Genomic DNA, 115343 nt, shown 5'->3' on the forward strand with positions numbered 1-115343 from the left:
GCTCACCATGCGGCCTGAAACCAAAATCAAGAAAATCGACGTCAATTAATGCTCCCTGTTCTGCATGGTTTTATAGCCATGCAGAATAGAGGCCAACTTACCCCTGGTTTTATTTTCTTACATATTTTGTCATCACGGTGAAATATACTCTGTCGCCCATGAAACGAGGGCGTAATTAAGACTCATCCGCATAAAATAAATCATAATCATTTTATATCAACGAGTTATACAACCCCCTTCCCTTTCACTATTAAACCGATAGGCACAGCCATCCCGGCAGAATATAAAAGCGGTGCTATACTTATTTCCGGTAATTACCTGGAACATAAAACATCAAGAGGATATGAGATTATGAGTACCGCTAAACTGGTTAAAACGAAAGCGTCTAATCTGCTTTATACCCGTAACGATGTCTCGGATAGCGATAAGAAAGCAACGATTGAGCTGCTGAATCGCCAGGTGATCCAGTTCATTGACCTGTCGTTGATCACTAAACAGGCCCACTGGAATATGCGCGGCGCCAACTTTATCGCCGTTCATGAAATGCTGGATGGATTCCGGACTGCGTTAGTGACCCACCTGGACACCATGGCTGAACGTGCCGTGCAGCTAGGCGGTGTTGCCCTGGGTACCACTCAGGTGATTAACAGCAAAACGCCACTGAAAAGCTACCCGCTGGATATCCACACCGTTCAGGATCACCTGAAAGAGCTGGCTGACCGTTACGCTATCGTCGCGAACGATGTACGTAAAGCGATTGGCGAAACCAAAGACGAAGACACCGCAGATATCTTAACCGCGGCTTCTCGCGACCTGGATCAATTCCTGTGGTTTATCGAATCTAACATCGAATAATCCATATGAATTATCTATAAAACCCTCGCCGCCCGGCGGGGGTTTTGCACGTTTATGGTGCACACTTTTGCTCTCCCCTTCTGCAAAAGTAAATTAGTTGTAATAATCACCTCACAAAATCGTTAACGAAAGATTGTTTTATCGCCGTTATCTGCGCTTAATAGCCACCCGTCGGCTAAGCAAACCCGACTGCACCAAAACAGCGCTCCGTTTTGGTGCAACAAAAGCGGTTTGCACCGTTTGCTGTGCAACACATGACATCATCCTCTTTGCAAAACAATGAGTTGCAATGTTGGCACGATTTTTTCATGTAGCCGTTTGTTCTCGCAGGGGATCGCCCCGTGGATATAAAAGGAAATGCTATGAAGTCTGTATTAAAAGTTTCACTGGCTGCACTTACCCTGGCTTTTGCCGTGTCCTCTCACGCTGCAGATAAAAAACTCATCGTCGCAACTGACACCGCCTTCGTCCCCTTTGAATTCAAACAGGGCGATCAGTATGTTGGTTTTGACGTCGATCTGTGGGCAGCTATCGCGAAGGAACTTAAACTTGATTACACCCTGAAGCCAATGGACTTCAGCGGTATCGTCCCTGCACTGCAAACCAAAAACGTTGACGTTGCGCTGGCAGGTATCACCATCACTGACGCACGTAAAAAAGCGATCGACTTCTCTGACGGCTACTACAAAAGCGGCCTGCTGGTGATGGTTAAGGCTGATAACAACGACGTGAAAAGCGTAAAAGATCTCGACGGCAAAGTGGTTGCAGTGAAAAGCGGCACCGGCTCTGTTGATTACGCGAAAGCCAACATCAAATCCAAAGACCTGCGTCAGTTCCCGAACATCGACAACGCTTACATGGAACTGGGCACCAACCGCGCTGACGCGGTACTGCACGACACGCCAAATATCCTGTACTTCATCAAAACTGCGGGCAACGGCAAATTCAAAGCGGTTGGCGAGTCTTTAGAAGCACAGCAGTACGGTATCGCCTTCCCGAAAGGCAGCGACGATCTGCGTACCAAAGTGAACGGCGCGCTGAAAACCCTGCGTGAAAACGGCACCTACAACGAAATCTACAAAAAATGGTTCGGCACTGAGCCAAAATAATTATTCTTAAAAGAAGAAGTACGCTCGGGGGCGACCTTTCGCCCCTGCTTTTTAGAACCACGGTAACAGGAAATTATCATGCAGTTTGACTGGAGCGCCATCTGGCCTGCCATTCCTCTCTTGCTTGAAGGCGCCAAAATGACCCTGTGGATTTCGGTCCTCGGTCTGGTTGGCGGGTTGTTTATCGGCCTCGTGGCTGGTTTCGCTCGCACCTACGGCGGCTGGATTGCAAACCATATCGCACTGGTTTTCATCGAAGTGATCCGCGGAACGCCTATCGTCGTTCAGGTCATGTTTATTTACTTCGCCCTGCCAATGGCTTTCACCGATCTGCGCATTGATCCGTTCAGCGCCGCTGTGGTGACCATTATGATCAACTCCGGCGCCTACATCGCGGAAATCACGCGCGGCGCGGTACTGTCGATTCATAAAGGCTTTAGCGAAGCGGGTCTGGCGCTGGGGCTGTCTCGTCGCGAAACCATCCGCCACGTGATCCTGCCGCTGGCGCTGCGCCGTATGCTGCCGCCGCTCGGTAACCAGTGGATCATCAGTATTAAAGACACCTCGCTGTTTATCGTAATTGGCGTGGCCGAGTTGACCCGTCAGGGCCAGGAGATCATTGCCGGTAACTTCCGTGCACTGGAAATCTGGAGTGCCGTGGCCGTTGTTTACCTGATTATTACGCTGCTGCTGAGCTTTGTTCTGCGTCGCCTTGAAAGAAGGATGAAAATCCTGTGATTGAATTTAAAAACGTCTCCAAGCATTTTGGGCCAACCCAGGTGCTGCATAACATCGATCTGGACATCAAACAGGGCGAAGTTGTCGTCATTATCGGGCCGTCAGGGTCCGGCAAATCGACGCTGCTGCGCTGCATTAACAAGCTTGAAGAGATCACCAGCGGCGATCTGATCGTTGATGGCCTGAAGGTCAACGACCCGAAAGTGGACGAGCGTCTGATTCGCCAGGAAGCCGGTATGGTGTTCCAGCAGTTCTACCTGTTCCCGCACCTGACGGCGCTGGAAAACGTGATGTTTGGTCCACAGCGCGTGCGCGGTGCCAATAAAGCGGCGGCTGAAAAGCTGGCAAAAGAACTGCTGGCGAAAGTCGGCCTTGCCGAGCGTGCCCACCACTATCCGTCCGAGCTTTCCGGCGGCCAGCAGCAGCGTGTGGCTATCGCCCGCGCGCTGGCTGTAAAACCGAAAATGATGCTGTTCGATGAGCCAACCTCCGCGCTCGACCCGGAACTGCGTCACGAAGTATTGAAGGTTATGCAGGATCTGGCGGAAGAAGGGATGACGATGGTCATCGTGACCCATGAAATCGGCTTTGCCGAGAAAGTGGCGTCCCGGCTGATTTTCATTGATAAAGGGCGTATTGCGGAAGACGGTAATCCGCAAGAGCTGATTGCTAACCCGCCTAGCCAGCGCCTGCAGGAATTCTTGCAGCACGTGTCGTAATCATCGCCGTTGCTTCACACCAGCCGGGCCGCTCTGTCGCCCGGCTTTTTTATGCCGGATTGTTCCCAAAAACTTCTCTCCCCCACCTGCCATCTATACTTATCATTTTGCTGAACATTTTCTTCATCGGAGGAAGCCGTGCCGTGGATCCTGCTGCTTTTGCTTTGCCTGTTCGGTGCACCCGCTCAGGCTGTCACCCTCCCGGGCGTTACCTCAGGCGCGTCTGCCTCTCAGTCGAGCACGCCTGCTGCGGAGCCGGACGTTGAGCAAAAGAAAGCTGCCTATGGCGCGCTGGCCGACGTGCTGGAGAATGACACCTCGCGCAAAGAACTGATCGACCAGCTGCGCACCGTCGCGAAAACGCCGCCGCAAGAGCCGGTCCCCAGCATTACGCCACCTGAAGTGACAAGCGAAAAAACCGTGCTGGAGAATGTGACTGACGTCAGCCGGCACTACGGCGAAGCCCTCTCCGCCCGCTTCGCACAGCTCTACCGCAACCTGATTGGCTCCCCGCACAAACCCTTTAACCCACAAACATTCAGCAACGCCGCCAGCCACTTCCTGATGCTGGCCGGGGCGATCTTCGCTTTTTACTGGCTGGCGAGGCTGTGCGCGTGGCCGCTGTACCGCAAAATGGGAGAGTGGGGACGCAGAAAAAACCGTGAGAAAAGCAGCTGGCTTCACTTGCCGCTCATGATTGCAGGCGCGTTCGTCATTGATTTACTGATTCTGGCCCTGACGCTGTTTGTGGGCCAGGTACTGAGCGATAACCTTAATGCTGGAAGCCAAACCATCGCCTTCCAGCAAAGCCTGTTCCTCAATGCCTTCGCCCTGATCGAGTTCTTCAAAGCCCTGTTGCGCCTGATATTTAGTCCGCGCGTGCCGGATTTACGCCCGTTCACCGTTAATGACGAAAGCGCCAAATACTGGGCGCTACGCCTGAGCATTCTAAGCGGTCTGATTGGCTACGGCCTGCTGGTCGCGGTGCCCATTATCTCGAATCAGGTCAACGTGCAAATTGGCGCCCTGGCAAACGTGCTGATTATGCTCGGAATTACCGTCTGGGCGCTGTATCTGATTTTTCATAATAAAAAGGCGATTACCAACGGGCTTTTGCACCTGGCGGACCGCTCGCTCTCATTCTTTAGCCTGTTTATCCGCGCGTTCGCGCTGGTGTGGCACTGGCTGGCGAGCGCCTATTTCATCGTGCTGTGCTTCTTCTCCCTGTTCGATCCGGGTAACAGCCTGAAATTTATGATGGGCGCCACCTTCCACAGCCTGGCGATTATCGGCATCGCGGCCTTTGTCTCCGGTCTGCTCTCGCGCTGGATTTCAAAAACCATCACCCTGTCCCCGCAGGTACAGCGAAATTATCCCGAACTGCAAAAACGGGTGAATGGCTGGATCTCCGCCTCCCTGAAAGTGGCGCGGATCCTGACCGTCTGCATCGCCGTGATGCTTCTGCTCAGCGCCTGGAGTCTGTTTGATTTCTGGAACTGGATGCACAACGGCGCGGGCGAAAAAACCGTGGATATTATAATTCGCATCGCACTGATTCTGTTCTTCTCGGCTATCGGCTGGACGCTGCTCGCCAGCCTGATTGAAAATCGGCTGGTGTCCGATATTCACGGCCGCCCGCTCCCCAGCGCCCGCGCACGCACGCTGTTGACCCTGTTTCGCAACGCACTGGCGGTGATCATCAGTACCATCACCATCATGATTGTGCTCTCTGAAATCGGCGTGAATATCGCTCCACTGCTGGCAGGTGCCGGTGCGCTGGGTCTGGCGATCTCCTTCGGGTCGCAAACCCTGGTGAAAGATATTATTACCGGGATCTTTATTCAGTTTGAGAACGGGATGAATACGGGCGATCTGGTCACGATTGGGCCGTTAACCGGCACCGTCGAGCGGATGTCGATTCGTTCCGTCGGAGTTCGCCAGGACACCGGCGCGTACCACATCATTCCGTGGTCATCGATTACCACCTTCGCCAACTTTGTGCGCGGTATCGGTTCGGTGGTGGCCAATTACGATGTGGATCGGCATGAGGATGCGGATAAAGCGAAACAGGCGCTGAAATCGGCGGTTGAAGAGCTTATGGAGATGGACGATATTCGCGGGCTGGTGATCGGTGAGCCGTCGTTTGCAGGGATTGTCGGGCTGACGAATACCGCCTTTACCCTGCGCGTTTCGTTCACCACCCAGCCGCTCAAGCAGTGGACGGTGCGGTTTGCCCTCGACAGCATGGTGAAGAAACACTTCGATATCGCCGACGTGCGACCGCCAGTGCAAACCTACCAGGTGCTCCCCGCGCCGGTGTCACCACTGCCGCCGCAGGAGCCAACCCTGTAGGCCCGGTCAGCCATGCGTCACCGGGCAACAGGCATCAGAATGGTCGGCGGCGTTTCGCGTCATCCATAAAGGACCAGGCGATAAAGCGGCTCTGCTTCTGTCCCTGGGCCATCTCTTTTTTCACCACTTTTACCGCGCCGACGTCTGTCAGTGCACGGTAGAGCGGCGGCAGGTTATCGCCGCGAGAAACCAGCGTCGTGAACCATTTCACCTGACGGCCAAACGGCTTACTTTCGGCGATCATTTTCTCGATAAAGGCCACTTCGCCCCCTTCGCACCACAGCTCGTGCTGCTGGCCGCCGAAGTTAAGCGCACCCTCTTCCGCCTGGCCGAGATTGCGGCGCTTACGCTCGCTACCGGCGCGGGCGGTGGCTGCCGAATCGTGGAACGGCGGATTACACATTGTGGCATCGTAGTTTTCATTCTTATGAATGATGCCGTTGAAAATCATGGAGGCATCTTTCTGGCGACGCAAACGGATGGCGCGGGTTAATCCCTCGTTACCATTGATGATCGCCTGGGCGCTGGCAAAGGCTTCCGGCCCCGTTTCACTGCCCGTAAAACGCCAGCCGTACTCATGCGCGCCAATCAGCGGGTAAATCAGGTTCGCGCCGGTTCCGATATCTAACACCGTCGCCTGTTTCGGGATCTCACCGCCATTGCCTTCTGCCAGTAAATCGGCGAGATGGTGGATATAATCCGCACGTCCCGGCACCGGTGGACAGAGAAAACCTTCCGGAATGTCCCACTGCGCAACGCCATAAAAATGGGCCAAAAGCGCCTTGTTCAGCGCCTTTACCGCCAGCGGGTCGGCAAAATTAACTGAGGGTTCACCCGCTGGGGTCTGCACGATAAATTCCTGCAGTTGAGGGCAGCTTTGACACAGGGCATTCATGTCGTAGCGGCTACGATGGCGGTTACGCGGGTGTAATCCCGGCTTTTGGGCAGTCATGGCATTCTCCTTTTCACAGCGGCGTAAGATACCCTCTGATGACCCAACGGTAAATAACTCTCTTTCTGGCACAACAAATCGCCAAAAATCAGCAACCTGTATGTCTATGATCTGTCAATAATTTGTCAATTTATATCGTTCAAAAAATAAGCAGATCACCATCAAATTTTTGCGCTAAATCACACTCCGTATGCTTCTAAACTTAATCTGAATCACCCATTGTCATTCAGATTCAGAGGATGTGATTATGAAAAAATACCTGACACTCATCGTTGTTGCCGGAGCCCTTGCAACCGCCTCGCTTCCCGCCTGGTCCGTTCAGCCGCTCACGACCGATAGCGATACCAGCCAGCTACGTCCTGCAGGGACAGTCTCCGCAACTGGCGCCGCGAATCTAGACGATCTTCAGCATAAGCTGGCTGAGAAAGCCCGCCAGGAAGGGGCTAAAGGGTTCGTTGTGGAATCCGCCAGCGGCGACAATCGTATGTTTGGCACAGCAACCATCTACAAATAGTCTCCCCGCCATCGAACTGCATCTGTTTAAAAAGATGCAGTTCTCTTTTCGCTTGTCTTGACTGTACGTTTTTTAACCCCATATTCATTCTATGAAGGTTTATCTTCCATCAGGAGAGAGCTATGGCTTCCGGTTGGGCAAATGACGATGCCGTGAACGAACAGATCAACAGTACAATTGAAGATGCTGTCGCGCGCGTTCGCGGTGAGATACCGCAGGGTGAAAGTCTGTATGAGTGTGAGGAGTGCGGGGAGATCATTCCCGAGGCGCGGCGTAAAGCCATGCCCGGCGTAAGGCTGTGCATCGCATGCCAGCAGAGTAAAGATTCAAAAAACACTTCACATTCAGGATATAATCGCAGAGGATCGAAAGATAGCCAGCTACGTTGACTCTTCTTTACCTTAAACGAAGCCGCAAGCGGTTACCTTTACGCTCACGGTTTTTTAAAGACCGCGTGGCAAAACGTGCCCTCTTTACTCCCTCTGTAAAGCGCAACGACAAGAACTGTAAAACGCTGCTCTGAATTTATTAATAATCAATAAGTTATTTGTCATTCAATTTTTTTGAGCAATGCTGTCAATTCTCTTCGATTTTATCTTTCGCAAAAAAACGTGATACTTATCACATCGACGGAACATCGTCCCCTTAACAGAATAACCTGCGAGAGATTAACTATGAAAACCATCAAATATGCTGTTGCCGCTGTTGCCCTGTCTGCTCTGTCATTTGGCGCGTTCGCTGCGGAATCTGTGACTTCTGCTCAGGCGCAGAACATGAATAAAATCGGTGTGGTGAGTGCTGAAGGCGCGACCACGCTGGATGGTCTGGAAGCAAAACTGGCTGAGAAAGCGTCTGCTGCGGGTGCAAGTGGTTACACCATCACTTCTGCTAACACCAACAACAAACTTAGCGGTACTGCGGTTATCTACAAATAACCCAACGAATTATGCTCCACGCTCGCTATACCCTCTGGCGAGTTGCTCCAACCCTCATTGACCCTGTTGTTGTTACCCTTTGTTTGCCCGTCCTCACCGGACGGGCTTTTTTTTGCCTAGAAAAACGCTGCCACGCGTTTAAGCCCAGCCTCAACGGAATCCGTCTCCCCCGTCGCCAGCAAACAGCACGCCATCTGTAGCTTCAGAGAGTGCGGAACCGGTTCGCTCCCGGCCAGACAACGCTCGGTCCAGCGGGCCGTGGTTTCAGCATCTTTTGCCGTCGGCAGAACGACGTCGCCTTCCGGCTCCTCACCGCGCTCCAGCACGACGCGCGTGCCCTGCTTGTCGATAAGCGTTATCTGCGGGCAGCGCTGCGGATTGGCATACACCTCGCCTTCGGTGCCGTGCATCAACAGCCCTTTACCGCCAATATCGGCGAAGAAGCCCGCCACGCGAGTGACATACTCCGGATGCGAGACGCTGGACAAGCGCAGCGCAGCATCTTCCTCAAACGGCGTCGCCAGTTTCGCCAGCGTATGAGCACTGTTACGCACGCCCATGCGCCAGCGCATATCCAGCTGTTTTTCGAGAGGGGGGCACAGCGCACTCACCGGAATATAGACCGGATGATGGCCTTCGAGTTTGGCCTGCGCCTGTCCCGCATGAAGCGTCGGCGCAATGCCCATTAATTCAAAAATGGTTTCAGTCAGCACGCGCGTGGGATCGGCGCTGACGCCGTGCACAACGACCGGGAAACCGAGTCTGTTCAGCAGCACCGCCAGCAGCGGCGTCAGGTTCGCCTGTTTGCGCGCGCCGTTATAGGTAGGAATGACAATCGGCATCGGTTTGGCGACAGGCGGCGTCAGGCGGAAGGTTTGCGCCTGCATCGCCTCATAAAACCCGCGCATCTCTGCTTCTCCTTCGCCTTTAATGCGCAGCGCAATCAGTATGCCGCCCATCTCCAGCTCCGGCACATCGCCGTTCAGCATGTGGGTGTAGAGCGCGCGAGCGGTTTCCTGGTCCAGATCGCGGGCATGATTCTTCCCGCGTCCTACCTCTTTGATAATTTTGCGATAATCCACGACATTTCTCCTGGCAACATCATTGACACACTATAGCCCTGAAAAAGCCATCAACGATAGTGTTGCTTATTTTCTGCCGGGACTTCGTCGTCTCGCTCCCGGCGCTTTTTTCCGCGCCGCCACCACGGTTGTTGGCCGCTTTGTCACTTCCGGTACGTCGGGTTGTTCGATCGGAAATACCGGTAAGGCGTTAAGCAGGCGCTGGCCGTAGTTTTTGGTCAGCAATCGTCGGTCATAAATGACGATTTCTCCCCAGCAGCCGTGGCTACGAATCAGTCGCCCCACCTGCTGAATCAGGTTGAATGACGCCGCAGGCAGGCTTTGCACCTCGAACGGATAGCGGTTGAGGCTTTTCAGCCACTCGCCTTCAGTGATCACCACCGGGCTGTCTATGGGCGGGAATGCGATTTTATGGATATGCACCTGCGTCAGGTAGTCGCCCTTCAAATCAAGCCCTTCCGCAAAGGACTGCAGGCCGATCAGCACGCTGCGCTCGCCGTTATCAATGCGTTTACGGTGGGTTTCCACCAGCCGGTAACGCGGCTGATCGCCCTGCACCAGCAGCAATAGGCGCAGGTCAGTGACATAGGTTAAAAACAGCTGCATCGCGCGATTACTGGCAAACAGCACCAGCATGCCGGGGTATTTCTTGCTTTCGACCTGCTCGCGGAAATAGGCGGCCATCTCGGCAATATGCTGCTCTTCATGTTCCATCAGCGGCTCATGCTGCATTTTCGGGATCACCAGTTTGCCCTGCTCGCAGTGGTTAAACGGGGAATCCAGCGAGACAAAGCGGTCGCCCGCTTTCTCTTTGAGACCGCTCATCTCCTGCAACCGCGAAAAGCTGTTCAGGGAACGTAGCGTCGCAGATGTGACCACCACGTGCGGCACGCTGCGCCAGATCAGCTTTTCCAGCTGATCGCTGACGCGGATCCCCACGCAGTGGAAGAAGAGGTGAATTTGCCCGTCTTTGGCTTCCCGCGTCGCCCATTTGGTCACCGGCGCGCCGGAGGCCTGCGCCATCGACGCCAGCCGCCACAGCTTACTTTGGCTCTCAAACATGCTCAATGCGCGATTCATCTGCAACAAAACGCGATGCACGCGCACAACGTCATGCGTCCCGGTTTTTTCACTGAGATCGTTGAGGAACATCTCCGCCAGACCGCGCAGCTTTTCCAGGTGCTTCGCCAGCTGCTTGCAGATCTCCATGATCTCATCCGGCAGCTCCCCCATCGCAAAACGATGCTCCGCTTCCTGGGTGGCCGGAAGATACAGATCGAGGATCGTGTTGAGTGAAGCGATAAGGGCGTAGATCTCTTCGCAGTGTGCGCTCAGCCGCTCAGGCACCGCCAGCGGCGGCGTGGTTTTGGGGCGGAACTGCTCCATGCAGGTGGCAATCAGCTTACAGAACAGATCGAGCTGCAGGCGAAACCACGGCGCGGTGATTTCCGCACTCATCTCCAGAGCATCGCGCGCCACGTCCGGCAGATGGTGTCCTTCGTCGAGAACCAGCAGCAGGTTTTTCGGATCGGGAAGGACCGATTCGCTCTCCAGCGCCGCCATCACCAGCGCATGGTTAGCCACCACCACTTCCGCCTCCTGGATTTCGCGACGTGCAACGAAGAACGGGCATTCACGGTAGTAATGGCAGTTGCGATTCAGGCAGCTGGCTTTATCAGTGCTCAGGCGACGCCACAGATCGTCGCTGATGGCTTTATCCGTGTGATCGCGCAGGCCGTCCCATTTATAGCCGTCGAGATCGACCTTCAGCGTTGCGCACAGCTCCTGCTCGGCTTTGTTATTCGGGGTGAGATCATCATCCAGAAACGCCAGCAAATCCTGCTGGGTCGCTTCGGTACTGGCAAGCCCCGCCAGATTGCGTGGGCACACGTAGCGCCCGCGTCCAAACGCGGCGGTGAACCGCAGCTCAGGAATAATTTTACGCAGCAGCGGTAAATCTTTGCTGTAGATCTGATCCTGCAATGCCACGTTGGCGGTGCTGACCACCAGCGTTTTTTGCTCTTCGCGGGCGATGGCGATGCCAGGAATTAAATAGGAAAGGGTTTTCCCGACGCCGGTGGGTGCTTCGATCGCCAGATGCCGCCCGTCGTCCCCGGCGAGCGTCTTCGCCACATCGGCAATCATCTGCCGCTGCGGGGCTCGGGGAATAAAGTCGGGGATCTGCTGTTGCAGCGCCTTATACCAGGCGGCAATTTGCGCTTTGAGCGCAGCGGTTAAAGCCATCGGGGAACCTGAAATACTGTATAAACAGCCACTATTGTGGCACGTTCGCGGGGTTGTCGCAAAAAGAAAAGCCCGGCGTTAGAGCCGGGCTTACAGATTACTGCGCGGAGGCAGGTTTACGCGGGCGGCGTCGGCGTTGGCCTTCACCTGCGGGTTTTGCTTCCCCGCTACGCCATGGATTTTCCCCGGCGGGTTTCGCGTCACCCGTACGGCGCGGCGGTTTGCCTGCCGCTTTTGGTGCGCCACCTTCTGAACGGCGCGGCTGCTGGCTTCGGCCACCACCGCCCTGTCCACGACCACCGCCGCCACCACGCTGCTGGCGACCGTTCTGAATCGGCTCCGCTTTGATGGAAGCATCCACTTCATAGCCTTCGAGGGCGATGCGTGGGATCTCTTTTTTCAGCAGACGTTCGATGTCATGCAGCAGTTTGTGTTCATCGACGCAAACCAGAGACAGCGCTTCACCGGTTGCCGCCGCACGGCCAGTACGGCCAATACGGTGAACATAATCTTCCGGAACGTTTGGCAGCTCATAGTTCACGACGTGCGGCAGCTCTTCGATATCGAGGCCACGCGCCGCGATATCCGTTGCCACCAGAACGCGAATGTCGCCCGATTTGAAATCGGCCAGCGCACGGGTACGCGCCCCCTGGCTCTTGTTGCCGTGGATGGCTGCACTGCGAATGCCATCTTTATTCAGCTGTTCCGCCAGGTGGTTGGCACCGTGTTTGGTACGGGTAAAGACCAGCACCTGCTGCCAGTTACCTTCGCCAATCATCTGGGACAGCAGTTCCCGCTTACGCTTCTTGTCGACGAAGTGAACGTGCTGGGTCACCTGCTCAGAGGCGGTGTTGCGACGTGCCACTTCGATTTCCAGCGGATTACGCAGCAGTTTTTCCGCCAGCCCTTTGATCTCGTCGGAGAAGGTCGCGGAGAACAGCAGGTTCTGACGACGTGCAGGCAGTTTCGCCAGCACGCGACGAATATCGTGGATAAAGCCCATATCCAGCATACGGTCCGCTTCATCCAGCACCAGGATTTCAACCTGATCCAGTTTGACCGCGTTTTGATGTTCCAGATCCAGCAGACGGCCCGGCGTGGCGACTAAAACGTCAACGCCGCTGCGCAGTTTCATCATCTGTGGATTAATGCTCACACCACCGAAAACCACCAGCGAACGGATGTCGAGGTAACGGCTGTATTCCCGGACGTTTTCGCCGATTTGCGCAGCGAGTTCACGGGTGGGGGTCAGAATCAGCGCACGGACCGGGCGACGGCCCTTCGCGTGAGGCTCTTTCTGAACCAGACGCTGCAGCAGTGGCAGGGTGAAGCCAGCCGTTTTACCGGTGCCGGTCTGGGCACTGGCCATCAGGTCACGGCCTTCCAGCACCGCAGGGATCGCCTGCTGCTGAATAGGGGTTGGCTCAACGTAGCCCTGCTCTGCAACAGCGCGCAGAATTTCCGGGTTCAGGCCAAGGGTATCAAAAGACATAAAAACTCCGAACCGCCCCGACCGTCACAGGTGTAGTTTTCAGGGAGATAAGACGAAACGAGTAGGACAAAAACCACAATGTCACGAAGCAGCGGAGTGTAGCAGATTTTGTGACATGGCGCATAAAATATCCCAGCGGGATTCATCAACAAAATATTGCTCCACCCGACTGGACAAGGTGAAAATTTAAACATAATCTTAATCAATCGATTGATTAATTTTTAATGACGCTATGAATCCAACTCCGACGACCACCAAAGGTGAACAGGCCAAAAGCCAGCTGATTGCCGCAGCACTTGCCCAGTTTGGCGAATATGGCCTGCACGCCACTACCCGCGATATCGCCGCGCAGGCCGGGCAAAACATTGCTGCCATTACCTACTATTTTGGTTCGAAGGAAGATTTGTATCTCGCATGCGCCCAGTGGATCGCCGATTTCATTGGCAGCCGTTTTCACGAACAGGTTGCCGCCGCCACCGCGCTGCTTAGCGAGCCGTCGCCGGATCGCGCCGCCATCCGCGCACTTATCCTGAACGCTTGCAACAATATGATCTCCCTGCTCACCCACGACGATACGCTGAATCTGAGTAAATTTATTTCGCGGGAGCAGCTCTCGCCCACCGCCGCCTACCAGCGGGTCCACGATCAGGTGATTGCCCCGATGCACACCCACCTGACGCAGCTGATTGCGGCCTACACCGGGCGCGACGCGAACGACACACAGACCATTTTGCATACCCATGCGCTACTCGGCGAAGTGCTCGCTTTTCGCCTGGGCCGGGAAACCATCCTGCTGCGCACGGGCTGGACACAATTTGATGAGGATAAATCCGCGCAGATCAGTCAGGTCATCACCTGTCATCTCGACCTGATCCTGCAAGGTTTAACGCAAAGGAGCCTGGAGTCATGAAAAAACCTGTCGTCGCCATACTGGCGGTGGTCGTTGTACTGGCAGCCGGGATCGGCGGCTGGCTGTGGTATCAGAGCCAGCAGGATCGCGGTCTTACGCTCTACGGCAACGTGGATATCCGCACGCTTAATATGAGCTTCCGCGTCGGAGGGCGGCTGGAATCTCTTACGGTGGACGAAGGCGATACCATCACCGCCGGGCAGACGCTGGGCCAGCTGGACAAAGCACCGTACGAAAATGCGCTGATGCAGGCCAAAGCCAGCGTGTCCGTTGCTCAGGCGCAATATGATCTGATGCTGGCGGGCTATCGCGATGAAGAAGTCGCGCAGGCCGCAGCCGCCGTTAAACAGGCACAGGCCGCGTTTGATTACGCGCAGAACTTCTACAACCGCCAGCAGGGGTTATGGAAAAGCCGCACCATTTCCGCAAACGATCTGGAAAACGCTCGCTCCTCGCGCGATCAGGCCCAGGCCACGCTGAAATCCGCCCAGGACAAATTAAGCCAGTACCGCACCGGTAACCGTCCGCAGGATATCGCCCAGGCAAAAGCCAGTCTCGAACAGGCTCAGGCACAGCTGGCGCAGGCGCAGTTGGATCTGCACGACACCACGCTGGTGTCCCCGTCCAACGGCACCCTGATGACCCGCGCCGTGGAGCCAGGCAGCATGTTAAGCGCGGGCAGCACCGTTCTGACGCTCTCCCTCACCCGCCCGGTATGGGTGCGCGCCTACATTGATGAACCAAATCTGAATCAGGCCCAGCCAGGGCGCGAGCTGCTGCTCTACACCGACGGGCGTCCCGATAAGCCCTATCACGGTAAAGTCGGGTTTGTCTCTCCGACCGCCGAGTTCACACCAAAAACCGTTGAAACCCCGGATCTGCGCACGGACCTCGTCTATCGCCTGCGCATTATTGTGACCGATGCTGACGACGCGCTGCGCCAGGGGATGCCTATCACGGTGAAATTCAACGATGGGGACCGACATGAATGATGCGGTTATCCAGCTCAATAATCTGGTGAAACGCTTTGCGGGCATGGATAAGCCCGCAGTAGCACCCCTTAATTGCACCCTGCAAAAAGGCTATGTCACCGGGCTGGTCGGCCCGGATGGCGCAGGAAAAACCACGCTGATGCGGATGCTCGCCGGATTGCTGAAACCCGACGAAGGTACGGCCTCAGTCCTCGGGCTGGACCCGATCAAAGACGACAGCGAACTGCATGCGATGCTCGGCTATATGCCGCAGAAATTTGGCCTGTACGAAGATCTGACGGTGATGGAAAACCTTAATCTGTATGCCGATCTGCGCAGCGTCACGGGCGAAACGCGGCAAAAAACCTTCGCCCGTTTGCTGGAGTTTACCTCGCTGGGGCCATTTACCGACCGGCTGGCCGGTAAGCTCTCCGGCGGCATGAAGCAAAAACTGGGGCTGGCCTGCACCCTGGTGGGCGAACCGAAAGTGTTATTGCTGGACGAACCCGGCGTTGGCGTGGACCCGATTTCTCGCCGCGAGCTGTGGCAGATGGTCCACGAACTGGCCGGTGACGGAATGCTGATCCTCTGGAGCACCTCGTATCTCGACGAGGCCGAACAGTGCCGCGACGTCCTGCTGATGAACGAAGGCGAACTGCTCTATCAGGGCGAGCCGACGGCGCTGACGCAGCAGATGTCCGGGCGCTGTTTTCTCCTGCACAGCCCCGATGAGACCAACCGCAAACTGTTGCAGCGGGTACTGAAATGTCCGCAGGTGAGCGACGGCATGATTCAGGGGCGTTCGGTGCGCGTGATCCTCAAAAAAGAGGCCACCGCCGACGATATCCGCCAGGCACAGGGCATGCCGCAAATTGAGATAGAAGAGACCGCCCCGCGCTTTGAGGATGCGTTTATCGACCTCCTTGGCGGCGCCAGCACCTCTGAGTCGCCGCTGGGGGCCATTCTTCATACGGTTGAGGGTACGCCCGGCGAGACGGTGATCGAAGCCAAATCCTTAACCAAAAAGTTCGGGGATTTCGCCGCGACGGATAACGTTAATTTCGCCGTGAAGCGCGGGGAAATTTTTGGTCTGCTCGGGCCGAACGGTGCAGGGAAATCGACCACCTTTAAAATGATGTGCGGCCTGCTGGTGCCCACCTCCGGTAAAGCGCTGGTGCTGGATATGGATCTGAAGGTCAGCTCCGGCAAAGCCCGTCAGCATCTGGGCTATATGGCGCAGAAATTCTCGCTCTACAGCAACCTGACCGTCGAACAAAATCTGCGCTTTTTCTCCGGGGTCTACGGCCTGCGCGGGCGGGCGCAAAGTGAAAAAATTGCCCGGATGAGCGATGCCTTTGGTCTTACCCACATCGCCTCACACGCCACCGACGAACTGCCGCTCGGATTTAAACAGCGGCTGGCGCTGGCCTGCTCCCTGATGCACGAGCCGGATATTCTGTTTCTCGATGAACCGACCTCCGGCGTCGATCCCCTCACCCGCCGTGAGTTCTGGCTGCACATTAACAGCATGGTGGAGAAAGGCGTCACGGTGATGGTGACGACCCACTTTATGGATGAAGCGGAGTATTGCGACCGCATCGGGCTGGTCTATCGCGGCAAGCTGATTGCCCACGGCACGCCGGACGATTTAAAAGCTCAGGCGGCCGACGACGAGCAGCCCGATCCCACCATGGAACAAGCGTTTATCACCCTGATTAACGACTGGGATAAGGAGCACGCCCATGAGCATTAAGGCGATTTCCTGGCGCCGGGTGCGTGCTCTGTGCGTCAAAGAGACGCGGCAGATCGTGCGCGACCCGAGCAGCTGGCTGATTGCGGTGGTGATCCCCCTGCTGTTGCTGTTTATCTTTGGCTACGGGATAAACCTCGACTCCAGCAAGCTGCGGGTGGGGATTTTACTGGAACAGCAGAGCGAAGAAGCGCTCGATTTCACCCATGCAATGACCGGCTCGCCTTACATCGACGCCACCATCAGCGATAACCGTGAGGCGCTGATCCAGAAGATGCAGGCCGGGAAAATTCGTGGGCTGGTGGTGATCCCCGTGGATTTTGCCGCCAATATGGCACGGGCAAATACCGATGCGCCGATTCAGGTGATCACCGACGGCAGTGAGCCAAACACCGCCAATTTTGTGCAGGGGTATGTCGAGGGAATCTGGCAGCTATGGCAGATGCAGCGAGCGGAAGATCGCGGCGAAAAGTTTGAGCCGCTGATCGACGTGCAAACCCGCTACTGGTTTAACCCTGCCGCCATCAGCCAGCATTTTATTATCCCCGGCGCAGTGACGATAATCATGACCGTCATCGGCGCGATCCTCACCTCGCTGGTGATTGCCCGCGAATGGGAGCGCGGCACCATGGAGGCCCTGCTCTCCACGGAAGTGACGCGCGTAGAACTGCTGCTGTGCAAGCTCATCCCCTATTATTTCCTCGGCATGCTGGCGATGCTGCTCTGTATGCTGGTGTCGGTGTTTATCCTTGAGGTGCCCTATCGCGGCTCGCTGATTCTCCTGTTCCTGATCACCAGCCTGTTTTTGCTCAGCACCCTGGGCATGGGTCTGCTGATTTCGACCATCACCCGCAACCAGTTTAACGCCGCACAGGTGGCGCTGAACGCGGCGTTTCTGCCGTCGATTATGCTGTCCGGGTTTATTTTCCAGATCGACAGTATGCCCGCCATTATCCGCGCGGTGACCTATATCATCCCGGCGCGCTACTTTGTGAACACGCTGCAAAGCCTGTTCCTGGCGGGGAATATTCCGGCGGTGTTGATCGTCAATATTCTGTTTTTGATGGCGTCGGCGGTGATGTTTATCGGCCTGACGTGGTTGAAAACGAAACGGCGACTGGATTAAACGCCGTCTAAAACATGCCCGGTAGAGAGGCTTGCCGGGCCGACGTGATTTTGTAGGTCGGGGTCGCGAAGCGCCACCCGACACGAGGATGACACGATGTTACATCGCTTATGGACATTAATTCGCAAAGAGCTGCAATCGCTGCTGCGTGAACCGCAAACCCGCGCGATCCTGATCCTGCCGGTGCTGATCCAGGTTCTGCTGTTTCCGTTTGCCGCGACGCTGGAAGTGACCAACGCCACCATCGCCGTCTACAACGAAGACAACGGCAAACATTCCGTGGAGCTGACCCAGCGTTTTGCCCGCGCCAAAGCTTTTACCCATGTGCTGCTGCTGAAAAGTCCGCAGGAGATCCAGCCCACCATCGACACGCAAAAGGCGCTGCTGCTGGTGCGTTTCCCGGCCGATTTTTCGCGTAACCTGGATAACGTCCAGACCGCGCCGATGCAGCTGATTCTCGACGGCCGCAACTCCAACAGTGCGCAAATTGCCGCCAACTACCTGCAGCAGGTCGTGAAGAATTACCAGCAGGAGCTGATGGAGGGGAAAGCCAGGCCGAATAACAGCGAGCTGGTGGTGCGCAACTGGTATAACCCGAACCTGGATTACAAATGGTTCGTGGTGCCGTCGCTTATTGCGATGATCACCACCATTGGGGTGATGATTGTGACGTCGCTCTCAGTCGCGCGCGAACGTGAACAAGGGACGCTGGATCAGCTGCTGGTTTCCCCGCTCGCCACCTGGCAGATCTTCGTCGGCAAAGCCGTGCCTGCGCTGATTGTCGCCACTTTCCAGGCCAGTATTGTGCTCGGGATCGGTATCTGGGCGTATCAAATTCCGTTTGCCGGATCGCTGGCGCTGTTTTACTTCACGATGCTGATTTACGGGCTGTCGCTGGTGGGATTCGGGCTGTTGATTTCGGCGCTCTGCTCAACGCAGCAGCAGGCGTTTATCGGGGTGTTTGTCTTTATGATGCCGGCGATTTTGCTCTCAGGGTATGTTTCGCCTGTCGAGAACATGCCGGTGTGGCTACAGGATCTGACGTGGGTGAATCCGATTCGGCACTTTACCGATATCACCAAGCAGATCTATCTGAAGGATGCGAGTCTGGATATTGTGTGGGGAAGTTTGTGGCCGCTACTGGTCATAGCGGCCACGACAGGCTCAGTGGCGTACGCGATGTTTAGACGCAATATCGCCTAGCTTTTTCTCTTTGGTCAGCAATGAGACCACTGCGGGTCCTGCCAGAATGACCAGGCCCGCCAGGGCCAGCAGCAGGTTGTTATGCAGCACCCGCGACAGCAGCCACAGGACGATTAACGCTGCACCAAAATACCAGGTGGTGGTGAGCTCTTCGAGCACATCACCCACTTCACGCCAGCGCGCGTCGTGGTGACGCTGTAAAAACAGCATCGACAGCACGGTCACGCCATACATCGCACATAATCCCAAGCCGACATGCACCAGCGTGCCGCTCTTCCAGCCCATTACCAGTACCGCCACGACCAGTAAATGCAACATTATCTGCCAGCAACTGAGGCCAGTTGCGACACGAACGCGTTGTTGCCACTTCATGGCTTCTCTCCTGAAGGATATTTCTCTGCTAGTTCAGAGTACCGCACTTTACGGAAAATTCCGTAACACCGCATCTTTTTGTGACGCCGACTACACTTTATTTTCATCAGGATAGTGACGCTGGCAGGAGCATATGACGCAAAAAAACCGGCATTTTTCGCTCAAAATTTTGACGATTAACACACACAAAGGCTTCACGGCATTTAACCGCCGCTTCATTTTACCCGAGCTGCGTGACGCGGTACGTACCGTCGGCGCGGATATCGTGTGCCTGCAGGAAGTGATGGGCGCGCACGATATTCACCCGCTGCACGTCGAGAACTGGCCGGACACCACCCACTACGAATTTCTGGCTGATACCATGTGGAGCGACTATGCCTATGGCCGCAACGCGGTCTACCCGGAAGGCCATCACGGCAACGCGGTGCTGTCGCGTTTTCCCATCGAACATTATGAAAATCACGATGTGTCGGTGGGAGAAAGTGAAAAACGCGGGCTGCTTTACTGCCGGATAAAACCGCCGGATCTGGCCTTTCCGGTTCACGTGGGCTGCGTGCATCTCGGCCTGCGGGAAGCGCACCGCCAGGCACAGCTGCAGATGATGACCCGCTGGGTCAATTCGCTGCCGGATAACGATCCGGTGGTTATCGCCGGTGATTTTAACGACTGGCGACAGCGCGCAAACCGCCCGCTGAAGGCCGATTCCGGGCTGGATGAGATTTTTACCCGGGCGCATGGCCGCCCGGCGCGCACTTTCCCGGTCAGTTTTCCTCTGCTGCGCCTGGATCGCATTTACGTCAAAAACGCCCACGCCAGCCATCCGAGCACCCTGGCGCTGCGCGGCTGGCGTCACCTGTCTGACCATGCCCCGTTAAGTGCGGAGATTCACTTATGAAAAGTTCATGGCGAGAAGGTAACCAAATTACGCTGCTGGAAAATGGCGATGAGTATTATCCCGCCGTTTTTGCTGCCCTCGATGCGGCAGAGCAAAAAGTTATTCTCGAAACTTTTATCTGGTTCGAGGACGACGTGGGCCGTCAGCTCCATCAGGCCGTGCTGCGCGCGGCTCAGCGCGGTGTCAAAGTCGAAGTGCTGCTCGACGGATACGGTTCGCCCGACCTCAGCGACAGCTTCGTCAACGAGCTGACCGCCGCAGGCGTGGTGTTCCGCTATTACGATCCGCGCCCGCCGCTCTTCGGCATGCGTACCAACGTCTTTCGCCGGATGCACCGCAAAATTGTGGTGGTGGATGGCAATGTCGCGTTCGTGGGCGGGATCAACTACTCCGACGAGCACATGTCCGACTACGGCCCGGAGGCGAAGCAGGATTATGCGGTGAAAGTCGAAGGCCCGGTGGTGCAGGATATCTTGCTCTTTGAGCTGGAAAACCTGCCGGGGCAGTCGGCGGTGCGCCGCTGGTGGAAACGCCATCATCGTCCGGAAGAAAACCGCCAGCCCGGGGAGGCGCAGGCGCTGTTTATCTGGCGCGATAACGACGAGCATCGGGACGATATTGAACGCCACTATCTGAAGATGCTCGCCAATGCGAAGCGCGAAGTGATCATCGCCAACGCCTATTTCTTCCCCGGCTACCGTCTGCTGCACGCCATGCGCAATGCCGCACGGCGTGGGGTGCGGGTCAAACTGATTGTACAGGGCGAGCCGGATATGCCGATTGTCACCGTCGGCGCGCGGCTGCTGTACGACTATCTGGTCAAAGGTGGCGTGCAGATTTACGAATATCGCCGCCGCCCGCTGCACGGAAAAGTGGCGCTGATGGACGATCACTGGGCGACCGTTGGCTCCAGCAATCTCGATCCCCTGAGCCTGTCCCTTAATCTGGAGGCTAATCTGATCATCCACGATCGCGCATTTAACCAGACTCTGCGCGACAATCTTACGGGCATTATCGCTCGCGATTGCGTGCGGGTGGATGATTCGATGGTGCCGAAACGCACCTGGTGGAATTTGACCAAAAGCGTGGTGGTGTTCCACTTCCTGCGCCACTTCCCGGCGCTGGTGGGCTGGCTGCCGGCTCACACGCCCAAGCTCGCTCTGGTGCCGGCGCCTGTTCAGCCGGAAATGGAGACCCAGGATCGGGTTGAAGCCGAAAACTCAGGGGTGAAACCGTAATGAGCAAATCACATCCGCGCTGGCGGCTGGCTAAACGCATTCTCACCTGGCTGTTTTTTATCGCTGTTGCCGTGCTGCTGGTGGTCTACGCGCAGAAAATTGACTGGGAAGAGGTGTGGAAAGTCATCCGCAACTACAACCGGCTGGTGCTGCTCAGCGCCGTCGGGCTGGTGATCGTCAGCTATCTGATTTACGGCTGCTACGACCTGTTGGGCCGCGCCTACTGCGGGCATAAGCTGGCGAAACGCCAGGTAATGCTGGTGTCGTTTATCTGCTACGCCTTTAACCTGACCCTCAGCACCTGGGTGGGCGGTATCGGCATGCGCTACCGCCTCTATTCGCGCCTCGGGCTACCGGGCAGTACCATCACGCGCATTTTCTCACTAAGCATCACCACCAACTGGCTCGGGTATATCCTGCTCGGCGGGGTGATTTTCACCATTGGCGTGGTGCAGCTTCCGGCCCACTGGTATATCGACGAAACGACGCTGCGGATTTTGGGCATCGTCCTGTTGCTGATCATCGCGGCGTATCTCTGGGCCTGCGCATTCGCTAAACGCCGTCATATGACCGTCAAAGGGCAGAAACTGGTGCTGCCGTCGTGGAAGTTCGCGCTGGTGCAGATGGTGATCTCCAGCGCTAACTGGATGGTGATGGGGGCCATTATCTGGCTGCTGATTGGCGAAGAGGTGAACTATTTCTTCGTGCTTGGCGTGCTGCTGGTGAGCAGTATAGCCGGAGTGATTGTCCACATTCCGGCCGGGATCGGGGTGTTAGAAGCGGTGTTTATTGCCCTGCTGGCGGGGGAACACGTGTCGCACGGCACGATTATCGCGGCGCTTCTGGCCTATCGAATGTTGTACTACTTCCTGCCGCTGGCACTGGCGACGGTCGGCTATTTGATTCTGGAGAGTCGGGCGAAAAAGCTGCGGGCGAAGAATGAGAAAGCGATGGCGAAATAACAAAATCCGTGTGGCGGTCCACTGACCAAACGACGAGTTGCATGCCCGGCAGGCGTAAACGCCGCCGGGCACAGCAATCAGCGGCGGTTACCGAAAATCCGCAGCAGCATCAGGAACAGGTTGATGAAGTCCAGATAGAGCGTTAACGCGCCAAGAATGGCGTATTTGCGCAGGTTACCGCTGTCACGCACGTCGATCTGCTCGCCGATGTTTTTCAGCTTCTGAGTGTCATACGCCGTCAGGCCGACAAACACAATCACCCCGATGTAGGTCACCGCCCACATCAGCGCTTCGCTTTTCAGCCAGAAGTTTACCAGCGACGCCAGCACAATCCCGATAAGCGCCATAAACAGCATGTTGCCGAAACCGCTCAAATCGCGTTTGGTGGTGTAGCCGTAAAGGCTCATGGCACCAAACATCCCACCGGCCACCACAAAGGTGCTGGCGATAGAGGAGTAGGTGTAGACGATAAAAATACTGGAGAGCGTCAGGCCGGTCAGCGCCGAATAGAGCATAAACAGCGTGGTCGCCATGCCCGCACTCAGCTTTTGCACCAGTCCGGAAAGCACAAACACCAGCGCCAGCTGGGCGATAATCAGCCCAAAGAAGGTGATTTTGCTGGAAAAGATAAACATCATCAGTTCGGGGGTATTGGCTGCGTACCACGCGATAAACGCGGTTAACAGCAGGCCGCAGGTCATCCAGCCGTACACCTGCGCCATATAAGTTTGCAGGCCGCTACGCGTCTGCTGAACGATTGAATCCGAACGTGGAAATCGGTCCATGATAACTCCTGATTAAGTGGGCACACCTTTTAAGATTAACACATCCGCGCCATCCGGTTACCAGCGGCTGGCAGCCTGCTTGTCGCTGTCACGCGATTCCACCCAGCGTTCCCCTTCCGGTGTGGCTTCACGCTTCCAGAACGGCGCGCGGGTTTTGAGATAATCCATAATAAATTCACCGGCATCGAACGCGCTACCGCGATGCGAGCTGGTGACGCCAACAAAGACAATCTCTTCGCCAGGCCACATTTCGCCGACGCGGTGAATCACCGTGACGCGACCAAGTGGCCAGCGCTGACGGGCCTCTTCCACGATAGTGGCAAGCGACTTTTCCGTCATCCCCGGATAATACTCGAGGGTCAGCGCGCTCACACTCTCCCCCAGATTATGGTTCCGGACTTTACCGGTAAATGTCACCACCGCGCCGTCTTCGTCGCGCTCGGCCAGCCAGCTGTATTCCGTGCCGACATTGAAGCGTTCCGGTCCAACAATAATCCGCGTGTCAGCCATGATTACCCCCCTGTAACCGGCGGGAAAAACGCCACTTCATCACCGGCATTAAGCGGATGGGAAAACTCCACCAGCGTCTGATTTACCGCCGCCAGCAGTTTTCCCTCTTCGAGCGCCAGCGCCCAGCGATCGCCTTGCGCCGCCAGATGGGCACGCAGGGCTTCGACGTTGTCGAACGGCGTCTCGAGCGTCAGGCTGTCGATATTGACAAGCTCTCGCACCTGAGCAAAAAAAAGCACTTTAATCATGATTGTCCGCCCTGAAATCACCGGATTTGCCGCCGCTTTTCGCCAGCAGACGAACCGGGCCAATCACCATATCCTTCTGCACCGCTTTGCACATATCGTAAATGGTGAGCGCCGCAACCGAGGCCGCCGTTAAGGCCTCCATCTCGACGCCTGTTTTGCCGGTCAGACGGCACAACGTCTCGATACGCACGCGGTTGTGCTCCGGCTCAGCCTGCAGGCTCACTTCAACCTTGCTGAGCATCAGCGGGTGACACAGCGGGATAAGATCCCAGGTACGTTTCGCGGCCTGAATTCCGGCGATACGCGCGGTAGCGAAAACGTCACCCTTGTGGTGGCTGCCGTCGATAATCATCGCCAGGGTTTCTGGCAACATGGTTACGAAAGCCTCGGCGCGCGCTTCGCGCACCGTTTCGGCCTTGGCGGAAACATCCACCATATGCGCTTCGCCAGCGGCGTTAATGTGGGTCAATTGCGACATAGCTTATTTCTTCAAATGAGGATGAAAATTACACGGACGAGTGCGGGCATCCAGCTGCGGAGCGATGATGTTCTCCCATGCGGTGCGGCAGGCTTTGGTGGAGCCTGGCATGGCGAAAATCAGGGTATTGTTGGCGATCCCGGCCACGGCGCGCGACTGTAGCGTGGACGTACCGATCTCCTCAAAGGAGAGCATCCGGAACACTTCGCCAAAGCCCTGGATTTCGCGGTCGAAGAGCGGGAGCAGCGCTTCTGGCGCCTGATCGCCTGCGGTAAAACCGGTGCCGCCGGTGATCAATACCACCTGCACCTCTGCGCTGGCGATCCACTGGGAGACCTGAGCGCGAATGGCGTAGCGATTCTCTTTCACTATCGCTTTATCAATGATGCTGTGCCCCGCCTCGTGGGCGGCGTCGCGCAGCCAGTGGCCGGAGGTGTCATCCTCCTCACCACGACGTTCAGAAACGGTAAGAATAGCAATACGCGTCGGAATAAATTCAGCGCTGACCTGACTCATTTTCTGGTTCCTTTTAAGCCGATTACCCGCCGATGTAAGACAGGTTTTGTGTAATCCCGGTGTCGCCCTGATGCAGGAAATGGGTCTGTTTTTTATGCGTCAGAGCAGCAGAAATGCGCGCTTCGAGGGCCTCCTGCTGCGCATCGTCTTCCAGCAGATCGCGAAGATCCACGCCGCCGTCGCCGAACAGGCACAGATGCAGCTTGCCCACAGACGAGACGCGCAGACGGTTGCAGGTGGCGCAGAAGTCTTTCTCATAGGGCATGATAAGCCCAATTTCCCCTTCATAATCCGGGTGACAAAAGACCTGCGCCGGGCCGTCGCTGCGTTGGCGAATCTGGTGGATCCAGCCGCGCTTCAGCAGCGCATCGCGCAGCACCATGCCGGAGATATGATGACGACGGAACAGGTCACTGCCCTCGCCCGTCTCCATCAGCTCAATAAAACGCAGTTGAATGCGGCGGGGTTTGACCCACGCGAGGAAGGTGTCGAGCTGGTGATGGTTTACATCGCGCATCAGCACCGTATTGACTTTGACTTTGTCGAAACCGGCTTCGAACGCCGCATCGATCCCCTCCATCACTTGGCGAAACTTATCCTGCCCGGTGATGGCGTGAAACTGGCGTGCATCGAGGCTGTCGACGCTGACGTTGATGGCCGTGAGACCCGCATCGCGCCACTGGGCCACATCGCGGGCTAAGCGATAGCCATTGGTGGTGACGGCGATTTGGCGAATGCTCTCGTTTTCACGAATGGCGGCGATGATGTCGGGAAAATCACGACGCAGAGAGGGTTCGCCACCCGTGAGACGGACTTTTTCCGTGCCAAGCTCAGAAAACGCACGCGTGACGCGGCGCACTTCCCCGACGGAAAGAAATCCGTTATTGGTGACGCTGCCCGGCTTATAGCCGTCTGGCAGGCAATAGGTGCAACGAAAATTGCACACATCGGTAATCGACAGACGTAAATAGAAAAACTTACGCGCGAAAGCATCTGTGAGTTGAGAAGCCATGTACACCTTTCCAGTACGGGAGGCACAGTCATTTCTTTCTGTACCCTGGTGACGTTTCCGTCACGGCCAGGGCGCCATATCGTGTGACACAGGCGCCAGGGCTAGAGTGTATGTTTTCAAATTTGAAAACGTGGGTTATGCCGATAGTAGCGCGGAAATGGCGCTTTCGCCATTCGCCGATTTCGCTATATAATTATATATATAGCGACCTGATCGTACACTTTCACTACAGAATACGTAAAAATCAATGTTTCGCATTGATATACGTCATTTTGACAGGGGTCGGGCATCGTCTTTTAGGGGTAGTTGGGTTACTGTTACGCGGATCAAATGTCATAAGGAATCTGTATGCGCAATCGCACTTTTGCGGATCTTGACCGTGTGGTCGCTCTCGGCGGAGGGCATGGGCTGGGGCGGGTTATGTCGTCATTATCCTCGCTGGGCTCCAGGCTCACCGGGATCGTGACCACCACCGATAACGGTGGCTCAACAGGTCGTATTCGTCGTTCAGAAGGCGGTATTGCCTGGGGCGATATGCGTAACTGTCTTAACCAGTTAATTACCGAACAAAGCGTCGCATCGGCGATGTTTGAGTATCGTTTTGGCGGTAACGGGGAACTTTCCGGGCATAACCTCGGAAATCTGATGTTAAAGGCGCTGGATCACCTGAGCGTACGCCCGCTTGAGGCGATCAATTTAATCCGAAATCTGCTGAAAGTGGATGCTTTCCTGATTCCTATGTCGGAACAACCGGTCGATTTGATGGCGATCGACATGGAAGGGCATGAAGTTTACGGCGAGGTCAATATTGACCAGCTGGTAGTCCCGCCCAAAGAGCTAATGACCTACCCGACTGTTCCCGCCACGCGCGAAGCGGTGGAAGCAATCAGCGAAGCGGATCTGATCCTCATCGGCCCTGGCAGTTTTTACACCAGTCTGATGCCGCTGCTGCTGGTAAAAGAGCTGGCCCAGGCGCTGCGCAGAACACCCGCGCCGATGGTGTATATCGGTAATCTGGGGAAAGAGCTTAGCCCTGCCGCCGCCAGCCTTTCGCTTGCCGATAAACTCAATCTGATGGAGCAGTACGTCGGTAAAAAAATCATCGACGGCGTGGTTGTAGGGCCGAAGGTGGATGTTTCGGGAATGGAAGGTCGTGTGGTGGTGCAGACAGAGCTGGAAGCGAGTGATATTAAATATCGCCACGACCGGCATTTGCTGCGCCTGGCGCTGGAAAAAGCGATTCAGGCGTTGGGATAACAACCGAACTGCGCCCGGTGGCGGTACGCTAACCGAGCCGACAACGCATCCGAACGGTTAGCCGGGCAGACGCAATGCCGCCCGGCAACGCGAGTTACGACGCCGCGATAAACAGATCGCGCAGCTTATGCAGCTGATCGCGAAGTTGCGCCGCTTCTTCAAACTCCAGATTCTGCGCATGCTGCATCATCTGCCCTTCCAGTTCGTGGATTTTCTGCTGCAGCGCTTTCGGTGTCAGCAGCACTTCCACCGCATCGGCCTCAACCGGATGACGCGCTTTTCCGCGGCCTTTGGTTTTCGCAATCCCCTGGCCCAGCGCCAGAATATCCACCACTTTCTTGTTCAGCCCCTGCGGGGTGATGCCATGCTCTTCGTTGTACTGCTGCTGTTTCTCACGACGACGTTCCGTTTCGCCGATCGCTTTCGCCATCGACGCCGTAATTTTGTCACCGTACAGAATCGCTTTCCCGTTGATGTTACGCGCCGCGCGGCCAATGGTCTGAATCAGGGAGCGCTCAGAACGCAGGAAGCCCTCTTTGTCGGCATCCAGAATCGCCACCAGCGACACTTCCGGCATGTCGAGACCTTCTCGCAACAGGTTGATCCCCACCAGAACGTCAAACTCACCAAGACGTAAATCGCGAATGATCTCCATACGCTCAACGGTATCGATATCCGAGTGCAGATACCGCACGCGCTCCCCGTGCTCTTCCAGATACTCGGTCAAGTCTTCCGCCATACGTTTGGTTAGCGTAGTGACCAGCACACGCTCGTTAACCGATGCGCGAGCGCGGATCTCTGAGAGCAGATCGTCCACCTGCGTTCCCACCGGGCGAACTTCGATAATAGGGTCCAGCAGGCCCGTTGGACGTACCACCTGATCGATAACTTCATCACCGGATTTCTCCAGCTCGTAGTTCCCCGGCGTGGCCGACACATAAATCGTTTGCGGGGCCAGCGCCTCGAACTCTTCAAATTTCATCGGGCGGTTATCGAGCGCCGACGGCAGACGGAAACCGTACTCCACCAGCGTCTCTTTTCGCGCGCGGTCACCGCGATACATGCCGCCGATCTGCGGAATAGTGACGTGAGATTCGTCCACCACCAGCAGACCGTCAGCCGGGAGATAATCGAACAGGGTTGGCGGTGCCTCGCCAGGACCACGCCCGGAGAGATAACGCGAGTAGTTTTCGATGCCCGAGCAGTAACCCAGCTCGTTCATCATCTCTAAATCGAACTGCGTACGCTGGCTCAGACGCTGCTCTTCGAGCAGTTTGTTATTCGCCAGCAGCACTTTACGACGGTCCGCCAGCTCCACTTTGATCTCTTCCATCGCCTGTACGATACGCTCGCGCGGGGTGACGTAGTGGGTTTTCGGGTAGATGGTAAAGCGCTGAATCACCGACTCAACGTGGCCGGTCAGGGGATCAAACAGCGACAGACGCTCGACTTCCTCGTCAAACAGCTCAACGCGCAGAGCCAGATCGTCGGATTCTGCCGGGAAGATGTCGATCACTTCGCCGCGCACGCGGAAAGTACCGCGCTGGAACGCCTGGTCGTTACGGGCATACTGCAGCTCCGCCAGACGGCGTAAAATCGCGCGCTGATCGATAATCATCCCGATGGTCAGGTGCAGCATCATCTTGAGATAAAGATCCGGATCGCCCAGACCATAGATGGCGGAGACCGACGCCACCACGATCACATCCCGACGCTCAAGTAGCGCTTTCGTCGCCGACAGACGCATCTGTTCGATATGTTCGTTGACCGAAGCATCTTTCTCGATAAAGGTGTCTGAGCTGGGTACGTAGGCTTCCGGCTGGTAGTAATCGTAGTAGGAGACGAAATATTCGACGGCGTTTTCCGGGAAGAACTCTTTCATCTCGCCATACAGCTGCGCCGCCAGCGTTTTGTTGGGGGCCAGCACCATCGTCGGGCGCTGCAGATCCGCAATCACATTGGCAACGGTAAAGGTTTTGCCCGAACCGGTCACACCCAGCAGGGTCTGGTGCGCCAGCCCGTCTTCCAGCCCCTCTTTCAGGCGACGGATCGCATCCGGCTGATCGCCAGACGGACGGAAAGCAGAATTCAGTTTGAACAATTTACTCATGGGCGACAACCTGATGACGGAAAAAGCGGCAGGTGAGTAATTTTACTCGCGGCTGGCAAATTTGCCAGTAATTAATACTGGATGTAAAACCAGTGGCGTGTAAGGATATCTGGATTAGCATCCGCCTGATGAGCGCGAAAGGGGCCAAAATTTAGGCTGTGACGAGATAAAACACCAGCAATGTTCGGTTATCCCCAGAACATTTCTATTTTTAACATTTGTCAAGCCACGTAATGATAGTTTTATGGCAGTCAGTGACACTTTCATGACGATGATTGCTTTTGTCTAACTCGTTAATTCATAGAAGATATTTCTTAAAGCCGCGTTTCGCATCAATTCATGCGCAGGCCGCGTCTTCTCTCGCTTGCCTCAGGTTTTCTAACTCTAATGCACATGGTTATCCACAGGAATAGTGGATAAGTGCTTCCAGCCCGTACAGACCGCGACTCCGCAAATTCCCGGTTTTTCCCAAGGGCATGTCCGTAAAAAATATTTATAGGTCTTTTTTGATGATATTCAGCCCCACCGCGCATAACCGACTGGCGAGATCTTAATCACATTTCCGTCATTATGTGCACAGCACGCCCTTTTAACGGCTGTGAGCCAAATCTGAAAAGTGCAGCATATCGAACCACGCCATCGGTTATGGCAAGGGTTTTGCAAATTATCCTGAGACGTCTCATCCCTCATGCGTTTTAAGGAGTGAAATATGCTAAGTCTGCGCGCCGTTAATCAGTTCTATGGAAGTCAGCACACGCTGTGGAATGTCGATCTGGATTTGCCGCCAGGGATGTGTACCGGTGTTATCGGGCTGCCGGGTATGGGGAAAACCACGCTTATCAACTGCATCACCGGCCAGTTGCCCATCGAGAGCGGCACCATCATCTGGCATGAAGCGGGCGCGCCACCGTGCAATTTGAGCAGCGCTGCACCTGAGCAGTGCGCGATGCCGGGCATTGGCTATGTCTCACAGGACCGACGGATTTTCTCACAGCTCACCGTCGAGGAGAATCTGCACGTGGCCATGCGCGCCAAAGGTGCGCCCGATGCGGCGGCGAGCAGTGATATTTACGAGCTGTTTCCCCAGCTCTGGCCGCTGCGCCACGCCAGAGCGACGGGGATGTCGCCTGACGAGCAGTACCAGCTGGCGCTGGCCAATGCGCTCATTTGCCGCCCTCGTCTGCTGATTCTGGACGAGCCGCTGCACGGCGCGGGAAGCACCTTTGCCATCCGGCTTGGGCAACTGCTGATGCGGTTGAGTCGGGAGCTGGGAATGACGGTGCTGTTAGCGGAACAGCAGCTGTCGTTTATTCGCCGGGTGGCCGATCGTTTTTGCGTGCTGTATCGCGGGCGTAACGTGGCTCAGGGCCACGTTAACGAGCTGGATGATGAGCTTATCGCCCACTGGATGTCGCTGGATGCAAGACGCTGAGATCGAGATACTGCCCGGTCTCGGCCTGCTCTGCGCCCTCAGCAAGCCAGGGGATCTCCCCGAGGAACGGCGCAGGAAGGACGTTTTTCAGCGTCGCAAGATACTCCTGATGACGTTTACCTGGGGCCACCACGTCGTTGGCGATCCAGCCTGCGAAGGGTAAACCGGCCTGCTGAATCGCCTGCGCGGTGAGCATCGCGTGGTTGATACAGCCGAGCTTAACGCCCACGACCAGGATCACCGGCAGCCGTTCTTCCTGCACCCAGTCAGCAAACGTCTGATGCGCCGAGAGCGGCGTAAACCAGCCGCCTGCCCCTTCGACCAGCACCCATTCCGCCTGCTGCTCCAGCGCGCGCAGACCTGCAGAGAGAACCGAAAACGCAATCGGGCGCTGCTCGTCGGCGCTGATGATGTGCGGCGAGGTCGGCTCGGCGAAGGTGTACGGATTCACCGCCTGATACGGCAGTGCAAGCGTGCTGTGGCGTTGCAGCGCCAGCGCGTCGGAGTTGCGCAAGCCCTCCGGCGTTATCTCGCTGCCGGAGGCGACCGGTTTGTACCCGGCGGTGATGAATCCCTGCACACGCGCCGCCTGCAACAGCGCCGAGCTGGCGACGGTTTTACCGACTTCAGTGTCGGTTCCGGTGACAAAATAGCGTTCAGTCACGTTCGATAATCCCATGAAAGAGTTGATAAGAGAGCGGGAATTCCCCGCGCACACGCGGCCACGCCAGCTCAAGCTGCGTAAGTTCGCCGCGCGTGAGCGGTTTTCGCGCCCGTCCATCGTGCAGATGGGTGGCGCCAATCCCTTTCAGCGAGCGCATCGCGCTCAGGGCATCGCTGAAAGAGAGGGTAACGACCTCCGTGATGGCCCTGTAGCGCCACCCGGCGAGGGCGTCGTTCACCGCCTGCGCCGGTAAAAAACGGTTGGCGTGCGGCCGTTCATCCACCGCACGCCAGGCCTGATTCAGCTCCGGCAGAGAGTTATCGAGCAGCGTGGTGAAAGCGACAGTGCCGCCGGGGCGCGTGACCCGATACAGCTCGCGCAACGCCTGCGGCAGACTGGCGCACCACTGCACCGCCAGATGGCTCCAGACCAGGTCAAATTGCGCGTCCGGCAGCGGAATAGACTCGATGTCCCCCACCAGATAATCATCGGCCGCCTGCTGATAGCGCGCCTGTTCCAGCATTTGCGGGGAGAGGTCGAGGGCCGTCACATGGCTGCCCGCCTCGCGCCAGAGACGGCTGTTTGCGCCAGGCCCGCAGCCTGCATCCAGCACGGTGTGGAAACGCCCCTCGCCGAGCAGCGTTTTCAGCCCCTGGGCGCTCCGGCGCTGCAGGTCGTCGTGTCGGGAATAACTTTGTGCCGCTCGCCCGAAAGCAGAGGCGATGGCCTGCTTATTAACCTGCGTCATGCAGCGCCTCCAGTAAATCATCAATGTCCTGCGTGTGGTGCGCAGCCGTCAGGGTCAGGCGTAATCGAGCAGTGCCCGCCGGGACGGTTGGCGGGCGGATCGCCGTCACCCACATGTCACGCTCGCGAAGCTGCTGCGCCAGATGCAAGGCACGGCTGTTCTCGCCCACAATCAGCGGCTGGATGGCACTTTGCGAATCGGTCATCTGCCAGGGTAGCTCGCGCACGCCCGCCCGAAAGCGCTGGATGTGCGCAGCCAGAGTGTGTCGCCGCTGCTCGCCCTCTGCGCTGCGGACAACCCTCAGCGCTTCCAGCAGCGCCACGGCCTGCGCGGGCGGCATACTGGTGCTGTAGATCAGATGGCGGGCGAATTGCAGCAGGTAATCCGCGACGGATTCGCTGCATAACACCGCCGCACCGCTGATGCCAAACCCTTTGCCGAAAGTCACAATTAGCAGCTCCGGTTTAACATCCTGGCGGGCGGCACTTCCGCGCCCTTCCGCGCCCAGCACACCAACGCCGTGGGCATCGTCCACCAGCATCCAGGCGTTGTGCTGGCGTGCCGCGGCATAGAGTTCAACCAGCGGAGCGCAGTCGCCGTCCATGCTGAAGACCCCCTCCGTCACCACCAGCTGTTGCCCGTCGCAGGATTTCGCCAGCAGCGCGTTGAGCTGGGCGGCGTCGTTATGGGCAAACCGGCGCAGCTGCGCCGGGCTGAGGCTGGCCGCTTCGAGCAGGGAAGCGTGGCTCAGACGGTCGGCGACAATCCGATCCTCTTTTCCCATCAGGGCCGCAATCAGCGCCTGATTGGCGGCAAAACCGGAGATAAACAGCAGCGCGCGGGGATAGCCGAGCCAGTCAGCAAGGGCCTCTTCCAGCGCCTGATGCGCGGTGGTGTAGCCCGTCACATGCCCCGACCCGCCGCTGCCGACGCCCCAGGTTTCCGCCCCCTGCTGCCAGGCGCGAATGATCGCCGGATGCTGGCTCAGGCCGAGATAATCGTTGCTTGAAAAGTTGCAGAACCGGCGCGTTTCGCGGATCAGAAAACGCCCGCCACTTTCGACCGCCGAGCGCGAGCGAAATGCGTCCGCCGCGCGGCGTTCCTCCAGCGCGGCGTCGATGCGGTGTTGCCAGGTCATAGGGCTGCCGCGTTGTAGAACTGTTCAGTGTCGGCGTTGAAAAGCTGCTGTTCCAGCTGGTGCTGCTGCTCGTTATCACCCGTCAACACCTCGGTCTGATGCGGATTCAGCCCCAGTTTGCGGAACAGCTGGACGTCTTTGTCCTCTTCCGGGTTTGGCGTGGTGAGCAGTTTGCAGCCGTAGAAAATTGAGTTTGCGCCCGCCATAAAGCACATCGCCTGAGTCTGCTCGCTCATCTGCTCACGGCCTGCGGAGAGGCGCACAAACGAGGTCGGCATCATGATGCGCGCGACGGCAATCGTGCGGATAAAATCAAATGCATCCACGTCATCGTTATCGGCCATCGGCGTGCCTTTGACCTTCACCAGCATGTTGATCGGCACGCTTTCCGGCGGCGTCGGCAAATTCGCCAGCTGCAACAGCAGACCGGCGCGATCTTTTACCGTTTCACCCAGGCCGACAATCCCCCCGGAGCAAACTTTGATCCCCGCGTCGCGCACCTTGTCGAGCGTATCGAGACGCTCCTGGTAGGTACGGGTGGTGATGATGTTGCCGTAGAATTCCGGCGAGGTATCGAGGTTATGGTTGTAGTAGTCCAGACCCGCCGCCGACAGGAGCTGCGCCTGCGTTTCATTGAGCGTGCCGAGCGTCATGCAGGCTTCCAGCCCCATCGCTTTCACGCCCTGCACCATCTGCTCCAGATACGGCATGTCACGGTCGTGCGGGTTTTTCCACGCGGCTCCCATGCAGAAGCGGGTCGAACCGGCGTTTTTCGCCTTGCGTGCCGAGTCGAGCACCTGCTCCACTTCCATCAGCCGCTCGGCCTCCAGCCCGGTTTTATAGCGCGCACTTTGTGGGCAATATTTGCAGTCTTCCGGGCAGGCACCGGTTTTGATCGACAGCAGCGTGCTGACCTGCACATGGCGCGGATCGAAGTGCTGGCGGTGGATTTGCTGGGCTTCGAACATCAGTTCGAGGAAAGGTTTGTTAAATAATTCGGTGACTTGCGACATTGTCCAACGTACAGGGTTAGCCATCGGGCTTCTCCAAAAAGGGGTTCAGTTCATTGTGGGTTCGGTTTATACTTGTAAACCTAAAACTTTTCAAAATGGTTTACAAGTCGATTATGACCCCGGACGATCTCGCCTTCGACAAGCAACATATCTGGCACCCCTACACCTCCATGACCCGGCCGCTGCCCGTTTATCCGGTCGCCTCGGCGCACGGGTGTGAACTGCATCTGGCTACCGGCGAAACGCTGGTCGACGGAATGTCCTCCTGGTGGGCAACCATCCACGGGTACAACCATCCGCGCCTGAACGCGGCGATGAAAACGCAAATTGACCAGATGTCCCACGTGATGTTTGGCGGGATCACCCATCAGCCGGCGATTGAGTTGTGTCGTCGGCTGGTCTCCATGACCCCGGACGCGCTGGAATGCGTTTTCCTCGCCGATTCCGGTTCGGTGGCGGTGGAAGTGACGATGAAAATGGCGCTGCAGTACTGGCAGGCGAAAGGCGAGCCGCGCCAGCGTTTCCTCACCTTCCGCAACGGCTATCACGGCGACACCTTCGGCGCGATGTCGGTCTGCGATCCCGATAATTCGATGCACAGCCTGTGGCAGGGCTATCTGCCAGAAAACCTGTTCGCCCCGGCGCCGCAAAGCCGTTTTGGCGGCGAGTGGAACGAAATGGATATGGTCGGATTTGCCCGTCTGATGGCCGCCCATCGCCACGAAATTGCCGCCGTGATCCTTGAGCCTGTCGTACAGGGCGCGGGCGGAATGCGCATGTATCATCCCGAGTGGCTGAAACGCATCCGAAAGATGTGCGATCGGGAGGGTATCCTGCTGATTGCCGACGAAATCGCGACCGGATTTGGCCGCACCGGCAAGCTCTTTGCCTGCGACCATGCGGAGATCGCCCCGGATATTTTGTGCCTCGGTAAAGCCCTGACGGGCGGCACCATGACCCTCTCCGCAACGCTCACGACCCGTCACGTAGCCGACACCATCAGCGACGGCGAAGCCGGCTGCTTTATGCACGGCCCAACGTTTATGGGCAATCCGCTGGCCTGCGCGGTCGCCAGTGAAAGTCTGGCTATTCTGGAAAGCGGTGAATGGCAGACGCAGGTTGCGGCGATTGAATCGCAGCTCACGCGTGAACTGGCGAGCGCGGCGCAGTCAGCGTTCGTGGCCGACGTGCGGGTGCTGGGCGCAATTGGCGTGGTCGAAACGCGCCACCCGGTGAACATGGCGGCATTGCAACGTTTCTTCGTCGAGCGTGGCGTGTGGGTGCGACCGTTCGGCAAACTGATCTACCTGATGCCGCCGTACATCATCACCCCAGAGCAATTGCAGAAGCTGACCCGCGCGGTGAATGAGGCTGTTAACATTCCCGCACATTTTGCGATTTAACCCAACGCGTTAGCTTCGGTATGCTGTTTTATGCAGTACACTTTTTGCATGGCTACGTACGGAGAAATCGCATGAAGATAATCAGTCAGGATCTGCGCGACGGTGAAAAATTACCCGAGCGTCACGTGTTTAACGGCATGGGTTATCAGGGCGATAATATTTCGCCGCACCTGGCCTGGGATGATGTTCCGCCGGGGACGAAGAGTTTTGTCGTCACCTGCTACGACCCGGATGCGCCAACCGGCTCCGGCTGGTGGCACTGGATTGTGGCAAACCTGCCCGCCGACACGCGCGTGCTGCCGCAGGGCTCCGGCTCTGATTTAACGGCGTTGCCGGAAGGGGCCATTCAGACCCGCACCGATTTCGGCAAAGCCGGATATGGCGGCGCGGCGCCGCCAAAAGGCGAGACGCACCGGTATATTTTCACCGTGCATGCCCTGGACGTTGAGAAGATCGATGTGGATGAAGGCGCGAGCGGCGCAATGGTCGGCTTTAACGTGCATTTTCACACGCTGGGAAGCGCGTCGATTACGGCGATGTATTCGTAAAAAAAGCCGGGCGGCGGCGTCGCCTCACCCGGCCTGTACGGTTCATTCATCACGAAAACGTCGTTTTACAGGCCCGGCAAGCGCAGCGCTGCCGGGCTTTTGCTTTATAGCACCGCGGGTAATAACGTCACCAGGCTCCCCGCCCTCAGCAATTCCATCGCCTTATCAATATCCGGTGCAAAGAAACGGTCGTCGTCGTAGTGCGTGACGTGCTCACGCAACGTCTGGCGCGCCTGCTCCAGCAGGGGACTGGATTTCAGCCCTTCGCGCAGGTCGATCCCCTGCACCGCCGCCAGCCACTCGACCGCGATCACGCCGCGCGTATTGTAGGCCATCTCCCACAGACGACGCCCTGCCGCCGGCGCCATAGAGACATGGTCTTCCTGATTGGCCGAGGTCGGCAGACTGTCCACGCTGTGCGGATGGGACAGCGCTTTGTTCTCGCTCGCCAGCGCCGCCGCCGTCACCTGGGCAATCATAAACCCGGAATTTACGCCGCCGTTGCGCACCAGGAATGGCGGCAGTTGCGACATGTGTTTATCCATCATCAGTGCGATACGACGCTCAGAGAGCGAACCTATTTCGGCAATCGCCAGCGCCAGATTATCGGCGGCCATCGCCACCGGCTCCGCGTGGAAGTTCCCGCCCGACACCACATCATTCTGCTCGGCGAACACCAGAGGGTTATCGGAAACCGCGTTCGCTTCCACCAGCAGCACGTCGGCGGCCTGACGAATTTGCGTCAGACACGCGCCCATCACCTGCGGCTGACAGCGCAGGGAGTACGGGTCCTGCACCTTGTCGCAGTTATGGTGCGAATCCGCAATTGCGCTGGTATCAGTCAGCAGATGACGGTACATCGCCGCCGCATCAATTTGCCCGCGCTGGCCGCGCACCTCATGGATACGCGCATCAAACGGACGACGCGAACCGAGCACGGCTTCCGTGGTCAGCGCACCGCACACCACCGCCGAGGCAAACAGATCTTCAGCTTCGAACAGACCGCGCAGGGCGAAGGCTGTGGAAGCCTGGGTGCCGTTCAGCAGGGCCAGTCCCTCTTTCGCCGCCAGGGTAATTGGCGTTAGTCCGGCTTTTTGCAGCGCCTCTTTGGCGGGTAGCCATTGCCCCTGCCAGCGAGCTTTGCCCTCGCCGAGGAGCAGCAACGACATGTGCGCCAGCGGCGCCAGATCGCCCGAGGCCCCCACCGAGCCTTTGGCCGGGATCCACGGATAGACCTGCGCGTTGACCAGAGCGATAAGCGCCTGAATCACGCTCAGGCGGATACCGGAGAAACCGCGCGCCAGGCTGTTAATTTTCAGCACCATCATCAGTCGGACGATCTCGTCATCCAGCGGTTCGCCGACCCCCGCCGCGTGTGACAGCACCAGCGAGCGCTGTAAGTTTTCCAGATCGTGCGTGGCGATGCGCGTCTGCGCCAGCAGGCCAAAACCGGTGTTGATGCCATAGGCCGTGCGATCTTCGGCAACGATGGCTTCCACGCAGGCGACGCTGTCGTTGATCGCCTGATGGGCGTTTTCATCCAGGGTTAGCGTAACCGGGTGGTGCCAGGCGCTGCGCAGGTGAGCGAGTGTTAGCGCGCCGGGCGTAATAGTCAGTGCATTCATCAGTGTTTTCCTTGTGTGGCGGCGACCATCGGCAGGTTCAGCCCCTGCTCTTTCGCACAGTCAATCGCGATGTCGTAACCCGCGTCGGCATGGCGCATGACGCCTGTCGCCGGGTCGTTATGCAGTACGCGGGCGATGCGGGCGGCAGCTTCGTCGGTACCGTCGCAGACAATCACCATGCCCGCATGTTGGGAGAAGCCCATCCCGACGCCGCCGCCGTGGTGTAGCGAAACCCAGGTCGCGCCGCTGGCGGTATTCAGCAGGGCGTTGAGTAATGGCCAGTCAGAGACCGCGTCAGAGCCGTCCTGCATAGCTTCGGTTTCGCGGTTTGGGCTGGCGACTGAGCCGGAATCCAGGTGGTCGCGACCAATCACAATCGGCGCGGAGACTTCGCCGCTGCGCACCATTTCGTTAAAGGCCAGGCCGAGTTTTTGGCGCCACTCCAGCCCCACCCAGCAGATACGCGCGGGCAGCCCCTGGAAGTTGATGCGTTCGCGCGCCATGTCCAGCCAGTGGTGCAGGTGTGCGTCGTCGGCGACGATGGCTTTCACTTTGGCATCAGTTTTGTAGATATCTTCCGGGTCGCCCGAGAGCGCTACCCAGCGGAACGGGCCAATGCCGCGACAGAACAGCGGGCGGATATAGGCCGGGACAAAACCAGGGAAGTCGAAGGCGTTTTCCACGCCCATCTCTTTCGCCATCTGGCGAATGTTGTTGCCATAGTCGAAGGTCGGTACGCCCATTTTGCTGAACGCCAGCATCGCCGACACATGCTCAGCCATCGAGCGTTTGGCGGCCAGCACCGTCCCTTCCGGGTCGCTTTGGGATTTTTGCTGGTACTCTTCCCAGCTCCAGCCTTTTGGCAGGTAGCCGTGGAGCGGATCGTGGGCGCTGGTCTGGTCGGTGACCAGGTCCGGGCGCACGCCGCGCGCCACCAGTTCCGGAACGACCTCCGCCGCGTTGCCGCACAGGGCAATCGACACGGTTTTGCCTTCGGCGGTGTATTTCTGAAGGCGCGCCAGCGCGTCATCGAGATTGTCGGCCTGCTCATCGACATAGCGGGTGCGCAGGCGGAAATCGATGCGGCTCTGCTGGCATTCGATGTTCAGGGAACAGGCACCCGCGAGAGTTGCTGCCAGCGGCTGTGCGCCGCCCATGCCGCCCAGTCCGGCGGTCAATACCCAGCGCCCTTTCAGGGAGCCGTTATAGTGCTGGCGTCCGGCTTCGACGAAGGTTTCGTAGGTGCCCTGCACGATGCCCTGGCTGCCAATGTAGATCCAGCTGCCCGCAGTCATCTGGCCGTACATCGCCAGCCCTTTGGCGTCCAGCTCATTAAAGTGTTCCCAGGTTGCCCAGTGCGGAACAAGGTTTGAGTTGGCAATCAGCACCCGTGGCGCATTCTTATGGGTTTTGAACACCCCGACCGGTTTACCGGATTGCACCAGCAGGGTTTCGTCGATTTCGAGGTTGGTGAGCGCGTCCACAATGGCGTCGTAGCATTCCCAGTTACGCGCCGCGCGACCGATGCCACCGTACACCACCAGCTCGTGCGGGTTTTCGGCGACGTCGGGATCGAGGTTGTTCATCAACATGCGCAGCGGCGCTTCGGTGAGCCAGCTTTTGGCGGTGAGCGTGGTGCCGCGCGGGGCGCGGACATCCTGCTGACGGTATTTACCTGACGACATTGTGTGGTCCTCATACGGGATGAAAGATACAAACAGATATACTTGTATAGACAACCACGCACAAGGTCAGATTTAACAATAAAGATACAATTTTGTTATATTGTGTTAGCTATCACGCTTTGAAAACCTATGACATAAAGTGGCCTTGTAACCGGTAACGGGAACCGGGGAATAACAGTCTGGCGTGCGAGACAATCTGCCCGGAAGACCAGGTGCGGCGGCGGATCAGCAGGCACGGGTCGTGCTCTTTAATCCGCAGTTGTTCGCACTCCTGCGGCGTGGCGCGCACCGCTTCGACAATGTGTTCGCCCTCGGTCAGCGGAGCGACCTGTGACAGCCAGGCGTGGGGCGTGGTCTGGGTATAATCCTGCTGAAGATAATCGGGCACCCGTTCGGCGTTGACGCAGCGATCCTCGATTTGCACCGGAACGTCGTTCTCGAAATGCACCATCACCGAGTGGAAAATCCGCGCCCCCTCTTTGACATTCAGCTCAACCGCCTGCTCCGCACTGGCCTGCGTCTCCTCAAGCACCAGCACTTCACAGTGGTGCTGATGATTGCGCGAGGCGATCTCGTCGGCAATGCTGCGGATTTCAAACAGCGCCGACTGCCCTTTCGGCTCGGCGACGAACGTTCCCACCCCCTGCAAACGCACCAGCAGCCCTTCGTCCGTGAGTTCACGCAGCGCGCGGTTGATGGTCATACGGCTGAAACCAAACTGGGCCACCAGTTCGGCCTCGGAGGGGATGCGGTCGTGCGGCTGCCAGACGCCGGTGGCGATCTTCTCGCTGATGGCCTGTTTCACCTTTTCGTAGAAAGGGGCTGGCGCGCTGGAAGGCGGATTCGGTGAGCGTGAAAACATGGTTACTCCTTAAAATGATTTATGCCCACCAGTGAGCAATTTGCCAGGCCAGACGCGCCGTGAGCCGCGCGCCCTGTCCGTCGCGATCGTATATTGGATTAAACTCGACCAAATCTACTGCCTGCAGTTTTCCGCTGCGACAGATTTCGCCAATCACCGGCATTATATCCAGCGCCGACACGCCGAGCGCCGCCGGGGCTGAGACGGCAGGCATTTCACCGGCAGGCAGTACGTCGAGATCGATGGTCAGATAGACGCGGTCGGCCTGCGCCAAAACGCTTTCCAACACTGGTAACGCCTCGCGGCGAAAATCGAGATCTTCCACCAGCGTCACGTTGAGGCGGGCCGCTTCGTCCCACAGCGCCTGCGTATTCGCCGCCCGGCTGACGCCCAGACAGGCGTACTGAAACTCGCGATTCTGCGCCTCGCAATACTGCGCGAGCTGGCGGAACGGCGTGCCTGATGTGGCGTGGTCGGCCTTGCGGAGATCAAGGTGCGCGTCGAGATTGATAATCGCAACGCGTTCGTGAGGAAAGGCATCCAGCACGCCGCGACCGTGGGCCCAGGCCGTTTCGTGGCCGCCGCCGAACACCAGCGTGCGCATGCCCGACTGCTGGCAGGCCAGCACCGCATCACTCAGCGCGCGCTGAGCATCTTCGAGCCGATCGCCCGCAACGGCGATGGTGCCCATATCGGTCAGCGTGTCGTGCCCGCTGTGGCTGGCCATATTTGCCAGCGCTTTACGCAGCACGTCGGGCGCCTGCGCAGCACCGGGCCGCCCATGGTTGCGCCGCACGCCTGCATCACACTCGAAACCTAACAGCGCAATGCCTGAATTTTGGGGCGTAAAACGCTCGTTCTGGGCGATAGTCTGAAAAATTCGCAGCGCGTTGCTGGCTTCGCTGCTGTCGTCGCGCCCCTGCCAGAGATCAGCGGGCGTTGGCCGCCAGAGTGTCATGATACTTTCCCTCGAAACACACGCTGATAGAGCGGATTACGCCCCGGCTCGTAGACCATTTCCACCGGCCGCTCGGCATCCCAGATGACGAAATCAGCGACAAAACCGGCCTTGAGCTGACCGTGGGTGGCCCCCCGACCCAGCGCCTGTGCCGCGTGACGCGTCACGCCTGCCCATGCCTCTTCCGGCGTTAAACCAAACTGCACACAGGCCATGTTCATCGCCAGATGCAGGCTGGCAAACGGGCTGGTGCCGGGGTTGTAGTCTGTGGCGACAGCCATCGGCACGCCCTGTTTTCGCAGCTGATCGACAGGCGGGCGCTGGCGTTCCTGTAAGAAGTAGAACGCGCCGGGTAGCAGCACTGCGACCGTGCCGCTGTGCGCCATCGCCTTGACCCCCGCGTCATCGAGATACTCAATATGATCGGCGGACCAGCCGTGGTAGCGGCTCACTAATGCGGCGCCCCCCAGCCTGGAAAGCTGTTCGACGTGGCCTTTGACGGGAATGCCCAGCGCGGTGGCCGCCTGAAACACCCGTTCGGTTTGCGACAGCGTGAAGCCGACGTTCTCGCAAAATACGTCCACCGCTTCAAACAGCCCTTCGCGCCAGAGAGTCGGCATGATCTGCTCGCAAACCTGCGTCAGATAAGCGTCCGGATCCTGACGGTACTCCTTCGGCACGGCGTGGGCGGCGAGCAGCGTTGGGCTGATCTCAACCCGATGGCTTTGCGCCAGAGTCTGGATGACGCGCAGCATTTTCTCTTCGGTCTGCGCATTCAGGCCATAGCCCGACTTGATCTCAAGGGTGGTGACGCCTTCCTGCATCAGGCGATGCAGACGCTGTTCCGCCCGCTTCAGTAATGATTGTTCATCGCTTTCGCGGGTGGCGGCCACGGTCGCATTGATTCCGCCGCCCTGGGCGCTGATGGTCTGATAAGAGACGCCGTTCAGACGCTGCTCCCACTCCGCGGCGCGATCGCCACCGAACACCAGATGGGTGTGACAATCGATCAGACCGGGCGTGACCAGACGCCCCCCGAGATCGACCTGATGAGCATGTGCAACCGGGACCTCCGTTTCAGGGATAATCGCCACAATCCTCTCGCCGCGCACCACCAGAGCCGCATTGTCACGCAGGCCGTAAGGTGCGGGTTCATCAGGGTTCATGGTCGCCAGTCGTGCGTTACGCCAGATAAGATCGTCGGGATGAAGCTGATGCATAGGACTTCCGCTTGTCATGAGTTGTATAGACATTTATTTTCATTCGTTTGCCCGTGTCAACCGGCTTTACGGAAATTGTTATTTATTTGTGACGACTTCCCCGCCGGGCGCGGGTGAAATATGCAACTTTTTCGTATTTCATCTTCCCGTTTCGCTCAACTTAGTATAAAAAAGCAGGCTATTTCGATCATCCCGTTAAGACTCGCGAAGCAAGGAGCTTTCCCTTGAACATTTCCAGGATTTCTCGTCTGGCGTTGGCACTCGCCTTTGGCGTGACACTGTCAGCGTGCAGCTCAACGCCACCTGACCAGCTGCCCTCTGAGCAGGCCGCACCCGGCACGGCATCTCGCCCAATTCTGTCTGCTGGCGAAGCGAAAAACTTCACCGCCGCACATTATTACACTGCCATGGACCCGAACGCGGCACCGTGGACGCCTTCTTCTATTAGCGTTCCTGCGCAGCCTAACTTCGTGGTTGGCCCGGCAGGCACGCAGGGCGTGACGCACACCAGCATTCAGGCTGCCGTTGACGCTGCCATTACGAAACACAGCGCATCACGCCAGTACATCGCAATTCTGCCAGGCGAGTATGAAGGGACGGTCTACGTTCCCGCCGCACCGGGCAGCATTACGATTTACGGTACCGGTGATAAAGCGATTGACGTGAAAATCGGTCTGGCGATCGACTCTGAAATCGACCGCAACACCTGGCGTCACCTGGTGAACCCGGCCGGTAAGTATATGCCGGGCAAACCAGCGTGGTATATGTTCGACAGCTGCCAGAGCAAGCAGAGCGCCACTATCGGCATGATGTGCTCGGCGGTGTTCTGGTCGCAGAACAACGGCCTGCAACTGCAGAACCTGACCATTCAGAACACCCTGGGTGACAGCGTGGATGCGGGTAACCATCAGGCTGTGGCGCTGCGTACTGACGGCGACAAAGTGCAGATCAACAACGTGAACATTCTGGGTCGTCAGAACACCTTCTTCGTGACCAACAGCGGTGTGCAGAACACCCTGCAGAATAACCGTCTGACCCGTACTCAGGTGACCAACAGCTATATTGAAGGTGATGTGGATATCGTCTCCGGTCGCGGCGCGGTGGTGTTTGATAACACCGAATTCCGCGTGGTGAACTCCCGTACTCAGCAGGAAGGTTACGTGTTTGCTCCTGCAACGCTGTCCAACATGTTCTACGGCTTCCTGGCCGTGAACAGCCGCTTTACCGCAGCCGGTGACGGCGTGGCGCAGCTGGGACGTTCGCTGGACATCGACTCTGCCACCAACGGCCAGGTCGTGATCCGCGACAGCGTGATTAACGAAGGCTTTAACATGGCAAAACCATGGGCCGACGCGGCGATCTCCAAACGTCCTTACTCCGGTAACACCGGCGCGATGGATGATAAAGGAAACGTGCAGCGCAACCTGAACGACGCTAACTTCAACCGCATGTGGGAATACAACAACCGCGGTCTGGGCAGCAAAGTGGTTGCAGAGCCGAAACAGTAATCCCGAACGCCGGGCATAAAAAAACCTCGCAACTGCGAGGTTTTTTTTTACGCCGCTTAGTGCGCGTTTACCACCACCCACATTGGCCCCTGGCCTACGGCATAGCGCCCTTTCTCTTCCAGCAGGCCCTGCTCGCCTTTGATTTCATACAGCGCGATGTGGTGGGATTTCTGCCCCGCCGCCACCAGGAATTTACCGCTGTTATCAATGTTAAAGCCGCGCGGCTGGGTTTCGGTTGGCTGGAAGCCTTCGATTGCCAGCACGCTGCCATCTTCAGAGATACTGAAAATGGTAATCAGGCTTGAGGTACGGTCGCAGGCGTACAGATGACGACCATCCGGGGTGATGTGAATATCCGCCGCCCAGCGGGTGTCGGTAAAGTCTGACGGCATCATGTCCAGGGTCTGAACGCGTTCAATCTTACCGTTCGGATCGTTCAGTGCCCACACGTCAACAGAGCTGTTTAGCTCATTCACCACATAGGCGTACTGCTGATTCGGGTGGAACACCATGTGGCGCGGGCCTGCGCCCTCAACGGTGGTGATTTCCGCCGGAGTCTGCGCAGCCAGATGGCCGTCGTCGCTCAAGGTAAACAGGCAGATTCGATCCTGTTTCAGCGCCGGAACCCACAGCGTGCGGTTGTCCGGAGAGATATTGGCCGAGTGGCAGCCTTCCAGCCCTTCAACCACTTCCACGGTGTCGCGCGGAAGGCCATCTTCCAGACGCGTGACGCTCACGCAGCCCGCATTGTAAGAACCGCTGAAGATGAACTGGCCTTTGCGATCGGTCGAGATGTGCGTCGGGCTGCCCGGGAGCGGCGCTTCGGCGGTATAGGTCAGGGCACCATCGTCCGGTGCAATGCGGTAGGCCAGCACGCGAAACTCAGGACGCACGCCTACGTACAGAAAACGTTTATCCGGGCTGACAACCATCGGTTGCACCTGTCCCGGCACATCAACAACCTGCACCAGCGTGAGCGAGCCTTCCGCATTCAAACGCCAGACGTGGATCTGCTGGCTCTCAGGACTGGCGGTATAAACGGTTTGTTTCATGAATACTCCTCTCCTCACTGCGCGTGAAAGTGATTAACTTTTTAACGGTGAATGCTGAATTTTAGCCTGGCGTTTTGTGGGTCACGCCTCTCGGTGTACCATCCCCTAAGACCATAATTCAACATTAACCCGGAAGAACAAATGACCTCGCGTGTGATTGCTCTGGATTTAGACGGTACGCTGTTAACCCCGCAAAAAACCCTGCTCCCCTCTTCGCTCGAAGCACTGAAACGTGCTCAGGAAGCGGGATATCAACTCCTGATTGTTACCGGTCGACATCACGTTGCCATTCATCCTTTTTATCAGGCACTGGCGTTAGATACACCTGCAATTTGTTGTAATGGCACTTATTTGTATGATTATCATGCAAAAAAGGTTCTTGAGTCCGATCCGCTGCCGGTGACTGAGGCGTTACAACTGATTGATCTGCTGGATGAGCACGCCATTCACGGCCTGATGTACGTGGATAACGCCATGCTCTATGAGCGCCCGACCGGGCATGTCATCCGTACCAGCAACTGGGCGCTGTCACTGCCCGAGGCCCAGCGTCCGGTCTTTACCCAGGTCTCATCCCTACGCCAGGCGGCCGCCGACGTCGATGCTATCTGGAAGTTTGCTCTGACGGACGAAGATACGAACAAGCTGAACGCATTCGCGAAACATGTTGAGCAGACGCTGGGGCTGGAGTGCGAATGGTCCTGGCACGATCAGGTGGATATCGCGCGTAAAGGCAACAGCAAAGGCAAACGCCTGACGCAGTTTGTTGAATCTCAGGGCGGGTCGATGAAAGACGTGATCGCTTTCGGGGATAACTACAATGACATCAGCATGCTGGAGGCTGCCGGCACTGGCGTGGCGATGGGCAATGCCGACGATGCCGTGAAAGCGCGCGCCAACGTGGTCATTGGCGACAACACCACCGACAGCATCGCGCAGTACATTTACACCCATCTGCTGTGATCAGGCGGTGATCGAGACACTCTTGATCTGCGCGTAAAGCCACAGGCCAGGTTTGATGCCAAGCTCATCCCTGGCCCACGGACTGATGCGCGCCCATAGCTTTCTGCTGCCCACTTCCAGCTGTACTTCCACCTGGCCGTTATCATCCACACACTGGGCCACTTTCGCGCGCAAAATATTACGAATACTGGTTTGCAACGGCGGCTGGAGGACCAGAGAAACATCCGACGCCTGAATGCGTATACGCAGCGCGGATTGCAGCGGCTTGTCGATCTTATTGACCCACAGATGCTGATCGCCCAGCGCCAGCGCCGTCATGGCGTAGTGCGGATGGTGCTCCAGCACGCTGACCTTCAGGATGCTGCTCTGCTGCTCTTTCGGCAGCCACGGATACATCACGCTGCTGCCCCACACCTCTTCCAGCGGCCCAAAGGCCTTCACGCTGCCGTTTTCCAGCACCAGCACGTTGTCCGCCAGATGCAGAATCTCGTCCAGCGAGTGGCTGACATAGAGCATCGGAATGTTAATTTCTCGCGCCAGGCGTTGCAGATAGGGCAACAACTCGCGCTTACGCGGCAGATCGAGCGACGCCAGCGGCTCATCCAGCAGCAGAAGTTCCGGTGCGGTTAACAGCGCGCGGCCAATCGCCACACGCTGTTTTTCACCGCCGGAGAGCGACGACGGAAGCCGGTCCAGCAGCGATTCAATACCCAGCAGCGCGACCAGATTATCAAACTGACCGGCCATGCTTTTCGCCATGCCGTAGCGCAGATTGCCGCGCACTTTATAGTGCGGAAACAGGCGCGCGTCCTGGAACACATAGCCGATGCGCCGTTTTTCAGGGGCCAGGTAAATTTTATTTTCCGCGTCGTGAAGCACGCGATTGTTCAGCGCGATCCGCCCGGTTTGCGGGCGCGTCAGCCCGCTGATGGCATTAATCAGCGAAGTTTTTCCCGCGCCCGAAACGCCAAAGACGGCGGTAATTCCGCTGGCGGGCAACGTTTCGTTGAGCACCAGACAGTGGTTGCCGAGAGTTTGAGTAAAGTTGAGTTCCAGCATGATTATTTCCCCATCCGCTCGCGGCTCAGACGCGCCAGCCATTCAGAAATCAGCAGCGACACCAGCGCCAGCACAATGGAGATAATGCACAGCCGTGCGGCAGCCCCTTCCCCGCCCGGCGTTTGAATCAGGGTGTACATCGCCGACGGAATGGTCCGCGTTTCACCGGGGATGTTTGAAACAAAAGTAATGGTCGCGCCGAATTCACCCAGAGAACGGGCAAACGCCAGTACCGTACCGACGATAATCCCCGGCAACGTAAGGGGCAGCGTAATGGTGAAAAACACCCGCCAGCGCCCGGCACCGAGAGTGCGCGCCGCCTGCTCCAGCTTAATGTCCACCCCTTCCAGCGCCAGGCGTATCGCGCGCACCATCAGCGGGAAAGACATCACTGCCGCCGCCAGAACCGCGCCTCGCCAGCTAAAAGCAAACGTCAGGCCGAACCAGTCATACAGCCACTGGCCGATAAAACCGCGTCGCCCCATTGCGATCAGCAATAAATACCCGACCACCACCGGCGGCAACACGAGAGGAAGATGAAGCACACTGTCGAGCAGGGCTTTGCCCGGAAACTGGCAGCGAACCAGCAGCCAGGCAAAGAAGATCCCAAAGGGCAAACTAAAGGCAACTGCCAGGGAAGAGACTTTAAGGCTCAGCAGCACGGCCTGCCATTCAGGATCGGTCAATATCATTAGTGAGTCGTAAATCCGTAACGTTTAAAGATGGCAGACGCTTCAGGCCCTTTCAGATAGTCGTAAAAGGCGCTGACCGTCGCATTTTTATGTCCATCAACAATGGCGATCGGGTATTCCACTTTCTTGTGCGAATCTTCCGGGAAGGTCCCAACCACTTTCACACCTTTACCGGCAACCGCATCGGAACCGTAGACAATTCCCAGCGGCGCTTCGTTGCGCTCCACCAGCGCCAGGGCGCCGCGCACATCTTCAGCCGGAGCCAGTTTCGGGGATAATGTATCCCAGGCACCCAGTTTTTGCAGCGCTTCTTTCGCGTAGATGCCTGCCGGAACGTGGTCCGGATCGCCCACCGCCAGACGCCCGTCTTTCAGCAGGCTGGTCCAGTTAGTCTCTTTGTTGATGGTGAACTCGCCCTGCGCGCTGGCTTTTGGCGCGACCACCACCAGGCTGTTACCCAGCAGGGTTTCGCGGGTGGCCGTATCGATCGATTTTTTCTCCACCGCGTAATCCATCCATTTCTGATCGGCAGAAATAAACAGATCCGCAGGCGCACCGGCTTCGATCTGGCGAGCCAGCGTTGAAGACGAAGCGAACGACGAAACCACATCGACGTTTTTCTCTTTTTTATACTGCGCCGCAATGTCTTGCATCGCGTTGGTCAGCGACGCCGCCGCAAAGACCGTGATTTTCCCTTCGTCAGCCAGTACCTGCCCGGCGACGGTAAGTGTCAGTGTTGCCCCTGCGAAAAGGCGTAACCATGTACGTGCCATTTGTAGCTCCTGTGAGTGTCGTTATATACATACAAATATAACGATAACTGCAGGGATAACCTAGCGTTAAATCGTACCGTTTAAGGGGTAAACAAAGCTGATTCTGAAACTACTATCGGCGGGAGAGGCAGAAACTTGAGAGCAAAACGCCCGGACTGACCGGGCGTTTTGGGAGGAATTAATGCTGCTTTTTAGGCTGGTCTTTGTGACCGATGTTCGAAAAGACGTTGAACACTTCACCCAGGCCGTAGATGGCGCCGAGGATGATGGCCATCACTACGGGTACCATGATCACGGCGAATACCAGACTTTTCAACAACTCTAACATGGTTTTCTCCAGACACTGTGAATGGCGTATTCTACCCTGAAAAGTCAGAAAAACATCCCCTTTTGTGCGGTAGGCTTTGCGCTGTCGGGCAATTGGGTCACAATACGCTTTTTGCCAGGACACCGTCTATGCAGGCCGAAATTCTCCTTACCCTTCGACTTCAGCAGAAGCTTTTCGCCGATCCGCGACGTATTGCCCTGCTTAAACAGATAGAACAAACCGGTTCAATTAGCCAGGGCGCAAAGAACGCGGGCATTAGCTACAAAAGTGCCTGGGACGCCATCAATGAGATGAACAGCCTGAGCGAACAGACGCTGGTGGATCGGGCGACCGGTGGCAAGGGCGGCGGCGGCGCGATGCTAACCCGCTACGGCCAGCGCCTGATTCAGCTCTACGATCTGCTGGCACAGATCCAGCAAAAAGCCTTCGACGTCCTGAGCGATGACGACGCGTTACCCCTCGACAGCCTGCTGGCCGCCATCTCCCGCTTCTCCCTGCAAACCAGCGCGCGAAACCAGTGGTTTGGCACCGTGACTGCACGCGATCGCGACCAGGTTCAGCAGCACGTGGATATTCTGCTGGCCGACGGCACGACGCGGCTCAAAGTGGCGATAACCGCGCAGAGCGGCGAACGACTGGGGCTGGACGAAGGCAAAGAGGTGCTGGTGTTGCTGAAAGCGCCGTGGGTGAATATCACGCTGGATGAAAAGCAGGCCCAAGACGCCGATAACCAGTTGCACGGAAAGATCAGCCACATTGCGCGCGGCGACGAACAGAGTGAAGTGCTTATGACCCTGCCCGACGGGCAAGTGCTGTGCGCCACGGTCCCGCTGGCCGAAGCAGAAGATTTATCGGAAGGTGCTGACGTCACCGCATATTTTAATGCTGACCGGGTGATTATCGCCACGTTGTGCTAAGTGCGTTGACAAACCTGCCGCCAGTGAGTATCCCTGATGCAAATCGCTGCAAAAAATGGGATAAGTCATGTCATCATTGCAAATTTCGCAAGGCACGTTTCGTCTTAGCGACACACGAACCCTCTCACTGCCCGACCTCAACTTGCGCGCCGGCGAAAGCTGGGCGTTTGTCGGCACCAACGGCAGCGGCAAGTCCGCGCTGGCTCGCGCGCTTGCGGGTGAGCTCACCCTGCTAAAGGGCGAACGTCAGTGCAGTTTTACCCGTATCACGCGCCTCTCCTTCGAACAGCTGCAAAAACTGGTCAGCGACGAGTGGCAGCGCAATAACACCGACCTGCTCAGCCCAGGCGAAGAGGATACGGGCCGCACCACCGCAGAAATTATCCAGGACGAAAGAAAAGACGCTGCTCGCTGCCAGCAAATGGCCGAACTTTTCGGCATTACTGGCCTGCTGGAGCGGCGCTTTAAATACCTCTCGACCGGGGAAACGCGAAAAACTCTGCTTTGCCAGGCGCTGATGAACGAGCCGGATCTGTTGATCCTCGATGAGCCGTTCGACGGGCTGGATGTGCAATCCCGCGCGCAGTTGGCCTCCCTGCTCGCGACGCTGAATCAGCAGGGCTATACCCTCGTGCTGGTTCTGAACCGTTTCGATGAGATCCCCGATTTTGTGCAGTACGCGGGCGTGCTGGCGGATTGTTGTCTGACGGAAACCGGCGAAAAAGAGGCGCTGCTTCAGCAGGCCCTGATCGCCCAGCTGGCACACAGCGAAAAACTCGACGGCATTGCACTTCCCGAGCCAGACGCCCCTTCGGCGCGGCATTTGCTGGACAACCACCAGCCGCGCATCGAGCTGAAAAACGGTACTGTCTCTTATAACGATCGCCCAATTCTCGATCGACTGAGCTGGACGGTGAACCCCAGTGAGCACTGGCAGATCACCGGCCCCAACGGCGCGGGGAAATCCACGCTGCTGAGCCTGATTACCGGCGATCATCCCCAGGGTTACAGTAACGATCTGACGCTGTTTGGCCGTCGTCGCGGCAGCGGTGAAACCATCTGGGATATCAAAAAACACATCGGCTACGTCAGCAGCAGCCTGCACCTCGATTACCGCGTCAGTACCACGGTGCGAAACGTAATTTTGTCGGGATATTTCGACTCCATTGGTATCTATCAGGCGGTTTCTGACAAACAGCACAAGCTGGCGCAGGAGTGGCTGGATATTCTGGGGATGGATAAACGCGTGGCGGATGCGCCGTTTCACAGTTTATCGTGGGGACAGCAGCGGCTGGCGCTGATCGTCCGCGCGCTGGTGAAGCACCCTACGGTGCTGATTCTGGATGAACCGCTGCAGGGTCTCGACCCGCTTAATCGCCAGCTGATACGCCGCTTTGTGGACGTTTTAATCAGCGAAGGCGAAACGCAACTGCTGTTCGTTTCCCACCATGCGGAAGATGCGCCGTCCTGTATCACCCACCGGCTGGAGTTTGTTCCTGACGGCGAGCACTATCGCTATGAGTTAAGCCGCATTCGCTGATCGTTCTCTCAGAGGGGCGTGCCCCTCTTTTTCAGACAACCTGCAGTAATACATTGTTATCTCTTTGATTTATAATGGGCCATCTCATTACAAATTCGCGTGCGTGATTCAGTGTAACCGATTCCACTATTTTATCCCATGTCACACTTTTCACGTCTCTGTTATGCTATGGTTATTACATACCATAAGCCTAATGGAGCGAAATATGCGAGTTCTGGTAACGGGTGGTAGCGGTTACATTGGAAGTCATACCTGTGTGCAACTGCTGCAAAATGGCCATGATGTCATCATCCTCGACAACCTGTGCAACAGTAAGCGCAGCGTGCTGCCCGTCATTGAGCGCCTTGGCGGAAAACAGCCCACGTTTGTGGAAGGCGATATCCGCAACGAAGCGCTGATGACCGAAATCCTTCACGACCACGCCATTGATACGGTGATTCACTTTGCGGGCCTGAAAGCGGTCGGCGAATCCGTCGCTAAGCCTCTCGAATACTACGATAACAACGTGAACGGTACCCTGCGCCTGATCTCCGCGATGCGCGCCGCGAACGTGAAAAACTTCATCTTCAGCTCATCGGCCACCGTCTACGGCGATCAGCCTAAAATTCCTTACGTCGAGAGCTTCCCAACCGGCACGCCGCAAAGCCCGTACGGCAAAAGCAAGCTGATGGTGGAACAGATTCTGGCCGATCTGCAAAAAGCACAGCCGGACTGGAGCATCGCTCTGCTGCGTTATTTCAACCCGGTTGGCGCACATCCGTCAGGCGATATGGGCGAAGATCCGCAGGGCATTCCGAATAACCTGATGCCCTACATCGCGCAGGTGGCCGTGGGCCGCCGCGACTCGCTGGCAATTTTTGGCAACGACTACCCGACCGAAGATGGCACCGGGGTGCGCGACTACATTCACGTCATGGATCTGGCCGATGGTCACGTGGCGGCGATGCAGCAGCTGGCGAATAAACCCGGCGTGCATATTTACAACCTCGGTGCTGGCGTGGGCAGCAGCGTGCTGGACGTGGTTAACGCCTTCAGTAAGGCCTGCGGCAAACCGGTGGCGTATCACTTCGCGCCACGCCGCGATGGCGATCTTCCCGCGTACTGGGCAGATGCCTCTAAAGCCGACAAAGAGCTGAACTGGCGTGTCACGCGCACACTGGATGAAATGGCACAGGATACCTGGCACTGGCAGTCACGTCATCCCCAGGGCTATCCGGATTAAGGATCCGACATGACGCAATTCAACCCCGTCGATCATCCGCATCGGCGTTATAACCCGTTAACCGGGCAATGGATTTTGGTCTCTCCGCATCGTGCGAAGCGCCCATGGCAAGGCGCGCAAGAGACGCCGGCGAAACAGACGCTGCCTCAGCATGACCCGGACTGCTTCCTGTGTCCGGGGAATACCCGCGTCACCGGCGATAAAAATCCGGATTACCAAAGCACGTATGTGTTTACCAACGATTTTGCCGCCCTGATGACCGACACGCCGGATGCCCCGGAAAGTGACGATCCGCTAATGCGTTGCGAAAGCGCGCGCGGCACCAGCCGGGTGATCTGCTTCTCGCCGGACCACAGCAAAACGCTGCCGGAGCTGAGCCTCGGCGCCCTCACCGACGTGATCAACACCTGGCAACAGCAGACCGCCGAGCTGGGACAGGATTATCCGTGGGTGCAGGTTTTTGAAAACAAAGGGGCGGCGATGGGCTGCTCTAACCCGCATCCGCATGGCCAGGTGTGGGCGAACAGCTTCCTGCCAAATGAAGTTGAGCGCGAAGATCGTCTGCAAAAAGCTTATTACGACGAAAACCAGTCAGCGCTGCTGGCGGATTACGTTCAGCGCGAGATGGCTGACGGCAGCCGTACGGTCGTTGAAACCGAACACTGGCTCGCCGTAGTGCCGTACTGGGCGGCGTGGCCGTTCGAGACGCTGCTGCTGCCAAAAGCCCATGTCCTGCGCATTACCGATTTAAGCGATGTCGAGCGTGACGATCTGGCCCTGGCGCTGAAAAAACTGACCAGTCGCTATGACAATCTGTTCCAGTGCTCTTTCCCCTATTCCATGGGCTGGCACGGCGCGCCGTTTAATGGCGAAGAGAATCAGCACTGGCAGTTACACGCCCATTTTTATCCGCCGCTACTGCGTTCCGCGACGGTGCGTAAATTTATGGTGGGCTATGAGATGCTGGCAGAAACACAGCGCGATCTGACGGCAGAACAGGCGGCAGAACGTCTGCGCGCCGTCAGCGATGTCCACTACCGCGAATCAGGAGTCTAATAAATGAGTCTGAAAGATAAAACACAATCCCTGTTTGCTGAAAAATTCGGCTACCCTGCCACCCACGCGATACAGGCTCCTGGCCGCGTTAATCTGATTGGTGAGCACACCGACTATAACGATGGTTTCGTTCTGCCTTGTGCGATCGATTATCAGACCGTTATCAGCTGCGCCAAACGCGACGATCGCAACGTGCGGGTGATTGCCGCCGATTACGACAATCAGATCGACGAGTTTTCCCTTGATGCGCCGATTGTGGCTCACGATACCCAGCAGTGGTCAAACTACGTGCGTGGGGTGGTTAAACATCTGCAAAAGCGCAATAAAAACTTCGGCGGCGCAGATCTGGTGATCACCGGTAATGTTCCGCAAGGTGCAGGCCTGAGTTCCTCTGCCTCTCTGGAAGTGGCGGTTGGCACCGTATTCCAGCAGCTTTATCATCTGCCGCTGGACGGGGCGCAAATCGCCCTCAACGGCCAGGAAGCGGAGAACCAGTTCGTCGGCTGTAACTGCGGGATTATGGACCAGCTGATTTCTGCGCTTGGTAAAAAAGAGCATGCGCTGCTGATTGATTGCCGCACGCTGGGCACCAAAGCCGTCTCCCTGCCGAAAGGCGCGGCGGTGGTGATTATCAACAGTAATTTCAAACGCACGCTGGTCGGCAGTGAGTACAACACCCGCCGCGAGCAGTGTGAAACCGGCGCGCGCTTCTTCCAGCAGCCTAAACTGCGCGATGTTTCGTTAAACGAATTCAATAAAGTGGCGCACGAACTGGACCCGGTCGTCGCCAAACGCGTGCGTCACGTTCTGACCGAAAACGCCCGTACCGTGGAAGCAGCCTCTGCGCTGGAGAAAGGCGATCTGAAACGCATCGGCGAACTGATGGCGGAATCCCACGCCTCCATGCGCGATGATTTCGAGATCACGGTTCCGCAAATTGATACGCTGGTTGAGATCGTGAAAGCGACCATCGGCGAGAAAGGCGGCGTGCGTATGACCGGCGGCGGTTTTGGTGGCTGCATTGTGGCGCTGATCCCGGAAGAGCTGGTTCCCGCCGTTCAGGATGCCGTGGCGAAACAGTATGAAGCCAAAACCGGTATCAAAGAGACTTTCTATGTGTGCAAAGCAACCCAAGGAGCTGGACAGTGCTAAACGAAACGCCAACCCTCGCCCCTGACGGTCTGCCGTATCGCCTGCTGACCCTGCGTAACAGCGGGGGAATGGTGGTGACGGTGATGGACTGGGGCGCGACGCTACTCTCTGCCCGTGTACCCATGCCAGACGGCAGCGTGCGCGAGACCCTGCTCGGCTGCGCATCGCCGGAACAGTACGTCAACCAGGCGGCTTACCTGGGCGCCTCTGTCGGACGCTACGCTAACCGTATCGCCAAAAGCCGCTTCGATCTGGACGGCAAAACCTATTCCTTAGTGCCAAGCCAGGGCGAGAATCAGCTCCACGGTGGCATGGAAGGTTTTGATAAACGCCGCTGGCGTATCGTGCAGCAGAATGACAGCGAAGTGCTGTTTGCGCTGGAATCCGCCGACGGCGATCAGGGCTTCCCCGGCAATCTTTCTGCCTCTGCCCTCTTCCGCCTGACGGACGATAACCGTATCAGTATTGAATACCGTGCGACGGTCGACCAGCCTTGTCCGGTCAATTTGACCAACCACGCCTATTTCAATCTCGACGGCGATCAGACGGATGTGCGCAATCACAAATTGCAGATCCTGGCCGATGCGTATTTACCGGTCGATGCGATGGGAATTCCCCTTGAAGGACTGAAGTCCGTAGAGGGCACCAGCTTTGATTTCCGCAGCGCGAAAACTGTCGCAACGGATTTCCTGAGCGACGACCATCAGCGCAACGTGAAAGGGTATGACCACGCATTCCTGCTGCAGGCGAAAGGAGATGCTACCCAGCCAGCCGCTCAGGTGTGGTCCGCCGACGAAAAGCTGCAGATGACGGTGTATACCAGCGCTCCCGCCCTGCAATTCTATTCCGGGAACTACCTCGGCGGTACGCCTGCGCGCGAACAGGGTGATTACCACGACTGGCAGGGAATGGCGCTTGAAAGTGAGTTTCTGCCGGACAGCCCTAACCATGCCGAGTGGCCGCAGCCTGACTGCATTCTGCGTCCGGGCCAGGAATATGTGAGCGAGACCGTTTATCAGTTTATCGCCCGCTAACGATATTGGGTGGCGCGTTGTTTCCCCGGCCACCCGAACGACATCCCGCTTCAGGCCCTCATGCTGAGGGCTTTTTTTTGTCCGTCTTGCTGAAAATAGCGTCGATCGCGGACAAAATCATAACCCTCAATTCACAAGCATCTTACACTGGACCACTATTTTCGCTATGGTTAGGGTTAAGCGTTGCCGCCTGAGCGATCACGGCAATATAATGAGAATTGTTATCATTCAATAAGCTTAAGGAGTGCAATATGGCTGTAACTAAGCTGGTCCTGGTGCGCCACGGCGAAAGCCAGTGGAACAACGAAAACCGCTTCACCGGTTGGTATGATGTTGATCTGTCTGAGAAAGGCGTAAGCGAAGCAAAAGCTGCAGGTAAACTGCTGAAAGATGAAGGCTTCAGCTTTGATTTTGCTTATACCTCTGTGCTGAAACGTGCCATCCACACTCTGTGGAACGTGCTGGACGAACTGGATCAGGCCTGGCTGCCGGTTGAGAAATCCTGGAAGCTGAACGAGCGTCATTACGGTGCGCTGCAGGGGCTGAACAAAGCTGAAACCGCTGAAAAATACGGTGACGAGCAGGTTAAGCAGTGGCGTCGTGGTTTTGCGGTAACCCCACCAGAGCTGACCAAAGACGATGAGCGTTATCCGGGCCACGATCCGCGTTACGCGAAACTGACTGATGCTGAGCTGCCACAGACTGAAAGCCTGGCGCTGACCATCGATCGCGTTGTGCCTTACTGGAACGACACCATTCTGCCGCGCATTAAAAGCGGTGAGCGCGTCATCGTTGCCGCTCACGGTAACTCCCTGCGTGCGCTGGTGAAATACCTGGATAAGATGGGCGAAGACGAAATCCTTGAACTGAACATACCAACGGGCGTACCGCTGGTGTATGAGTTCGATGAGAACTTCAACCCAATCAAACGTTACTATCTGGGTAACGCTGACGAAATCGCAGCGAAAGCGGCGGCGGTAGCGAACCAGGGTAAAGCGAAGTAATGATTCGCCCGATATAAAAAAAGCGTGGAGCAATCCACGCTTTTTTATTGGGTTAAGAAGGATTAACCGCGACGCGCTTTAACCGCGTTTGCCAGCTGGCGCAGGATCGCGTCCGTATCTTCCCAGCCGATGCAGGCGTCAGTGACACTCTTCCCGTAGACCAGCGGCTCACCGCTCTCCAGGCTCTGATTACCTTCCACCAGGTGGCTTTCAATCATCACGCCGATCACGGCTTTCTCGCCGTTAGCCAGCTGCTGGCAAACGTCCGCGCCCACTTCCATCTGCTTTTTGAACTGCTTGCTGGAGTTGGCATGGCTGAAATCGATCATCACATTCGGTGACAGACCCGCTTTTTCGAGGCCGGATTTCACTTCTGCGACGTGTTTTGCGCTGTAGTTAGGCTCTTTACCGCCACGCAGAATGATATGGCAGTCGCCATTCCCGCTGGTATTGACGATAGCAGAGTGGCCCCATTTGGTGACCGACAGGAAACAGTGCGGCGCACCGGCGGCGTTGATGGCGTCGATCGCCACTTTCATGGTGCCATCGGTACCGTTTTTGAAACCGACCGGGCACGAGAGACCCGACGCCAGCTCGCGGTGAACCTGAGATTCCGTGGTACGCGCACCAATCGCGCCCCAGCTCATCAGGTCGGCCAGATATTGCGGGGTGATCATGTCCAGGAACTCGCCTGCGGCCGGTAATCCGCTGTCGTTAATTTCCAGCAGCAGTTTGCGCGCGATGCGCAGCCCGTCGTTGATCTGGAAGCTGTTATCCATGTGCGGATCGTTAATCAGCCCTTTCCAGCCCACCGTGGTGCGTGGTTTTTCAAAATAGACGCGCATGACGATTTCCAGCTCGCCTTGCAGCTCTTCACGCAGGGTCAGCAGGCGCGCAGCATACTCTTTTGCCGCCGCAGGATCGTGAATGGAACAAGGGCCAATCACCACCAGCAGGCGATCGTCGTTACCTTTCAGGATCTTATGGATCGCTTTGCGGGCATGAGAAACCGTGTTGGCGGCATTTTGCGTGGCGGGAAATTTTTCAAGGAGCGCTACAGGGGGTAATAACTCATTGATCTCTTTAATGCGTAAATCGTCGTTCTGATAATTCATGATCGTTCCGGCTCTGACATATTTTTAGTAATGAATGCAATCCTTTCAATCTAACTTGTCAGCCTGGAAGTGTAAACGGGCTTTTACACTTCGCACGGATAATTCCTGGAATTACCCTAAAAAACGCGACAAAGTAGCGAATAACGAGATCTGCCCTAAACTTTTTAAATGTAACCACTCTGTTTATGCATTTAAACGTGATTCCATCCTGACATAAGTTCAGATAATGGAATCTTTGACCACTCAGCGATTGATTTCGCGGATGCACTGTTGGAAGAAGTTATCCAGCAAATAACGACCAGAACAGGAGCAGCATGATGAAAATGACTAAACTGGCAACCCTTTTCCTGACAGCAACCCTGACCATGGCGAGCGGCGCAGCGCTTGCAGCAGATTCTACGGGTTCCGATAATAATGGCCAGGCGAACGCTGCGGCTGCAGCAGGCCAGGTCGCGCCGGACGCCAAACAGAACGTGGCGCCAAACAATGTTGATAACAGTAATATCAACACGGGCAGCGGAACCAGCGGCGGTACCATGCTGCACCCGAACGGGACCGACTCGGGCACCATGAATCATGACGGGATGACCAAGGACGAAATTCACAAAAACTCGATGTGTAAAGACGGAAAATGTCCGGACATCAACAAGAAAGTTGAAACCGGTAACGGCATCAACAACGATGTTGATACCAAAACCGATGGCACAACGCAGTAATACGAGTCGGATCGGATAAATGAAGGAGAGCGAAGGCTCTCCTTTCTTTTTTGTGCAAAATGTTAAAAAATCTACACTTAGAATGATTACTCATCAGGACAGAGTTCATGGCGCACACGCATTCGCATTCACACTCTCCAGGGGACGAAAACGCTAAACGTCTGATGCTGGCTTTCGGCGTCACAGCCACGTTTATGGTTATCGAGGTTATCGGCGGGCTAATTTCTGGCTCTCTGGCATTACTGGCGGATGCGGGCCATATGCTCACGGATGCCGCTGCGCTGCTGTTTGCGCTGATCGCCGTGCAGTTTTCCCGCCGTCCACCTAACGCGCGCCACACCTTCGGCTGGCTGCGTCTCACGACTCTCGCCGCTTTCGTCAATGCCATTGCGCTGGTGGTGATCACGATTTTGATTGTCTGGGAGGCGTTCCAGCGTTTCCGCGACCCGCAGCCTGTCGCCGGAATGACGATGATGGTGATTGCCGTGGCCGGGTTGCTGGCCAATGTCCTCGCCTTCTGGATTTTGCATCGCGGTAGCGCAGAGAAAAACCTCAACGTCCGCGCGGCCGCGTTACACGTGCTGGGCGATCTGCTGGGCTCGGTCGGGGCAATTGTGGCGGCACTGGTGATTATCTCCACCGGCTGGACGCCGATCGACCCCATCTTGTCGGTGCTGGTCTCCTGCCTGGTGCTGCGCAGTGCATGGGGATTGTTACGCGAGAGTGTGAACGAACTGCTGGAGGGTGCGCCCGTTTCGCTGGATATTTCGGCGCTGAAGCGCAAGCTGTGCCGGGATATTCCGGAAGTGCGCGATGTTCATCATGTGCATGTCTGGCTGGTGGGGGAGAAACCAGTGATGACCCTGCATGTCCAGGTGATCCCTCCGCACGATCACGATGCACTTCTGGGCCGCATTCAGCACTTCCTGGAGCACCACTACGAGATTTCGCACGCCACTATTCAGATGGAGTATCAGACCTGTAGTGGGCCGGACTGCCATCTCAATGAGACGCAGCCCGACCATTCACACCATCACCACCATTAACTGGACAGCGCGCGGGAGCCACGCTGACGCGCGCTGTTAATCCACATCCGGCTGCCGTTCAGGGCGATAAACGTGAGGAGCAGATATTCCAGCGACATGGCGTAGACGCCCTGCAACGCGAAGATCACCACGCTTATCACGTTAATAATGACCCACAGCAGCCAGTTCTCGACGTATTTACGCGTCATCAGAATCATCGCCGCGATCGACAGCACCATCATGCAGGAATCCCAGAACGGGAACGCATCGGGCTGCAGTTCAGGCATAGTGACGTTTAATCCCAGGCTGGACATCACCGACACTGCCACCCGCGTCAGGAATCCAAATACCGGATTGATGTAGACCGTCATCAGGCCAATGGCGACGACACAGGCCGCGAGCCAGGCAATGGCTTTTGGCAGAGGTAGCCAGCGAATCTGTAGCTCCGCTTCCTGAGCGCTGTTTTGCCGGGACCATGCGTACCAGCCGTAGATATTCGCGGCGAAGAAAAAGAGCTGCAACAGCAGGCTGGCATAGAGCTGGATCTGGAAAAAGATAATCGCGAACAGCGTGACGTTAATCAGGCCGAACGCGTAGTTGCTGATCTTCTCCAGACTTGCGAGCCAAATGCAGAGCAGCCCCGCCAGGGTGCCGACAGCTTCAATCCATGACAGGTCGTAGCCGCCCGCCCCGATTGGTATATGAACCAGGATATTCTGCGTGCTAAAAAAATCCATCTTTTCCCCAGAGCGTACTGATACGCGTTATCTCATCTCAGGAGCGTAGTGTAGCCGCAAAATCGAGCATACGGTTAAGAGGAATTAACGCCCCCTCACGCAACGCAGCGTCCACATGGATCTCATGTGCCGCCCCGCCTGACTCCAACCCTTCAGCAATCGCCTTAAGACCATTCATCGCCATCCACGGGCAATGCGCGCAGCTGCGGCACGTGGCGCCCTCTCCGGCTGTTGGGGCTTCGAACAGCTCTTTGTCCGGAACCGCCTGCTGCATCTTATAAAAGATGCCGCGATCGGTGGCGACGATCAGCTTCTGCTGCGGCAGCGTTTTCGCGGCGTTGATCAGCTGGCTGGTGGACCCCACCGCATCAGCCATATCGACTACCGACTGAGGTGACTCCGGGTGGACAAGGATCGCGGCGTCAGGATAGAGGGCTTTCATGCGTGCCAGCGCCTGAGTTTTAAATTCGTCGTGCACAATACACGCACCCTGCCAGCACAACACATCCGCGCCGGTTTGCTTCTGCACGTAGTTGCCCAGATGTTTATCCGGTGCCCAGATGATCTTCTGCCCGAGACTATCCAGATGCTCAATGAGTTCAACGGCGATACTGGAGGTGACCACCCAGTCTGCACGCGCTTTGACAGCGGCGGAGGTGTTGGCGTAAACAACGACGGTTCTGTCCGGATGGGCATCGCAAAACGCGCTGAATTCGTCGATCGGACAGCCTAAATCCAGAGAACACTCCGCATTGAGCGTAGGCATCAGAATGGTTTTTTCCGGGCTGAGGATCTTTGCCGTCTCGCCCATAAAGCGAACGCCAGCCACCAGCAGCGTCGAGGCTGGATGTTTCGCACCAAAGCGCGCCATTTCAAGAGAATCGGAGATACAACCGCCTGTCTCTTCGGCCAGTTGCTGGATTTCGGGATCGGTGTAGTAATGTGCGACCATTACCGCATCCCGCTCCTTCAGCAGGCGCTTTATTTTTTCACGGTAGAACTGTTTTTCGTCCCGGTTTAAAGGCACGGGCTTGGGCGGGAAAGGATAGATTGCGGCTTCAGGATCAAACATCACGCTCATCATTGCTTCTCGTTTTACTGGCTTAACAATAATGTCTCTCTTTTGCGTTATGAACGAAAGATACGACAATTGTGTTTTGTATACTAAACAAGATAGCGCGTTGAGGGAAAAAAGTCACAATATTTGGAAAGCAAAAAGGCGCCTTTAGGGCGCCTTTCCACATTGGTGGGTCGTGCAGGATGACTCGTTTCGCTCGCCCTTCCGGCCGTCGCCGCAAACGGCTCCGGTGTCTCACTGCGTTCGACTCGAACCTGCCGAATCGCACATAGCAAAAAGGCGCCTTTAGGGCGCCTTTAGGGCGCCTTTCTACACTGGTGGGTCGTGCAGGATGACTCGCTTCGCTCGCCCTTCGGGCCGTCGCCGCAGGCGGCTCCGTTGTCTCACTGCGTTCGACTCGAACCTGCAGCAGGTTCTCATCCTGCCGAATCGCGCATAGCAAAAAGGCGCCTTTAGGGCGCCTTTCCACATTGGTGGGTCGTGCAGGATTCGAACCTGCGACCAATTGATTAAAAGTCAACTGCTCTACCAACTGAGCTAACGACCCCTTTCGGGACTTGCAAATTTTTATTCAGGCTGGTGGGTCGTGCAGGATTCGAACCTGCGACCAATTGATTAAAAGTCAACTGCTCTACCAACTGAGCTAACGACCCATTCGGGTGTTGCCTGAATTTTGTAGTATTGGTGGGTCGTGCAGGATTCGAACCTGCGACCAATTGATTAAAAGTCAACTGCTCTACCAACTGAGCTAACGACCCGATGGTGGGTGATGACGGGCTCGAACCGCCGACCCCCTCCGTGTAAAGGAGGTGCTCTACCAACTGAGCTAATCACCCAACGCCGTACTACAGGGCACTACAGGAAAATCTTAAGTGGTGGGTCGTGCAGGATTCGAACCTGCGACCAATTGATTAAAAGTCAACTGCTCTACCAACTGAGCTAACGACCCACTTTTTTCGCGGCTTTCGGGCTGTTCGATATCCCTTGGCAACGGCGGCATATATTACTGATTTAAGAATTCAGCGCAACAAAAATTTCGACGAAGATCACTTAACTGCTTACGAATCAGGCGGCACGACCAGAAATAACGCGATTTCTGGTCATGCGACACTCAACCCATCGATCCAAGACGTTTTTGCGCTTGTTTCGCACCTTCGGTGCCTGGGTACTTCGCGACCACCTGCTGATAAACGGCCTTCGCTTTCGCGCTGTCGCCTTTATCCTGCATGATGACGCCGACCTTAAACATGGCATCAGGGGCTTTAGGCGATTTTGGGTAATTTTTTACCACAGAGGCAAAATAAAACGCCGCATCATCCTTTTTACCCTTGTTGTAGTTCAACTGACCAAGCCAATAATTCGCATTTGGCTGATAAGTTGAGTCAGGGTACTTTTTCACGAAGTTCTGAAACGCCGCAATGGCATCGTCCTGACGCGATTTATCCTGCACCAGGGCAATAGCTGCGTTGTAGTCAGTATTTGCGTCACCGCTCTGTACAGGCGCGCCTGTCGAAGCTGACGCATCTGCTGCCGGTGCCGGAGTGGCTGTCGCCGCCCCGCTCTGATCGCCCGCCGCGGGTTGCGCTGCAGCGCCGCCGTTACTCATGCCGTCGATCTGCAACAGGATCTGCTTCTGACGCTCGACAACCTGATTCAACTGGTACTGACTTTCCTGGATCTGACCACGGAGAGAATCAATATCGTTTTGGTTATCAGAGAGCTGCTGCTGGAGTTGGGTTAAAAGCTGACTGTGAGCGTTAGAAATACGCTCGAGTTGAGTGACACGGTCTTCGACCGAGCCGGAGCCGACACTACTGATTGGTGCCTGAGCAAAAGCGGCCCAGGGGGCCGCTATTCCAACCAGTAACGACAGACTCAAGAGTTGATGTCTGAAGTTACTGCTCATGCAATTCTCTTAGTAAACCAGTACGGCACGACGGTTTTTGGAGTAAGCCGCTTCGTCATGACCCAATACTGCAGGTTTTTCTTTACCGTAAGAAACGATGGAGATCTGGTCAGCAGAAACGCCTTTACCCTGCAGGTACATCTTAACGGCGTTCGCACGACGCTCACCCAGGGAGATGTTGTACTCAGGAGTACCACGTTCGTCAGCATGACCTTCTACGGTGACTTTGTAAGATGGGTTGCTACGCAGGAAGTTTGCGTGCGCATCCAGCATCGCAGCGAAGTCAGAACGGATGTCATACTTGTCCAGATCGAAGTAAACAATGTTGTTCTGCTGCAGCTGCTGCATCTGAAGACGCGCTTGCTCTTCAGAAGACATATTGCCGTTACCGTTAGCGTCCATACCAGTGCCGGCACCCATCATGCCTTCGCCGCTCTGGTCGTTGCTTGCATTCTTGTTGGAAGAACACGCCGCGATTGCCATTACAGGCAGAGCGATCATCAGCCCCTTCAGCACTTTGTTCAGTTGCATTTCTATGATTCCTTTAGTAATCAATTAATTATTATTTACAGATACGGCGACCAGGCAGGTGATTTTACCTGTCCATCAGTTGCCGGAATACGCGCTTTGAAACGCCCATCTGTAGAAACCAGATTCAGCACAGATCCCATCCCCTGAGAAGAGCTGTAGATTACCATCGTGCCGTTAGGTGCCAGACTCGGCGTTTCATCCAGGAACGTTGACGACAGAACTTGCACGCCACCCGTTACCAGATCTTGTTTGGCAATGTGCTGCTGGCCACCAGCAGAGCTGACCATTACCATAAATTTACCGTCACTGCTTACATCAGAATCCTGGTTCTGTGAACCTTCCCAGGTGATGCGCTGCGGTGCACCGCCATTTACATTGACTTTGTACACCTGAGGACGACCGGCCTGGTCAGACGTGAACGCCAGGTTCTGGCTGTCCGGGAACCAGGTAGGTTCAGTGTTGTTGCTGCGACCATCCGTGACCTGGCGAATCTGGCCGGAGCCGATATCCATCACGTAAAGGTTCAGGCTGCCTGTTTTAGACAGAGCAAATGCCAGTTTAGTCCCATCAGGTGAGAACGCTGGCGCACCGTTGTGACGCGGGAACGAAGCAACCTGACGCACAGCGCCGTTGGACAGAGTCTGAATCACCAGCGCAGAGCGACCGCTTTCGAAGGTCACGTAAGCGAGTTTAGAACCGTCCGGAGACCAGGCAGGAGACATCAGCGGTTGTGGTGAACGGTGCACGGTGAACTGGTTGTAGCCGTCGTAGTCAGAGACGCGCAGTTCATACGGGAACTGGCCGCCGTTGGTCTGAACCACATAGGCGATACGGGTACGGAAGGCACCTTTAATACCGGTCAGCTTCTCGAACACTTCATCACTCGCAGTGTGACCCGCGTAGCGAAGCCACTGCTTATTCACTTTATACGAGTTCTGCGCCAGAACAGTACCTGGAGCGCCGCCAGTATCAACCAGCTGGTAAGCCACTGTGTAGCCACCGTCCGGATTTGGAGTCACTTGACCCACTACCACGGCATCAATACCGAGCGCAGACCAGGCTGCCGGTTGAACTTCCTGAGCGGTACCCGGCTGCTGTGGCAAACGAGAACGATCTAAGGGATTGAATTTGCCGCTGTTACGCAAGTCAGCCGCCACGATGCCGCCAACGTCTTCAGGGGCAGCGCCAGGGCCAGCCCACTGGAACGGAACAACGCCAATTGGACGCGCAGAGTCCACCCCTTGGGTGATCTCGATGCGTACCTCTGCGTGCAGCACGGCTGCCCACAGCATAAAGAAACTTACTGCTACACGTAATGCCTGCTTCATTATATCTCCCTTATCTGGGTAACGTTACCCACGATAATTTAGCAGAATGTTAACAAACTCAAATAGACAAAACTACCCGTCCCCAGCATCAAACCTTAGCCTGTATTTCCCACATTGAGCGGGAAAACATCACAGTTTGAAGTCCAGTTTGGCATCTTTTACCTTCTCATAAACAGCCTGTGAAGGCGGTTTAGGAATTTTGGCCGTTTTGGCAGCCGTCAAAGCAGCCTGACATAACGCTGGATCGCCCCCTTCCTGGGTTACGTCCAGTAGCAGTCCATCTGGCGCAAGCTTGATATGCAAGACGCAAGATTTACCGGCGTACAGATCAGCGCCATATAAACGGCTCTGAATAGCAGTACGTATTTGCGAGGCGTAAGCACTGATGTCCGCACCCGTTGCACCACCATTTGCCCCACTCGTTCCGCTGTCTTTAGCTGGCTGGCCGTTTCCTTTAGCCCCACCGCCCGATTTCGGCGCATTCTTACCTGAACTTAGGTCACCGAAAAGGTCGTCAACATCAGATGCCGACGCTTTCTCTGCTGCCGCTTTTTTGGCTGCGGCGGCTTTGGCGGCTGCTGCTTTATCGGCAGCGGCTTTCTTATCTGCAGCAGCTTTTTCAGCGGCAGCGGCTTTTTTGTCGGCCGCAGCCTTCTCAGCAGCGGCGGCTTTTTCAGCAGCGACCTTCTCTGCTGCAGCCGCTTTCTTGGCAGCATCGGCAGCGGCTTTCTTCTCCGCTTCCTGGGCTGCTTTCTTCGCAGCTTCCGCTTCTGCTTTCTTCTGTGCGTCGGCAGCAGCTTTCTTAGCGGCTTCTGCTTCCGCTTTTTTCTGTGCGTCGGCGGCAGCTTTCTTCGCGGCTTCCGCTTCTGCGACTTTTTGAGCATCAGCAGCGGCTTTCTTCGCTGCGTCAGCAGCTTGTTTTGCCTGAGCGTCTGCTTTTGCTTTGGCATCCGCAGCGGATTTGGCTGCCGCTTCTTCTGCCTGCTTTTGCTGCTCTTGTGCTTTCTGGGCCGCAGCTTCAGCCTGCTTCTGCTGTTCTGCCTGCTCCTTCGCCGCTTCTTGCGCCTGCAAACGTTCTTTCTCGAGCTGCTTCAGACGCTCCTGCTCCGCGGCCTGCTTTTCACGCAGCTCCTCGGCCTGCTGTTGCGCCTGTTTATCACGCTGCTCTTCTGCCCGTTTTGCACTCGCCTGCTGCTGTTGCTGACGATTATAGTTTTGCACTACCGCGCCTGGGTCCACCATGACGGCGTCGATGGAAGAGCCTCCACCGCCGCCGGCTGACGCATCAATATGCTCATCGAACGAACTCCAGATCAGCGCTGCAAAGAGAATCACATGCAGCACCGCGGAGATAATAATCGCTCGCTTAAGCTTGTCGTTTTGTTCGGTTGCCTTTGACACTATCGGTTCCCAAAAACTGTGCAGAGGATTAAATCGGTTGCGTCATCAAGCCTACCGACTTAACACCCGCGCTATGTAGCAAGTTCAGCGCTTTAATTATTTCATCGTAAGGCACATCTTTGGCGCCACCGATTAAGAAGACCGTTTTCGGATTCGACGTCAGGCGACGCTGCGCTTCAGCAATAACCTGCTCAGGCGGCAGCTGATCCATGCGATCTTTCTCTACCACAACGCTATATTGCCCCACGCCGGAAACCTCAATGATAACCGGAGGTTCATCATTGCTGCTTACCGCCTGTGATTCTGTCGCATCCGGCAGATCAACTTCCACGCTCTGGGTGATGATTGGCGCTGTCGCCATAAAGATCAGCAGCAGCACCAACAATACGTCCAGCAACGGTACAATATTGATTTCGGACTTAAGTTCGCGACGATTTCGTCCACGCGCTCTGGCCATGGTTTACCCCTTGTTACTCTCGGTGCTGGTAAACGCCTGACGGTGCAGAATCGCAGTGAACTCTTCCATGAAGTTGTCGTAGTTCAGTTCCAGTTTGTTCACTCGCTGGTTCAGTCGGTTATACGCCATAACTGCCGGAATTGCGGCGAACAGACCGATTGCGGTCGCGATCAGTGCTTCTGCGATACCCGGTGCAACCATTTGCAGCGTAGCCTGTTTAACCGCACCCAGTGCGATGAAGGCATGCATGATCCCCCACACGGTACCAAACAGACCGATATACGGGCTGATGGAACCCACCGTGCCAAGGAACGGGATGTGTGTTTCAAGTGATTCCAGCTCACGGTTCATCGAGATGCGCATGGCACGCGATGCCCCTTCAACGACCGCTTCAGGCGCATGATTATTTGCGCGATGCAGGCGAGCGAACTCTTTGAAACCGCTATAGAAAATTTGTTCGGAGCCTGAAAGGTTATCACGGCGCCCCTGGCTTTCCTGATATAAACGAGAAAGCTCAATACCAGACCAGAATTTATCTTCAAAGGCTTCGGCTTCACGGCCAGCAGCGTTAAGAATACGGGTTCTCTGGATAATGATTGCCCAGGATGCGATTGAAAAACCAATCAAAATCAACATGATAAGTTTAACCAGAAGGCTAGCCTTCAGGAACAAATCAAGGATATTCATGTCAGTCACTGCTTAAACTCCGCGACAATAGACTTAGGAAGCGCACGAGGCTTCATGATGAGTGGATCAACACAAACAATCAGGACTTCTGCTTCGTTCAGTACTGTGTTCTCTGCGTTGACGATCCGCTGCGTGAAAACCAATGAGGTCCCGCGCATTGATGTTATTTCCGTTTGGACTTCGAGCATATCGTCGAGTCTGGCGGGTGCAAAATACTCCAGCGTCATCTTGCGTACCACGAAGGCAACTCGCTCAGCCAACAAAACCTGCTGACTGAAGTGATGATGGCGCAGCATCTCAGTGCGTGCCCGTTCATAAAAAGCAACGTAGCTGGCGTGGTAGACCACACCCCCGGCATCGGTATCTTCGTAGTAGACCCTAACCGGCCATCGAAACAGCGTTGTATTCACTTTACATCCTGGTAATGCAACAAAAGTTAGAGCTTTTAAACTTCGCTACTATACGCGCGGGAATGATGGTTTGGAATGGGGGAAAGTAAACGGAGAGTAAATTTTTATGGGCTCGAGTAAGCCCATAAGATTAACGGACAGTTCTTATTCAGCTAAAGAAAAAAACAAGTCCGGCGAGAAGCACAATATCAGCGATCAGCGGGCAGAAAATGCCTTGCCAGTGAACGGCTTTCGGGCGAAAGCCCACACCGTGAATGACGCCCGCGCAAACTGCCCACATGATTAAGAAACCATGCCAGATTTCCAGTTCGCTCGTCTTCGCCGCAAAGCGCGACGGGTCCCAGAAGATACAGCCTGCCAGCAGTAATGCCATCACTAAGGAAAGCGCCCTTAACGGGCGCTTGTCCATTACCGCATATAGCTTTGCGATAACATTCATCATCAGTGCTTTTCTTCACCGGTTTTGGTCGCTTCGATATGCTCAAGCGCCAGCGCGGTAATGACACCAAATGCACAGGCAAGAAGCGTCCCCAAAATCCATGCGAAATACCACATATTCAGCTCCTTACTTAGTACAGGGAATGAGTGTTGCTTTCGATGTCTTCTTTCGTGATACGACCGAACATTTTCCAGTAACACCAGGTGGTGTAGAGCAGGATAATCGGTACGAACACGCAAGCAACATACGTCATCAGGTTAAGCGTCAACTGGCTTGACGTCGCATCCCACATGGTCAGGCTCGCATTCATCATGGTGCTGGATGGCATCACGAACGGGAACATTGCAATGCCCGCAGTCAGGATAATGCACGCCAGTGTCAGTGAAGAGAACACGAATGCCCAGGCGCCTTTCTCAAGACGAGACGTCAGGACCGTCAGCAGCGGCAGCAACACACCCAGAGCCGGGATAGCCCACAGCGCAGGAGTGCTGTTAAAGTTCACCAGCCATGCCCCTGCCTGACGCGCGACTTCTTTGGTAAGCGGGTTAGACGGCGCAGCATGGTTGATAGCAGACGTCACCACATAACCATCAATACCGTATACGACCCAAACACCTGCCAGCGCGAAGCAGACCAGTGTCACCAGCGCCGCAACCTGCGCGGTGGCACGGGAACGCAGGTGCAGTTCACCCACCGTACGCATCTGCAGATACGTGGCACCCTGAGTAATGATCATCGCCACACTCACCACGCCCGCCAGCAGGCCAAACGGGTTCAGCAGCTGGAAGAAGTTACCGGTGTAGTACAGACGCATATACTCATCGAGGTGGAACGGAACGCCCTGCAACAGGTTGCCGAACGCCACGCCAATCACCAGCGGTGGCACGAAGCTACCGATGAAGATGCCCCAGTCCCACATGTTGCGCCAGCGGGTATCTTCGATCTTCGAGCGGTAGTCAAAACCGACCGGACGGAAGAACAAGGATGCCAGCACCAGAATCATCGCCACATAGAAGCCGGAGAACGCAGCCGCGTAGACCATCGGCCAGGCGGCAAACAGTGCGCCGCCCGCGGTGATCAGCCACACCTGGTTACCGTCCCAGTGAGGGGCGATGGAGTTGATCATGATTCGACGCTCGGTGTCATTACGACCGAGGAAACGGGTGAGCATGCCCACCCCCATGTCGAAACCGTCAGTGACCGCAAAACCAATCAGTAAGATACCGACCAGCAGCCACCAGATAAAACGCAATACTTCATAATCGATCATTTGACGACTCCTGTCTTAGCGTGCCGGCTGAGTAGCCACGTTGGACTGCTCGTAGTGATAGCGACCGGTTTTCAGGCTGCTCGGGCCAAGGCGTGCGAACTTGAACATCAGGAACAGTTCGGCCACCAGGAACAGGGTGTACAGACCACAAATCAGCAGCATGGAGAAAATCAGGTCTCCCGCAGTCAGGGATGAGTTAGCCACTGCCGTTGGCAGCACCTCACCTATCGCCCATGGCTGACGGCCATACTCCGCAACAAACCAGCCGGACTCGATAGCAATCCATGGCAATGGAATACCGTACATCGCGGTACGCAGCAGCCATTTTTTCTGGCCGATACGGTTACGAATCACAGACCAGAAGGAGGCCGCGATAATCAGAAGCATCAGGATGCCGCAACCGACCATGATACGGAACGCGAAGTACAGCGGCGCAACGCGTGGAATGGAGTCTTTGGTTGCCAGCTGAATCTGTGCTTCAGTCGCATCAGACACATTCGGGGTATAACGCTTCAGCAGCAGGCCGTAACCCAGGTCTTTCTTCACGTCATTGAATTGATCGCGAACAGCCTGATCGGTAGAGCCTGAACGCAGCTGCTCCAGCAGCCCGTACGCTTTCATACCGTTACGGATACGCTCTTCGTGCTGCACCATCAGATCTTTCAGGCCCGTCACCTGCTTATCAACAGAACGGGTGGCGATGATGCCGAGCGCGTAAGGAATTTGAATAGCAAAACGGTTTTCCTGCGCATCCTGGTCAGGAATACCAAACAGGGTAAACGCCGCCGGAGCTGGCTGAGTTTCCCATTCGGCTTCGATAGCCGCCAGTTTGGTTTTCTGTACGTCACCCATTTCGTAACCGGATTCATCACCCAGCACGATAACAGACAGGATTGCCGCCATACCGAAGCTTGCCGCGATGGCAAAGGAGCGCTTGGCGAAAGCGAAGTCACGACCGCGCAGCATATAGTAGGAGCTGATGCCCAGAACGAACATCGCGCCGCAGACATAACCTGAGGCCACAGTGTGAACGAATTTCACCTGAGCAACCGGGTTCAGGACCAGCTCGGCAAAGCTGACCATCTCCATACGCATGGTTTCAAAGTTGAAATCAGACGCGATAGGGTTCTGCATCCAGCCGTTAGCGACCAGGATCCACAGTGCGGACAGGTTGGAGCCTAAGGCCACCAGCCAGGTCACTGCCATGTGCTGAACTTTACCCAGACGGTCCCAACCGAAGAAGAACAGACCTACAAAGGTGGATTCGAGGAAGAAGGCCATCAGACCTTCAATGGCCAGCGGCGCACCGAAGATATCCCCAACATAGTGAGAATAGTAAGACCAGTTAGTCCCGAACTGGAACTCCATGGTCAGGCCGGTCGCCACGCCCAGTGCAAAGTTGATACCAAACAACTTGCCCCAGAACTTGGTCATATCTTTATAAATCTGTTTGCCGGAAAGGACGTAGACCGTCTCCATGATGGCCAGCAGGAACGCCATACCGAGCGTCAGTGGCACAAAAAGGAAGTGGTACATCGCGGTCAAGGCAAACTGTAAGCGCGACAGTTCGACTATATCTAACATCATGACTCCTTGCTCATCGCATGAAGACTCCGAGAGTGAATCCCTGAGACGGGTTCACACACATGCCCCAATACAAAGTTATCTGTTCCCTTCGTCGTGACTTATTTTCTTCACTAGAGGAAAAAGTCATGATGAAAGGTTACAAATACGTTAAGAAAAAACTCTAATTGATCCCGCGAATATAATACGCTGCAAAGCCCTTACAATAAACAGGTTTTTATTGAAGGAGATTTACGTTTTACGACGGTGATCAATATATAGCGAATTTACACATTTTCAGCCAGTTTGATCGCCGACAATTTAGCGCCTTTTGAGGTGTTTTTCCAAGCATTAAACATTGATTTAAATCAAAAACGCGACTTTATGTTAATGGTGTTTAAATGCAGTAGCCATAGTAAAATCAATGTTAATGAGATGTAGATTTAAGCAAGGTGATGGTTATCAAATACAGGGATGAAAATAAATTGAAGTGATTTTTTTTAACGCTGTTTGCCGTCTGGTCATTTTCACTGACAAACACTTAAGGATAGCTGCTTTAACGTGACTTTCCATCGCGATGTTTTCAGCCGAAGCGGAAACATCTATTTTACTTTTAATAATCTTTAAATTAACACCACGGCGTGACTATTTAGAAAACGAAAAGGTCACAAAAATGTGACCTTTGATTCGTTCGACGGTTTTTTAGGCAAGTTTGATGCTAAAGGTCCTGGACTGGCAGGGCCGCAGGGTTTCAGCCGTCCCGTTGACGACCCTATCGCCCTTCTGAATCTCTTCATCCATTCCCGTTTCAGCACAGCGGCTGATCTCACGGCTGAAGCTGAACGAGGTATCACAACAAACCGATTCGGAAGGATTGAACACCCGCAGGATAATCTCGTCGCGATCTTCGGCTTTTTTCAACGCCCCCACCAGGCAGCCAACGGGAGACATGGTCAATAAGCTGTAGGTCGCAGGAGTGACGACGCTGGCTTTGTTGAGCTTCATCGCATCCCACGGGATTTTGTTATAGCACTGGATCGGCGTCAGCCAGGCCCTGGCCTGCTGGGCAACGCCCGCATTGAGAGGCGTTCCGCAAAAGTTAAACAGGCTGAAACGGCACTGCAGCGCTCCCCTCACCTGCGAATCTGGCACCGGCATTTTTATGCCCGAGGGGCGGCCTGGACGTAATAACAGATCCTCTTTTCCGAGTAACCCAACGCCACGCAGCAGCGTCAGAGCAAAGGTTTTCTTCTCCTCACCGACAATTTCAAACTCGCGTAATCCTTCGGTGAACAACGCCATGCCGTGGCGCCCCTCCTGTAACACCGCGTAATTCAGTAAGTTCCACACCGGCACCGGCGCCTCTTTCCAGCCCTCTTCCTGCCAGCGGTCCATCGCTTCATCACGCACGGGGCGTACAACCGAGCCAAACTGGGTATCTGCCAGCACCTCTGACGTGTTGAAGGGGGTCGGAATGAGTACCCGCACCCGATGATCGTCCACCTGATTATCCAGGCGCACCTCAACGTCGATACGACGGCTGTGATGGCTGAGCGTGACCTCAATTTCAATGCCCAGGTGGCCGTCTCGCAGGCGGGCAGAGCGCGCAGCCAGATTGGCCGGGATAGCCATGCGGCTTCGAATCACCGCCCTGCTCTGCCAGGCTTCGTGAATTACCTCGACGGTATGCTGCGCCTCACGTGATGTCAGCCGCCACTCTTCCCGTGACGGCGAATAGTCGTATTCGTCCCCGTCATCAGAACTCTCTTCGATCTCCAGCACGCGGTCATAAACAAGGCCGGAGTCTTTATCACGCAGGCGCAGCGTGCCGTCATCATTCAGGTCAATCTGCCAGAAAGCATTTTCCAGCAGCGCCGCCGTCGCCTCATGGCCCGGCAATACTTTTCCTGCCACGTGCGGTTCGATATAAAGGGTGCGATAGCCCATCGAAGGCAAAATCTGGCGCAGCTGGATATCAAACTCCATAAACGGCTCGTAGTTGCCATAATGCACAATCTGCCGATCAATAAGGCCCGGATCGATCTCCCGTTGGGCGCGGATAAAGTAGGGAATTTCATTTCCTTTATCGTCCAGCAGCCGGAACGCGCTCGCGCGCAGGCGCACGGTAGTATTGACCACCTCTTCACGTGGCCACGGCATCAGATTAAACAGCACCAGTTTGTCTTCATCCGTTTGCGGCATGTTGTCGACGATCTTACGCAGAGTGAAACGAATCAGATTGTCGGCCATGTCCTCCGCCAGCTCGAAACGGGATGCGATCTCCCGGTGCACTTTATCGCTACAGCAGCAGCCGATGCTGTCGTGGGCGTGATTCTTTAAAATCTCCTTCCACATTTTCTCCAGCAGCCCATGGTGATACTCAAAGCCCAGCGTCCAGGCCAACGTAGAGAGCGGCTCCAGAATATTGACGATTTTGTTCTCAATGCGGGCGTGGGCCATTTTGATATCCATACGCGTGGAGCCGATGGTCCGGTGAACGCGCATATATTTCCCGTCGATAAACTCGCCGTTGAGCGTCGCCAGCGCATCACGCTGAGCGTCGATATGGGCAAACACCTCTTCGAAGCGGCTCATGACAAACTCCCGCTGGGGATAGATCTCCCGCAGCGTCTTCATCACCGTAAAAATGTTTTGCTGCAGCGGCATCTGGTCGTGTCCGTTCGGCAACAAAATCTCTTTCGTGAGCGAGGCGTTTTCCAGCACGTCGAAATAACTGTCCAGCCGTTTACGCAGCCCGGCTTCGTCCTCCGGTAAGTACTTACCAATCGCGTAGCCCAGCGGCAGCACCTGTGTTGTCACTTCGCTACCGTCTTTGCTCTGCCACAAAAACTCCGTTTTGTCGGTGCCATGACGTTCAGAACAGCCGCGCCAGAACATCGCACGTTGGATACCAAACCCGTTGTAAATATGCGGAAGCTGACCCGACATGCCGAAGGAATCCGGCAAATAGCCGATTTTCATCGGCTCGCCGAAGGCCAGGCAATCACGCATTCCGTACAGCAGGTTGCGCACAATGGATTCGCCCGAAACAATCGTGGTGTCCGTCTGGGTGTACCACGGCCCGATAATCAGCTTTCCGGCTTCCACCAGCGCTTTGACGCGTGCTTTGTTCTCCGGCTTTATCGCGAAATAATCTTCCAGAATCGCCGTCTGCCCGTCGAGAACGTAGTATTTGTACTCCTCATCCTGCTCAAGGCGCGCGAGGATCTCTTCCATATTATTGACCAGCAAAATGCGTGACTCTTCGGTGGTGAAGTACCACTCACGGTCCCAGTGCATGTGCGGCGTGATGTGAACGCGAGATACAGCTTTCATCTTCGTTTCCTGTCCAGTTAAGGCATGATGCTATTAGGAATGTATTTGCCGCTTTTTACCGCCTGACGCCGCCAAAGGAGCAGCACGCTGGTCGATATGGCGGTCCCCACCAGCGCGGCGCCAAACCAGCCCGCTGCGGCCGCAACACCGCTCAGTCCGGCGGGATGCAGTAAAAAGAGGGAGAAAATTCCGGCCCCCGGGGTGGAAAGCCCCATTCCCATCGCGCCGACTATCGCGCCTGTCACCAGGGAGCCGAGCACAAACGAGCCAATCACCCGCAGCGGATCCTCAATTGCCATTGGAATCGCCCCTTCGGTGATCCCTGCCAGCCCCAGCAGCCAGGTCGATTTTCCGGTTTCGATTTCAAAAGGTTTAAACAGCCGCGGGGAGATGAGCGTTGAGGCCGTCACGGTAAACGCAGAAACCATTTTGACCGACGCAAAAATAGCGTATGGGCCGTACACCCCATTCGCCATCGCGCCCAGACAAAAGGCATAGGCCGCTTTATTCACCGGGCCGCCCAGATCGAACGAGCACATAAATCCGAGGATTGCCCCGAGCAGAAGCGCGTTTGCGCCAGACAGTCCGTTCAGCCAGGCAGTCAGGGCGTTATTGATCCACGCTACCGGCTCACCGATCACAAACAGCATCAGGCTGCCCGCGCCGAGCGTGCCTATCACCGGATAGAGGTAATAGACCAGGAAACCGTTATAGCGATTGCTCAGGCGAACGTGATTTTTCACCCAGCGCATCAGATAGCCCGCGATCAGACCCCCGGCGATAGCGCCCAAAAACCCGGAGCCAATCATGTTGGCGGCAAGTCCTGCCGCGAAACCGGGGGCCAGCGCGGGTTTATCTGCCAGCGAATACGCGGTATAGGCTGCGAGCACCGGCACCATCAACACGCCCAGCATCCCGCCGCCCAGTTTGCGATACATCCACAGCCATGAATTCTCCTGATCGAAGAGGTGCTGCAAACCGAGCATTTGCGCCAGTAATACCGACACTGCCAGCACCGTGCCCCCTGCAACGATCAAGGGCACGGCAAACGAAATCCCGCTCAGCAGGGCCTGTTTAAGCTCCGTTTTCAGGCTTTTTCGCCCGTCGGCGTCGGGTTGTTGCTGCCGTTGAACCTCAGAAGATTTCAGGGCCAGCGCCTGAGTGATCAGCGCTTCGGCGTGGCGCAGCGGCTCGGTCACGGGGACCGACAGCGCAGGAATGCCGTTAAAACGTTCATGATCTTTAATCGCCACGTCGGCGGCAAAAATGCAGGCCTTCGCCTCCTTGAGCTGCTGGGGCGTTAAGCGCCCTTCAATGCCGTTCGCCCCCTGCTTTTCGACAATCACATTGACGCCAAGCTTGCGCCCGGCCTTCTCAAGGTATTCCGCCGCCATATACGTGTGCGCGATCCCCGCCGGGCAGGCCGTGACGCAAACAATCGTCGGTGCATCTGACAGCAGCGCCACGGTTTGCTCTTCGGGTGCTTCGTCCAGCGCGGCCAACAGGGCGTCGGGCGTATCAGCCGCCATCACGCGCGCCCGCAAGACATCATCGGCCAGACGCGTGGTCAGCGCCGTCAGCACTTTCATGTGCGTGGTCCCTGCTTCGGCAGGCGGGATCGCCAGCAGGAAAATCAGCTCGACGTTTTCAGGCCCATCAACGCCCTCCCACTCAAGCGGATTGCGCAGCGTCGCGACCGCAAAAGCCGCTTCGTTCACCGCCGCGCTTTTACCGTGCGGAACCGCCAGCCCCTCACCCAGCGCGGTTGGTCCCTGCGCTTCGCGCTGCAAAACATCAGCCACAAAACGCTCCGGATCGGCTATTTTTCCCAGATCGTGCAGCCGCTGTGCCAGCTGGCGGATCGCATCGTCACGATCGGTAAATCGCGCATGCAGAAAGATCGCCTGGGGATGAGTCAGAGTCGTCAGGTTCATCAGATCCTCACAGAATTGTCGTTTTAATGTACGGCAGATTCTGGCACACCAGACAATACCTTTATGTGATCATTTTCACTTAATCATCATATTTGTATTGTTGTTGTATTATTTACAATCCGAATACTCAGGGCATAATTCAAAAGAATGGTATTAGCTGAACAAAACAAAAATGGACGTTTATGAGTCAGAAACCGATGTACCGCCAGATCGCCGACACCCTGCGCGAACAGATCAGCAGCGGCGAACTGAAGCCGGGTGACGCGCTCCCCACCGAATCAGCGCTTCAGGCGATGTTCAGCGTCAGCCGCGTGACGATCAGGCAAGCCTTAAAGCGGCTGACGGAAGAGCAGATTATCGAAAGTATTCAGGGCAGCGGCTCTTACGTAAAAGAGGAGCGGGTGAATTACGACATCTATCAGCTTACCGGTTTTTACGAAAAACTGGCGGACCGCAACGTCGACACCCACAGCGATGTGAAAGTGTTTGAGGTTATAAAAGCCGATGCAAGGCTTGCCGAAAAGTTACAGCTCGCCCCGGATGACAAGGTCTGGCACGTTAAACGCGTGCGCTTTATCAAGCAAAAACCGGTCAATCTGGAAGAGACCTGGATGCCGCTGGCGCTGTTTGCCGACCTCACCTGGGAGGTGATGGAAAACTCGAAATATCACTATATTGAGCAGATCAAAAAGATGGTTATCGATCGCAGCGAGCAGGAGCTGTTGCCGGTCATGCCTTCAGAAGAGGCGATCGCCGCCCTGTCGCTCGATCCGGCAAAACCGATCCTCGAAAAAGTCTCTCGCGGTTTTTTGAAAGACGGCAGAGTGTTTGAGTTCAGCCGTAACGTATTCAATAGCGACGACTACAACTTCACGCTGGTAGCGAAACGCCGACACTGAAAACCTGGCCGGTAAACGGTTGAACGAGAAATATATGGCATAAAAAAGGCCGCTTTTCAGCGGCCAACCATGTCGAAACGGACATTTATTATGTCAAAGCTCCCCTTGCGGAGAGCAGAGAGGATTTACTTGATGATAGCGCTCAGCGCTTCGCCGATATCGGCCAGGCTGCGAACGGTTTTAACACCTGCGGCTTCCAGAGCGGCGAATTTCTCATCCGCTGTGCCTTTACCACCGGCAATGATGGCGCCTGCGTGGCCCATACGTTTGCCTTTTGGCGCCGTCACACCCGCGATGTAGCCAACAACCGGCTTGGTCACGTGATCTTTGATGTAAGCTGCAGCTTCTTCTTCCGCGCTACCGCCGATTTCACCGATCATCACGATCGCTTCAGTCTGCGGATCTTCCTGGAACAGTTTCAGGATATCGATGAAGTTAGAGCCTGGGATCGGGTCACCGCCGATGCCCACACAGGTGGACTGGCCGAAACCGTAGTCAGTGGTCTGCTTAACCGCTTCATAGGTCAGGGTACCGGAGCGAGACACGATGCCCACTTTGCCTGGCTTGTGAATGTGGCCCGGCATGATGCCGATTTTGCATTCGCCTGGGGTGATGACGCCCGGGCAGTTTGGCCCGATCATGCGAACGCCCGCTTCATCCAGCTTCACTTTTACGGTCAGCATGTCCAGCGTCGGGATGCCTTCAGTAATGGTGATGATCAGTTTGATGCCTGCGTCGATCGCTTCCAGAATAGAGTCTTTGCAGAACGGAGCCGGAACGTAGATCACGGTCGCGGTTGCGCCCGTCGCTTCGACCGCTTCGCGCACGGTGTTAAATACCGGCAGGCCCAGATGCGTGGTGCCGCCTTTGCCTGGCGTCACGCCGCCAACCATCTGCGTACCGTAAGCAATCGCTTGTTCGGAGTGGAAAGTCCCCTGGCTTCCGGTGAAGCCCTGGCAGATAACTTTAGTGTTCTTATCAATCAAAACGGACATTATTTCCCCTCCACTGCGGCAACAACCTGCTGAGCTGCATCCGTCAGACTTTTCGCTGCAATAATATTCAGGCCACTGTCAGCCAGTTTTTTCGCGCCGAGTTCAGCGTTGTTACCTTCCAGACGAACCACAACCGGGACGTTCACGCCCACTTCTTCCACCGCACCGATGATACCGTCAGCGATCAGGTCGCAACGAACGATACCGCCGAAGATGTTAACCAGAACGGCTTTCACGTTGTCGTCAGAGAGGATGATTTTGAACGCTTCGGTTACGCGCTCTTTGGTCGCGCCGCCGCCCACGTCAAGGAAGTTAGCCGGTTCGCCACCGTGCAGTTTAACGATGTCCATGGTGCCCATTGCCAGGCCCGCACCGTTAACCATGCAGCCGATGTTGCCATCCAGCGCAACGTAGTTCAGTTCCCACTGTGCAGCCTGCGCTTCACGCGGATCTTCCTGAGACTGATCGCGCATTTCACGCAGATCGGACTGGCGGAACAGTGCGTTACCGTCAGCGCCCAGTTTGCCGTCGAGGCAGATCAGGTCGCCCTGAGTGGTGATCACCAGCGGGTTGATTTCGATCAGCGCCAGATCGCGCTCCAGGAAGATCGTCGCCAGGCCCATGAAGATCTTGGTGAACTGTTGAACCAGTTTACCTTCCAGACCCAGTTTGAACGCCAGCTCGCGACCCTGGTAAGGCATAGGGCCTGCCAGTGGATCGATAGCCACTTTGTGGATCAGGTGTGGCGTCTCTTCAGCCACTTTCTCGATTTCCACGCCGCCTTCGGTGGATGCCATGAACACCACGCGACGGGAGCTACGGTCTACAACCGCGCCGAGATACAACTCTTTTGCGATATCAGTCGCTGCTTCAACCAGGATCTGGTTTACCGGCTGGCCGTTCGCATCTGTCTGATAGGTCACCAGGCGTTTGCCCAGCCAGTGTTCAGCAAAAGCGCGGATCTCTTCTTTGCTCTTCACAACCTTCACACCGCCCGCTTTACCGCGGCCACCAGCGTGAACCTGACACTTAACTACCCAAGGGCCGGAACCGATTTTAGATGCGGCTTCTTCTGCTTCACGTGGGGTAGTACAGGCATAACCCACCGGAGCCGGTAAGCCATACCGGGCAAACAGCTGTTTGGCCTGATATTCATGTAAGTTCATGTGTTCTATCCATCCTTCAGGTAATCGTTTTTTTCAAACCTGTAGACCGGCAGCGCAACGCTTGCACGGTCTACAGGGCAGGTGAGGCAAAAACTACTACACGTCCAGCAGCAGACGCGTTGGATCTTCCAGCAGCTCTTTAATCGCCACCAGATAACCCACAGATTCACGACCATCAATCAGACGGTGATCGTAGGAGAGCGCCAGATACATCATCGGCAGGATCTCCACTTTACCGTCAACCGCCATTGGGCGATCTTTGATGGCATGCATACCCAGAATCGCGCTCTGCGGCGGGTTGATGATTGGGGTAGACATCAGGGAACCGAACACACCACCGTTGGTGATGGTGAAGTTACCGCCGGTCAGGTCCTCAACGGTCAGCTTACCGTCACGGCCTTTCAGCGCCAGCTCTTTGATTTTCTTCTCGATATCCGCCATGCCCAGGGTATCAACGTCACGCAGAACCGGGGTCACCAGGCCGCGCGGCGTGGAGACCGCCATGCTGACATCGAAGTAGTTGTGGTAAACCACATCTTCGCCATCGATAGAGGCATTCACTTCCGGATAGCGTTTCAGCGCTTCAACAACCGCTTTCACGTAGAAGGACATAAAGCCCAGACGGATACCGTGACGTTTTTCAAACGCGTCACCGTACTGCTTACGCAGATCCATGATTGGCTTCATGTTGACTTCGTTGAAGGTGGTCAGCATCGCGGTGGAGTTTTTCGCTTCCAGCAGACGCTCAGCCACACGCTTACGCAGACGCGTCATCGGCACGCGTTTTTCACTGCGTGCGCCCAGCGCTGGCTGTGCAGCAGGCGCTGCGGCTGCTGCCGCCGGTGCTTTGGCTTCTTCTTTCGCAGGCGCTTTCGCCAGATGTTTTTCCACATCTTCACGGGTCAGACGCCCGCCAACACCGGTGCCTTTAATGGCGCTGGCTTCGAGATTGTGTTCACCCAGCAGGCGACGGATCGCCGGGCTGAGTGCATCGTTAGTTTGCTCTTCCAGAGACGCTTGCTGACGCTGAGCCGGAGTGGACTCTTTGCTTTCAGACTTGGCGCTGGACTCTTTGCCCGCGCTGTTGCCTTCACGCAGGCGACCGAGGATCTGGCGAGAGGTCACCGTGGTGCCTTCGTCTTCCAGCACTGCATCAAGAATGCCATCCGCCGATGCCGGTACTTCCAGTACCACTTTGTCAGTTTCGATTTCTACCAGCACTTCATCGCGCTTAACGCTATCGCCCGGTTTTTTATGCCAGGTCGCAACCGTGGCGTCAGCGACGGATTCAGGCAGGTCGGGAACAAGAATATCTACGCTACTCATTATGTATCCTTAAATTATTCGACGTTCAGCGCGTCATTCACCAGATCTTGCTGTTGCTTCTGGTGAACGGACATATACCCTACCGCCGGAGAGGCGGAGGCCGGGCGACCTGCGTAACGCAGGGCAGACCCAAATGGAATCACATCACGGAAATGATGCTGGCTGCAGTACCATGCGCCCTGGTTGAGCGGCTCTTCCTGGCACCAGACAAAATCATGCACGTGTGCGTACGGTTTCAACGCTTCCTGCACCGACTGATGCGGGAACGGATAAAGCTGCTCGATACGCACGATGGCGACATCTTTCTGATCTTTTTTGCGGCGCTGTTCCAGCAGGTCGAAATAAACCTTACCAGAACACATCACAACGCGCTTCACGGCCTGCGGATCCAGCTCGTCAATCTCACCAATCGCTGGCTGGAAGGTCCCGTTCGCCAGCTCATCCAGGCTGGAAACCGCCAGCGGATGACGCAGCAGAGATTTCGGTGACATCACCACCAGCGGACGGCGCATACCGCGCAGCGCCTGACGACGCAGCATGTGGTAAACCTGTGCTGGCGTAGATGGCACGCAGACCTGCATGTTCTGCTCAGCGCAGAGCTGCAGATAACGTTCCAGACGCGCGGAGGAGTGCTCCGGACCCTGCCCTTCGTAGCCGTGTGGCAGCAGCATCACCAGGCCACACATACGGCCCCATTTTTGCTCGCCGGAGCTGATGAACTGGTCGATAACAACCTGCGCACCGTTAGCAAAGTCACCGAACTGCGCTTCCCAGATAGTCAGGGTGCGCGGCTCTGCGGTGGCATAGCCGTATTCAAACGCCAGTACCGCTTCTTCGGACAGCACGGAGTCCCAGACCTTGAACTGGCCCTGACCGTTATGCACGTGCTGCAGCGGGGTGTACGTTGAACCGTTGGTCTGGTTGTGAATAACCGCGTGACGGTGGAAGAAGGTCCCACGGCCCGCATCTTCACCGGACAGACGCACCGGAATGCCTTCGTCAACCAGCGTCGCGTACGCCAGGTTCTCAGCGCCCCCCCAGTCGAACAGCTTCTCGCCGGACGCCATTGACTGACGGTCGGAGTAGATTTTCTGCACGCGAGACTGCATTTCAATCGCTTCTGGTACCGTGCTGATACGTTTAGCCAGCTCCTGCAGACGCTTCATTTCGACCTTGTTCGGGTAGCTCTCATCCCACTCGTGGTTGAGGTACGGCGACCAGGTAAAGGAGTGCATGTTCATCGGACGCAGCTCTTTCACTACGCACTCACCAGCATCCAGCGCATCGCGGTAAAGATTAACCAGCTCGGTCGCATCTTCCAGGGTCGCAATTTTGTCGGCTTCCAGTTTGTCAGCGTAGATCTTACGTGGCGTCGGATGCTTTTTGATTTTCTGGTACATCAGCGGCTGGGTTGCACTCGGCTCGTCCGCTTCGTTATGGCCATGACGGCGATAGCAGAACAGGTCGATGAACACATCGCGTTTGAAGGTGTTACGGAAGTCCAGCGCCAGACGGGTAACGAAAGCAACAGCTTCCGGATCATCCGCGTTCACGTGGAAGATTGGCGCCTGCACCATTTTACCGATGTCAGTACAGTACGGCGTAGAGCGTGCATCCAGCGGGTTCGAGGTGGTGAAGCCCACCTGGTTGTTGATGACGATGCGAACGGTACCGCCCACTTCGTATCCACGCGCTTTAGACATGTTCAGGGTTTCCTGAACGACGCCCTGCCCGGTTACCGCCGCATCACCGTGAATGGTGATTGGCAGCACTTTGTTGCTGCTTGGCTCGTCCAGACGATCCAGACGCGCACGCACGGAACCGATCACCACCGGGCTTACGATTTCCAGGTGCGACGGGTTAAACGCCAGCGCCAGGTGAACCAGACCGCCCTGCGTTTCGATATCCGATGAGAAGCCCATGTGGTACTTCACGTCGCCGGTACCGAGATGTTCTTTATGTTTGCCCGCGAATTCGTCGAACAGGTCCTGCGGTTTTTTACCCAGCACGTTGACCAGCACGTTCAGACGCCCACGGTGCGCCATACCCAGCACCACTTCACGGGTGCCGCTGTTGCCCGCATGGCGGATCAGCTCTTTCAGCATCGGCACTAACGCATCGCCGCCTTCCAGGGAGAAGCGTTTTGCACCCGGGAATTTAGCACCGAGGTAACGCTCCAGACCTTCTGCTGCGGTCAGTTCGCTCAGGAAGCGTTTTTTCTCTTCAACGCTAAAGCTGGCGTGGCCTGTCACCGACTCAATGCGCTGCTGGATCCAGCGTTTTTCGTCCGTGGAGGTGATGTGCATGTACTCTGCGCCGATGGAGCCGCAGTAGGTTTGTTTGAGCGCCTCAAGCAGCTCTCCCAGCTTCATCGTGTCTTTGCCGCTGGCAAAAGAGCCGACGTTAAAGCTTTCCTGGAAATCTGCCTCGGTCAGATCGTGATACGCCGGATCGAGATCCGCCACACGTTCTTGTTTCCACAGTCCCAGCGGATCGAGGTTCGCATGCTGGTGACCACGGAAGCGATAAGCATTGATGAGCTGCAGGACTTTAACCTGCTTCACATTGGTGTCAGGGTCAGAGATCGAGGAAGAGTAACGTGAGGCATCCTTCGCCAGACGACGGAAATAATCACGTGTTTTGGAATGGAATTGATCCGGTTTGACCCCAGTGCCAGGTAACTGCTGGAACATGGAACGCCAGTTAGCGTCCACTGAGTCAGGATCGGTTAAGAAGTCTTCATAGAGCTGTTCGATCCAGCTTTGGTTTGCACCAGAGAGGAAAGAAGAGTCCAGCCAGGCTTTCATTGCGCCGTTCTGCATCGTGATCCCTTAAGCATTTTTATGCTTATTTCGCCGTAGAAACTACCACGCACACCTCGTGTACGTGCCGGGGTTCACCTGCGAGCTCTTATGTTGTCTTGGGCTCGCGAAGGAACCTTTAAAAACTGTCTGTATAATCTTCGTCGTTCAGGCGGCACTGTCGTTGCGGTTTTCACCCACTTCGGTCAACAGCACCGTGCCTCGCTCTGAACGCCTCAATTATTGCCTGTCAGGGCAGTTTTTAGAGGTTTCCTACAATGTCTCTTTGCCCGGTGGCGTTCCGCTTACTGGCCTACATAAAAGTAGGCCGGATAAGCGGAGCGCCATCCGGCGGTATTACTTAGGCACTGCGCTGCAACAGCATCGACTTAATATGGCCGATGGCGCGCGTCGGGTTCAGCCCCTTAGGACATACACTGACGCAGTTCATGATGCTATGGCAGCGGAATACGCTGAAAGCATCACTTAATCCTTCAAGGCGACTGTCGGTTTCGGTATCGCGGCTGTCAATCAGGAAGCGATACGCGGCCAGCAGGCCAGCCGGGCCGATAAACTTGTCCGGGTTCCACCAGAAGGACGGGCAAGAGGTCGAACAGCATGCACAGAGAATACACTCATACAGACCATCGAGTTTTTCACGCTGCTCTGGCGACTGTAAATGCTCGCGAGCGGGTGGATTTTGCCCATTATTCAACAAGTAAGGCTTAATCTTCTCATATTGTGCATAGAATTGCCCCATGTCCACCACCAAATCGCGAACGACCGGCAGGCCAGGCAGAGGACGAATCACAATTTTCTGTCCTGAACGCTGTAGCGCTGAAATTGGGGTGATACAGGCCAGGCCATTTTTGCCGTTCATGTTCACGCCGTCGGAGCCACAAACCCCTTCACGGCAGGAACGACGAAACGACAGTGTTGGGTCCTGTTCTTTCAGCTGCATTAACGCATCAAGCAGCATCATGTCACGACCTTCTTCCGCTTCCAGGGTGTAATCCTGCATATGCGGAGCGTCATCAACATCCGGGTTATAACGATAAACTGAGAATTCGAGTTTCATTATCCTGTCTCCGCATTAATAGGTACGAATCTTCGGCGGGAACGCCGGACGCAGTTTCGGTTCCATGTTGACTTGACGTCGCGTCATAGATTCCGACTCTGGCAGATACAGGGAATGGCACAGCCAGTTTTCGTCGTCACGATCCGGGAAGTCGAAGCGGCTATGGGCGCCACGGCTTTCGGTGCGGAAGTTTGCGGAGACGGCCGTTGCATAGGCAGTTTCCATCAGGTTATCCAGCTCAAGGCATTCGACGCGCTGCGTGTTGAACTCGCTGGAGGTATCGTCCAGACGAGCATTTTTCAGACGCTCACGAATCGCTTTCAGCTGCTCAAGGCCTTTAGCCATCGCATCGCCTTCACGGAATACCGAGAAGTTGTGCTGCATACACTCTTGCAGCGCTTTGCGGATTTCGACCGGATCTTCGCCATCACGGTTGCCGTTCCAGCGGTTAAGACGTTCGAGAGAGGCTTCGATATCCGATTCACGGGCATCGCGCAGATCGCCCTGCTCGGCGATGGACTCTTGCAGATGTAAACCGACCGCACGACCAAACACCACCAGGTCGAGCAACGAGTTGCCGCCCAGACGGTTGGCACCGTGAACCGACACGCAGGCGATTTCGCCAACCGCGAACAGACCCGGAATCACCACGTCTTCACCCTGCTCGCTCACGGTCAGCGCCTGACCGGTCACTTTGGTCGGAATACCCCCCATCATATAGTGACAGGTTGGGATAACCGGAATCGGCTCTTTCACCGGGTCAACGTGCGCGAAGGTGCGCGACAGCTCCAGGATGCCCGGCAGACGGGACTCCAGAACGTCTTTACCCAGGTGATCCAGTTTCAGTTTCGCGTGCGGGCCCCACGGACCATCGCAGCCGCGACCTTCACGGATTTCGATCATGATGGAACGCGCCACCACGTCACGACCCGCCAGGTCTTTCGCATTCGGGGCATAACGCTCCATGAAGCGCTCGCCATGTTTGTTCAGCAGGTAACCGCCTTCACCACGGCAGCCTTCAGTAACCAGAACGCCCGCACCAGCGATGCCGGTCGGGTGGAACTGCCACATTTCCATATCCTGCACAGGCACACCTGCGCGGATCGCCATACCAACGCCGTCACCGGTGTTGATGTGGGCATTGGTGGTGGACTGGTAAATACGGCCTGCGCCGCCGGTCGCCAGCACGGTCGCGCGGGCTTTGAAGTAGACCACTTCACCGGTTTCGATGCACAGCGCGGTACAACCCACCACTGCGCCATCTTCGTTTTTCACCAGATCCAGCGCATACCACTCGGAGAAAATCGTGGTGTGGTTTTTCAGGTTCTGCTGATACAGGGTGTGCAACAGCGCGTGACCGGTACGGTCAGCCGCTGCCGCAGTACGTGCCGCCTGCTCGCCGCCGAAGTTTTTCGACTGGCCGCCAAACGGACGCTGATAAATCGTGCCATCTTCCAGGCGGGAGAACGGCAAACCCATATGGTCTAGCTCCAGAATCGCTTCCGGGCCGGTTTTACACATATATTCGATGGCGTCCTGGTCACCGATGTAATCGGAGCCTTTCACCGTGTCATACATATGCCATTCCCAGTTATCTTCATGGGTATTACCGAGCGCCACGGTGATACCACCCTGCGCAGACACGGTATGGGAACGGGTCGGGAACACTTTAGAGAGCAGCGCACAGGTCTGGCCGCTCTGGGAAATTTGCAGCGCCGCGCGCATACCTGCGCCACCGGCACCAATCACAACAGCATCAAATTCTCTGACTGGCAGTTTCATCACACACCCCACACCACAACAAATCCATAAATAACGTAAACCACCAGAGCCACAACAATCAGGAGTTGCAGCGGCAAGCGAACGCCTAACGGTTTAACGTAATCGGTCAACACCTGCCACATGCCAATCCAGGCATGAATAAGGATGGAGAACAGAGCCAGCAGGGTGAACACTTTGGTGAAGGCAGATCCGAAGAACCCGCTCCAGATTTCCCACGTCAGCTCGCCGCTGGTCGCAAAGAAACCGATCATGTAGATGATGTAAAGCGTGAGGACGATGGCAGTAGCGCGGACCAGAATGAAGTCATGTACGCCGTTGCGTCCTAATGCGGAGGCGTTGCTTACCATACGAGGACTCCTGCAAGAATTGAAAGCACGACAGTAATCACAAATGAAATATTGGCAGAACGTTTACCTGCTTCGAAGGTTTCTTCCAGATAGCCAAAATCCATCAGCAGATGGCGAACACCCACCACAACGTGGTATGCCAGCGCCGTCAGAATGCCCCACATGATAAATTTCACGAAGAAGCTGCTCATAATGGCAGAGGCCTGGAGGAATCCTTCAGGAGAAGAGAGGCTGGTACCCAGTAACCACAGCAGAATGCCGACCGCCACAAACGTGATCACACCGGACACACGGTGCAGAATGGACGCTATTGCCGTTACGGGGAATCGGATCGTTTTGAGATCCAGATTGACAGGTCTTTGTTTTTTCACATTTCTTATCATGAATAACGCCCACATGCTGTTCTTATAATTCCCTTTGAATTCGCGTTACAGGAAGGCGGCAAGTCCGGGAATCCCCTGCATCACAGTAAACTGTGTGACCGGGGTGACCTGACGCAGCCAACACACCTGTAGCGTGAAAGACGACGGGATTTCCTTCCTCCGGTCTGCGTGCGGGTCAAGCAGCGTCCATATCTATAACTGCGCGTCATGGTAAACATTGCTTCCAAATGCTAAAACGACACGTTACAACGCTGGGTGGCTCGGGATTGCAGGGTGTTCCGGAGACCTGGCGGCAGTATAGGTCGTTCACAAAACCATTACAATTAACCTACATACAGTTTGTCGGGTTTTATGCGGAACAGTGATCAGAGTCACGATAACAACATTATTTTAAATTTTAATCATCGGATTTGACAAAGATTAAACATTATTGTTACAAACTACAGCAGAAAAGGCATATAATGCGCAAAAGTTATGAGGTCTCTCTTTCACCTGAGATTTAGTTATGTAACAGTGTGATGGTATTGACCGAAGTTATCAGGACAGTTATTAGTGGTATACAGGTTTGAATAATTCGGACTGCGAAGACACTGATTTGCTGTTGTTTCTCTGATTTTTCACACGTTTACCTGCAAGGCGCCATAGCTCTGTACCCTGGTTCCTCCTCGCGAGCTGAGCGGTAAGCCAAATAACAAACCGGTAACGATGTGATAAACAGCTGAAAGCAAGTTGGTAAAAACGTGGTCTTAAGCATAAGGCGCTAAGGAGACCGTAAATGGCTGATACAAAGGCAAAGCTCACCCTAAACGGTGACACTGCTATTGAACTGGATGTGCTAAAAGGCACGCTCGGTCAGGATGTTATTGATATCCGTACACTGGGTTCCAAAGGAGTATTCACCTTTGACCCTGGTTTCACCTCTACCGCATCTTGCGAATCCAAAATCACCTACATTGACGGTGACGAAGGTATCCTGCTCCACCGCGGTTTCCCCATCGATCAGTTAGCCACCGAATCCAACTATCTGGAAGTGTGCTACATCCTGCTGAACGGCGAAAAACCGACGCAGGAACAATACGATGAGTTCAGAACCACCGTTACCCGCCACACCATGATCCATGAGCAGATTACCCGTCTGTTCCATGCATTCCGTCGTGATTCACATCCGATGGCCGTCATGTGCGGGATTACCGGCGCACTGGCCGCGTTCTACCACGACTCTCTGGACGTGAATAACCCACGCCATCGCGATATCGCGGCGTTCCGTCTGCTGTCCAAAATGCCAACCATGGCGGCGATGTGTTACAAATACTCCATCGGCCAGCCCTTTGTTTACCCGCGTAACGACCTCTCCTATTCAGGCAACTTCCTGAACATGATGTTCTCCACACCGTGCGAAACCTACGAGGTTAACCCGGTGCTTGAGCGCGCCATGGACCGTATTCTGATCCTGCACGCCGATCACGAACAGAACGCATCGACCTCTACCGTCCGTACCGCAGGCTCTTCAGGCGCGAACCCGTTCGCCTGTATCGCTGCCGGTATCGCCTCCCTGTGGGGACCGGCGCACGGTGGTGCTAACGAAGCGGCACTGAAGATGCTGGAAGAGATCAGCTCCGTTGAGCACATTCCAGAGTTCGTGCGTCGTGCGAAAGATAAGAACGACTCCTTCCGCCTGATGGGCTTCGGTCACCGTGTTTACAAAAACTATGACCCGCGCGCCACCGTGATGCGTGAAACCTGCCACGAAGTGCTGAAAGAGCTGGGCACCAAAGATGATCTGCTGGAAGTAGCGATGGAGCTGGAACATATCGCGCTGAACGACCCGTACTTCATCGAGAAGAAACTGTACCCGAACGTCGATTTCTACTCTGGCATTATTCTGAAAGCGATGGGCATTCCGTCTTCCATGTTTACCGTGATCTTCGCGATGGCACGTACCGTCGGCTGGATTGCACACTGGAACGAAATGCACAGCGAAGGCATGAAAATCGCGCGTCCACGTCAGCTGTATACCGGCTACGACCAGCGTGATTTTAAGTCTGATGTGAAAACCAAATAAGCGCGATGAGGTGCGGCCTGCTGCCCGCACCTTAATCTTCTTCACACTGGAGAGGACGCTAATACCATAAACGGTAACCTTCGGGTTACCGTTTTGTTTTTATTGTTGGCACGCCGGGCACCAGTAAAACGGTCGCGACGACAACATCGTTCGTTCAATCGCCCCGCCGCACCGCTCGCACGGCTTTCCTTCCCGATGAAACACCTTAAAGCGGAACAGCGCCCCGTGATGTTTTTTATCATCCACCACGCCGCGCGTGTTGTAGGAAAGGCGCGGGATCTCCAGCAAGGCATGAGACAGCGCATCGAGCTGTCTCTCATTGAGCTGCGACGCTTTTCGCTGACCTGCCAGCCCCACTTCCCACAGAATTTCAACGCGCAGATAGTTACCTAGCCCGGCGAGAAACGCCTGATCGAGCAGCAGCCCGGAAAACTGTCGGTTGCGAAAGGCAGGCGACAGCAGCCGAGTTTTCACAGTTTCTGCGGTCAGGCGCATATCCAGCACGTCCGGCCCGACCCGTTGCAGGAACGGGTGAGTGAGCAGTTGCTCCGGCGTTAACATCTCGATATCCGACGCGCTGTAGAGCAAAATAGCCTTCTCCGCCGTCTGCAATCTGACGCGCAAGACACGATTAGTTTGCGGTTGCTCACCCACATTGATCACTCGCCAGACGCCATAAAGCTGGTTGTGGCTATATAACGTCAGGTTATGGCTGAAATGGGTCAGCAACGCTTTGCCCCGCGTCTCGATGTGCGTCACGGTTTGCCCGATCAACTGCGTTTCATACGGTTTTAACTGAGGGAAAGCAAACCACGCATCAGTCAGTGGTTTGCCCTTTATCGCCGCCTCCAGGCTATCCGCCGCGCGGCGGATCTCCGGACCTTCTGGCATCTTATCTTCCTTTGTTTAGTGCGTCGCGCCGCCCACGATTTTCACGTCAGACGCCTGGCGCAGGGCCACTTCGACCGCCACGATCAGCGCTGCTTTCACCGTGTGCGCCGCCATACTCGGTGCGCCCGGATGGGCTGCGGCCTGTTCAGGCAGGTACGGAATATGGATAAATCCACCCTTCACTGCGGTTTTTTCACTGATTTTATGCAGCAGCCCGTACATGACGTGGTTACAGACGAAGGTGCCCGCCGTCTGCGAAACGGAGGCGGGGATCCCCTTCTCGCGCATCGCCGCCACCATCGCTTTGATCGGCAGCGAACTGAACCACGCCGCGGGACCGTCCGGGACGATCGCCACATCAATCGGCTGCTGGCCGTGATTATCGGCAATCCTGGCGTCGTCCACGTTAATGGCGACGCGCTCGACGGTCACATCCACACGACCGCCCGCCTGTCCGACCGCGATCACCACCGCAGGTTCAAGTTCATCGATAGCCGCATTCAGCACGCTTAACGACTCGCCAAAAACGCAAGGTAACTGGCGCGTCACCACGCGACAGCTGTCGATGATACTCCCCTCAAGCTGCCTGACCACTTCCCACGAAGGGTTAACGGTCTCGCCGCCGAACGGCTCAAAACCGGTGACTAATACGTTACGCATCGTCTCTCCTTACAGGAACATCAGGAAGTACAACAGGAACACGTTGGCAATCAGCAGCAGCACGCCGGTCGGCACCTGCGCTTTGATTACCGCATTTTTATCCGGCAGCTCCAGCAGCGCGGCAGGCACGATGTTGAAGTTCGCCGCCATTGGCGTCATCAGCGTTCCGCAGTAGCCGGAGAACATGCCAATCGCCGCCATCACCGCCGGGTTACCGCCATGCTGCAGCACCAGGATCGGGATGCCGATCCCCGCCGTCACGATCGGGAACGCCGCAAACGCATTGCCCATCACCATCGTGAGCAGCGCCATGCCGATCGTGTACACCGCCACGGCGATAAAGCGGCTGTCCACCGCCAGGTAGCTTTTCGTCAGCCAGGAGATGCCATCGCCCACGCCAGCGGCGGTAAAGAGCAGGCCCAGCGTCGCCAGAATCTGCGGCAGGATAAACGCCCAGCCGATGGAATCCAGCAGTCGGCGCGCCTCCTGCAACGGCTGATGCACTTTTTCGTGCGTCATTTTAACCGCCATTGCGAGGCCAATCAGCGACCCGGCGGTCATCGAGAACAGCGTCACCAGCGTCGAATGGTTACCCGGTCCGAACAGATTTTCCTGCAATCCAGGCACATGGTTGAACATCAACACGCCCACCACCGTCACCACAGGAATGGCTAACGCCGGATAGAACAGGCGGTTGCCGAGCCGCTTCGCGCTGGCCTCCCGCTCTTCGGGTTTACGCTGGTGATAGCTGCCCAGCCGCACGCCGCCAAAACCGGCCATCAGCGCCAGCCCAACCACCGCCAGACCGACCGCAATATGCACGGTGCGCTTATCGCCCACCAGCTGATACGTCCAGTCACCGAGCAGGAATATCAGGCCGTACACGCCCCAGAACAGGCCGGTAGTGATGCGACGCGGGTTCGCTTTATCGCGAAACGACATCACGGCGACGATCAGCAGGATCAGCCCTGCCAGCCAGTAGAGATAACTTTGCTGGAAATTCATGAGGCATCTCCCTGCGTGTGCGCGGTTTTCGCCAGCTCGCGTTCAAGATGCTTGTCCAGTCGCCACAGGCGGGTGGCGTGGATAATAAAGGCGCAGACTGCCGTCGGAATGCCCCACAGCGCAATGTGCAGCGGCTCGGTCTGAATTCCGCCGGACTCCAGCATAAAGTTATGCATAAAGATGATCGCCCCGAAGGCGACAAAGATATCTTCACCGAAGAACAGCCCGACGTTGTCCGTCGCCGCCGACATCGCCCTCAGGCGATAGCGCACCGCGCCCGGCAGTTCGCCGTATTTTTTCTCCGCAGCCCCTTCCGCCATTGGAGCCAGCAGCGGTCGCACCATTTGCGGATGGCCGCCCAGGCTGGTCAGCCCCATCGCCGCCGTCGCTTCACGCACAAACAGATAGACAATCAGCAGTCGCCCCGCGGTGGCGCTGTGGATTTTGGCAATCCACGCCTGCGCGCGCTCTTTCAGACCGTGACGTTCCAGGAGGCCAATAACGGCCAGCGGGATCAGCAGGATATAAGGCAGATTACGGGTATTCAGGAACCCTTCGCCCAGCTTTTCGAGGATAGTTGCGACCGGCATATTCGCCGCCACACCGGTGACAATCCCGGCGACAATCACCACCAGCACCGGATTAAAACGTAAGATAAACCCGACCACGATCACCGCAATACCGATGAGTGGCCAGAGTGAAAGCGTCTCTGCCATGTTGTCCTTCCTGTTGTTGTATAGCGTTTTGTTGTGTTTGCGTTTTGTGCTTTAGGTACTGATTTTTATATTATTTAACTCAAATTCCGCGCGCAAGCGACGGGCAAATGCCAGCGCGTGTTCGCCATCTCCGTGCAGGCACACCGTCTGCGCGCGCACAGAGGCCCATTCACCGCTCGTACTTTTCACCCGCCCCTGCTGCACCATGTCCAGAGTTTGCGCCAGCGCCTGCTCTTCATCGGCAATCAGCGCCCCCGGCTCGCTGCGCGGCACCAGGCTGCCGTCGGCCCGATAGCCGCGATCGGCAAACACCTCTTCGCGGGTCACCAGGCTAAAACGCTCACCGGCGCGGATCAGCTCGCTCCCCGCCAGCCCTACCAGAATCAGATTGCCGTCCACCGCATGCACCGCGCGGGCGATAGCGTCAGCCAGCTGCGCGTCTTTCGCCGCCTGGTTGTAGAGCATCCCGTGAGGTTTCACGTGACGCAGTTGCCCCCCTTCGGCGCGGGCAATCGCCGCCAGCGCACCAATCTGGTACAGTATTTGGGCGTAAACCGTTTCTGGCGGCAGATTCATGGCCGTGCGCCCGAAGTTCTCCCGATCGGGAAAGCTCGGGTGGGCACCTATCGCCACGCCGTTTTTTAACGCGCCTCGCACGCTTTCGCGCATGGTCTGCGCATCCCCGGCGTGAAAGCCACAGGCAATATTGGCCGACGACACCAGCGTCAGTAGCTCGGCATCGCTCCCGCAGCCTTCACCCAGATCCGCATTTAAATCAACGACGATCATTCAACCTCCATGCCAGTTGTTCGATGAATTGCCGCTGCACACGGCGCGCGTCGAGGGCCTCTTCCAGCGTACAGGGCACAAAGTGGATCGGCTGGCCGAGCGGGATTTGCGCCAGATGGTACATATCGGCTTCAATGATGCAGGCGATACGCGGATAACCGCCGGTGGTCTGAGCATCATTCATCAGCACAATCGGCTGGCCGTTGTGCGGCACCTGGACAACGCCCGGTAGCAGGCCGTGGGAGACCATTTCACGATCGGTGGTACGCGCCAGCTGCTGGCCCTGCAAACGGTAGCCCATACGGTTACTCTGCGGGCTGAGCCGCCACGGCAGTCGCCAGAAGGCATCCTGCGAGGCCTGGTCAAACTCATGGTACTCCGGCCCCGGCAGGGCGCGAATGCGGTTACTCCACAGGAGCTGTTTCACCCCCTGCGCGTCGGTAAATTGGCGTGATTCGCTGCCCAGCGGCAGGTTATCGCCATCCTTCAGCAGGCGCCCTTCAAAGCCGCCAATGCCCGTTTTGAGATCGGTGCTGAACGAGTTCATCACTTCCGGTACGTCAATCCCGCCGCCGACCGCCAGATAGCTGCGCATGCCGTGAGTCGGGCGATGAAGCGTCAGACGCTGCCCCGCTTTCACCTGCAGCCGCCAGCCGGTCCAGACCGCCGCGCCGTCAAGCGTCGCGTCACAGCCCGCGCCCGTCAGGGCAAACCAGCCGTCGCGTTCAAATTCAAAGCTGCACTGTCCGAGGGTGATCTCCAGCGCTGCGGCATTCGGATCGTTGCCCACCAGCAGGTTGGCGATCTGCAACGCCGGTTTGTCCAGCGCGCCGCAGTAGCTGACCCCGGACTGGCGCAGCCCGGTGCGCCCGCCGTCCTGTACCGAGGTGTATAACCCCGCGCGAATCACCTTCAACATACCCCCTCCTTCTGCGGCACGAACCGCACGGTATCGCCCGGTCGCAACAGCACCGGCTCTTCGCGTTTAGCATCAAACAGCGCCTGGGGGGTGTGGCCGATAAGCTGCCAGCCCCCCGGCGAGGCGAGCGGATAAACCCCGGTCTGCGACCCGCCAATTCCCACGGAACCGGCCGGGACCATCAGGCGCGGCTCGCCCCGGCGTGGCGTATGGAGCGGCTCTGGCAATCCGCCGAGATACGGGAAACCCGGCTGGAACCCTAAGAACCACACCACGTAGTCCACCGAGGCATGCAGCTCGACGACCTGCTTTTCCGACAGCCCCGCATGACGCGCCACGTCGCCCAGATCCGGGCCAGCCGCGTTGCCGTACACCACCGGGATCTCGATAAATCGCCACTCCGGCTCCAGCGCCTCGCTCTCCTCCCACCAGCGCTGCAACCGCTCGATGGCGTCCAGCGCCACCGACTGCGGATTGCGCAGCACCACGGTAATGTTGTTCATCCCCGGAATGGCCTCGACCACTTCAGGGATTTCGCCCAGCCGCTGGGTTAAGCGCCAGATCCTTTTTTGCGTCGTCATCGTGACCGGAGGCTCTAACTCCAGTACCACTGCCGTTTCGCCTAATAAATAACAACGCGCTCGCTGCACTTACGCACCTCTCATCAGGCAGGATTAGGGATATCAATAAAGGTCACGTCGAGATCGGTATTTTCCGTCAGCCATTCGCTCAGGGCGCGGATGCCGCCGCGCTCGGTGGCATGGTGCCCTGCCGCGTAGAAATGCAGCCCCTGCTCGCGGGCAGAGTGAATGGTCTGCTCGGACACTTCACCGGTAATAAAAGCGTCGACGCCAAAGCGCGCCGCATTGTCGATAAAGCCCTGGCCGCCGCCGGTACACCACGCCACGCGCTTCACCAGATCCGGGCCGGTATCACCGCTCCACAGTGGACGGCGGCCCAGACGCGCCTCAATCCAGGAAGCAAGTTCCAGGCCAGGAACCGGCATGGACAGCTCACCCCACGGCAGCAGCTCTTCGATTTCACCCATCACGGTGATGCCGAGCAGCTGAGCGAGCTGAACGTTATTGCCCAGCTCCGGATGCGCGTCCAGCGGCAAGTGCCAGCCGTACAGATTGATGTCGTTCGCCAGCAGCGTTTTCAGGCGGTTGCGCTTCATGCCGCGAATAATCGGTGCTTCGTTTTTCCAGAAATAGCCGTGATGCACGATCACCGCATCCGCTTGCAGGCGTACTGCTTCATCCAGCAGGGCCTGGCTCGCCGTGACGCCGGTGACAATCTTTTGCACCGTTTCACGCCCTTCCACCTGCAGGCCGTTAGGGCCGTAGTCGCTGAAGCTGGCGCTGTTCAGCTTTTCATTGATTAAGGTTTCCAGTTCGCTGTTTTTCATCATTACTCTCTTACGCTTTGCGGGCGGCTTCATAGGCCGCCAGTGTGGCGACTCGCGCCTGTTTATGGTCAACAATCGGGCGCGGATAATCGAGGGTTTCACCCGTTTTATCCGCCCACACCCAGGGTTCATGGATCGATTTTCCCGGCACGTCGGCCAGTTCAGGTAGCCACTGGCGGATAAACTCGCCGGTAGCGTCAAATCGTTGTCCCTGGGTTGTCGGGTTAAAAATACGAAAATAGGGAGCGGCATCCGTTCCGGTCGACGCCGCCCACTGCCAGCCGCCGTTATTGGCCGCCAGATCGCCGTCGATCAGCTGAGAAATAAAATATCGCTCTCCGGCGCGCCAGTCGATCAGCAGGTCTTTCACCAGGAAGCTGGCAACGATCATCCGCAGGCGGTTATGCATCCACCCCGTTTCGTTAAGCTGACGCATGGCCGCATCGACTATAGGATAGCCCGTCTGCCCGTTTTGCCACGCCTGTAGCTGGGCGTCATCCTGCTGCCACTGCACCTTGTCCGTCCAGCGGATGAAGGGACGATGTTTACATAAATCAGGATGATACGTCATCAGATGACGGTAGAATTCGCGCCAGATCAGCTCGTTAAGCCATACCGCCCCCGGCCCGCCGTCGAGGGCCTGCGGCTGTTCGGCCAGCAGGCGGTGCAGACACTGACGCGGGGAGAGCACGCCCAACGCCAGACAGGCGGATAAACGGCTGGTACCTTCGATGGCGGGAAAATCGCGCTGTGCTTCATACTCCGCGGCCTGCTGTTTGCAGAACTGGCGCAACTGCGCAATCGCGGCCTTTTCGGTCGGTGGGAAGTGGTCCGGGTCGAAATCGCGCTGAGGGTAGTCAACGTTGATCTCCGCAGAAACGGTCAGCGCCTCTCCTCGGGCCGCTGGCGCGGCGACGCACTCCGGTAGCCCCTCTTTCAGGCGTTTCAGGTAGGCATTTTTGAACGGGGTGAAGACTTTATACATCTCGTGATTGCCGGTCATGACGCTGCCCGGCGCTAACATCACGCTGTCGTCAAAGCCCTGGCACACAACCGTAGTAAGCCGGTTTTCAAGCTGTCGGTCGCGCTGCTGCTCGTTGAATTCGTACTGATAGTTGTAAAAAAGATGGGTGACGTTGTGCGCGTCGCAGATCTGCTGCACTTTGTCGCTCTGCGCGGCAAAGTCGCTCACTTCCTCATAAATCAGTGGAATGCCCTTCTCCGCCAGCCCCTGCTGCAGGGCATTGAGATGCGCACGCAGGTATGCCGCCTGTCGCGGAGCCATGCCGTGCTCACGCCACTGTTCGGGCGTGGCGATAAACAGGGCCAGCACGCGGGCGTCTTGAGAGCGGCAGGCGGCCGCGAGCGCGATGTTGTCATGAAGGCGCAGATCCGCGCGAAACCAGACCAGATGCGTGGTCATAACACTCCTGAATAATTGTCCATAACCTAAGCGTAGCGTTTCTGACCGCAGGCCGAAACCGCGTCGTCTATCCCTAAACGTGGGATATCTGACTCTATAATGTTTAAGTTATGTTACAGGAGCAAGTGTAACCTTTGCCCGGCGGGCGAGCGGAAAGCGACAGACACAAAAAAACCGCCACATCGCTGTGGCGGTTCGACATTGCTTTGTGGCTATTTGTTAGTAAAAATCGCAGGTCGCTTTTTCGGCCTGGTCCATCCATACCGGTTTCTCGCTGGTTTTCGCCCAGACGCGGTGCAGATAGCTGTAAAAACGTGCACGGTCTTTCCAGAACAACATCACTGGCAGCGCCACAATCCCGGCCACTACGGCGAAGGTGCGACGTAAAAAGACAACATGTGCTGGAAACTCTTTATACAGGTCCATGATTTTCTCCCCTATAGCTGGCCGGAAACGTTATCCGGAAATTTCAAAAGTGGTTATCTGGCTAAAATAGTACCGCTTTGTTTGTAATTTTACTACTCATCCGACCACTTATTTTCATCCGTTTAGTGAATATTTACACTCCACCTGTAATTAAGTTACATAAAAGTTAACAAGATACTTACCATTAGTTAAATCATGGTCTTGTCATTTTTATACTTTTTTTACACCCACCCCGCTGATTTTTGCGAAATCTTTGCGCCATAAATCCTACCTTTTGCACAACAACAAAAGTCACCCGGAGGTGAATTGTGAGTGCAGGTCTGATTGCTGGCATCGTGCTGGTGTTCCTGTTGTTGGGCTATTTGATTTATGCCCTGATTAATGCGGAGGCGTTCTGATGGTGGCCCAGGCATTTTTACTGATCGCCAGCTTCCTGCTGGTGCTTTTCCTGCTCGCAAGGCCGCTGGGAAGCTGGCTGGCGCGGATGATTAACGGCGGCGCGCTGCCGGTGATTGGGGGCGTCGAAAACGGGATCTGGCGCGTACTTGGGATCAACACCCAGGAGATGAACTGGCGGCAGTATCTGATCGCCATTGTGTTGCTGAATATCGTCGGGCTGGTGGTGCTGTTCGCGATGCTGATGCTGCAAGGCATTCTGCCTCTCAACCCGCAGCAGCTGCCGGGTCTGTCGTGGCATCTGGCGCTCAATACTGCCGTCAGCTTTGTCAGTAATACCAACTGGCAGTCGTATGCGGGTGAAACCACCCTCAGCTATTTCAGCCAGATGGTGGGGTTAACGGTGCAGAACTTCCTCTCTGCCGCCAGCGGCATTGCGGTGATCTTCGCCCTTATCCGCGCCTTCGCCCGCCAGAAAATCAGCACCCTGGGCAACGCCTGGGTCGATCTCACGCGCATTACCCTGTGGCTACTGCTGCCGATTGCTCTGCTGATCGCCCTGTTCTTTATTCAGCAAGGCACCCTGCAAAACCTGCTGCCCTACTCGTCTTACACCTCTATTGAAGGCGTGAAACAGATGCTGCCGATGGGGCCAGTGGCATCGCAGGAAGCGATCAAAATGCTGGGCACCAACGGCGGGGGTTTCTTTAACGCCAACTCCTCGCATCCGTTCGAGAACCCGACCGCGCTGACCAACATCGTGCAGATGCTGGCGATCTTCCTGATCCCCGCCGCGCTCTGTTTCGCCTTTGGTGATGTGGTAAATGACCGCCGTCAGGGCCGGACGTTGCTGTGGGCGATGTCGATTATCTTTGTGGTCTGCGCGGCGCTGGTGATGTGGGCGGAGTGGCACGGTAATAGCCATTTCCTGCAGCTGGGCGCTGACAGCAGTATTAATATGGAAGGCAAAGAGAGCCGCTTCGGTATCCTCGCCACCAGCCTGTACGCGGTGGTGACAACGGCTGCCTCCTGCGGCGCCGTCAACGGGATGCATGACTCCTTCACGGCCCTTGGCGGGATGATCCCTCTGTGGCTGATGCAGATTGGCGAAGTGGTCTTCGGCGGCGTCGGTGCCGGTCTTTACGGCATGCTGCTGTTCGTTCTGCTGGCGGTGTTTATCGCCGGGCTGATGATTGGCCGCACGCCGGAGTATCTGGGTAAAAAAATCGACGTGCGCGAAATGAAACTGACCGCCCTTGCCATCCTGGTGACCCCTGCGCTGGTGCTGATGGGCACCGCGCTGGCCCTAATGACCGAGGCCGGGCGCAGCGGCATTTTCAACCCAGGCATCCACGGCTTTAGCGAAGTGCTGTACGCCGTGTCGTCTGCGGCCAACAACAACGGCAGCGCCTTTGCCGGGTTAAGCGCCAACTCTCCGTTCTGGAACTGCCTGCTGGCGTTCTGCATGTTCGTGGGCCGCTTTGGGGTGATCGTGCCGGTACTGGCTATCGCCGGATCGCTGGTGAGTAAAAAGATTCAGCCCACCTCAACCGGTACGCTCCCGACACACGGCGCGCTGTTTATTGGCCTGCTGATTGGCACCATCCTGCTGGTCGGTGCCCTGACCTTTATCCCCGCCCTCGCGTTAGGCCCGGTCGCGGAACATCTTTCTTTACGCTAACAGAGCGGAGATATCAGTCATGAGTCGTAAACAACTGGCCCTCTTAGAACCGACACTGGTTCGCCAGGCGTTGATGGATGCGGTGAAAAAACTCAGCCCGCGCGTGCAGTGGCACAACCCGGTGATGTTTATCGTCTGGATTGGCAGCGTGGTCACCACCGCGCTTGCCATCGCCATGAGCACCGGACACCTGACGGGCGACGCCCTGTTTACCGGGGCCATCAGCCTGTGGCTGTGGTTTACGGTGCTGTTCGCCAACTTTGCCGAAGCGCTGGCGGAAGGCCGCAGCAAAGCGCAGGCCAACAGCCTGAAAGGGGTCAAAAAGACCGCGTTTGCCCGCAAATTGCGCGAACCGAAATACGGCGCACAGATGGATCACGTCCCGGCCGATGAACTGCGCAAAGGCGACGTGGTGCTGGTGGAAGCGGGCGATATTATCCCCTGCGACGGGGAGGTGATCGAAGGCGGCGCGTCAGTGGACGAAAGCGCCATCACCGGGGAGTCCGCGCCGGTGATCCGTGAGTCCGGCGGCGATTTTGCCTCGGTCACGGGCGGGACGCGCATTCTCTCTGACTGGCTGGTGATCCAGTGCAGCGTCAATCCGGGTGAAACCTTCCTCGACCGGATGATCGCCATGGTCGAAGGCGCGCAGCGTCGCAAAACGCCAAATGAAATCGCGCTCACCATTTTGCTGGTAGCTCTGACCATCGTCTTCCTGCTGGCGACCGCCACCCTGTGGCCGTTCTCCGCTTACGGCGGCACGGCGGTGAGCGTCACGGTGCTGGTAGCCCTGCTGGTCTGCCTGATCCCGACCACCATCGGCGGTCTGCTGTCGGCCATCGGCGTGGCCGGGATGAGCCGGATGCTCGGCGCGAACGTGATTGCCACCAGCGGCCGCGCGGTCGAAGCGGCGGGCGACGTGGACGTGCTGCTGCTGGATAAAACCGGGACCATTACTCTCGGCAACCGTCAGGCGTCGGACTTCCTGCCTGCGCCGGGTGTCGATGAGAAAACGCTGGCCGATGCGGCGCAACTCTCCTCGCTGGCGGATGAAACGCCGGAAGGCCGCAGCATCGTGATTCTGGCTAAACAGCGCTTCAATCTGCGCCAGCGCGACGTGCAGAGCCTGCACGCCACCTTTGTGCCCTTCACGGCGCAGACGCGGATGAGCGGGATTAACATTCAGGATCGCATGATCCGTAAAGGCTCCGTGGACGCCATTCGTCGCCACATCGAAGCCAATAACGGCCACTTCCCACCGCAGGTCGATCAGCTGGTGGAAAGCGTGGCGCGTCAGGGTGCCACCCCGCTGGTGGTCGCAGAAGGGGCTAACGTTCTGGGGGTGATCGCCCTGAAAGATATCGTCAAAGGCGGCATCAAAGAACGCTTTGCCCAGCTGCGCAAAATGGGGATCAAAACGGTGATGATCACCGGGGATAACCGTCTGACCGCCGCCGCCATTGCCGCCGAAGCGGGGGTGGACGATTTCCTCTCCGAAGCGACGCCAGAAGCGAAGCTGGCGCTAATCCGCCAGTACCAGGCGGAAGGCCGTCTGGTGGCGATGACCGGCGACGGCACCAACGATGCCCCGGCGCTGGCGCAGGCTGACGTGGCGGTAGCGATGAACTCCGGCACCCAGGCGGCAAAAGAAGCGGGGAACATGGTCGATCTGGACTCTAACCCGACCAAACTTATCGAGGTGGTCCATATCGGTAAACAGATGCTGATGACGCGCGGGTCGCTCACCACCTTCAGTATCGCCAACGATGTGGCGAAATATTTCGCCATTATCCCGGCCGCGTTTGCTGCCACCTACCCGCAACTCAACGCGCTGAACGTGATGCATCTGCACTCGCCCGCGTCGGCGATTCTCAGCGCCGTGATCTTCAACGCCCTGATCATTGTCTTCCTGATCCCGCTGGCGCTGAAAGGGGTGAGCTATAAACCGCTGACGGCGGCCGCGATGCTGCGCCGCAACCTGTGGATTTATGGTCTCGGTGGATTAGTGGTGCCCTTTATCGGGATCAAAATTATCGACCTGTTACTGACCCTGTTCGGGCTGGTTTAAGAGAGAAATCAAATGACTATGTTACGTCCCGCTATACTTCTGTTTATCCTGCTGTCGCTGATTACCGGTGGGCTTTACCCGCTGGTGACCACTGCGCTGGGCCAGTGGTGGTTTAAGGATCAGGCCAACGGCTCGCTGATTATGCAAAACGGTGAGAGCCGCGGTTCGCGCCTGATTGGGCAGAACTTTACCGATGCCCGTTACTTTCAGGGGCGTCCTTCCGCCACCGCTGAAACCCCGTATAATCCAATGGCATCGGGTGGCAGCAACCTGGCAGGAAGTAATCCTGAACTGGATAAAGCCGTGAGTGAACGCGTCAGCGCCCTGCGCGCGGCTAACCCGCAGGCGAACCCGACGGTGCCCGTTGAACTGGTCACCGCTTCGGCCAGTGGGCTGGATTATAGCCTGACGCCCGCCGCTGTGACGTGGCAAATCCCGCGCGTGGCCGCCGCGCGTGGGCTGACCGCTGACCAGGTCAGCAAACTGGTTGCTGAACACACGCAAAAACCGCTGGTCAGCTTTATCGGCATGCCGGTCGTGAATATTGTTGAGCTGAATCTGGCGCTGGACGCGCTAAGGAAAAACTAAATGACCGACGAGCCCCTGCGCCCGAATCCGGATCGGCTGCTTGAGCAGACCGCTGAAGCGCATCGCGGCAAATTAAAAGTGTTTTTCGGCGCCTGTGCGGGCGTCGGGAAAACCTACGCCATGCTAACCGAAGCGCAGCGTTTGCGGGCGCAGGGGCTGGATATTCTCATCGGCGTGGTGGAAACCCACGGGCGCAAAGAGACGGCGGCGCTGCTGGAGGGGCTGGCGACGCAGCCGGCCCGTCGTATCAGCCATCGCAGTCGTCTGGTCTCCGAGTTCGATCTCGACGCCGCCCTCGCCCGCCGTCCGGCATTAATTCTGATGGACGAACTGGCGCACAGTAATGCGCCAGGCTCGCGTCACCCCAAGCGCTGGCAGGATGTCGAAGAGCTGCTGGAAGCGGGTATCGACGTCTTTACCACCGTTAACGTGCAGCATCTGGAAAGCCTGAACGACGTGGTCAGCGGCGTCACCGGCATTCAGGTGCGTGAAACCGTCCCCGATCCCTTTTTTGATTCCGCCGATGAAGTGGTGCTGGTCGATCTCCCCCCGGACGATCTGCGCCAGCGCCTGCACGAGGGCAAAGTCTATATCGCCGGGCAGGCCGAACGCGCTATCGAGCACTTTTTCCGTAAAGGGAACCTGATTGCCCTGCGCGAACTGGCGCTGCGGCGCACCGCCGATCGGGTGGACGATCAGATGCGCGCCTGGCGCGACCGACAGGGGCAGGACCGCGTCTGGCATACCCGCGACGCCATTTTGCTCTGCATCGGGCACAGCGGCGGCAACGAGAAACTGGTGCGTACCGCCGCGCGGCTGGCGGCAAAATTCGGCAGTGCCTGGCATGCAGTTTACGTCGAAACCCCACACCTGCACGCCCTGCCGGAAAACCAGCGGCGCGCTATCCTCAGCGCCCTGCGCCTCGCCCAGGAGTTAGGCGCGGAGACCGCTACCCTGTCCGATCCAGCAGAAGATAAAGCCATCCTGCGCTACGCCAGGGAACATAATCTCGGCAAAATCGTCATCGGCCGCCGTCAGCATCGCCGCTGGTTTAGCCGCGAATCTTTCGCTGACAAACTGGCGAAACGCGCGCCGGATCTGGATCTGGTGATTGTCGCGCTCGACGAAAAACCGGCCCCCCTCCCCAGCCGCACGCCTGACGCCCGCAGCTTTGGCGATAAATGGCGCATCCAGCTCAGAGGCTGTCTGGTGGCGACGGTGCTTTGCGCCCTGATAACCATTGTGGCAAGCCAATGGCTGATTGCCTTTGACGCCGCCAACCTGGTGATGGTCTATCTGCTGGGTGTGGTGGTGGTGGCTTTGCTCTACGGGCGCTGGCCGTCGGTACTGGCGACGATCATTAACGTCGCCAGCTTTGACCTCTTCTTCATCGCCCCGCGCGGTACGCTGGCGGTGTCGGATGTGCAGTATATTCTGACGTTTGCCGTGATGCTGACCGTCGGGCTGGTGATTGGTAATCTCACCGCGGGCGTGCGCTATCAGGCGCGTATCGCCCGCTACCGCGAACAGCGCACGCGCCATCTGTATGAGATGTCGAAATCGCTCGCCGTCGGGCGCACGCCGCTGGATATCGTCCAGACCAGCGAGCAGTTTATTCGCTCCACGTTCCAGGCCAGCAGCCTGATTTTGCTCCCGGACGAGCACGGAAAACTGCGCCCACTCACCTCCGCCAACGGCATGACGCCGTGGGATGAAGCCATCGCCCGCTGGAGTTTTGACAAAGGGCTGCCCGCCGGTGCCGGAACCGATACGCTGCCCGGCGTGCCCTATCTGATTCTCCCCCTGCGCAGCGCTGACAAAACCCTGGGGCTGGTGATTGTTGAGCCGTCGAATCTGCGACAGCTGATGATCCCGGAACAGCAGCGCCTGTTGGAAACCTTTACCCTGCTGGTTGCCAGCGCGCTGGAGCGTCTGGCCCTCACCACCAGCGAAGAGTTGGCGCGGCTGGCGAGCGAGCGCGAAAGTATTCGCAACTCCCTGCTGGCGGCGCTCTCTCACGATCTGCGCACGCCGCTGACGGTGCTGTTTGGTCAGTCGGAGATCCTGACCCTCGACCTGGCGGCGGAGAATTCCCCTCACGCTCTGCAGGCTAGCGAGATCCGCCAGCACGTGCTCAACACCACCCGGCTGGTGAATAATCTGCTCGATATGGCGCGTATTCAGTCCGGTGGGTTTAACCTTAAAAAAGAGTGGCTGACGCTGGAAGAGGTGGTCGGCAGCGCCTTACAAATGCTGGAGCCAGGGCTGGGCGGCCGCCATATCACCCTCGACATGCCTGAACCGCTCACGCTGATCCACGTCGACGGTCCGCTGTTTGAGCGGGTGCTGATTAATCTGCTGGAGAATGCGGCGAAATACGCGGGCGCAAAAGCGGAGATTGGTTTAACGGCGGGCGTCGCGCATCAGGCACTGCGCCTTGAAGTGTGGGACGACGGGCCGGGCATTCCGTTCGGTCAGGAAAGCGCGATTTTTGAGAAGTTTGCGCGCGGGAATAAAGAGTCGGCCATTCCCGGAGTCGGGCTAGGGCTGGCCATCTGTCAGGCGATTGTCGATGTGCACGGCGGCACCATTACCGCCCACAACCGACCGGAAGGAGGTGCCTGTTTTTGTGTTACACTTCCGCTGGATGTCCCGCCAGAAATGAATGAATTACCCGAGGATTTGTGATTAACGTCCTGATTGTTGAAGACGAACTCGCCATTAGCCGTTTCCTGCGCGCTGCGCTGGAGGGAGACGGCTTGCGCGTGTATGACGCCGGGACATTACAGCGCGGACTTATCGAAGCGGCCACCCGCAAACCCGACCTGGTGATCCTTGATTTAGGCCTCCCCGACGGCGACGGTCTCGATTTTATCCGCGAAGTGCGCCAGTGGAGCCAAATGCCCATCATTGTGCTCTCTGCCCGCGCCGAAGAGACGGATAAAATTGCGGCGCTGGACGCCGGGGCCGATGACTATCTCAGCAAACCTTTTGGTATTGGTGAACTTCAGGCGCGCCTGCGCGTGGCGCTGCGCCGCCACAGTGCGACGACGCCGTCCGATCCGGTGTTTACCTTTTCAGATATCCAGGTCGATCTGCCTGCCCGTCGAATTCTGCGCGGTACCCAAGAGATCCACCTCACCCCGATTGAGTTTCGCCTGCTGGCCGTGCTGCTTAACAATCACGGCAAAGTGCTGACCCAACGTCAGCTGCTTAATCAGGTCTGGGGACCGAACGCCGTTGAGCATAGTCATTATTTACGCATATATATGGGCCACCTTCGTCAAAAACTTGAGGCTGACCCCGCACGCCCCCGCCATTTATTAACTGAAACCGGTATCGGTTATCGGTTTATGCTTTGAATAACTATTCAGAATTAACTCAATTAAATTAGCACAACATATTTCTGCCTTTTTAATTATTACGAAAACACGTGTTCCCGCCCTCTTTAAATTAAATAAAAACACCATGAATACATCGTATTAACATTAGTAATACAAAACAGCGTTATGCACTGCTCTATTCACGCAAAACGAATATTTATTTCTGATTTGATCGGTTATTGGTGATCTTCTTCACGGTTTGCTGCCTTTTCATGGATAAAATGGCCTTGCTTTCAATTACTGAAAGGAAAAACAGTCATGGAAAACAATAATCGTTTAATGCCGCATATAAGGCGAACAACGCATATTATGATGTTCGCCCACCGCAATAGCTTTGACTTTCACTTCTTCAACGCCCGGTAGTCCTTCGACCCAGGGCGCGTCTGCTTACAGGTTTTCCTGAAATACCCTGACTTACAGGCATTTGCCTGTGGGCACTGCGCTCCTTTTCCTTAAATCCTGTCTATTCCGTTTCCGGACGGCCTGGGATTTAACTCATCAAAAAGCAATTCACTGATTTTTTATCAGCGGCTCCTCTTTGCTTTTTTTTCCGGACTATTTCGATTTCTTATTTATACGAAGTCGAAGGACAAATATTGCCTAAAATAAAGAGACAAATATGAAAATGCTAAAAATCGCTGCCAGCCGCGCTTGCCCGGACTGCTTCACTACCACTCGGGAAATGGTCGATGCCAGTGCGACCGATTATATTGATGTGGCAGCCGTAGTACTGGCCGTCGGCGATATTTTTAATGGCACCATTGAAGAAATAGAAGCCACCGGTTTTGGAATCCCGGTATTTATCGCGACGCACAAAGAAGAGATGGTTCCGGCCGAATATTTACCGCGCATTCACGGCGTATTTGAGTGCAACGACACCAGCAACGATTTCTACGGACGCCAGCTGGAAGCCGCCGCGCTGAAGTATGAAACTCAGCTGCGCCCGCCGTTCTTCCGCGCGCTGGTAGATTACGTCAAACAGGGTAACAGCGCCTTTGATTGCCCGGGGCATCAGGGCGGCCAGTTCTTCCGCCGTCACCCTGCCGGTAATCAGTTTGTCGATTTCTTTGGCGAGACGCTGTTCCGCTCTGACCTGTGCAATGCCGACGTGGCGATGGGCGATCTGCTCATTCACGAAGGCGCGCCCTGTACGGCACAAAAACATGCGGCGAAAGTGTTCAACGCCGATAAGACCTACTTCGTGCTGAACGGTACGTCGTCATCCAACAAAGTGGTGCTGAACGCCCTGCTGACGCCGGGCGATCTGGTGCTGTTTGATCGTAACAACCATAAATCTAACCATCACGGCGCGCTGCTGCAGGCCGGTGCAACGCCGGTCTATCTGGAAACCGCTCGCAACCCGTACGGCTTTATCGGCGGGATTGACGCCCATTGCTTCGAAGAGAATTATCTGCGCGAACTGGTGGCCGAAGTGGCTCCGGGCCGGATGCGCGATCAGCGTCCGTTCCGCCTGGCGGTCATCCAGCTCGGCACCTACGATGGCACCATCTACAACGCCCGTCAGGTGGTCGATAAGATTGGTCATCTGTGCGACTACATCCTGTTTGACTCGGCGTGGGTCGGCTACGAGCAGTTTATTCCCATGATGGCGGATTGTTCCCCGCTGCTGCTGGAGCTGAATGAGAACGATCCGGGGATTCTGGTCACTCAGTCGGTGCATAAACAGCAGGCAGGCTTCTCTCAGACTTCGCAGATCCACAAAAAAGACAGCCATATCAAAGGCCAGCAGCGCTACGTTCCGCACAAACGTCTGAACAACGCGTTCATGATGCACGCCTCCACCAGCCCGTTTTATCCGCTGTTTGCCGCGCTGGACATCAACGCCCGCATGCATGAGGGCCAGAGCGGACGCAACATGTGGATGGACTGCGTGGTGAACGGTATCGAAGCGCGCAAGCTGATCCTGCAAAACTGCCAGTTCATCCGCCCGTTTGTGCCTGAAACGGTAGATGGCAAGCCGTGGGAAAGCTGGCCGACGGCAGAGATCTCCACGGATCTGCGCTTCTTCCATTTTGTGCCGGGTGAAAACTGGCATGCCTTCGAAGGTTACGCTGAGCATCAGTATTTTATCGATCCGTGCAAACTCCTGCTGACCACACCCGGCATCAACGCCCGTACCGGGGAATACGACGATTTCGGCGTACCGGCCACCATCCTCGCTAACTTCCTGCGCGAAAACGGCATCGTCCCGGAAAAATGCGATCTCAACTCCATCCTGTTCCTGCTGACGCCTGCCGAAGACATGGGCAAGTTGCAGCAACTGATCGCTCAACTGGTGCGTTTCGAGAAGCTGCTGGAAACCGATGCGCCGCTGAAAGAGGTGCTGCCGTCCCTCTACAAGCAGCATCCTGAGCGCTACGCCGGTTACTCTCTGCGCCAGATTTGCCAGGAGATGCATGACCTTTACGCCCGCCACAACGTGAAACAGCTGCAAAAAGAGATGTTCCGCAAGGCGCATTTCCCGCAAGTGAAAATGAACCCGCAGGCGGCGAACTACGCCTATCTGCGCGGAGAAGTGGAGCTGGTCTCTCTGCGCGATGCAGAAGGCCGTATTGCCGCGGAAGGCGCGCTCCCTTACCCACCGGGCGTGCTGTGCGTGGTCCCGGGGGAAGTGTGGGGCGACGCGGTTCTGCGCTATTTCACGGCGCTGGAAGAAGGGATTAACCTTCTGCCGGGCTTCGCGCCGGAACTCCAGGGTGTGTACGTCGAAGAGTGCGACGGGCGCAAACAGGTTCGCTGTTACGTGATTAAGCAGCCAGCCGCCCAGCCCGCGCTGCTGAAAGGGGAAACACTATGAGTAAAAAATCCAACAAGATGGGCGTGGTGCAGCTCACCGTCCTGACCATGGTCAATATGATGGGCTCGGGGATTATTATGCTCCCGACCAAACTCGCCGAGGTCGGTACCATCTCAATTATCTCCTGGCTGGTGACCGCCGTTGGCTCGATGGCGCTGGCGTGGGCTTTCGCCAAATGCGGGATGTTCAGCCGTAAGTCCGGCGGGATGGGCGGTTACGCGGAGTATGCCTTCGGCAAGTCGGGCAACTTTATGGCCAACTATACCTACGGTGTGTCGCTGCTGATCGCTAACGTCGCGATTGCGATTTCGGCGGTCGGGTACGGCACCGAGCTGTTCGGCGTCGCCCTGAGCCCGGTGCAGATCGGTATCGCGACCATCGGCGTGCTGTGGCTGTGTACCGTCGCTAACTTCGGCGGCGCGCGCATCACCGGGCAGATCAGCAGTATCACCGTCTGGGGGGTGATCATCCCGGTGGTGGGTCTGTGCATTATCGGCTGGTTCTGGTTTAGTCCGACGCTGTACGCCAACTCCTGGAACCCGCACCACGTGCCGTTCTTCGCGGCGGTCGGTTCCTCCATCGCCATGACGCTGTGGGCTTTCCTTGGACTGGAATCGGCCTGTGCGAACGCCGAGGTGGTGGAAAACCCGGAACGCAACGTGCCGATCGCGGTACTGGGCGGGACGCTGGGGGCTGCGGTGATTTACATCGTCTCCACCAACGTGATTGCCGGGATTGTGCCAAACATGGATCTGGCGAATTCGACCGCGCCGTTTGGCCTGGCGTTTGCGCAGATGTTCACGCCGGAAGTCGGGAAAGTGATCATGGGCCTGATGGTGATGTCTTGCTGCGGTTCGCTGCTCGGCTGGCAGTTCACCATCGCGCAGGTGTTTAAATCCTCTGCCGACTCCGGATATTTCCCGAAAATCTTCTCCCGCGTCAGCAAGTCCGAAGCACCGATCCAGGGGATGCTGGCGATTGTCATTTTCCAGAGTGGGTTGTCGCTGATGACCATTAGCCCGTCGCTGAACAGCCAGTTCAACGTGCTGGTGAACCTGGCGGTAGTGACCAACATTATTCCGTATATTCTGTCGATGGCCGCACTGGTGATTATTCAGAAAATGGCGAATGTCGATCCCCGCAAAGCGAAGATTGCGAATTTCGTGGCGCTGGTTGGGGCGATATATAGCTTCTATGCGCTCTACTCTTCCGGCCAGGAAGCGATGCTGTACGGGGCGATGGTGACGTTTATGGGCTGGACGCTGTACGGTCTGGTGTCGCCAAGATTTGAGCTGAAGAATAAGCACAGCTAAGAGCGACAAAAAAGCCCGGGGGCATTACTGCTTACCGGGCCTGCGAGGTAAAAGCAAAACGGCAACCGAGGTTGCCGTTTTTCATGTTTTCCTCACGCCTGTCGGCTGAGGGGATCAGACCGCAGACTTACGCGTTCTTCAGCACTTCACTCACAATCTCAACCGCTTCTTTCTCGATCAGCTTACGGTGTTCGTCGCCGAGGAAGCTTTCGCAGTAGATTTTGTACGCATCTTCCGTACCGGACGGACGCGCGGCGAACCAGCCGTTATCTGTCATCACTTTCAGACCGCCGATTGACGCACCGTTACCGGGTGCCGCCGTCAGACGTGCGGTGATCGGGTCGCCCGCCAGCGTGTTAGCGCTCACCATCTCTGGAGAGAGCTTAGACAGCGCGGCTTTCTGTGCGGATGTCGCACCGGCCTGAATACGATTATAGCTTGGCGCACCAAAGCGAGCCGCCAGCTCGTTGTAGTGCTCCTGCGGGTTTTTGCCGGTGACGGCGGTGATTTCCGCGGCCAGCAGGCACATGATGATCCCGTCTTTGTCCGTCGACCACGGCGTACCGTCGAAACGCAGGAAGGATGCACCCGCGCTCTCTTCGCCGCCAAAACCAAAGCTGCCGTCGTGCAGACCGTCAACGAACCATTTGAAGCCCACTGGCACTTCCACCAGCTTGCGGCCTAAATCATTCACCACGCGGTCAATCATCGCGGAAGAGACCAGCGTTTTACCGACTGCCACCTCTTTGCCCCACTGTGGGCGATGCTGGAACAGATAGTTAATTGCCACAGCCAGATAGTGGTTCGGATTCATCAGGCCCGCAGGAGTAACGATACCGTGGCGGTCATAGTCCGGGTCGTTGGCAAAGGCCAGATCGAATTTATCGCGCAGGGCCAGCAGACCCGCCATCGCGCACTCGGAGGAGCAGTCCATGCGGATTGCGCCATCTTTATCGAGGTGCATAAAGCGGAACGTCTGATCGACCTGATCGTTAACGATAGTCAGATCCAGCTTGTAGAATTCGGCAATGCGCTTCCAGTATTCGATACCGGAACCACCGAGCGGATCCACGCCCAGCTTCAGGCCCGCTTTTTGAATCGCGGCGATATCAACGATATCGGCCAGCCCTTCGATGAACGGCTGAACCAGATCCAGCTCTTTCACGTGACCGGAAGCCATCGCCGCATCCAGAGAGATACGTTTTACGCCTTTCAGGCCGTCAGCCAGCAGCGCGTTGGCGCGGTCTTCGACCACTTTGGTGACATTGGTATCAGCCGGGCCACCGTTCGGTGGATTGTATTTGATACCGCCATCGTCCGGCGGGTTGTGCGAAGGGGTGATGACGATACCGTCAGCCTGCGCGCCACCTTTTTTGTTGTGCACCAGAATCGCGTTTGAGACCGCAGGCGTCGGGGTGAAGCCGTTGTCTTCCTGCACGATGACGTCCACACCGTTCGCTGCCAGCACTTCCAGCACGGAAATGAACGCCGGTTCGGACAGCGCGTGGGTGTCTTTCCCGACATAGCACGGACCGGTCACGCCATTTTTAGCGCGCTCTTCCGCGATGGCCTGAGCAATGGCCAGAATATGCGGTTCGTTAAAGCTATGGCGCGCCGCGCTGCCGCGGTGGCCAGACGTACCAAACTTCACTGCGTGTTCTGCGTTGCCCACTTCCGGCTTCAGTACGTAATACTGCGCGGTGAGTTGAGCGACGTTAATCAAATCGCTTTGTTGTGCAGGCTGACCCGCACGATCGTGATTTGCCATTGCCTGGTCCTTCCTGTGCAAGGGTTAAATGGTACCGCAAACCTTTTCAATCAATTCCGCCGGGAATTGCATCGACTGCATGATGTGTTCGACCATGCTGCATTTGCGTCCGGTGTTGGTATTGGTGATCACCCAGTACGGCGTACCAGGGACATGTTTAGGTTTGGTTTGATTGCCGTTGGCAAGCAGCGTCTGTTCGTCGCCCGCGAAGTAGACGCGGGTACGGCCATGAAGCGAATCAGTGGCTTCAGCAAACGCTTTGTTATCCAGTGAATAGAGTGTAGACAGCACCAGCATAAAGCGGTTAACCGCTTTTTTCTGCTCGGCGTATTCGTCGGAAAGCAGCAGTTCACGCACCGCGCGGACTTTGTCTTTCACCGGTGCCACTGTTTTCGCTTCTGCGACCACATTTGGCTGACGAACCTCTTTAGAAACCGGAGTTGCAGGCTGTGAGGCGGCGGAAAATTTCAGCATGCGCCGTAAAATGTCTGATGCACTCTCGCCAATATGTCGCGTGTGGCTGGCAATATACTGATAGAGCTCATCATCAACTTCGATTGTTTTCATCTTAATCCAGTGCAATATCTTATCTGAATACAAGTCGTTGGGATTATAAGGGCTAATCCCAACCGCGGATAGGGTCAAACCTGGGTGGCGGCAAAAGTCAGATTAAACTGGAACCTTGCAGCCGGGCGGCAGAATGGTCAACATAATACCCTAACCTGACATACGTAAAAAAAGAACTTTGCCATGAAATTGAATAGCCGAGCGCAATCTGCACAATCGCCGAACAATAATTCTCCCATCGTACTGGTTCATGGCCTCTTTGGCAGCCTGGATAATCTGGGCGTGCTGGCCCGCGATCTGGTGGCCGATCGCGATATTTTGCAGGTGGATATGCGTAACCACGGGCTTTCCGAACGCAGCCCGGAGATGACCTATAGCGCGATGGCCCAGGATCTGCTGGATACTCTCGATGCGAATCAGATTGAAAAAGCGACGCTGATTGGCCATTCCATGGGCGGCAAAGCGGTGATGGCCCTGACGGCGCTGGCACCGGAGCGTATGGATCAGCTGGTGGTGATTGATGTCGCCCCGGTGGATTACGACGTGCGTCGCCACGACAAGATCTTTGCGGCGATTAATGCCGTGACCGAGGCCGGCGTTTCTACACGTCAGCAGGCCGCAGCCATCATGCGTGAACATCTGGATGAAGAAGGCGTGGTGCAGTTCCTGCTGAAATCTTTCGTCGATGGCGCATGGCGGTTTAATGTGCCGGTGCTGTGGGATCAGTATCCTCAGATAGTCGGCTGGCAGACCGTTCCGGCCTGGCCACACCCTACCCTGTTTATTCGCGGCGGCAATTCTCCGTACGTCACCGACGCCTATCGCGATACGCTGCTGGCGCAATTCCCGCAGGCGCGTGCGCATGTGATCGCCGGAGCCGGACACTGGGTTCACGCTGAAAAACCCGAAGCCGTGCTGCGGGCGATCCGTCGCTATCTCTCTGATAATGCGATTTGATTAAAAAGCCAGCGACCGGTTGCCCGCAGGCCACCAGTCGTTGGCGTGCAGGTATCCGTGATGTATGATGTCGCGCTCATCGCCCCGGCAATAGCAGGGCCGCTCGTTTTCCCCGAAGTCTCTGAATCATGGCCAAAGAACAAACGGACCGCACGACACTAGATCTGTTCGCGACTGAACGTCGACCGGGACGACCAAAAACCAATCCGCTTTCGCGTGATGAACAGTTGCGCATCAATAAGCGCAATCAGCTGAAACGCGACAAAAGTCGTGGGCTTAAACGCGTCGAGCTGAAACTCAACGCGGAGGCGGCCGACGCCTTAAGTGAACTGGCCGATGCCCGCGAGATCAGCCGCAGCGAGCTGATTGAAGAGATGCTGATGGCGCAGCTTCAGGCATGGCGCAGCACCAGGTGATCGTCTGAAAATCCCCTCAATTGTCCCTTTCATGTAGCACAGAGTGCAGTCCCGCGTGATAGCTGTTTCCGCAGACTTCCCTGTTCTGCTATGATTGCCCTTATCCGTGGACAATTTGCGCCACCATACCATTAAGTTTCAAGAGGTTATTTCACTCATGGCAATCATCGGCATTTTCTTCGGCAGCGATACCGGTAATACCGAAAACATCGCAAAAAATATTCAAAAACAGCTTGGTAAAGACGTTGCCGACGTACATGACATTGCTAAGAGCAGCAAAGAGGATCTCGAAGGTTACGATATTCTGCTGCTTGGCATTCCAACCTGGTACTACGGCGAAGCACAGTGTGACTGGGATGATTTCTTCCCGACGCTGGAAGAAGTGGATTTCAACGGTAAACTCGTTGCCCTCTTCGGCTGCGGCGACCAGGAAGACTACGCGGAATACTTCTGTGATGCACTGGGCACTATCCGCGACATCATTGAACCGCGCGGCGCGGCAATCGTCGGTCACTGGCCAACGGCGGGTTATCATTTCGAAGCCTCTAAAGGCCTGGCCGATGACGACCACTTTGTCGGCCTGGCTATCGACGAAGACCGCCAGCCAGAACTGACCGCTGAGCGCGTCGACAAGTGGGTGAAACAGATCCGCGAAGAGCTGCACCTCGACGACATCCTGAACGCGTAATGCAGTGATGAGGTGCAACTGACTACGTTGCACCTCATTGATAGATAATACCGATTAAAATAATTGCTACAAATTTTTAACTTTCGTGTTCATACCTGTACAATGTCCCCGGGTTAAAGTGGATGCCATCCAACAAGTTTGTTGGTGATACCACGTTTTTATAAGCATACTTTGCTTGAGACTTGCAGTTTTCATTTAGGCATGGCAGTTCTATAATGAGACGCATTATCCCAACTGCATTTTCTGTCACTTCTTCTAAGGAAGTGAATCGTTTAGCAACAGGACAGATTCCGCATGACTGACAACAATACCGCATTAAAGAAGGCTGGCCTGAAAGTTACGCTTCCTCGTTTAAAAATCCTGGAAGTTCTGCAAGGGCCGGACAACCATCACGTCAGTGCGGAAGACTTATACAAACGTCTGATCGACATGGGCGAAGAGATTGGACTGGCGACCGTATACCGCGTTCTGAACCAGTTCGATGACGCCGGGATTGTCACCCGCCATAATTTCGAAGGCGGTAAATCCGTTTTTGAACTGACGCAACAGCATCATCACGATCACCTGATCTGCCTCGACTGTGGCAAGGTGATTGAATTCAGCGATGACTCTATCGAAGCACGTCAACGTGAAATCGCCACCCGACATGGCATCCGTCTGACCAACCACAGCCTGTACCTGTATGGTCATTGTGCTGAAGGCGATTGCCGCGAAAACGAGCACGCACACGATACCAAATAATCGTGTTACAAACTCTGAGCCA

The 115343-nt window shown here is 56.4% G+C and carries 109 protein-coding genes, 5 tRNA genes, 1 other RNA gene, 1 pseudogene and 1 riboswitch (1 of these 117 running past the window's edge); of the genes and pseudogenes, 48 read left to right on the top strand and 68 right to left on the bottom strand.

What is annotated here, in order from left to right; translation table 11 throughout:
- The 6 genes from rhtA to ybiO form a co-directional block, all read left to right on the top strand.
- Positions 1-49: the 3' portion of a threonine/homoserine exporter RhtA gene (rhtA, locus tag OVA10_RS17745; RefSeq protein ID WP_100777104.1), read on the top strand. It extends 839 nt beyond the left edge of the window; only the last 49 of its 888 coding nucleotides appear in the window; the start codon falls outside the window, past its left edge; its stop codon occupies positions 47-49.
- A gap of 302 nt (positions 50-351) precedes the next feature.
- Positions 352-855 (top strand): DNA starvation/stationary phase protection protein Dps, encoded by a 504-nt coding sequence (dps, locus tag OVA10_RS17750; RefSeq protein WP_100777105.1) that lies wholly within the window; start codon positions 352-354, stop codon positions 853-855.
- A 362-nt stretch (positions 856-1217) separates the two neighbouring features.
- Positions 1218-1964, top strand: a complete 747-nt coding sequence (gene glnH / locus OVA10_RS17755) for a glutamine ABC transporter substrate-binding protein GlnH (RefSeq protein ID WP_100777106.1) — start codon at positions 1218-1220, stop codon at positions 1962-1964.
- A 78-nt stretch (positions 1965-2042) separates the two neighbouring features.
- Positions 2043-2702 carry a glutamine ABC transporter permease GlnP gene (gene glnP / locus OVA10_RS17760; protein WP_095281341.1) on the top strand — a complete coding sequence of 220 codons (660 nt, stop codon included), beginning with the start codon at positions 2043-2045 and terminating at the stop codon, positions 2700-2702.
- A complete protein-coding gene (gene glnQ, locus OVA10_RS17765) occupies positions 2699-3421 on the top strand; it encodes a glutamine ABC transporter ATP-binding protein GlnQ (protein WP_100777107.1) in 723 nt (240 codons plus the stop codon). The genes glnP and glnQ overlap by 4 nt, the downstream gene beginning before the upstream one ends.
- Positions 3422-3559: 138 nt before the next feature.
- Complete coding sequence (ybiO, locus tag OVA10_RS17770) at positions 3560-5773, top strand: mechanosensitive channel protein (protein ID WP_268196541.1); 2214 nt, start codon at positions 3560-3562, stop codon at positions 5771-5773.
- 34 nt (positions 5774-5807) lie between these two features.
- Here the strand turns inward: ybiO and rlmF are convergent, their stop codons facing one another.
- Positions 5808-6725, bottom strand: coding sequence for a 23S rRNA (adenine(1618)-N(6))-methyltransferase RlmF (gene rlmF, locus OVA10_RS17775; protein ID WP_164971791.1), 918 nt, complete (start codon positions 6723-6725; stop codon positions 5808-5810).
- Positions 6726-6972: 247 nt separating this feature from the next.
- Here rlmF and mcbA point away from each other — a divergent pair, with 247 nt between their 5' ends.
- The 3 genes from mcbA to ybiJ all read left to right on the top strand — a co-directional run bounded on the left by mcbA (position 6973) and on the right by ybiJ (position 8174).
- The gene (gene mcbA, locus OVA10_RS17780) at positions 6973-7239 is read left to right on the top strand and encodes a DUF1471 family periplasmic protein McbA (protein ID WP_100777110.1); all 267 of its coding nucleotides are present in this window, start codon (positions 6973-6975) and stop codon (positions 7237-7239) included.
- A gap of 122 nt (positions 7240-7361) precedes the next feature.
- Complete coding sequence (locus OVA10_RS17785; RefSeq protein WP_100777111.1) at positions 7362-7628, top strand: DksA/TraR family C4-type zinc finger protein; 267 nt, start codon at positions 7362-7364, stop codon at positions 7626-7628.
- 285 nt (positions 7629-7913) lie between these two features.
- Complete coding sequence (gene ybiJ, locus OVA10_RS17790) at positions 7914-8174, top strand: DUF1471 family protein YbiJ (protein ID WP_100777112.1); 261 nt, start codon at positions 7914-7916, stop codon at positions 8172-8174.
- A gap of 116 nt (positions 8175-8290) precedes the next feature.
- Here the strand turns inward: ybiJ and ybiB are convergent, their stop codons facing one another.
- The 3 genes from ybiB to rhlE form a co-directional block, all read right to left on the bottom strand.
- On the bottom strand, positions 8291-9256 hold the full coding sequence (gene ybiB, locus OVA10_RS17795) for a DNA-binding protein YbiB (protein ID WP_268196542.1): 966 nt from the start codon (positions 9254-9256) through the stop codon (positions 8291-8293).
- A 66-nt stretch (positions 9257-9322) separates the two neighbouring features.
- Positions 9323-11500 (bottom strand): ATP-dependent DNA helicase DinG, encoded by a 2178-nt coding sequence (gene dinG / locus OVA10_RS17800; RefSeq protein ID WP_102105211.1) that lies wholly within the window; start codon positions 11498-11500, stop codon positions 9323-9325.
- A gap of 97 nt (positions 11501-11597) precedes the next feature.
- Positions 11598-12992 (bottom strand): ATP-dependent RNA helicase RhlE, encoded by a 1395-nt coding sequence (rhlE, locus tag OVA10_RS17805; protein WP_100777115.1) that lies wholly within the window; start codon positions 12990-12992, stop codon positions 11598-11600.
- Positions 12993-13224: 232 nt separating this feature from the next.
- Here rhlE and cecR point away from each other — a divergent pair, with 232 nt between their 5' ends.
- The 5 genes from cecR (at position 13225) to OVA10_RS17830 (ending at position 18952) form a co-directional block, all read left to right on the top strand.
- Positions 13225-13902, top strand: coding sequence for a transcriptional regulator CecR (cecR, locus tag OVA10_RS17810; protein WP_268196543.1), 678 nt, complete (start codon positions 13225-13227; stop codon positions 13900-13902).
- A complete protein-coding gene (gene hlyD / locus OVA10_RS17815) occupies positions 13899-14894 on the top strand; it encodes a secretion protein HlyD (RefSeq protein WP_100777117.1) in 996 nt (331 codons plus the stop codon). The genes cecR and hlyD overlap by 4 nt, the downstream gene beginning before the upstream one ends.
- Positions 14887-16626 (top strand): ATP-binding cassette domain-containing protein, encoded by a 1740-nt coding sequence (locus OVA10_RS17820; RefSeq protein WP_129035316.1) that lies wholly within the window; start codon positions 14887-14889, stop codon positions 16624-16626. Before hlyD ends, OVA10_RS17820 begins: the two co-directional genes overlap by 8 nt.
- A complete protein-coding gene (locus OVA10_RS17825) occupies positions 16616-17749 on the top strand; it encodes an ABC transporter permease (protein WP_100777119.1) in 1134 nt (377 codons plus the stop codon). Before OVA10_RS17820 ends, OVA10_RS17825 begins: the two co-directional genes overlap by 11 nt.
- A 96-nt stretch (positions 17750-17845) precedes the next feature.
- The gene (locus tag OVA10_RS17830) at positions 17846-18952 is read left to right on the top strand and encodes an ABC transporter permease (RefSeq protein ID WP_268196544.1); all 1107 of its coding nucleotides are present in this window, start codon (positions 17846-17848) and stop codon (positions 18950-18952) included.
- Here the strand turns inward: OVA10_RS17830 and OVA10_RS17835 are convergent.
- A complete protein-coding gene (locus OVA10_RS17835; protein ID WP_100777121.1) occupies positions 18914-19324 on the bottom strand; it encodes a YbhQ family protein in 411 nt (136 codons plus the stop codon). The two genes, OVA10_RS17830 and OVA10_RS17835, sit on opposite strands and share 39 nt — an antisense overlap.
- A 133-nt stretch (positions 19325-19457) precedes the next feature.
- On the opposite strand from OVA10_RS17835, the gene OVA10_RS17840 reads away from it, so the two are divergent.
- The 3 genes from OVA10_RS17840 to OVA10_RS17850 are packed head-to-tail and all read left to right on the top strand — an operon-like array spanning position 19458 to position 22419.
- Positions 19458-20219 carry an endonuclease/exonuclease/phosphatase family protein gene (locus OVA10_RS17840; protein WP_268196545.1) on the top strand — a complete coding sequence of 254 codons (762 nt, stop codon included), beginning with the start codon at positions 19458-19460 and terminating at the stop codon, positions 20217-20219.
- Positions 20216-21457, top strand: a complete 1242-nt coding sequence (clsB, locus tag OVA10_RS17845; RefSeq protein WP_100777123.1) for a cardiolipin synthase ClsB — start codon at positions 20216-20218, stop codon at positions 21455-21457. Before OVA10_RS17840 ends, clsB begins: the two co-directional genes overlap by 4 nt.
- Positions 21457-22419, top strand: coding sequence for a lysylphosphatidylglycerol synthase domain-containing protein (locus OVA10_RS17850; RefSeq protein ID WP_102105216.1), 963 nt, complete (start codon positions 21457-21459; stop codon positions 22417-22419). Before clsB ends, OVA10_RS17850 begins: the two co-directional genes overlap by 1 nt.
- Positions 22420-22496: 77 nt before the next feature.
- Here OVA10_RS17850 and OVA10_RS17855 read toward each other — a convergent pair whose 3' ends face one another.
- The 6 genes from OVA10_RS17855 to moaA all read right to left on the bottom strand — a co-directional run bounded on the left by OVA10_RS17855 (position 22497) and on the right by moaA (position 25968).
- On the bottom strand, positions 22497-23204 hold the full coding sequence (locus OVA10_RS17855; protein ID WP_100777125.1) for a Bax inhibitor-1/YccA family protein: 708 nt from the start codon (positions 23202-23204) through the stop codon (positions 22497-22499).
- A gap of 57 nt (positions 23205-23261) precedes the next feature.
- Positions 23262-23714: a molybdopterin synthase catalytic subunit MoaE gene (gene moaE, locus OVA10_RS17860; protein WP_123429229.1), complete on the bottom strand. Its 453-nt coding sequence runs from the start codon at positions 23712-23714 to the stop codon at positions 23262-23264.
- A 2-nt stretch (positions 23715-23716) separates the two neighbouring features.
- Positions 23717-23962 (bottom strand): molybdopterin synthase sulfur carrier subunit, encoded by a 246-nt coding sequence (gene moaD, locus OVA10_RS17865; protein WP_268196546.1) that lies wholly within the window; start codon positions 23960-23962, stop codon positions 23717-23719.
- Entirely contained in the window at positions 23955-24440 is a 486-nt protein-coding gene (moaC, locus tag OVA10_RS17870) for a cyclic pyranopterin monophosphate synthase MoaC (RefSeq protein ID WP_100777128.1), read from the bottom strand. Before moaC ends, moaD begins: the two co-directional genes overlap by 8 nt.
- Positions 24441-24443: 3 nt before the next feature.
- Positions 24444-24956 carry a molybdenum cofactor biosynthesis protein B gene (moaB, locus tag OVA10_RS17875; RefSeq protein WP_100777129.1) on the bottom strand — a complete coding sequence of 171 codons (513 nt, stop codon included), beginning with the start codon at positions 24954-24956 and terminating at the stop codon, positions 24444-24446.
- Positions 24957-24978: 22 nt separating this feature from the next.
- Complete coding sequence (gene moaA / locus OVA10_RS17880; RefSeq protein WP_268196547.1) at positions 24979-25968, bottom strand: GTP 3',8-cyclase MoaA; 990 nt, start codon at positions 25966-25968, stop codon at positions 24979-24981.
- Positions 25956-26089: riboswitch (molybdenum cofactor riboswitch) on the bottom strand. Its footprint overlaps the gene before it by 13 nt.
- Positions 26090-26316: 227 nt before the next feature.
- Between moaA and yvcK the strand changes: the two genes are divergently transcribed.
- Positions 26317-27225 (top strand): uridine diphosphate-N-acetylglucosamine-binding protein YvcK, encoded by a 909-nt coding sequence (gene yvcK, locus OVA10_RS17885; protein WP_100777131.1) that lies wholly within the window; start codon positions 26317-26319, stop codon positions 27223-27225.
- 94 nt (positions 27226-27319) lie between these two features.
- Here yvcK and uvrB read toward each other — a convergent pair whose 3' ends face one another.
- Positions 27320-29335, bottom strand: a complete 2016-nt coding sequence (gene uvrB / locus OVA10_RS17890; protein WP_102105221.1) for an excinuclease ABC subunit UvrB — start codon at positions 29333-29335, stop codon at positions 27320-27322.
- Between the two features lie 709 nt (positions 29336-30044).
- Between uvrB and OVA10_RS17895 the strand changes: the two genes are divergently transcribed.
- On the top strand, positions 30045-30767 hold the full coding sequence (locus OVA10_RS17895; protein ID WP_181827512.1) for an ABC transporter ATP-binding protein: 723 nt from the start codon (positions 30045-30047) through the stop codon (positions 30765-30767).
- On the opposite strand, the gene bioD is transcribed toward OVA10_RS17895, so the two are convergent.
- From bioD to bioB, 4 genes are read right to left on the bottom strand one after another with little or no spacing between them, the layout of a single operon-like run.
- Positions 30730-31431 (bottom strand): dethiobiotin synthase, encoded by a 702-nt coding sequence (bioD, locus tag OVA10_RS17900; RefSeq protein WP_268196548.1) that lies wholly within the window; start codon positions 31429-31431, stop codon positions 30730-30732. The two genes, OVA10_RS17895 and bioD, sit on opposite strands and share 38 nt — an antisense overlap.
- Positions 31424-32179 carry a malonyl-ACP O-methyltransferase BioC gene (gene bioC / locus OVA10_RS17905; protein WP_181827510.1) on the bottom strand — a complete coding sequence of 252 codons (756 nt, stop codon included), beginning with the start codon at positions 32177-32179 and terminating at the stop codon, positions 31424-31426. Before bioC ends, bioD begins: the two co-directional genes overlap by 8 nt.
- A complete protein-coding gene (gene bioF / locus OVA10_RS17910) occupies positions 32166-33317 on the bottom strand; it encodes an 8-amino-7-oxononanoate synthase (protein WP_268196549.1) in 1152 nt (383 codons plus the stop codon). Before bioF ends, bioC begins: the two co-directional genes overlap by 14 nt.
- On the bottom strand, positions 33314-34354 hold the full coding sequence (gene bioB / locus OVA10_RS17915) for a biotin synthase BioB (RefSeq protein WP_268196550.1): 1041 nt from the start codon (positions 34352-34354) through the stop codon (positions 33314-33316). Before bioB ends, bioF begins: the two co-directional genes overlap by 4 nt.
- Positions 34355-34443: 89 nt before the next feature.
- Here bioB and bioA point away from each other — a divergent pair, with 89 nt between their 5' ends.
- Entirely contained in the window at positions 34444-35733 is a 1290-nt protein-coding gene (bioA, locus tag OVA10_RS17920; protein ID WP_416079739.1) for an adenosylmethionine--8-amino-7-oxononanoate transaminase, read from the top strand.
- Positions 35734-35804: 71 nt separating this feature from the next.
- The gene (locus OVA10_RS17925; RefSeq protein ID WP_100777139.1) at positions 35805-36281 is read left to right on the top strand and encodes a kinase inhibitor; all 477 of its coding nucleotides are present in this window, start codon (positions 35805-35807) and stop codon (positions 36279-36281) included.
- Positions 36282-36385: 104 nt separating this feature from the next.
- Here OVA10_RS17925 and hutH read toward each other — a convergent pair whose 3' ends face one another.
- The 5 genes from hutH to hutI form a co-directional block, all read right to left on the bottom strand.
- On the bottom strand, positions 36386-37906 hold the full coding sequence (hutH, locus tag OVA10_RS17930) for a histidine ammonia-lyase (RefSeq protein ID WP_181827507.1): 1521 nt from the start codon (positions 37904-37906) through the stop codon (positions 36386-36388).
- A complete protein-coding gene (gene hutU / locus OVA10_RS17935; RefSeq protein ID WP_231276515.1) occupies positions 37906-39591 on the bottom strand; it encodes a urocanate hydratase in 1686 nt (561 codons plus the stop codon). Before hutU ends, hutH begins: the two co-directional genes overlap by 1 nt.
- Positions 39592-39718: 127 nt before the next feature.
- A complete protein-coding gene (locus OVA10_RS17940) occupies positions 39719-40453 on the bottom strand; it encodes a histidine utilization repressor (protein WP_268196552.1) in 735 nt (244 codons plus the stop codon).
- Between the two features lie 19 nt (positions 40454-40472).
- A complete protein-coding gene (hutG, locus tag OVA10_RS17945) occupies positions 40473-41411 on the bottom strand; it encodes a formimidoylglutamase (RefSeq protein WP_268196553.1) in 939 nt (312 codons plus the stop codon).
- On the bottom strand, positions 41408-42631 hold the full coding sequence (hutI, locus tag OVA10_RS17950) for an imidazolonepropionase (protein ID WP_268196909.1): 1224 nt from the start codon (positions 42629-42631) through the stop codon (positions 41408-41410). Before hutI ends, hutG begins: the two co-directional genes overlap by 4 nt.
- Before the next feature lie 224 nt (positions 42632-42855).
- On the opposite strand from hutI, the gene OVA10_RS17955 reads away from it, so the two are divergent.
- Positions 42856-44139, top strand: coding sequence for a putative acyl-CoA thioester hydrolase (locus OVA10_RS17955; protein WP_100777145.1), 1284 nt, complete (start codon positions 42856-42858; stop codon positions 44137-44139).
- Positions 44140-44195: 56 nt separating this feature from the next.
- Here OVA10_RS17955 and pgl read toward each other — a convergent pair whose 3' ends face one another.
- Positions 44196-45191, bottom strand: a complete 996-nt coding sequence (pgl, locus tag OVA10_RS17960) for a 6-phosphogluconolactonase (protein ID WP_100777146.1) — start codon at positions 45189-45191, stop codon at positions 44196-44198.
- Positions 45192-45332: 141 nt separating this feature from the next.
- On the opposite strand from pgl, the gene OVA10_RS17965 reads away from it, so the two are divergent.
- Positions 45333-46151, top strand: a complete 819-nt coding sequence (locus OVA10_RS17965) for a pyridoxal phosphatase (RefSeq protein ID WP_268196554.1) — start codon at positions 45333-45335, stop codon at positions 46149-46151.
- On the opposite strand, the gene modC is transcribed toward OVA10_RS17965, so the two are convergent.
- The 4 genes from modC to OVA10_RS17985 all read right to left on the bottom strand — a co-directional run bounded on the left by modC (position 46152) and on the right by OVA10_RS17985 (position 49003).
- Complete coding sequence (modC, locus tag OVA10_RS17970; RefSeq protein ID WP_102105236.1) at positions 46152-47210, bottom strand: molybdenum ABC transporter ATP-binding protein ModC; 1059 nt, start codon at positions 47208-47210, stop codon at positions 46152-46154. It lies immediately after the preceding gene.
- A 2-nt stretch (positions 47211-47212) separates the two neighbouring features.
- A complete protein-coding gene (gene modB, locus OVA10_RS17975; protein WP_100777149.1) occupies positions 47213-47902 on the bottom strand; it encodes a molybdate ABC transporter permease subunit in 690 nt (229 codons plus the stop codon).
- Positions 47902-48675: a molybdate ABC transporter substrate-binding protein gene (modA, locus tag OVA10_RS17980; protein ID WP_100777150.1), complete on the bottom strand. Its 774-nt coding sequence runs from the start codon at positions 48673-48675 to the stop codon at positions 47902-47904. Before modA ends, modB begins: the two co-directional genes overlap by 1 nt.
- Before the next feature lie 178 nt (positions 48676-48853).
- A complete protein-coding gene (locus tag OVA10_RS17985) occupies positions 48854-49003 on the bottom strand; it encodes an AcrZ family multidrug efflux pump-associated protein (RefSeq protein WP_072241805.1) in 150 nt (49 codons plus the stop codon).
- Positions 49004-49131: 128 nt separating this feature from the next.
- Here OVA10_RS17985 and modE point away from each other — a divergent pair, with 128 nt between their 5' ends.
- The 7 genes from modE (at position 49132) to gpmA (ending at position 56928) form a co-directional block, all read left to right on the top strand.
- Entirely contained in the window at positions 49132-49920 is a 789-nt protein-coding gene (gene modE / locus OVA10_RS17990) for a molybdenum-dependent transcriptional regulator (protein ID WP_100777151.1), read from the top strand.
- A gap of 67 nt (positions 49921-49987) precedes the next feature.
- Positions 49988-51460 (top strand): molybdate ABC transporter ATP-binding protein ModF, encoded by a 1473-nt coding sequence (gene modF, locus OVA10_RS17995; protein ID WP_268196555.1) that lies wholly within the window; start codon positions 49988-49990, stop codon positions 51458-51460.
- 205 nt (positions 51461-51665) lie between these two features.
- The gene (galE, locus tag OVA10_RS18000; protein ID WP_100777153.1) at positions 51666-52682 is read left to right on the top strand and encodes a UDP-glucose 4-epimerase GalE; all 1017 of its coding nucleotides are present in this window, start codon (positions 51666-51668) and stop codon (positions 52680-52682) included.
- A gap of 9 nt (positions 52683-52691) precedes the next feature.
- Positions 52692-53738, top strand: coding sequence for a galactose-1-phosphate uridylyltransferase (gene galT, locus OVA10_RS18005; protein ID WP_268196556.1), 1047 nt, complete (start codon positions 52692-52694; stop codon positions 53736-53738).
- A 3-nt stretch (positions 53739-53741) separates the two neighbouring features.
- A complete protein-coding gene (gene galK, locus OVA10_RS18010; RefSeq protein ID WP_123429247.1) occupies positions 53742-54890 on the top strand; it encodes a galactokinase in 1149 nt (382 codons plus the stop codon).
- The gene (gene galM, locus OVA10_RS18015) at positions 54884-55924 is read left to right on the top strand and encodes a galactose-1-epimerase (protein ID WP_123429248.1); all 1041 of its coding nucleotides are present in this window, start codon (positions 54884-54886) and stop codon (positions 55922-55924) included. The genes galK and galM overlap by 7 nt, the downstream gene beginning before the upstream one ends.
- Positions 55925-56175: 251 nt before the next feature.
- Complete coding sequence (gene gpmA, locus OVA10_RS18020) at positions 56176-56928, top strand: 2,3-diphosphoglycerate-dependent phosphoglycerate mutase (RefSeq protein ID WP_102105244.1); 753 nt, start codon at positions 56176-56178, stop codon at positions 56926-56928.
- 62 nt (positions 56929-56990) lie between these two features.
- Here gpmA and aroG read toward each other — a convergent pair whose 3' ends face one another.
- Entirely contained in the window at positions 56991-58043 is a 1053-nt protein-coding gene (gene aroG, locus OVA10_RS18025) for a 3-deoxy-7-phosphoheptulonate synthase AroG (protein ID WP_102105245.1), read from the bottom strand.
- Positions 58044-58360: 317 nt separating this feature from the next.
- Between aroG and OVA10_RS18030 the strand changes: the two genes are divergently transcribed.
- Positions 58361-58759 (top strand): YbgS-like family protein, encoded by a 399-nt coding sequence (locus tag OVA10_RS18030; RefSeq protein ID WP_100777159.1) that lies wholly within the window; start codon positions 58361-58363, stop codon positions 58757-58759.
- A 107-nt stretch (positions 58760-58866) separates the two neighbouring features.
- Positions 58867-59805 (top strand): CDF family zinc transporter ZitB, encoded by a 939-nt coding sequence (gene zitB / locus OVA10_RS18035; protein ID WP_107704016.1) that lies wholly within the window; start codon positions 58867-58869, stop codon positions 59803-59805.
- On the opposite strand, the gene pnuC is transcribed toward zitB, so the two are convergent.
- From pnuC to mngA, 21 genes are all read right to left on the bottom strand, one after another.
- A complete protein-coding gene (pnuC, locus tag OVA10_RS18040; protein WP_123429249.1) occupies positions 59802-60521 on the bottom strand; it encodes a nicotinamide riboside transporter PnuC in 720 nt (239 codons plus the stop codon). The two genes, zitB and pnuC, sit on opposite strands and share 4 nt — an antisense overlap.
- Positions 60522-60558: 37 nt before the next feature.
- Positions 60559-61602, bottom strand: coding sequence for a quinolinate synthase NadA (gene nadA, locus OVA10_RS18045; RefSeq protein WP_102105249.1), 1044 nt, complete (start codon positions 61600-61602; stop codon positions 60559-60561).
- A 312-nt stretch (positions 61603-61914) separates the two neighbouring features.
- Positions 61915-62039, bottom strand: a non-coding RNA gene (locus OVA10_RS18050) — RtT sRNA.
- A gap of 31 nt (positions 62040-62070) precedes the next feature.
- A tRNA-Lys gene (locus tag OVA10_RS18055) sits at positions 62071-62146 on the bottom strand.
- Between the two features lie 30 nt (positions 62147-62176).
- Positions 62177-62252 (bottom strand) — tRNA-Lys (locus OVA10_RS18060).
- A gap of 29 nt (positions 62253-62281) precedes the next feature.
- A tRNA-Lys gene (locus tag OVA10_RS18065) sits at positions 62282-62357 on the bottom strand.
- Positions 62358-62359: 2 nt separating this feature from the next.
- Positions 62360-62435, bottom strand: a tRNA-Val gene (locus tag OVA10_RS18070).
- A 37-nt stretch (positions 62436-62472) separates the two neighbouring features.
- A tRNA-Lys gene (locus OVA10_RS18075) sits at positions 62473-62548 on the bottom strand.
- Positions 62549-62710: 162 nt separating this feature from the next.
- A complete protein-coding gene (gene cpoB / locus OVA10_RS18080) occupies positions 62711-63505 on the bottom strand; it encodes a cell division protein CpoB (protein WP_102105250.1) in 795 nt (264 codons plus the stop codon).
- Positions 63506-63514: 9 nt separating this feature from the next.
- Positions 63515-64036, bottom strand: coding sequence for a peptidoglycan-associated lipoprotein Pal (gene pal, locus OVA10_RS18085; RefSeq protein WP_003858578.1), 522 nt, complete (start codon positions 64034-64036; stop codon positions 63515-63517).
- 35 nt (positions 64037-64071) lie between these two features.
- On the bottom strand, positions 64072-65364 hold the full coding sequence (gene tolB / locus OVA10_RS18090; RefSeq protein ID WP_102105251.1) for a Tol-Pal system beta propeller repeat protein TolB: 1293 nt from the start codon (positions 65362-65364) through the stop codon (positions 64072-64074).
- 129 nt (positions 65365-65493) lie between these two features.
- Positions 65494-66765, bottom strand: a complete 1272-nt coding sequence (gene tolA / locus OVA10_RS18095; protein WP_123429251.1) for a cell envelope integrity protein TolA — start codon at positions 66763-66765, stop codon at positions 65494-65496.
- Between the two features lie 28 nt (positions 66766-66793).
- Complete coding sequence (tolR, locus tag OVA10_RS18100) at positions 66794-67222, bottom strand: colicin uptake protein TolR (RefSeq protein ID WP_100777166.1); 429 nt, start codon at positions 67220-67222, stop codon at positions 66794-66796.
- 3 nt (positions 67223-67225) lie between these two features.
- Positions 67226-67918, bottom strand: coding sequence for a Tol-Pal system protein TolQ (gene tolQ, locus OVA10_RS18105; protein ID WP_100777167.1), 693 nt, complete (start codon positions 67916-67918; stop codon positions 67226-67228).
- The gene (gene ybgC / locus OVA10_RS18110; protein ID WP_032617092.1) at positions 67915-68319 is read right to left on the bottom strand and encodes a tol-pal system-associated acyl-CoA thioesterase; all 405 of its coding nucleotides are present in this window, start codon (positions 68317-68319) and stop codon (positions 67915-67917) included. Before ybgC ends, tolQ begins: the two co-directional genes overlap by 4 nt.
- Before the next feature lie 148 nt (positions 68320-68467).
- Positions 68468-68758 carry a cyd operon protein YbgE gene (gene ybgE, locus OVA10_RS18115; protein WP_123429436.1) on the bottom strand — a complete coding sequence of 97 codons (291 nt, stop codon included), beginning with the start codon at positions 68756-68758 and terminating at the stop codon, positions 68468-68470.
- Positions 68759-68760: 2 nt separating this feature from the next.
- Entirely contained in the window at positions 68761-68874 is a 114-nt protein-coding gene (gene cydX / locus OVA10_RS18120) for a cytochrome bd-I oxidase subunit CydX (RefSeq protein ID WP_095281280.1), read from the bottom strand.
- 14 nt (positions 68875-68888) lie between these two features.
- Positions 68889-70028 (bottom strand): cytochrome d ubiquinol oxidase subunit II, encoded by a 1140-nt coding sequence (gene cydB, locus OVA10_RS18125; protein ID WP_107704020.1) that lies wholly within the window; start codon positions 70026-70028, stop codon positions 68889-68891.
- A gap of 15 nt (positions 70029-70043) precedes the next feature.
- Entirely contained in the window at positions 70044-71612 is a 1569-nt protein-coding gene (gene cydA / locus OVA10_RS18130; RefSeq protein ID WP_100777169.1) for a cytochrome ubiquinol oxidase subunit I, read from the bottom strand.
- Between the two features lie 681 nt (positions 71613-72293).
- Positions 72294-74927, bottom strand: coding sequence for a mannosylglycerate hydrolase (mngB, locus tag OVA10_RS18135; protein WP_268196557.1), 2634 nt, complete (start codon positions 74925-74927; stop codon positions 72294-72296).
- Positions 74928-74944: 17 nt separating this feature from the next.
- On the bottom strand, positions 74945-76861 hold the full coding sequence (gene mngA / locus OVA10_RS18140) for a PTS 2-O-a-mannosyl-D-glycerate transporter subunit IIABC (protein WP_268196558.1): 1917 nt from the start codon (positions 76859-76861) through the stop codon (positions 74945-74947).
- A gap of 182 nt (positions 76862-77043) precedes the next feature.
- On the opposite strand from mngA, the gene OVA10_RS18145 reads away from it, so the two are divergent.
- The gene (locus OVA10_RS18145) at positions 77044-77760 is read left to right on the top strand and encodes a GntR family transcriptional regulator (RefSeq protein ID WP_102105256.1); all 717 of its coding nucleotides are present in this window, start codon (positions 77044-77046) and stop codon (positions 77758-77760) included.
- A gap of 125 nt (positions 77761-77885) precedes the next feature.
- Here the strand turns inward: OVA10_RS18145 and sucD are convergent, their stop codons facing one another.
- The 8 genes from sucD to sdhC all read right to left on the bottom strand — a co-directional run bounded on the left by sucD (position 77886) and on the right by sdhC (position 87653).
- The gene (sucD, locus tag OVA10_RS18150) at positions 77886-78755 is read right to left on the bottom strand and encodes a succinate--CoA ligase subunit alpha (RefSeq protein WP_095281274.1); all 870 of its coding nucleotides are present in this window, start codon (positions 78753-78755) and stop codon (positions 77886-77888) included.
- Positions 78755-79921, bottom strand: a complete 1167-nt coding sequence (gene sucC / locus OVA10_RS18155; protein ID WP_059355295.1) for an ADP-forming succinate--CoA ligase subunit beta — start codon at positions 79919-79921, stop codon at positions 78755-78757. The genes sucD and sucC overlap by 1 nt, the downstream gene beginning before the upstream one ends.
- 96 nt (positions 79922-80017) lie before the next feature.
- Positions 80018-81247 carry a 2-oxoglutarate dehydrogenase complex dihydrolipoyllysine-residue succinyltransferase gene (gene odhB / locus OVA10_RS18160; protein WP_100777173.1) on the bottom strand — a complete coding sequence of 410 codons (1230 nt, stop codon included), beginning with the start codon at positions 81245-81247 and terminating at the stop codon, positions 80018-80020.
- Between the two features lie 14 nt (positions 81248-81261).
- The gene (sucA, locus tag OVA10_RS18165) at positions 81262-84069 is read right to left on the bottom strand and encodes a 2-oxoglutarate dehydrogenase E1 component (RefSeq protein WP_100777174.1); all 2808 of its coding nucleotides are present in this window, start codon (positions 84067-84069) and stop codon (positions 81262-81264) included.
- Positions 84070-84409: 340 nt separating this feature from the next.
- On the bottom strand, positions 84410-85126 hold the full coding sequence (locus OVA10_RS18170; RefSeq protein ID WP_100777175.1) for a succinate dehydrogenase iron-sulfur subunit: 717 nt from the start codon (positions 85124-85126) through the stop codon (positions 84410-84412).
- Positions 85127-85141: 15 nt separating this feature from the next.
- Positions 85142-86908, bottom strand: a complete 1767-nt coding sequence (gene sdhA / locus OVA10_RS18175; protein ID WP_268196559.1) for a succinate dehydrogenase flavoprotein subunit — start codon at positions 86906-86908, stop codon at positions 85142-85144.
- On the bottom strand, positions 86908-87255 hold the full coding sequence (gene sdhD / locus OVA10_RS18180; protein ID WP_100777177.1) for a succinate dehydrogenase membrane anchor subunit: 348 nt from the start codon (positions 87253-87255) through the stop codon (positions 86908-86910). Before sdhD ends, sdhA begins: the two co-directional genes overlap by 1 nt.
- Positions 87249-87653 carry a succinate dehydrogenase cytochrome b556 subunit gene (gene sdhC / locus OVA10_RS18185; RefSeq protein ID WP_164971833.1) on the bottom strand — a complete coding sequence of 135 codons (405 nt, stop codon included), beginning with the start codon at positions 87651-87653 and terminating at the stop codon, positions 87249-87251. The genes sdhD and sdhC overlap by 7 nt, the downstream gene beginning before the upstream one ends.
- Positions 87654-88144: 491 nt before the next feature.
- Between sdhC and OVA10_RS26180 the strand changes: the two are divergent.
- Together OVA10_RS26180 and OVA10_RS18190 are read left to right on the top strand one after the other, a co-directional pair.
- A pseudogene (locus OVA10_RS26180) lies at positions 88145-88207 on the top strand (hypothetical protein); the annotation flags it as partial.
- A gap of 206 nt (positions 88208-88413) precedes the next feature.
- Positions 88414-89700, top strand: coding sequence for a citrate synthase (locus tag OVA10_RS18190; protein ID WP_102104149.1), 1287 nt, complete (start codon positions 88414-88416; stop codon positions 89698-89700).
- A gap of 99 nt (positions 89701-89799) precedes the next feature.
- Here OVA10_RS18190 and nei read toward each other — a convergent pair whose 3' ends face one another.
- The 10 genes from nei to OVA10_RS18240 all read right to left on the bottom strand — a co-directional run bounded on the left by nei (position 89800) and on the right by OVA10_RS18240 (position 97937).
- The gene (nei, locus tag OVA10_RS18195; RefSeq protein WP_268196560.1) at positions 89800-90591 is read right to left on the bottom strand and encodes an endonuclease VIII; all 792 of its coding nucleotides are present in this window, start codon (positions 90589-90591) and stop codon (positions 89800-89802) included.
- 15 nt (positions 90592-90606) lie between these two features.
- Complete coding sequence (gene pcp, locus OVA10_RS18200) at positions 90607-91251, bottom strand: pyroglutamyl-peptidase I (protein ID WP_268196561.1); 645 nt, start codon at positions 91249-91251, stop codon at positions 90607-90609.
- 9 nt (positions 91252-91260) lie between these two features.
- Positions 91261-92256 carry a DUF979 domain-containing protein gene (locus OVA10_RS18205; protein ID WP_268196562.1) on the bottom strand — a complete coding sequence of 332 codons (996 nt, stop codon included), beginning with the start codon at positions 92254-92256 and terminating at the stop codon, positions 91261-91263.
- A complete protein-coding gene (locus OVA10_RS18210; protein ID WP_102104153.1) occupies positions 92253-92972 on the bottom strand; it encodes a DUF969 domain-containing protein in 720 nt (239 codons plus the stop codon). The genes OVA10_RS18205 and OVA10_RS18210 overlap by 4 nt, the downstream gene beginning before the upstream one ends.
- Before the next feature lie 51 nt (positions 92973-93023).
- On the bottom strand, positions 93024-93758 hold the full coding sequence (gene pxpA, locus OVA10_RS18215; protein WP_268196910.1) for a 5-oxoprolinase subunit PxpA: 735 nt from the start codon (positions 93756-93758) through the stop codon (positions 93024-93026).
- Positions 93748-94680: a 5-oxoprolinase subunit PxpC gene (pxpC, locus tag OVA10_RS18220; RefSeq protein ID WP_100777185.1), complete on the bottom strand. Its 933-nt coding sequence runs from the start codon at positions 94678-94680 to the stop codon at positions 93748-93750. Before pxpC ends, pxpA begins: the two co-directional genes overlap by 11 nt.
- Positions 94674-95330 carry a 5-oxoprolinase subunit PxpB gene (gene pxpB, locus OVA10_RS18225; RefSeq protein WP_268196563.1) on the bottom strand — a complete coding sequence of 219 codons (657 nt, stop codon included), beginning with the start codon at positions 95328-95330 and terminating at the stop codon, positions 94674-94676. The genes pxpC and pxpB overlap by 7 nt, the downstream gene beginning before the upstream one ends.
- Before the next feature lie 14 nt (positions 95331-95344).
- On the bottom strand, positions 95345-96088 hold the full coding sequence (locus tag OVA10_RS18230; protein ID WP_100777187.1) for a type 2 GTP cyclohydrolase I: 744 nt from the start codon (positions 96086-96088) through the stop codon (positions 95345-95347).
- A gap of 10 nt (positions 96089-96098) precedes the next feature.
- Positions 96099-97511 (bottom strand): deoxyribodipyrimidine photo-lyase, encoded by a 1413-nt coding sequence (gene phrB / locus OVA10_RS18235; protein ID WP_268196564.1) that lies wholly within the window; start codon positions 97509-97511, stop codon positions 96099-96101.
- A 219-nt stretch (positions 97512-97730) separates the two neighbouring features.
- A complete protein-coding gene (locus OVA10_RS18240) occupies positions 97731-97937 on the bottom strand; it encodes a YbfA family protein (RefSeq protein ID WP_095281257.1) in 207 nt (68 codons plus the stop codon).
- A 308-nt stretch (positions 97938-98245) separates the two neighbouring features.
- On the opposite strand from OVA10_RS18240, the gene kdpF reads away from it, so the two are divergent.
- The 9 genes from kdpF to potE all read left to right on the top strand — a co-directional run bounded on the left by kdpF (position 98246) and on the right by potE (position 110184).
- On the top strand, positions 98246-98335 hold the full coding sequence (kdpF, locus tag OVA10_RS18245) for a K(+)-transporting ATPase subunit F (protein WP_003858638.1): 90 nt from the start codon (positions 98246-98248) through the stop codon (positions 98333-98335).
- Entirely contained in the window at positions 98335-100014 is a 1680-nt protein-coding gene (gene kdpA, locus OVA10_RS18250) for a potassium-transporting ATPase subunit KdpA (RefSeq protein WP_268196565.1), read from the top strand. The genes kdpF and kdpA overlap by 1 nt, the downstream gene beginning before the upstream one ends.
- A gap of 19 nt (positions 100015-100033) precedes the next feature.
- Positions 100034-102082, top strand: a complete 2049-nt coding sequence (gene kdpB, locus OVA10_RS18255; RefSeq protein ID WP_100777190.1) for a potassium-transporting ATPase subunit KdpB — start codon at positions 100034-100036, stop codon at positions 102080-102082.
- Positions 102083-102094: 12 nt separating this feature from the next.
- Positions 102095-102670, top strand: a complete 576-nt coding sequence (gene kdpC / locus OVA10_RS18260; protein ID WP_268196566.1) for a potassium-transporting ATPase subunit KdpC — start codon at positions 102095-102097, stop codon at positions 102668-102670.
- Positions 102671-105358 (top strand): two-component system sensor histidine kinase KdpD, encoded by a 2688-nt coding sequence (gene kdpD / locus OVA10_RS18265; RefSeq protein ID WP_268196567.1) that lies wholly within the window; start codon positions 102671-102673, stop codon positions 105356-105358.
- Positions 105355-106032 carry a two-component system response regulator KdpE gene (kdpE, locus tag OVA10_RS18270; RefSeq protein WP_100777193.1) on the top strand — a complete coding sequence of 226 codons (678 nt, stop codon included), beginning with the start codon at positions 105355-105357 and terminating at the stop codon, positions 106030-106032. The genes kdpD and kdpE overlap by 4 nt, the downstream gene beginning before the upstream one ends.
- A gap of 279 nt (positions 106033-106311) precedes the next feature.
- Positions 106312-106416 (top strand): leader peptide SpeFL, encoded by a 105-nt coding sequence (speFL, locus tag OVA10_RS18275; protein WP_106875989.1) that lies wholly within the window; start codon positions 106312-106314, stop codon positions 106414-106416.
- Positions 106417-106672: 256 nt separating this feature from the next.
- The gene (speF, locus tag OVA10_RS18280) at positions 106673-108871 is read left to right on the top strand and encodes an ornithine decarboxylase SpeF (RefSeq protein ID WP_102104160.1); all 2199 of its coding nucleotides are present in this window, start codon (positions 106673-106675) and stop codon (positions 108869-108871) included.
- Entirely contained in the window at positions 108868-110184 is a 1317-nt protein-coding gene (gene potE / locus OVA10_RS18285; RefSeq protein ID WP_268196568.1) for a putrescine-ornithine antiporter, read from the top strand. Before speF ends, potE begins: the two co-directional genes overlap by 4 nt.
- A 127-nt stretch (positions 110185-110311) precedes the next feature.
- Here the strand turns inward: potE and pgm are convergent, their stop codons facing one another.
- On the bottom strand, positions 110312-111952 hold the full coding sequence (pgm, locus tag OVA10_RS18290) for a phosphoglucomutase (alpha-D-glucose-1,6-bisphosphate-dependent) (RefSeq protein WP_100777196.1): 1641 nt from the start codon (positions 111950-111952) through the stop codon (positions 110312-110314).
- 24 nt (positions 111953-111976) lie between these two features.
- Positions 111977-112519: a replication initiation negative regulator SeqA gene (gene seqA, locus OVA10_RS18295; protein WP_100777197.1), complete on the bottom strand. Its 543-nt coding sequence runs from the start codon at positions 112517-112519 to the stop codon at positions 111977-111979.
- 183 nt (positions 112520-112702) lie between these two features.
- Between seqA and ybfF the strand changes: the two genes are divergently transcribed.
- The 4 genes from ybfF to fur all read left to right on the top strand — a co-directional run bounded on the left by ybfF (position 112703) and on the right by fur (position 115321).
- Positions 112703-113476 carry an esterase gene (gene ybfF / locus OVA10_RS18300; RefSeq protein WP_268196569.1) on the top strand — a complete coding sequence of 258 codons (774 nt, stop codon included), beginning with the start codon at positions 112703-112705 and terminating at the stop codon, positions 113474-113476.
- 128 nt (positions 113477-113604) lie between these two features.
- Complete coding sequence (gene ybfE / locus OVA10_RS18305; RefSeq protein ID WP_102104162.1) at positions 113605-113892, top strand: LexA regulated protein; 288 nt, start codon at positions 113605-113607, stop codon at positions 113890-113892.
- Between the two features lie 157 nt (positions 113893-114049).
- Positions 114050-114580 (top strand): flavodoxin FldA, encoded by a 531-nt coding sequence (gene fldA, locus OVA10_RS18310; RefSeq protein ID WP_059178645.1) that lies wholly within the window; start codon positions 114050-114052, stop codon positions 114578-114580.
- Between the two features lie 294 nt (positions 114581-114874).
- Positions 114875-115321, top strand: a complete 447-nt coding sequence (gene fur, locus OVA10_RS18315) for a ferric iron uptake transcriptional regulator (protein WP_064325325.1) — start codon at positions 114875-114877, stop codon at positions 115319-115321.
- The last annotated feature ends 22 nt before the right edge of the window (positions 115322-115343 follow it).

Source organism: Lelliottia sp. SL45 (assembly GCF_026672535.1).
Classification (GTDB): Bacteria; Pseudomonadota; Gammaproteobacteria; order Enterobacterales; family Enterobacteriaceae; genus Enterobacter; species Enterobacter nimipressuralis.

What these genes read in the sequence shown, in the direction of transcription:
- dps (WP_100777105.1), top strand. Translation starts at nt 352, where the DNA reads ATGAGTACCGCTAAACTGGTTAAAACGAAAGCGTCTAATCTGCTTTAT.
- glnH (WP_100777106.1), top strand. Translation starts at nt 1,218, where the DNA reads ATGAAGTCTGTATTAAAAGTTTCACTGGCTGCACTTACCCTGGCTTTT.
- glnP (WP_095281341.1), top strand. Translation starts at nt 2,043, where the DNA reads ATGCAGTTTGACTGGAGCGCCATCTGGCCTGCCATTCCTCTCTTGCTT.
- rlmF (WP_164971791.1), bottom strand. Translation starts at nt 6,725, where the DNA reads ATGACTGCCCAAAAGCCGGGATTACACCCGCGTAACCGCCATCGTAGC.
- mcbA (WP_100777110.1), top strand. Translation starts at nt 6,973, where the DNA reads ATGAAAAAATACCTGACACTCATCGTTGTTGCCGGAGCCCTTGCAACC.
- OVA10_RS17785 (WP_100777111.1), top strand. Translation starts at nt 7,362, where the DNA reads ATGGCTTCCGGTTGGGCAAATGACGATGCCGTGAACGAACAGATCAAC.
- ybiJ (WP_100777112.1), top strand. Translation starts at nt 7,914, where the DNA reads ATGAAAACCATCAAATATGCTGTTGCCGCTGTTGCCCTGTCTGCTCTG.
- dinG (WP_102105211.1), bottom strand. Translation starts at nt 11,500, where the DNA reads ATGGCTTTAACCGCTGCGCTCAAAGCGCAAATTGCCGCCTGGTATAAG.
- rhlE (WP_100777115.1), bottom strand. Translation starts at nt 12,992, where the DNA reads ATGTCTTTTGATACCCTTGGCCTGAACCCGGAAATTCTGCGCGCTGTT.
- cecR (WP_268196543.1), top strand. Translation starts at nt 13,225, where the DNA reads ATGAATCCAACTCCGACGACCACCAAAGGTGAACAGGCCAAAAGCCAG.
- hlyD (WP_100777117.1), top strand. Translation starts at nt 13,899, where the DNA reads ATGAAAAAACCTGTCGTCGCCATACTGGCGGTGGTCGTTGTACTGGCA.
- OVA10_RS17820 (WP_129035316.1), top strand. Translation starts at nt 14,887, where the DNA reads ATGAATGATGCGGTTATCCAGCTCAATAATCTGGTGAAACGCTTTGCG.
- OVA10_RS17825 (WP_100777119.1), top strand. Translation starts at nt 16,616, where the DNA reads ATGAGCATTAAGGCGATTTCCTGGCGCCGGGTGCGTGCTCTGTGCGTC.
- OVA10_RS17830 (WP_268196544.1), top strand. Translation starts at nt 17,846, where the DNA reads ATGTTACATCGCTTATGGACATTAATTCGCAAAGAGCTGCAATCGCTG.
- OVA10_RS17835 (WP_100777121.1), bottom strand. Translation starts at nt 19,324, where the DNA reads ATGAAGTGGCAACAACGCGTTCGTGTCGCAACTGGCCTCAGTTGCTGG.
- OVA10_RS17840 (WP_268196545.1), top strand. Translation starts at nt 19,458, where the DNA reads ATGACGCAAAAAAACCGGCATTTTTCGCTCAAAATTTTGACGATTAAC.
- clsB (WP_100777123.1), top strand. Translation starts at nt 20,216, where the DNA reads ATGAAAAGTTCATGGCGAGAAGGTAACCAAATTACGCTGCTGGAAAAT.
- OVA10_RS17850 (WP_102105216.1), top strand. Translation starts at nt 21,457, where the DNA reads ATGAGCAAATCACATCCGCGCTGGCGGCTGGCTAAACGCATTCTCACC.
- OVA10_RS17855 (WP_100777125.1), bottom strand. Translation starts at nt 23,204, where the DNA reads ATGGACCGATTTCCACGTTCGGATTCAATCGTTCAGCAGACGCGTAGC.
- moaE (WP_123429229.1), bottom strand. Translation starts at nt 23,714, where the DNA reads ATGGCTGACACGCGGATTATTGTTGGACCGGAACGCTTCAATGTCGGC.
- moaD (WP_268196546.1), bottom strand. Translation starts at nt 23,962, where the DNA reads ATGATTAAAGTGCTTTTTTTTGCTCAGGTGCGAGAGCTTGTCAATATC.
- moaC (WP_100777128.1), bottom strand. Translation starts at nt 24,440, where the DNA reads ATGTCGCAATTGACCCACATTAACGCCGCTGGCGAAGCGCATATGGTG.
- moaB (WP_100777129.1), bottom strand. Translation starts at nt 24,956, where the DNA reads ATGAGTCAGGTCAGCGCTGAATTTATTCCGACGCGTATTGCTATTCTT.
- moaA (WP_268196547.1), bottom strand. Translation starts at nt 25,968, where the DNA reads ATGGCTTCTCAACTCACAGATGCTTTCGCGCGTAAGTTTTTCTATTTA.
- yvcK (WP_100777131.1), top strand. Translation starts at nt 26,317, where the DNA reads ATGCGCAATCGCACTTTTGCGGATCTTGACCGTGTGGTCGCTCTCGGC.
- uvrB (WP_102105221.1), bottom strand. Translation starts at nt 29,335, where the DNA reads ATGAGTAAATTGTTCAAACTGAATTCTGCTTTCCGTCCGTCTGGCGAT.
- OVA10_RS17895 (WP_181827512.1), top strand. Translation starts at nt 30,045, where the DNA reads ATGCTAAGTCTGCGCGCCGTTAATCAGTTCTATGGAAGTCAGCACACG.
- bioC (WP_181827510.1), bottom strand. Translation starts at nt 32,179, where the DNA reads ATGACGCAGGTTAATAAGCAGGCCATCGCCTCTGCTTTCGGGCGAGCG.
- bioF (WP_268196549.1), bottom strand. Translation starts at nt 33,317, where the DNA reads ATGACCTGGCAACACCGCATCGACGCCGCGCTGGAGGAACGCCGCGCG.
- bioB (WP_268196550.1), bottom strand. Translation starts at nt 34,354, where the DNA reads ATGGCTAACCCTGTACGTTGGACAATGTCGCAAGTCACCGAATTATTT.
- bioA (WP_416079739.1), top strand. Translation starts at nt 34,444, where the DNA reads ATGACCCCGGACGATCTCGCCTTCGACAAGCAACATATCTGGCACCCC.
- OVA10_RS17925 (WP_100777139.1), top strand. Translation starts at nt 35,805, where the DNA reads ATGAAGATAATCAGTCAGGATCTGCGCGACGGTGAAAAATTACCCGAG.
- hutH (WP_181827507.1), bottom strand. Translation starts at nt 37,906, where the DNA reads ATGAATGCACTGACTATTACGCCCGGCGCGCTAACACTCGCTCACCTG.
- hutU (WP_231276515.1), bottom strand. Translation starts at nt 39,591, where the DNA reads ATGTCGTCAGGTAAATACCGTCAGCAGGATGTCCGCGCCCCGCGCGGC.
- OVA10_RS17940 (WP_268196552.1), bottom strand. Translation starts at nt 40,453, where the DNA reads ATGTTTTCACGCTCACCGAATCCGCCTTCCAGCGCGCCAGCCCCTTTC.
- hutG (WP_268196553.1), bottom strand. Translation starts at nt 41,411, where the DNA reads ATGACACTCTGGCGGCCAACGCCCGCTGATCTCTGGCAGGGGCGCGAC.
- hutI (WP_268196909.1), bottom strand. Translation starts at nt 42,631, where the DNA reads ATGCATCAGCTTCATCCCGACGATCTTATCTGGCGTAACGCACGACTG.
- pgl (WP_100777146.1), bottom strand. Translation starts at nt 45,191, where the DNA reads ATGAAACAAACCGTTTATACCGCCAGTCCTGAGAGCCAGCAGATCCAC.
- OVA10_RS17965 (WP_268196554.1), top strand. Translation starts at nt 45,333, where the DNA reads ATGACCTCGCGTGTGATTGCTCTGGATTTAGACGGTACGCTGTTAACC.
- modC (WP_102105236.1), bottom strand. Translation starts at nt 47,210, where the DNA reads ATGCTGGAACTCAACTTTACTCAAACTCTCGGCAACCACTGTCTGGTG.
- modB (WP_100777149.1), bottom strand. Translation starts at nt 47,902, where the DNA reads ATGATATTGACCGATCCTGAATGGCAGGCCGTGCTGCTGAGCCTTAAA.
- modA (WP_100777150.1), bottom strand. Translation starts at nt 48,675, where the DNA reads ATGGCACGTACATGGTTACGCCTTTTCGCAGGGGCAACACTGACACTT.
- OVA10_RS17985 (WP_072241805.1), bottom strand. Translation starts at nt 49,003, where the DNA reads ATGTTAGAGTTGTTGAAAAGTCTGGTATTCGCCGTGATCATGGTACCC.
- modE (WP_100777151.1), top strand. Translation starts at nt 49,132, where the DNA reads ATGCAGGCCGAAATTCTCCTTACCCTTCGACTTCAGCAGAAGCTTTTC.
- modF (WP_268196555.1), top strand. Translation starts at nt 49,988, where the DNA reads ATGTCATCATTGCAAATTTCGCAAGGCACGTTTCGTCTTAGCGACACA.
- galE (WP_100777153.1), top strand. Translation starts at nt 51,666, where the DNA reads ATGCGAGTTCTGGTAACGGGTGGTAGCGGTTACATTGGAAGTCATACC.
- galT (WP_268196556.1), top strand. Translation starts at nt 52,692, where the DNA reads ATGACGCAATTCAACCCCGTCGATCATCCGCATCGGCGTTATAACCCG.
- galK (WP_123429247.1), top strand. Translation starts at nt 53,742, where the DNA reads ATGAGTCTGAAAGATAAAACACAATCCCTGTTTGCTGAAAAATTCGGC.
- gpmA (WP_102105244.1), top strand. Translation starts at nt 56,176, where the DNA reads ATGGCTGTAACTAAGCTGGTCCTGGTGCGCCACGGCGAAAGCCAGTGG.
- aroG (WP_102105245.1), bottom strand. Translation starts at nt 58,043, where the DNA reads ATGAATTATCAGAACGACGATTTACGCATTAAAGAGATCAATGAGTTA.
- OVA10_RS18030 (WP_100777159.1), top strand. Translation starts at nt 58,361, where the DNA reads ATGAAAATGACTAAACTGGCAACCCTTTTCCTGACAGCAACCCTGACC.
- zitB (WP_107704016.1), top strand. Translation starts at nt 58,867, where the DNA reads ATGGCGCACACGCATTCGCATTCACACTCTCCAGGGGACGAAAACGCT.
- pnuC (WP_123429249.1), bottom strand. Translation starts at nt 60,521, where the DNA reads ATGGATTTTTTTAGCACGCAGAATATCCTGGTTCATATACCAATCGGG.
- nadA (WP_102105249.1), bottom strand. Translation starts at nt 61,602, where the DNA reads ATGAGCGTGATGTTTGATCCTGAAGCCGCAATCTATCCTTTCCCGCCC.
- cpoB (WP_102105250.1), bottom strand. Translation starts at nt 63,505, where the DNA reads ATGAGCAGTAACTTCAGACATCAACTCTTGAGTCTGTCGTTACTGGTT.
- pal (WP_003858578.1), bottom strand. Translation starts at nt 64,036, where the DNA reads ATGCAACTGAACAAAGTGCTGAAGGGGCTGATGATCGCTCTGCCTGTA.
- tolB (WP_102105251.1), bottom strand. Translation starts at nt 65,364, where the DNA reads ATGAAGCAGGCATTACGTGTAGCAGTAAGTTTCTTTATGCTGTGGGCA.
- tolR (WP_100777166.1), bottom strand. Translation starts at nt 67,222, where the DNA reads ATGGCCAGAGCGCGTGGACGAAATCGTCGCGAACTTAAGTCCGAAATC.
- ybgE (WP_123429436.1), bottom strand. Translation starts at nt 68,758, where the DNA reads ATGAATGTTATCGCAAAGCTATATGCGGTAATGGACAAGCGCCCGTTA.
- cydX (WP_095281280.1), bottom strand. Translation starts at nt 68,874, where the DNA reads ATGTGGTATTTCGCATGGATTTTGGGGACGCTTCTTGCCTGTGCATTT.
- cydB (WP_107704020.1), bottom strand. Translation starts at nt 70,028, where the DNA reads ATGATCGATTATGAAGTATTGCGTTTTATCTGGTGGCTGCTGGTCGGT.
- cydA (WP_100777169.1), bottom strand. Translation starts at nt 71,612, where the DNA reads ATGTTAGATATAGTCGAACTGTCGCGCTTACAGTTTGCCTTGACCGCG.
- mngB (WP_268196557.1), bottom strand. Translation starts at nt 74,927, where the DNA reads ATGAAAGCTGTATCTCGCGTTCACATCACGCCGCACATGCACTGGGAC.
- mngA (WP_268196558.1), bottom strand. Translation starts at nt 76,861, where the DNA reads ATGAACCTGACGACTCTGACTCATCCCCAGGCGATCTTTCTGCATGCG.
- OVA10_RS18145 (WP_102105256.1), top strand. Translation starts at nt 77,044, where the DNA reads ATGAGTCAGAAACCGATGTACCGCCAGATCGCCGACACCCTGCGCGAA.
- sucD (WP_095281274.1), bottom strand. Translation starts at nt 78,755, where the DNA reads ATGTCCGTTTTGATTGATAAGAACACTAAAGTTATCTGCCAGGGCTTC.
- sucC (WP_059355295.1), bottom strand. Translation starts at nt 79,921, where the DNA reads ATGAACTTACATGAATATCAGGCCAAACAGCTGTTTGCCCGGTATGGC.
- odhB (WP_100777173.1), bottom strand. Translation starts at nt 81,247, where the DNA reads ATGAGTAGCGTAGATATTCTTGTTCCCGACCTGCCTGAATCCGTCGCT.
- sucA (WP_100777174.1), bottom strand. Translation starts at nt 84,069, where the DNA reads ATGCAGAACGGCGCAATGAAAGCCTGGCTGGACTCTTCTTTCCTCTCT.
- OVA10_RS18170 (WP_100777175.1), bottom strand. Translation starts at nt 85,126, where the DNA reads ATGAAACTCGAATTCTCAGTTTATCGTTATAACCCGGATGTTGATGAC.
- sdhA (WP_268196559.1), bottom strand. Translation starts at nt 86,908, where the DNA reads ATGAAACTGCCAGTCAGAGAATTTGATGCTGTTGTGATTGGTGCCGGT.
- sdhD (WP_100777177.1), bottom strand. Translation starts at nt 87,255, where the DNA reads ATGGTAAGCAACGCCTCCGCATTAGGACGCAACGGCGTACATGACTTC.
- sdhC (WP_164971833.1), bottom strand. Translation starts at nt 87,653, where the DNA reads ATGTGGGCGTTATTCATGATAAGAAATGTGAAAAAACAAAGACCTGTC.
- OVA10_RS18190 (WP_102104149.1), top strand. Translation starts at nt 88,414, where the DNA reads ATGGCTGATACAAAGGCAAAGCTCACCCTAAACGGTGACACTGCTATT.
- nei (WP_268196560.1), bottom strand. Translation starts at nt 90,591, where the DNA reads ATGCCAGAAGGTCCGGAGATCCGCCGCGCGGCGGATAGCCTGGAGGCG.
- pcp (WP_268196561.1), bottom strand. Translation starts at nt 91,251, where the DNA reads ATGCGTAACGTATTAGTCACCGGTTTTGAGCCGTTCGGCGGCGAGACC.
- OVA10_RS18205 (WP_268196562.1), bottom strand. Translation starts at nt 92,256, where the DNA reads ATGAATTTCCAGCAAAGTTATCTCTACTGGCTGGCAGGGCTGATCCTG.
- OVA10_RS18210 (WP_102104153.1), bottom strand. Translation starts at nt 92,972, where the DNA reads ATGGCAGAGACGCTTTCACTCTGGCCACTCATCGGTATTGCGGTGATC.
- pxpC (WP_100777185.1), bottom strand. Translation starts at nt 94,680, where the DNA reads ATGTTGAAGGTGATTCGCGCGGGGTTATACACCTCGGTACAGGACGGC.
- OVA10_RS18230 (WP_100777187.1), bottom strand. Translation starts at nt 96,088, where the DNA reads ATGAAAAACAGCGAACTGGAAACCTTAATCAATGAAAAGCTGAACAGC.
- phrB (WP_268196564.1), bottom strand. Translation starts at nt 97,511, where the DNA reads ATGACCACGCATCTGGTCTGGTTTCGCGCGGATCTGCGCCTTCATGAC.
- OVA10_RS18240 (WP_095281257.1), bottom strand. Translation starts at nt 97,937, where the DNA reads ATGGACCTGTATAAAGAGTTTCCAGCACATGTTGTCTTTTTACGTCGC.
- kdpA (WP_268196565.1), top strand. Translation starts at nt 98,335, where the DNA reads ATGGTGGCCCAGGCATTTTTACTGATCGCCAGCTTCCTGCTGGTGCTT.
- kdpB (WP_100777190.1), top strand. Translation starts at nt 100,034, where the DNA reads ATGAGTCGTAAACAACTGGCCCTCTTAGAACCGACACTGGTTCGCCAG.
- kdpC (WP_268196566.1), top strand. Translation starts at nt 102,095, where the DNA reads ATGACTATGTTACGTCCCGCTATACTTCTGTTTATCCTGCTGTCGCTG.
- kdpD (WP_268196567.1), top strand. Translation starts at nt 102,671, where the DNA reads ATGACCGACGAGCCCCTGCGCCCGAATCCGGATCGGCTGCTTGAGCAG.
- speFL (WP_106875989.1), top strand. Translation starts at nt 106,312, where the DNA reads ATGGAAAACAATAATCGTTTAATGCCGCATATAAGGCGAACAACGCAT.
- speF (WP_102104160.1), top strand. Translation starts at nt 106,673, where the DNA reads ATGAAAATGCTAAAAATCGCTGCCAGCCGCGCTTGCCCGGACTGCTTC.
- potE (WP_268196568.1), top strand. Translation starts at nt 108,868, where the DNA reads ATGAGTAAAAAATCCAACAAGATGGGCGTGGTGCAGCTCACCGTCCTG.
- pgm (WP_100777196.1), bottom strand. Translation starts at nt 111,952, where the DNA reads ATGGCAAATCACGATCGTGCGGGTCAGCCTGCACAACAAAGCGATTTG.
- seqA (WP_100777197.1), bottom strand. Translation starts at nt 112,519, where the DNA reads ATGAAAACAATCGAAGTTGATGATGAGCTCTATCAGTATATTGCCAGC.
- ybfF (WP_268196569.1), top strand. Translation starts at nt 112,703, where the DNA reads ATGAAATTGAATAGCCGAGCGCAATCTGCACAATCGCCGAACAATAAT.
- ybfE (WP_102104162.1), top strand. Translation starts at nt 113,605, where the DNA reads ATGGCCAAAGAACAAACGGACCGCACGACACTAGATCTGTTCGCGACT.
- fldA (WP_059178645.1), top strand. Translation starts at nt 114,050, where the DNA reads ATGGCAATCATCGGCATTTTCTTCGGCAGCGATACCGGTAATACCGAA.
- fur (WP_064325325.1), top strand. Translation starts at nt 114,875, where the DNA reads ATGACTGACAACAATACCGCATTAAAGAAGGCTGGCCTGAAAGTTACG.